Source organism: Phytoactinopolyspora limicola, from assembly GCF_011320225.1.
GTDB classification, from domain to species: Bacteria; Actinomycetota; Actinomycetes; order Jiangellales; family Jiangellaceae; genus Phytoactinopolyspora; species Phytoactinopolyspora limicola.
This window is the reverse complement of sequence record NZ_JAAOEN010000016.1, coordinates 1-108,846: the sequence shown is the minus strand read 5'-3', so window position 1 is coordinate 108,846 and position 108,846 is coordinate 1. Positions and strand designations below refer to the sequence as shown.

The 108,846-nt window shown below is 67.5% G+C and carries 91 protein-coding genes; 37 read left to right on the top strand and 54 right to left on the bottom strand.

Features of this window, described 5'->3' with window-relative positions:
- The 9 genes from G8760_RS24785 to G8760_RS24745 all read left to right on the top strand — a co-directional run.
- The coding region (locus tag G8760_RS24785; protein WP_166355521.1) for an HNH endonuclease signature motif containing protein at nt 1-356 on the top strand (356 nt) is incomplete at its 5' end.
- A gap of 108 nt (nt 357-464) precedes the next feature.
- Complete coding sequence (locus tag G8760_RS24780; protein WP_166355520.1) at nt 465-1,310, top strand: siderophore-interacting protein; 846 nt, start codon at nt 465-467, stop codon at nt 1,308-1,310.
- 51 nt (nt 1,311-1,361) lie between these two features.
- Nucleotides 1,362-3,866, top strand: a complete 2,505-nt coding sequence (locus G8760_RS24775) for a DEAD/DEAH box helicase (protein ID WP_166355519.1) — start codon at nt 1,362-1,364, stop codon at nt 3,864-3,866.
- A 336-nt stretch (nt 3,867-4,202) separates the two neighbouring features.
- Nucleotides 4,203-4,712, top strand: coding sequence for a mycothiol transferase (locus tag G8760_RS24770; protein ID WP_166355518.1), 510 nt, complete (start codon nt 4,203-4,205; stop codon nt 4,710-4,712).
- Between the two features lie 87 nt (nt 4,713-4,799).
- On the top strand, nt 4,800-5,576 hold the full coding sequence (locus G8760_RS24765) for a potassium channel family protein (protein ID WP_207782695.1): 777 nt from the start codon (nt 4,800-4,802) through the stop codon (nt 5,574-5,576).
- A gap of 59 nt (nt 5,577-5,635) precedes the next feature.
- On the top strand, nt 5,636-6,361 hold the full coding sequence (locus G8760_RS24760) for a hypothetical protein (RefSeq protein ID WP_166355517.1): 726 nt from the start codon (nt 5,636-5,638) through the stop codon (nt 6,359-6,361).
- A gap of 176 nt (nt 6,362-6,537) precedes the next feature.
- Complete coding sequence (locus tag G8760_RS24755) at nt 6,538-7,146, top strand: class F sortase (RefSeq protein WP_166355516.1); 609 nt, start codon at nt 6,538-6,540, stop codon at nt 7,144-7,146.
- A 139-nt stretch (nt 7,147-7,285) separates the two neighbouring features.
- Complete coding sequence (locus tag G8760_RS24750) at nt 7,286-9,118, top strand: sigma-70 family RNA polymerase sigma factor (protein WP_166355515.1); 1,833 nt, start codon at nt 7,286-7,288, stop codon at nt 9,116-9,118.
- Nucleotides 9,119-9,325: 207 nt separating this feature from the next.
- Complete coding sequence (locus G8760_RS24745; RefSeq protein WP_166355514.1) at nt 9,326-9,751, top strand: PPOX class F420-dependent oxidoreductase; 426 nt, start codon at nt 9,326-9,328, stop codon at nt 9,749-9,751.
- A gap of 16 nt (nt 9,752-9,767) precedes the next feature.
- Here the strand turns inward: G8760_RS24745 and ptsP are convergent, their stop codons facing one another.
- Entirely contained in the window at nt 9,768-11,456 is a 1,689-nt protein-coding gene (gene ptsP, locus G8760_RS24740) for a phosphoenolpyruvate--protein phosphotransferase (protein ID WP_166355513.1), read from the bottom strand.
- Nucleotides 11,457-11,617: 161 nt separating this feature from the next.
- On the opposite strand from ptsP, the gene G8760_RS24735 reads away from it, so the two are divergent.
- The 5 genes from G8760_RS24735 (at nt 11,618) to G8760_RS24715 (ending at nt 20,681) form a co-directional block, all read left to right on the top strand.
- Entirely contained in the window at nt 11,618-12,454 is an 837-nt protein-coding gene (locus G8760_RS24735; RefSeq protein WP_166355512.1) for a DUF4097 family beta strand repeat-containing protein, read from the top strand.
- 133 nt (nt 12,455-12,587) lie between these two features.
- Nucleotides 12,588-13,016, top strand: coding sequence for an SPW repeat protein (locus tag G8760_RS24730; protein WP_166355511.1), 429 nt, complete (start codon nt 12,588-12,590; stop codon nt 13,014-13,016).
- A 799-nt stretch (nt 13,017-13,815) separates the two neighbouring features.
- Nucleotides 13,816-14,850, top strand: a complete 1,035-nt coding sequence (locus G8760_RS24725; RefSeq protein ID WP_425502377.1) for a LacI family DNA-binding transcriptional regulator — start codon at nt 13,816-13,818, stop codon at nt 14,848-14,850.
- Nucleotides 14,847-15,794, top strand: a complete 948-nt coding sequence (locus tag G8760_RS24720) for an ROK family protein (RefSeq protein WP_166355510.1) — start codon at nt 14,847-14,849, stop codon at nt 15,792-15,794. The genes G8760_RS24725 and G8760_RS24720 overlap by 4 nt, the downstream gene beginning before the upstream one ends.
- A 231-nt stretch (nt 15,795-16,025) precedes the next feature.
- A complete protein-coding gene (locus G8760_RS24715; RefSeq protein WP_207782693.1) occupies nt 16,026-20,681 on the top strand; it encodes a GH92 family glycosyl hydrolase in 4,656 nt (1,551 codons plus the stop codon).
- Between the two features lie 446 nt (nt 20,682-21,127).
- Here the strand turns inward: G8760_RS24715 and G8760_RS24710 are convergent, their stop codons facing one another.
- The 6 genes from G8760_RS24710 to G8760_RS24685 form a co-directional block, all read right to left on the bottom strand.
- Nucleotides 21,128-21,340: a helix-hairpin-helix domain-containing protein gene (locus G8760_RS24710; protein ID WP_166355509.1), complete on the bottom strand. Its 213-nt coding sequence runs from the start codon at nt 21,338-21,340 to the stop codon at nt 21,128-21,130.
- A gap of 81 nt (nt 21,341-21,421) precedes the next feature.
- Nucleotides 21,422-22,309 (bottom strand): carbohydrate ABC transporter permease, encoded by an 888-nt coding sequence (locus tag G8760_RS24705; RefSeq protein ID WP_166355508.1) that lies wholly within the window; start codon nt 22,307-22,309, stop codon nt 21,422-21,424.
- Nucleotides 22,306-23,193, bottom strand: coding sequence for a carbohydrate ABC transporter permease (locus tag G8760_RS24700; protein ID WP_166355507.1), 888 nt, complete (start codon nt 23,191-23,193; stop codon nt 22,306-22,308). Before G8760_RS24700 ends, G8760_RS24705 begins: the two co-directional genes overlap by 4 nt.
- Nucleotides 23,194-23,352: 159 nt before the next feature.
- The gene (locus G8760_RS24695; protein WP_166355506.1) at nt 23,353-24,627 is read right to left on the bottom strand and encodes an ABC transporter substrate-binding protein; all 1,275 of its coding nucleotides are present in this window, start codon (nt 24,625-24,627) and stop codon (nt 23,353-23,355) included.
- A gap of 251 nt (nt 24,628-24,878) precedes the next feature.
- Complete coding sequence (locus tag G8760_RS24690; protein WP_166355505.1) at nt 24,879-25,973, bottom strand: NAD(P)-binding domain-containing protein; 1,095 nt, start codon at nt 25,971-25,973, stop codon at nt 24,879-24,881.
- 153 nt (nt 25,974-26,126) lie between these two features.
- Nucleotides 26,127-27,866, bottom strand: coding sequence for a substrate-binding and VWA domain-containing protein (locus tag G8760_RS24685; protein WP_166355504.1), 1,740 nt, complete (start codon nt 27,864-27,866; stop codon nt 26,127-26,129).
- Nucleotides 27,867-28,351: 485 nt separating this feature from the next.
- On the opposite strand from G8760_RS24685, the gene G8760_RS24680 reads away from it, so the two are divergent.
- Nucleotides 28,352-30,145 carry a SpoIVB peptidase S55 domain-containing protein gene (locus tag G8760_RS24680; protein ID WP_166355503.1) on the top strand — a complete coding sequence of 598 codons (1,794 nt, stop codon included), beginning with the start codon at nt 28,352-28,354 and terminating at the stop codon, nt 30,143-30,145.
- Nucleotides 30,146-30,354: 209 nt separating this feature from the next.
- On the top strand, nt 30,355-32,829 hold the full coding sequence (locus tag G8760_RS24675) for a SpoIVB peptidase S55 domain-containing protein (RefSeq protein WP_166355502.1): 2,475 nt from the start codon (nt 30,355-30,357) through the stop codon (nt 32,827-32,829).
- 78 nt (nt 32,830-32,907) lie between these two features.
- Here G8760_RS24675 and G8760_RS24670 read toward each other — a convergent pair whose 3' ends face one another.
- The 6 genes from G8760_RS24670 to gatC all read right to left on the bottom strand — a co-directional run bounded on the left by G8760_RS24670 (nt 32,908) and on the right by gatC (nt 39,462).
- Nucleotides 32,908-33,720 carry a M50 family metallopeptidase gene (locus tag G8760_RS24670; protein WP_166355501.1) on the bottom strand — a complete coding sequence of 271 codons (813 nt, stop codon included), beginning with the start codon at nt 33,718-33,720 and terminating at the stop codon, nt 32,908-32,910.
- Nucleotides 33,721-33,838: 118 nt separating this feature from the next.
- Nucleotides 33,839-35,398, bottom strand: coding sequence for a hypothetical protein (locus G8760_RS30000; protein ID WP_207782692.1), 1,560 nt, complete (start codon nt 35,396-35,398; stop codon nt 33,839-33,841).
- 405 nt (nt 35,399-35,803) lie between these two features.
- Entirely contained in the window at nt 35,804-37,318 is a 1,515-nt protein-coding gene (gatB, locus tag G8760_RS24660) for an Asp-tRNA(Asn)/Glu-tRNA(Gln) amidotransferase subunit GatB (RefSeq protein ID WP_166355500.1), read from the bottom strand.
- Complete coding sequence (locus G8760_RS24655; RefSeq protein WP_166355499.1) at nt 37,318-37,536, bottom strand: hypothetical protein; 219 nt, start codon at nt 37,534-37,536, stop codon at nt 37,318-37,320. The genes gatB and G8760_RS24655 overlap by 1 nt, the downstream gene beginning before the upstream one ends.
- A 94-nt stretch (nt 37,537-37,630) precedes the next feature.
- Nucleotides 37,631-39,166 carry an Asp-tRNA(Asn)/Glu-tRNA(Gln) amidotransferase subunit GatA gene (gene gatA / locus G8760_RS24650; RefSeq protein ID WP_166355498.1) on the bottom strand — a complete coding sequence of 512 codons (1,536 nt, stop codon included), beginning with the start codon at nt 39,164-39,166 and terminating at the stop codon, nt 37,631-37,633.
- Nucleotides 39,163-39,462, bottom strand: a complete 300-nt coding sequence (gatC, locus tag G8760_RS24645; protein ID WP_166355497.1) for an Asp-tRNA(Asn)/Glu-tRNA(Gln) amidotransferase subunit GatC — start codon at nt 39,460-39,462, stop codon at nt 39,163-39,165. The genes gatA and gatC overlap by 4 nt, the downstream gene beginning before the upstream one ends.
- A 228-nt stretch (nt 39,463-39,690) precedes the next feature.
- Here gatC and G8760_RS24640 point away from each other — a divergent pair, with 228 nt between their 5' ends.
- The 6 genes from G8760_RS24640 (at nt 39,691) to G8760_RS24615 (ending at nt 46,915) form a co-directional block, all read left to right on the top strand.
- Nucleotides 39,691-41,160: an acyltransferase family protein gene (locus tag G8760_RS24640; protein WP_166355496.1), complete on the top strand. Its 1,470-nt coding sequence runs from the start codon at nt 39,691-39,693 to the stop codon at nt 41,158-41,160.
- A gap of 5 nt (nt 41,161-41,165) precedes the next feature.
- Nucleotides 41,166-42,518 (top strand): sensor histidine kinase, encoded by a 1,353-nt coding sequence (locus G8760_RS24635; protein ID WP_246222677.1) that lies wholly within the window; start codon nt 41,166-41,168, stop codon nt 42,516-42,518.
- Nucleotides 42,519-42,780: 262 nt separating this feature from the next.
- Nucleotides 42,781-43,869: a type IV toxin-antitoxin system AbiEi family antitoxin domain-containing protein gene (locus tag G8760_RS24630; protein WP_166355495.1), complete on the top strand. Its 1,089-nt coding sequence runs from the start codon at nt 42,781-42,783 to the stop codon at nt 43,867-43,869.
- 121 nt (nt 43,870-43,990) lie between these two features.
- A complete protein-coding gene (locus tag G8760_RS24625) occupies nt 43,991-44,638 on the top strand; it encodes a response regulator transcription factor (protein WP_166355494.1) in 648 nt (215 codons plus the stop codon).
- A gap of 120 nt (nt 44,639-44,758) precedes the next feature.
- Nucleotides 44,759-45,448 carry an ACT domain-containing protein gene (locus tag G8760_RS24620; protein ID WP_207782690.1) on the top strand — a complete coding sequence of 230 codons (690 nt, stop codon included), beginning with the start codon at nt 44,759-44,761 and terminating at the stop codon, nt 45,446-45,448.
- A 9-nt stretch (nt 45,449-45,457) separates the two neighbouring features.
- Nucleotides 45,458-46,915: an FGGY family carbohydrate kinase gene (locus G8760_RS24615; protein ID WP_207782689.1), complete on the top strand. Its 1,458-nt coding sequence runs from the start codon at nt 45,458-45,460 to the stop codon at nt 46,913-46,915.
- A 43-nt stretch (nt 46,916-46,958) separates the two neighbouring features.
- On the opposite strand, the gene G8760_RS24610 is transcribed toward G8760_RS24615, so the two are convergent.
- From G8760_RS24610 to G8760_RS24595, 4 genes are all read right to left on the bottom strand, one after another.
- Complete coding sequence (locus G8760_RS24610) at nt 46,959-49,121, bottom strand: RecQ family ATP-dependent DNA helicase (protein ID WP_166355493.1); 2,163 nt, start codon at nt 49,119-49,121, stop codon at nt 46,959-46,961.
- Nucleotides 49,122-49,235: 114 nt separating this feature from the next.
- Nucleotides 49,236-50,360 (bottom strand): CapA family protein, encoded by a 1,125-nt coding sequence (locus tag G8760_RS24605; RefSeq protein WP_207782688.1) that lies wholly within the window; start codon nt 50,358-50,360, stop codon nt 49,236-49,238.
- Between the two features lie 62 nt (nt 50,361-50,422).
- Nucleotides 50,423-52,831 carry an NAD-dependent DNA ligase LigA gene (ligA, locus tag G8760_RS24600; protein ID WP_425502376.1) on the bottom strand — a complete coding sequence of 803 codons (2,409 nt, stop codon included), beginning with the start codon at nt 52,829-52,831 and terminating at the stop codon, nt 50,423-50,425.
- Nucleotides 52,756-53,766 carry a uroporphyrinogen decarboxylase/cobalamine-independent methonine synthase family protein gene (locus G8760_RS24595; protein ID WP_207782687.1) on the bottom strand — a complete coding sequence of 337 codons (1,011 nt, stop codon included), beginning with the start codon at nt 53,764-53,766 and terminating at the stop codon, nt 52,756-52,758. Before G8760_RS24595 ends, ligA begins: the two co-directional genes overlap by 76 nt.
- 126 nt (nt 53,767-53,892) lie before the next feature.
- Here G8760_RS24595 and G8760_RS24590 point away from each other — a divergent pair, with 126 nt between their 5' ends.
- Together G8760_RS24590 and G8760_RS24585 are read left to right on the top strand one after the other, a co-directional pair.
- Complete coding sequence (locus G8760_RS24590) at nt 53,893-54,564, top strand: TetR/AcrR family transcriptional regulator (RefSeq protein WP_166355447.1); 672 nt, start codon at nt 53,893-53,895, stop codon at nt 54,562-54,564.
- Nucleotides 54,565-54,814: 250 nt separating this feature from the next.
- On the top strand, nt 54,815-55,573 hold the full coding sequence (locus G8760_RS24585) for an alpha/beta hydrolase (RefSeq protein WP_166355490.1): 759 nt from the start codon (nt 54,815-54,817) through the stop codon (nt 55,571-55,573).
- 44 nt (nt 55,574-55,617) lie between these two features.
- On the opposite strand, the gene G8760_RS24580 is transcribed toward G8760_RS24585, so the two are convergent.
- From G8760_RS24580 to G8760_RS24565, 4 genes are read right to left on the bottom strand one after another with little or no spacing between them, the layout of a single operon-like run.
- On the bottom strand, nt 55,618-56,274 hold the full coding sequence (locus tag G8760_RS24580; RefSeq protein ID WP_166355489.1) for an arsenate reductase ArsC: 657 nt from the start codon (nt 56,272-56,274) through the stop codon (nt 55,618-55,620).
- On the bottom strand, nt 56,267-57,049 hold the full coding sequence (locus G8760_RS24575; protein ID WP_166355488.1) for an arsenate reductase/protein-tyrosine-phosphatase family protein: 783 nt from the start codon (nt 57,047-57,049) through the stop codon (nt 56,267-56,269). Before G8760_RS24575 ends, G8760_RS24580 begins: the two co-directional genes overlap by 8 nt.
- Before the next feature lie 54 nt (nt 57,050-57,103).
- A complete protein-coding gene (locus tag G8760_RS24570; RefSeq protein ID WP_207782686.1) occupies nt 57,104-57,688 on the bottom strand; it encodes a GNAT family N-acetyltransferase in 585 nt (194 codons plus the stop codon).
- Nucleotides 57,689-57,698: 10 nt separating this feature from the next.
- Nucleotides 57,699-58,091: a nuclear transport factor 2 family protein gene (locus G8760_RS24565; RefSeq protein ID WP_166355487.1), complete on the bottom strand. Its 393-nt coding sequence runs from the start codon at nt 58,089-58,091 to the stop codon at nt 57,699-57,701.
- A 128-nt stretch (nt 58,092-58,219) separates the two neighbouring features.
- Here G8760_RS24565 and G8760_RS24560 point away from each other — a divergent pair, with 128 nt between their 5' ends.
- Complete coding sequence (locus G8760_RS24560; RefSeq protein WP_166355486.1) at nt 58,220-58,780, top strand: hypothetical protein; 561 nt, start codon at nt 58,220-58,222, stop codon at nt 58,778-58,780.
- 88 nt (nt 58,781-58,868) lie between these two features.
- Here G8760_RS24560 and G8760_RS24555 read toward each other — a convergent pair whose 3' ends face one another.
- On the bottom strand, nt 58,869-60,530 hold the full coding sequence (locus G8760_RS24555) for an alkaline phosphatase D family protein (RefSeq protein WP_166355485.1): 1,662 nt from the start codon (nt 60,528-60,530) through the stop codon (nt 58,869-58,871).
- A 205-nt stretch (nt 60,531-60,735) separates the two neighbouring features.
- Between G8760_RS24555 and G8760_RS24550 the strand changes: the two genes are divergently transcribed.
- Together G8760_RS24550 and G8760_RS24545 are read left to right on the top strand one after the other, a co-directional pair.
- Nucleotides 60,736-61,503: an endonuclease/exonuclease/phosphatase family protein gene (locus G8760_RS24550; protein WP_166355527.1), complete on the top strand. Its 768-nt coding sequence runs from the start codon at nt 60,736-60,738 to the stop codon at nt 61,501-61,503.
- Nucleotides 61,504-61,578: 75 nt separating this feature from the next.
- Entirely contained in the window at nt 61,579-62,349 is a 771-nt protein-coding gene (locus G8760_RS24545) for an SGNH/GDSL hydrolase family protein (protein ID WP_166355484.1), read from the top strand.
- Between the two features lie 118 nt (nt 62,350-62,467).
- On the opposite strand, the gene ligD is transcribed toward G8760_RS24545, so the two are convergent.
- Complete coding sequence (ligD, locus tag G8760_RS24540; RefSeq protein WP_166355526.1) at nt 62,468-63,670, bottom strand: non-homologous end-joining DNA ligase; 1,203 nt, start codon at nt 63,668-63,670, stop codon at nt 62,468-62,470.
- A 522-nt stretch (nt 63,671-64,192) separates the two neighbouring features.
- On the opposite strand from ligD, the gene G8760_RS24535 reads away from it, so the two are divergent.
- Complete coding sequence (locus G8760_RS24535; protein ID WP_166355483.1) at nt 64,193-64,489, top strand: DUF3039 domain-containing protein; 297 nt, start codon at nt 64,193-64,195, stop codon at nt 64,487-64,489.
- Nucleotides 64,490-64,496: 7 nt separating this feature from the next.
- Here the strand turns inward: G8760_RS24535 and G8760_RS24530 are convergent, their stop codons facing one another.
- The gene (locus G8760_RS24530) at nt 64,497-65,486 is read right to left on the bottom strand and encodes an alpha/beta hydrolase (RefSeq protein ID WP_166355482.1); all 990 of its coding nucleotides are present in this window, start codon (nt 65,484-65,486) and stop codon (nt 64,497-64,499) included.
- 265 nt (nt 65,487-65,751) lie between these two features.
- Here G8760_RS24530 and G8760_RS24525 point away from each other — a divergent pair, with 265 nt between their 5' ends.
- The gene (locus G8760_RS24525) at nt 65,752-67,104 is read left to right on the top strand and encodes a hypothetical protein (RefSeq protein ID WP_166355481.1); all 1,353 of its coding nucleotides are present in this window, start codon (nt 65,752-65,754) and stop codon (nt 67,102-67,104) included.
- Here G8760_RS24525 and G8760_RS24520 read toward each other — a convergent pair.
- The 3 genes from G8760_RS24520 to G8760_RS24510 are packed head-to-tail and all read right to left on the bottom strand — an operon-like array spanning nt 67,061 to nt 68,921.
- Nucleotides 67,061-67,678, bottom strand: coding sequence for a hypothetical protein (locus G8760_RS24520; RefSeq protein WP_166355480.1), 618 nt, complete (start codon nt 67,676-67,678; stop codon nt 67,061-67,063). The genes G8760_RS24525 and G8760_RS24520 overlap by 44 nt on opposite strands.
- Nucleotides 67,675-68,250, bottom strand: a complete 576-nt coding sequence (locus G8760_RS24515; RefSeq protein ID WP_166355479.1) for a hypothetical protein — start codon at nt 68,248-68,250, stop codon at nt 67,675-67,677. The genes G8760_RS24520 and G8760_RS24515 overlap by 4 nt, the downstream gene beginning before the upstream one ends.
- Before the next feature lie 41 nt (nt 68,251-68,291).
- Nucleotides 68,292-68,921 carry a hypothetical protein gene (locus tag G8760_RS24510; RefSeq protein WP_166355478.1) on the bottom strand — a complete coding sequence of 210 codons (630 nt, stop codon included), beginning with the start codon at nt 68,919-68,921 and terminating at the stop codon, nt 68,292-68,294.
- Nucleotides 68,922-69,125: 204 nt separating this feature from the next.
- Here G8760_RS24510 and G8760_RS24505 point away from each other — a divergent pair, with 204 nt between their 5' ends.
- Nucleotides 69,126-69,920 (top strand): sigma 54 modulation/S30EA ribosomal C-terminal domain-containing protein, encoded by a 795-nt coding sequence (locus tag G8760_RS24505; protein ID WP_166355477.1) that lies wholly within the window; start codon nt 69,126-69,128, stop codon nt 69,918-69,920.
- A gap of 55 nt (nt 69,921-69,975) precedes the next feature.
- Here the strand turns inward: G8760_RS24505 and G8760_RS24500 are convergent, their stop codons facing one another.
- The 8 genes from G8760_RS24500 to G8760_RS24465 all read right to left on the bottom strand — a co-directional run bounded on the left by G8760_RS24500 (nt 69,976) and on the right by G8760_RS24465 (nt 79,305).
- Complete coding sequence (locus G8760_RS24500) at nt 69,976-71,061, bottom strand: AIR synthase-related protein (RefSeq protein WP_166355476.1); 1,086 nt, start codon at nt 71,059-71,061, stop codon at nt 69,976-69,978.
- A 199-nt stretch (nt 71,062-71,260) separates the two neighbouring features.
- Complete coding sequence (locus G8760_RS24495) at nt 71,261-72,454, bottom strand: phenylacetate--CoA ligase family protein (protein ID WP_166355475.1); 1,194 nt, start codon at nt 72,452-72,454, stop codon at nt 71,261-71,263.
- A 14-nt stretch (nt 72,455-72,468) separates the two neighbouring features.
- The gene (locus tag G8760_RS24490) at nt 72,469-73,314 is read right to left on the bottom strand and encodes an ABC transporter ATP-binding protein (RefSeq protein WP_166355474.1); all 846 of its coding nucleotides are present in this window, start codon (nt 73,312-73,314) and stop codon (nt 72,469-72,471) included.
- A 2-nt stretch (nt 73,315-73,316) separates the two neighbouring features.
- Complete coding sequence (locus G8760_RS24485; RefSeq protein WP_207782683.1) at nt 73,317-74,507, bottom strand: ABC transporter substrate-binding protein; 1,191 nt, start codon at nt 74,505-74,507, stop codon at nt 73,317-73,319.
- Between the two features lie 49 nt (nt 74,508-74,556).
- Nucleotides 74,557-75,609 carry a branched-chain amino acid ABC transporter permease gene (locus tag G8760_RS24480; RefSeq protein WP_166355473.1) on the bottom strand — a complete coding sequence of 351 codons (1,053 nt, stop codon included), beginning with the start codon at nt 75,607-75,609 and terminating at the stop codon, nt 74,557-74,559.
- On the bottom strand, nt 75,609-76,481 hold the full coding sequence (locus G8760_RS24475; protein WP_166355472.1) for a branched-chain amino acid ABC transporter permease: 873 nt from the start codon (nt 76,479-76,481) through the stop codon (nt 75,609-75,611). Before G8760_RS24475 ends, G8760_RS24480 begins: the two co-directional genes overlap by 1 nt.
- On the bottom strand, nt 76,481-78,472 hold the full coding sequence (locus G8760_RS24470; RefSeq protein WP_166355471.1) for an AMP-binding protein: 1,992 nt from the start codon (nt 78,470-78,472) through the stop codon (nt 76,481-76,483). Before G8760_RS24470 ends, G8760_RS24475 begins: the two co-directional genes overlap by 1 nt.
- Entirely contained in the window at nt 78,469-79,305 is an 837-nt protein-coding gene (locus G8760_RS24465; protein WP_166355470.1) for an ABC transporter ATP-binding protein, read from the bottom strand. The genes G8760_RS24470 and G8760_RS24465 overlap by 4 nt, the downstream gene beginning before the upstream one ends.
- A gap of 163 nt (nt 79,306-79,468) precedes the next feature.
- Between G8760_RS24465 and G8760_RS24460 the strand changes: the two genes are divergently transcribed.
- Together G8760_RS24460 and G8760_RS24455 are read left to right on the top strand one after the other, a co-directional pair.
- Nucleotides 79,469-80,212, top strand: a complete 744-nt coding sequence (locus tag G8760_RS24460) for an IclR family transcriptional regulator (protein WP_166355469.1) — start codon at nt 79,469-79,471, stop codon at nt 80,210-80,212.
- On the top strand, nt 80,205-82,022 hold the full coding sequence (locus G8760_RS24455) for an AMP-binding protein (RefSeq protein ID WP_166355468.1): 1,818 nt from the start codon (nt 80,205-80,207) through the stop codon (nt 82,020-82,022). Before G8760_RS24460 ends, G8760_RS24455 begins: the two co-directional genes overlap by 8 nt.
- A 63-nt stretch (nt 82,023-82,085) precedes the next feature.
- Here the strand turns inward: G8760_RS24455 and G8760_RS24450 are convergent, their stop codons facing one another.
- Nucleotides 82,086-82,877, bottom strand: coding sequence for a thioesterase family protein (locus G8760_RS24450; RefSeq protein ID WP_166355467.1), 792 nt, complete (start codon nt 82,875-82,877; stop codon nt 82,086-82,088).
- Nucleotides 82,878-83,202: 325 nt separating this feature from the next.
- On the opposite strand from G8760_RS24450, the gene G8760_RS24445 reads away from it, so the two are divergent.
- Together G8760_RS24445 and G8760_RS24440 are read left to right on the top strand one after the other, a co-directional pair.
- Nucleotides 83,203-84,402, top strand: coding sequence for a multicopper oxidase family protein (locus G8760_RS24445; protein WP_166355466.1), 1,200 nt, complete (start codon nt 83,203-83,205; stop codon nt 84,400-84,402).
- 121 nt (nt 84,403-84,523) lie between these two features.
- Nucleotides 84,524-85,072, top strand: coding sequence for a pyridoxamine 5'-phosphate oxidase family protein (locus G8760_RS24440; RefSeq protein WP_207782682.1), 549 nt, complete (start codon nt 84,524-84,526; stop codon nt 85,070-85,072).
- 70 nt (nt 85,073-85,142) lie between these two features.
- Here the strand turns inward: G8760_RS24440 and G8760_RS24435 are convergent, their stop codons facing one another.
- Both G8760_RS24435 and G8760_RS24430 read right to left on the bottom strand, forming a co-directional pair.
- Nucleotides 85,143-85,829, bottom strand: a complete 687-nt coding sequence (locus tag G8760_RS24435) for a response regulator transcription factor (RefSeq protein WP_207782681.1) — start codon at nt 85,827-85,829, stop codon at nt 85,143-85,145.
- Nucleotides 85,826-87,034 (bottom strand): sensor histidine kinase, encoded by a 1,209-nt coding sequence (locus G8760_RS24430; RefSeq protein ID WP_166355465.1) that lies wholly within the window; start codon nt 87,032-87,034, stop codon nt 85,826-85,828. Before G8760_RS24430 ends, G8760_RS24435 begins: the two co-directional genes overlap by 4 nt.
- Before the next feature lie 193 nt (nt 87,035-87,227).
- On the opposite strand from G8760_RS24430, the gene G8760_RS24425 reads away from it, so the two are divergent.
- Nucleotides 87,228-89,492 carry an MMPL family transporter gene (locus G8760_RS24425; RefSeq protein WP_166355464.1) on the top strand — a complete coding sequence of 755 codons (2,265 nt, stop codon included), beginning with the start codon at nt 87,228-87,230 and terminating at the stop codon, nt 89,490-89,492.
- Between the two features lie 509 nt (nt 89,493-90,001).
- Here the strand turns inward: G8760_RS24425 and mnmA are convergent.
- From mnmA to G8760_RS24385, 8 genes are all read right to left on the bottom strand, one after another.
- Nucleotides 90,002-91,102, bottom strand: coding sequence for a tRNA 2-thiouridine(34) synthase MnmA (gene mnmA / locus G8760_RS24420; RefSeq protein WP_166355463.1), 1,101 nt, complete (start codon nt 91,100-91,102; stop codon nt 90,002-90,004).
- 11 nt (nt 91,103-91,113) lie between these two features.
- Nucleotides 91,114-92,322 carry a cysteine desulfurase family protein gene (locus tag G8760_RS24415; RefSeq protein WP_166355462.1) on the bottom strand — a complete coding sequence of 403 codons (1,209 nt, stop codon included), beginning with the start codon at nt 92,320-92,322 and terminating at the stop codon, nt 91,114-91,116.
- 92 nt (nt 92,323-92,414) lie between these two features.
- Nucleotides 92,415-93,356: a nucleoside hydrolase gene (locus G8760_RS24410; RefSeq protein WP_166355461.1), complete on the bottom strand. Its 942-nt coding sequence runs from the start codon at nt 93,354-93,356 to the stop codon at nt 92,415-92,417.
- Between the two features lie 2 nt (nt 93,357-93,358).
- Nucleotides 93,359-94,108, bottom strand: coding sequence for a glutamine amidotransferase (locus tag G8760_RS24405; protein WP_166355460.1), 750 nt, complete (start codon nt 94,106-94,108; stop codon nt 93,359-93,361).
- Nucleotides 94,105-95,148 carry a phosphotriesterase family protein gene (locus tag G8760_RS24400; RefSeq protein WP_207782679.1) on the bottom strand — a complete coding sequence of 348 codons (1,044 nt, stop codon included), beginning with the start codon at nt 95,146-95,148 and terminating at the stop codon, nt 94,105-94,107. Before G8760_RS24400 ends, G8760_RS24405 begins: the two co-directional genes overlap by 4 nt.
- A gap of 23 nt (nt 95,149-95,171) precedes the next feature.
- The gene (locus G8760_RS24395; RefSeq protein WP_166355458.1) at nt 95,172-96,191 is read right to left on the bottom strand and encodes an ABC transporter permease; all 1,020 of its coding nucleotides are present in this window, start codon (nt 96,189-96,191) and stop codon (nt 95,172-95,174) included.
- Complete coding sequence (locus G8760_RS24390; protein ID WP_166355457.1) at nt 96,188-96,946, bottom strand: ATP-binding cassette domain-containing protein; 759 nt, start codon at nt 96,944-96,946, stop codon at nt 96,188-96,190. The genes G8760_RS24395 and G8760_RS24390 overlap by 4 nt, the downstream gene beginning before the upstream one ends.
- A 21-nt stretch (nt 96,947-96,967) precedes the next feature.
- The gene (locus G8760_RS24385; protein WP_166355456.1) at nt 96,968-97,936 is read right to left on the bottom strand and encodes a substrate-binding domain-containing protein; all 969 of its coding nucleotides are present in this window, start codon (nt 97,934-97,936) and stop codon (nt 96,968-96,970) included.
- Between the two features lie 175 nt (nt 97,937-98,111).
- Between G8760_RS24385 and G8760_RS24380 the strand changes: the two genes are divergently transcribed.
- Complete coding sequence (locus G8760_RS24380) at nt 98,112-99,134, top strand: LacI family DNA-binding transcriptional regulator (RefSeq protein ID WP_207782678.1); 1,023 nt, start codon at nt 98,112-98,114, stop codon at nt 99,132-99,134.
- On the top strand, nt 99,134-100,216 hold the full coding sequence (locus G8760_RS24375) for a M20 family metallopeptidase (protein ID WP_166355455.1): 1,083 nt from the start codon (nt 99,134-99,136) through the stop codon (nt 100,214-100,216). The genes G8760_RS24380 and G8760_RS24375 overlap by 1 nt, the downstream gene beginning before the upstream one ends.
- A gap of 96 nt (nt 100,217-100,312) precedes the next feature.
- On the opposite strand, the gene G8760_RS24370 is transcribed toward G8760_RS24375, so the two are convergent.
- From G8760_RS24370 to G8760_RS24335, 8 genes are all read right to left on the bottom strand, one after another.
- Complete coding sequence (locus G8760_RS24370; protein WP_166355454.1) at nt 100,313-101,260, bottom strand: electron transfer flavoprotein subunit alpha/FixB family protein; 948 nt, start codon at nt 101,258-101,260, stop codon at nt 100,313-100,315.
- Nucleotides 101,261-101,290: 30 nt separating this feature from the next.
- Nucleotides 101,291-102,070 carry an electron transfer flavoprotein subunit beta/FixA family protein gene (locus G8760_RS24365; protein ID WP_166355453.1) on the bottom strand — a complete coding sequence of 260 codons (780 nt, stop codon included), beginning with the start codon at nt 102,068-102,070 and terminating at the stop codon, nt 101,291-101,293.
- 97 nt (nt 102,071-102,167) lie between these two features.
- Entirely contained in the window at nt 102,168-103,265 is a 1,098-nt protein-coding gene (locus G8760_RS24360; RefSeq protein ID WP_166355452.1) for an HTTM domain-containing protein, read from the bottom strand.
- The gene (locus G8760_RS24355) at nt 103,262-104,059 is read right to left on the bottom strand and encodes a DUF5819 family protein (protein ID WP_166355451.1); all 798 of its coding nucleotides are present in this window, start codon (nt 104,057-104,059) and stop codon (nt 103,262-103,264) included. Before G8760_RS24355 ends, G8760_RS24360 begins: the two co-directional genes overlap by 4 nt.
- A gap of 136 nt (nt 104,060-104,195) precedes the next feature.
- Nucleotides 104,196-106,196, bottom strand: a complete 2,001-nt coding sequence (locus G8760_RS24350) for a choice-of-anchor G family protein (protein WP_166355450.1) — start codon at nt 106,194-106,196, stop codon at nt 104,196-104,198.
- A 294-nt stretch (nt 106,197-106,490) separates the two neighbouring features.
- Nucleotides 106,491-107,582 carry an HTTM domain-containing protein gene (locus G8760_RS24345; RefSeq protein ID WP_166355449.1) on the bottom strand — a complete coding sequence of 364 codons (1,092 nt, stop codon included), beginning with the start codon at nt 107,580-107,582 and terminating at the stop codon, nt 106,491-106,493.
- Nucleotides 107,579-108,313 carry a DUF5819 family protein gene (locus G8760_RS24340; RefSeq protein ID WP_166355448.1) on the bottom strand — a complete coding sequence of 245 codons (735 nt, stop codon included), beginning with the start codon at nt 108,311-108,313 and terminating at the stop codon, nt 107,579-107,581. The genes G8760_RS24345 and G8760_RS24340 overlap by 4 nt, the downstream gene beginning before the upstream one ends.
- Before the next feature lie 171 nt (nt 108,314-108,484).
- Nucleotides 108,485-108,846 (bottom strand): hypothetical protein (locus G8760_RS24335; RefSeq protein WP_207782677.1); only part of this gene is annotated, 362 nt, incomplete at its 5' end.

Below are 108,846 nucleotides of genomic sequence, written 5' to 3'. Positions count from 1 at the left end.
CCCCACCCCAAGAGCTCGTGGACTTCGTCCTCCTCCGTGACCGTGAATGCATCGCACCCGGCTGCCACCACCCCGCCCAACGATGCGAGATCGACCACCGCACCCCCTGGCCCAACGGCCCCACCTCGGCGTGCAACTGCTCAGCCCTCTGCAAACCCTGCCACGTACAGAAACACCGAGCCGGATGGACCATCCAACACCTCGGCAACGGCCGCCAACAATGGACCAGCCCCACCGGCCACACACACATGGTCACCCTCCCCCGCATCGCCCCCGATATGCCGGCCCCGAGAGGTGACGATCAACACCGGCCGGGCGGCACTTCACCCCCGGACGGCGACAACCCGCCATTCTGACCGGGCCGGTACGGCGACCACACGCAGATCTACGATGCATGCAGCCCGGAGCAGGTATCGCGCCGGTGGCAACCAGGTACGGCGTCCGGCCGCGATAGCCTGGTCGATATGGCCCAGAACAGTCCACCCGCAGCTCGCCCGCGCCGCGTCACCCGTCTTCAGGTGGTGCGCACCGAGCAGCTCACCCCGCATATGGTGCGAGTGGTGGCGGGCGGCCCGGGGTTCGCCGACTTCGCGGACAACGAATTCACCGACAGTTACGTGAAGCTGCTGTTCCTCCATCCTGAGGCGCGGTATCCGGAGCCACTCGACATCGCCGAGGTGCGGGCCACCATGCCGCGCGAACACTGGCCGATCACCCGCACGTACACGGTTCGTTACGTCGATACCGCGGCAGGCGAAATCGCGCTGGACTTCGTCATCCACGGCGACGAAGGTGTGGCCGCGCCGTGGGCGGCGGCCGCCGAACCCGGTGACGACATCCGCTTCTTCGGCCCCGGCGGCGCCTACTCCCCCAGTCCGGACGCTGACTGGCATCTCCTCGCCGGCGACGAAGCAGCGCTTCCGGCCATCGCCACGGCGCTGGAGGCGATGCCGGCTGGTGTCCCGGTGCGGGTCGTCGTCGAGGTCGGCGACGAGTCCGAGGAGCAGCCGCTCGTCACCAAGGCCAACGTCGACGTCACGTGGCTGCACCGCGACGGACGCCCGGCCGGCGCACCCGATCACCTGGTCGAGGCGATCAAGGACGTTCCATGGCGTCCCGGGCGGGCCCACGTGTTCGTCCACGGTGAGGCTGGCCTGGTTAAGGGGCTGCGACGGTACTTCCTGCAGGACCGTGGTGTGCCTCGCGAGTTGCTGTCCCTGTCCGGTTACTGGCGGGCCGGCCTGGTCGAAGACGACTTCCAGGCGTGGAAGAAGAGCGAGCGGGAGCGCGGCAGTGACGCCGTCCTCTAGCCACCTCATGATCATTGGCAGTTACCTACCGAATCCGGTGGTCAAAAGCCAATGATCATGAGGAGGATGCCGGACGCGGGACCCGACGAGCTGTACGACGCCTTCACCACATGGGCGTCCGACCGCGGTTTCGACCTTTATCCGGCGCAACAGGAAGCACTCATCGAACTGGTGTCGGGCTCACACGTCATCCTGAGCACACCCACCGGATCCGGGAAGAGCCTGGTGGCCGTCGGCGCTCACTTCGCGGCGCTGAGCAAAGGGCAGCGCACCTTCTACACCGCTCCGCTCAAAGCGCTGGTGTCGGAGAAGTTCTTCGACCTCATCGCCACGTTCGGGGCGGACAACGTCGGCATGATGACGGGCGACTCCAGCGTCAACGCCCACGCGCCCATCATCTGCTGCACGGCGGAGATCCTGGCACAAATCGCGCTGCGTGATGGCGCCGACGCCGCCGTCGGCCAAGTGGTCATGGACGAGTTCCATTTCTACGCCGACCCCCAACGCGGCTGGGCGTGGCAGGTTCCGCTACTGGAACTGCCGAAGGTGCAGTTTCTCCTCATGTCCGCCACTCTCGGCGACGTCAGTTTCTTCGAGAAGGACTTACGACGACGCACCGAGCGTGACGTGGCGGTCGTGACGTCCACCACACGCCCCGTCCCACTGACGTTCTCCTACTCGACCGAGTCGATCCACGAACTACTCGACGAGTTGCTGACGACGCACCGCGCCCCGGTTTACGTCGTCCATTTCACCCAGGCTGCCGCCATCGAGCGCGCCCAGTCGCTGACCAGTGTGAACGTCGCCAGTCGGGCCGAACGGGACCTGATCGCGGAGGAGATCGGCGGTTTTCGTTTCCACGCCGGGTTCGGCAAGGTCCTCAACCGGTTGGTGCGGCACGGTATCGGTGTCCACCACGCCGGCATGCTGCCGAAATACCGGCGGCTGGTCGAGCGGCTCACGCAGGCCGGGTTGCTCAAGGTCATCTGCGGCACGGACACCCTCGGGGTGGGCATCAACGTGCCGATCCGCACCGTCGTCCTCTCCGGATTAACCAAGTACGACGGTGTCAAGACCCGTCACCTCACGGCTCGCGAGTTCCACCAGATCGCCGGACGGGCCGGGCGAGCCGGCTACGACACCATCGGAGAGGTGATCGTGCAGGCACCGGAGCACGTCATCGAGAACGAGAAGGCCATCGCCAAGGCCGGCGACGATGCCAAGAAGAAACGCAAAATCGTCCGCAAGAAGCCACCCGAGGGGTTCATCTCGTGGGGTGAGAAGACGTTCGAGCGCCTCGTGGACTCCCCACCCGAGCCGTTGACCTCGAGTTTCGCGGTCAGCCATGCGATGGTACTCGGGGTGGCCGGGCGACCGGGCGACGCGTTCGAGGCAATGAGACAGCTGCTCACCGACAACCACGAATCGCGCCCGGCGCAGCGCCGGCACATCCGCCGCGCCGTCGCCATCTACCGGGCGCTGCTCCAGAGCGGCATCGTCGAGCGGCTCGATCAACCCGACGCCGACGGCCGCACCGTGCGGCTGACCGTCGACCCACAGTCGGACTTCGCGTTGAACCAGCCGTTGTCGCCGTTCGCGCTGGCGGCGTTCGACCTGTTGGACGTGGAGTCGCCGACGTATGCGTTGGATGTGCTCTCCGTCGTCGAGTCGACGCTGGACAATCCGCGCCAGGTGCTGATGGCGCAGCAGAACAAAGCCCGCGGCGAGGCCGTCGCCGCGATGAAGGCCGACGGCATCGAGTACGACGAGCGTATGGAGCTGTTGGAGGACGTCACCTATCCGAAGCCGCTGGCCGAGCTGCTCCACGCCGCGTTCGAGACCTACCGGCAGACCAACCCGTGGGTGGCCGACTACGAGCTCTCCCCCAAATGCGTCGCCCGTGACCTTTACGAACAGGCGATGAGCTTCGGCGAGTACGTCCGCTTCTACCAGCTCGCCCGCTCCGAGGGACTCGTACTGCGGTATCTCGCCGACGCTTACCGGGCGCTGCGTCAGACGGTTCCGGAGGAGATCCGCACGGAGGAACTCACCGACCTCATCGAGTGGCTTGGCGAACTGGTCCGCCAAGTCGACTCCAGCCTGCTCGACGAGTGGGAGAAGCTACAGAACCCCGACGCCCTGGAGGACAGCACCGGAACGGATGCCGCGCCCGACATGCCGCGCCCGATCACCGCTAATCGCCGGGCGTTCATGGTGGCCGTGCGCAACGCGATGTTCCGCCGGGTGGAGCTGGCCGCCCGAGAACGCTGGGAAACACTCGGCGAACTCGATGCGGATGCCGGATGGGACGCCGACGCCTGGGCCGACGCGCTGGATCCGTTCTTCGATGAACACGACGCCATGGGTATCGACGCCGACGCACGCAGCCCGAAGATGCTGCTGATCACCGAACACGACGACCGTTGGGAGCTGCGCCAGATCATCGCCGACCCAGCGGGCGACCACGACTGGGGCATCAGCGCGACGGTAGACCTCGCCGCCTCGAACGACGCCGGCCACCCCGTCGTCAGCATCACCGCCGCCGGCCAACTCTGAGTGTGCACCTGATCTCCGTTTGTGCGCCTGATCGTTTCTATGGCGACGATCAGGTGCGGATGCGATGACGACGCTGCTGCTCGGTCGGCGGGAGCGTCGTCCCATACCGTCTCAAGATGCGGACGCTAAAGGATCAGGTGCAGAAACCGGCCCCACGCATCGGCCTATGCATCTGATCCAGAAGTGTCCACATGCTGTGACGACGCGATCAGGTGCACCCAATACGTGGCGGCTGGCCGCTCACGCATCTGATCGCCGCCGCGGGGAGACGCGCCATCGGCGTCGGCAGCCGCGGAGCCCTTGGCGCCGTCGCGGCCGGCTGGTAAACCACCATTCATGAGCCACACCACCGAGCCGCCGCGTACCCTCTCCGACCCCAAGGAGCTACTGCTCAGCTATCTCGACTACTACCGGTACACCATCGGCCGCAAACTGGACGGCATGTCAGCCACCGAGCTGCGCAGCAGCCGTCTCCCCTCCGGGTGGTCGCCGCTGGAACTCGTCAACCATCTGCTACATATGGAGCGACGCTGGCTGCGGTGGGGGTTCAAGGCTGAGGACATCGACAAGCCCTGGGGTGACCACGCCGAAGGACGCTGGGTCGTGCCGACATCGGCCACGGCCGACGAACTGATCGCGGCCCTGCACGAAGGCGGTGCACACACGCGGGTGATCGTCAGTTCGTCGGCGCTCACCGAACGGGCAGCGCTGGGTGGTCGTTTCCGCAACGACGACGATCGGCCGACCTTGATCTGGACGCTCTTCCATGTCCTCCAGGAATACGCTCGGCACGCCGGTCACCTCGACATCACCCGTGAGCTAGCCGACGGCTCCCTGGGCGAGTAGTCTGCGTGGCCATACCCGCCGCGGAGGGGGACACCGCGCCGGCGTGATGGGGGTTGGGCCAGCAGTCGCTTGGGTGGGAGGGGCGTTGTGACGCAAGCGCGGGTACACGCGTGGGAGCGTAAGACCGAACCGGCGCTGATGGTCTTGGCGGTGGGCTTTCTCGTGGCCTACGCGGTGCCGATCCTCGAACCGGATCTGTCCGACGGCGCCGTGGCGCTCGCCGAGCTGACCCAGTGGCTGGTCTGGGCGGTGTTCGCGTTCGACTATATGGTCCGGCTCACCTTGGCGTCGGACCGACGGCGATTCGTCAAACACAATCTTCTCGATCTCGTCGCGGTTCTGCTGCCGATGCTGCGCCCGTTGCGGCTGCTGCGGATGATCGGCACCATCCTGCTCGTCTCCGAGCGCGCCCAAAGGAGCACGAGGTACAAGGTCACGACCTATGTCTGCGGGACTGCTGTACTCGTCGCGTTGCTGGCTGCCCTCGCGGTCTTGGACGCGGAACGGGGCCAACCCGGAGCCACGATCACAACCCCGGCAGATGCGTTCTGGTGGTCCGCCGCCACGGTCACGACCGTCGGCTACGGCGATACCTACCCGGTGACGGGTGTCGGCCGCATGATCGCCGTCCTCCTCATGATCACTGGCATCGCCCTGCTCGGAGTGATCACGGCCAACGTCGCCGCGTGGTTCGTCGAACGCTTCAATGAGACCAGCGAACAGGCCAAGGGCGAGCAAGACCGGCTCGACCATATCGTCCACCTCCTCGAGGATCTGCGGATGACCACCACCTCGACGCACGACCAGACGGGGCCATTACGCGCCTGTGGGCACTGCCCGAAAATCACCGCGGAAAAGTTGTAAGGTTCTCCGCCACTGCTGGCTCTTACCGGTGTCCAACGACGAGACACCAAGGAGCTGTCATGCAGACCACCACTTCCACAACCCCCACCACACAGGCCCACCAGCCCCGCGCCCGGTCGCTCCTGCGCGCGACGGCGACGATGGCCGCAGCGACGGCCGCCGTCCTCACCGTGGGGCTGCCGGTCACGTCGGCCTTCGCGGCATCCGACACCCCGATTCCGTGGTCCGAGCAGCTGGCCGAGGTTTCGACCCTGGACAGCCCACCTCCGGACATCGACGTCGAGCAGGCTGTGCCCGACCCCGTCGAACCTCCGAACTGGGGCCCGGATCAGATCAAGCCCTGCGAGGTCAACTGCAACCCCGGCGGTGACGAAGACGGCGGCGGCGAAGACGGCGGCGGCGAAGACGGCGGCGGCGAGAACGGCGGCGGCGAAGACGGCGGCGGCGAGAACGGCGGCGGCGAAGACGGCGGCGGCGAGAACGGCGGCGGCGAAGACGGCGGCGGCGAGAACGGCGGCGGCGAGAACGGCGGCGGCGAGAACGGCGGCGGCGAGAACGGCGGCGGCGAGAACGGCGGCGGCGAGAACGGCGGCGGCGAGAACGGCGGCGGCGACGACGGCACCGACAAGGGCGACGACGGCTCGTCCATCCGGGTGCCCACCAGGATCGACGCCGGCGAAGGCGCCAACGGCAGCTCCGACTACCTGTGGCTGACCCTTGGTGGCGTCCTGTCGGCCGTCGGTCTGAGCACACTCGGCTACCGCACCGTCCGGAGCCGGGAATGAACTCCGGTCACGGATCCGGCGTCCCTGCCGGGCGGCCCCACCGCCGCCCGGCGGGGCGCGTGCTCCGGCACGCGTTGTGCGAGACGCGTCGCCCCCACCGTCGAACCCGTCGTCGAGCCCAGCCGGCCGATATCAACGCTGGGACTTCCCGGTGCACGTCGCGCCGTCGATGGTGGGTGCTCCCGTTGCTGGCCCTGGTCACCGTGCTGATGTGGGGGTGCGGCACGGCGGCCGGGGACGGCCAAGACCCTGGCCTGTCAAGTGGTGACGTCGGGCGGCCCGTATCGAGTGCGACGACGCCGAGTTCCCCGACGTCACCAACCGGCACCAGTTCACCGGAGATGACGGCGGCCGACCCTGTGATGGTCGAGGCACCCGCGGTCGACATCAAGACGACGATCGTTCCGGTGGGACTCCAAGCCGACGGCGCCATGGAACTACCCGATCCAGGAAGCGGTGCCTGGTACGAGCTGGGCCCGCGGCCGGGTGAACCCGGGCCGGCCGTGCTCGTCGGGCACGTGGATTCGGTGGATGGGCCGGACGTCTTCTATGGTCTGAGTTCACTCGTCGCGGGCGACGCCGTTCATGTCGACGATGCGGACGGCGCCCGGCACACGTTCGTCGTCGTCGACGTCGAACTGGCCGGCAAGGACACACTCCCTTATGGCCGGATCTGGGCCGACGTCGACGAACCCGTCCTGCGGTTGATCACCTGCGGCGGTCCGTACGTCCGCGCCGCGGGGGGATACCAGCAGAACGTGATCGTCTACGCGGAGGCGGCATGAATCCGATCATCGTGGCCCGCGAGTGGCCCCGCCCACCAGCGCCTATACGTGGCGTGACGGGCGGGGCCACCGCCGGCAGCGTCGTCGCCGACCTGGCAACCCGTGCCAGGCGGCCCGGATGGGTGTAGGTTGTGCCGCCATGGAGGAGCATCTCGCTCCCGGTCCGTCCGACGCCGATCTGGTCCACCGGGCCCGGTCCGGCGATCGGGACGCGTTCGCTGCCATCTACGACCGCTACGCCGACCGGCTGCACGACTTCTGCTGGTCGATGCTGCGCAATCACGACGACGCCGCCGACGCGACGCAGGACACGTTCCTGCGCGCGGTCGAGCGGCTGGATCAACTGAGGGAGCCGGCGATGGTGCGCGCCTGGCTCTATTCCATTGCCCGGCGAGCAGCCCTGGCGCGGCTCAAGTCGCGCCAGCGGCAGACTCCCGCCGACGCGCTGGTCGATCTGCCGGATCCGGAGCATGGTCCGGAGGCGGCGGCCGGAGAGAGTGAGCTGCGCGAGCTGGTGTGGACGGCCGCTGCTGGCCTCGGCGACCGGGACCGGGTGCTGCTCGACCTGCACCTACGGCAAGGCTTGGACGGTGCCGAGCTGGCTACCGCTGCCGGGGTTCGCGTCGGCGCTGTCTACACGGTGCTGAGCAGGTTGCGGGTCCAAGTGGAGCGTTCGCTGGGTGCGCTGCTGGTGGCCAGGCTCGGCCGGGCCGACTGCACCGACTTGGACGGCATCCTGACCGGCTGGGACGGCAGGTTCTCCGCGCTCATCCGCAAACGGGTGGCCCGGCATGTGGACAGCTGCGACGTCTGCGGTGAGCGGCGCCGAACGGCGGCCAGCCCGATGGCATTGCTGTCCACGGTGCCGGCGGTGGTGTTCGCTCCTGCCGAGCTGCGCGACACGGTGCTGGCCGCGTTCGACGCACGGGCCGGTTCCCGGTCCGGCGACGACGACGGCGGCCCCGACGGTCCCCACGCCACCAGTCCCGACGGGTCCGGTCCTGGATCTTCGTGGTGGCGACGGCATCCGGGTCGGGCGGCGGGCCTGGTCACGGCCGGGGTGGGGGCGGTCGTGGGCGGGATCATCGCGGCGTCGGTACTGTTCGGCCCGGACGACGACGCCATCCCGACGGCGGCCATGACCAGCACACCTGTGGCGACGCCGCACACAGACCAATCGCCGCCGGTGCCACCCGACACATCCTCGGAAGCGACGGTGGCTAGTACGCCGCCCGACCCGGCGGACGGCTCAGCCGACGACACCACCGACCCGCCGGCACCTGACGGCCCCGGCAACGATGCGGGCGGACCGGCCGATCCGCCGGCCTCGCCCAACGCCGAGGCACCCGACTCAGAGCCGCCCGCGTCGTCACCCGGCGAGCTGACGGTGAGCACGGACACTCTTGACCTCGGCGCACGGGCCGACGGAGGTGTCATTGGCCTGCGCAACACCGGTGGTGCACCGGTGTCGTACCAGGTCGGGACGGCGGCAGCGTGGTTGGCCGTTGACCACGACGGGGGTGAACTGTCCATCGAGGCGGCTCGCGACCTCCGGGTGACCGTCAACCGCGCCGAACTGGCCGAGGGAGACCATCGTGGCATGGTCGAGGTGGCCTCCCCGTCCGGTGCGGCCATGGTGGACGTACTGGTGACGGTGGAACGTCCACCGTCGATCACCGGCGTCGGTGCCCGGCCGGCCGAGATCGGCCGGGCAGGGTGTGCCCCGGACACCGCCGAGGCGCAGGCCGATATCTCGGACGAATCGGGCGTCGCCGGCGTCGAGCTGTGGTGGCAGGGGCCGGACGGGTCCGGAACCGCCGGTATGGTGCACCGTGCCGGCCGCTGGCACGCTCAGCTCGGCCCGTTCACCACACCTGGTCCGGTGACGTGGTCGGTGATGGCGATCGACGCCCGCGGCAACGTCGCCGAAAGCGAACCGCGGACCCTGACCGTCACGCCGTGCCCGCAGTAACCCCGTTGTACACGTCGCACATCTGGGTGCGGTGGTGATGTCCGGCGACGTCGGGGCGGCCGGTTCAAGCCGTTGGCGGATGATGTCGATTCAGGCGTCTGGCGTTCGTGTAGGTGAAAAGAAGCGGCGCCGACCGGGCACGTGCGCCACACCAGCGTCGAGCCCGGGCCTGCGCAGCGACAACCCGGCCCCGAAGGAGAAGACGAGATGTCGTTCACCGATGACGAACTCACCTACCTGCGATCTCAACCGCTCTGCCGGCTGGCCACGATATCCGCCGGTGACCAGCCGGACGTCGTGCCAACCGCCTTCGAGTTCGACGGCACATACTTCTGGGTCGGTGGCTCCGGACCGAGCGTCGCGACGACCCGCAAGTTCCGCAACGTCGTGAACGGTCAATACGCCGTCGCACTGGTGGTCGACGACCTGGTGTCCATCGAGCCGTTCGTCGCCCGCGGGATCCGCGTTTATGGCCGTGCCGAACAGCCGGTCGACCGGATCGGCATGGTCGGTCCCGGTCTCTATATGCGCATCACGCCCACTATCTCGTGGAGCTGGAATATGTCCGGTGAACCGGTCGGCGACACGTGGTACGAGACAAGACGCGCCACTCACCGGCCTCCCACTCCGTAGCCGCACTCCCCGGTTGTCAGGCCAGCGGGCGCGCTTCCGGGGCCAGCAGCTCGACGACCGCCGCCCGGGCCGTTTCCGCACTGGTTGCCGCCCGGGCGGCCGCGGCGATCTCGGCGCACCGTGCGTGGTCGTGTAAAGCCAGCGCGGCACGCACCGCCGGGACCTTGGTGGGGGCCATCGACAGGCTCGTCACGCCGAGCCCGACGAGCACCAGGGCCAGCAGTGGGTCGCCTGCTGCCTCACCGCACACCCCGACCGATCGTGTGTCGCCCGCCCCGGCCACCGTGGCCGCGACGAGATCGAGGACGGACGGCTGCCAGGCGTCGAGGAGCGGCGCCAGCTCACCGAGCATCCGGTCGGCTGCCAGTGTGTACTGCGTGAGGTCGTTGGTGCCGATGCTGGCGAAGTCGACGTCGGCGAGTACGTCGCCCGAACGCAACGCCGCGGCGGGGACCTCCACCATCACCCCAACTTTGGGCAGCCCGGCGGCCCGGGCCCGCGCGGCGAACCACTGTGCTTCTTCGGCGGTGGCCACCATGGGCGCCATCACCCATACGTCGGCCTCGCACTGTTGCGCGGCAGCGGCCAGCGCGGCGAGTTGGTCGTCCAGCAGCGCGGTCGACCGCCGAGCCAATCGCAACCCGCGTACGCCGAGTGCCGGGTTTTCCTCCTCGCCGTGTTGGACGAACGGCAGTGGTTTGTCCGCTCCGGCGTCGAGGGTGCGCACCACTACCCGGCGGGTACCGAATGCCTGCAACACCGCGACGTAGGTATCGGTCTGCTCCGCGATCGTGGGAGCCGCGGAGCGATCGAGGTAGAGGAACTCGGTGCGGAACAGGCCAACACCTTCGACGTCCGCCTCGGCCGCCGCCTTCGCGTCGTCGACCGTACCGATGTTGGCCAGCAAGGAGACCGGCACTCCGTCGCTGGTCCGACCGGGCCCACTGAACGCGGACAGCCGCGCGGCACGCTGTTCGGCACGCTGCCGCCAGTCGGCCTGTGCCGCCTCGCTCGGGGCGACGAGCACCTGCCCGGACCCACCGTCCACCGCGACCACTACTCCGTCGGCCAGCTCGGCCCGGCCGGCGCCGATGCCGACGACGGCGGGGAGGCCCATCTGGGCGGCGAGAATCGCGGTGTGGCTGGTAGGTCCGCCCGCCTCGGTGACGATGGCGAGGATCTCGTCGCGGGATAGTCCCGCTGTGTCGGCCGGGGCGAGATCGTGGGCCACCAGTACGGACGGCCGGTCGACGGCGGGGATCCCCGGCTGAGGTGCGCCGAGCAGGTGAGCGACGACGCGGTCCCGGACATCACGCAGGTCGGTGACCCGTTCGGCGAGGTAGCCGCCGACGGCTTCAAGCGAGGCGCATACCTCCTCGACCGCATCATCGACCGCGGTGGCTGGACCGGACCCGTCGCGTAGCCGCCGCTCCGCCGAGGCCTGCAACGACGGGTCACGGGCCATCATGGCGGTGGCGGTCAGGATGTCGGCTGCGTCGGAGCTGGCAAGGGCCGCCCGGCGGTCCAGCTCAGTGGCGACGACGTCGAGGGCGTCCCGTACCCGCGTCACGGCCTCGTCGACGTCGGACGGGCTGGGCTCGTCCGCCGGAGGCCGCACCGGATCGGCCATGCGCACCACCGGTCCGATCGCCACCCCAGAGCTGACCCCGATGCCTTCGAGAGTCTGGCTCGCGTCGGTCGCCACTACTGTTCTCCTTCGCCGTACCGGGTCAAGGGCCTGCGTCTCAGTGGTACACCATGGGTGAACCCCGGTATCCCTCGGGGCTGTCCTGTTGCCCGGATCTCAGGGTTGGTTCCTCACCGAGACCGATTCGCCGCGGTTCTCGGCGCACTAACGTTCTTGTTATGACCCCCGACGCGCCAGCCCACCCCCCGCTCGACGCTTCCCCGGCCGACGACGCCAACAACACTGGCGCCACATCGCGGAACCGTCGCCGGATGTGGCGCTCGCTCGGCGCCGGAGTAGTGATCATCGCGGCCGTCGCGGCGTTCGCCTGGTTCACCCGTTCCAGTGACGCCGTCAACGCCACCATCGACCAGCGTGTGTCCAGCATCGTCGTAGACGTCACGACGGGAACCGTCGAAATCGTCCGAGGCGACGATCCATCGGTACATCTGGCGGCCCGGGCCGACGACGGTTGGATGCGGTCCGCGCAGGTGTCTCATGACGTCGACGGCGACACACTGCATGTCCGTGGCGAGTGTGGTGGCACCGGCCTTCTGCCCGCGTTCGGCTGCCGGACCGACGTGACGTTGACGGTGCCCGCCGGGGTGGATGTCGTCGCGGAGACAAAAGCCGGATCGGTGCACGCCACCGGGCTGTCCGGGACAACGGAACTGCGCAGTGCGGCCGGAGACATCACGGTCACCGGGCAGGCCGCGCCGCTGAAGGCACGCACGTCGACCGGAGACATCACCGTTACCGACCTTCGGGTCGACGAGGCCCACGTATCGTCGACGGCCGGTGCGGTGTTCGTTCAGACGACCCAGCCGCCGAGGTCCCTGGACGCCGAGTCCAGCGCCGGCGCGGTGACGGTCCGGCTCCCGGCCGGTGAACGATACGACGTCGAGGCTCGTAGCCGCACCGGTGGCGTCGACGTCGGCGTCGACGTCACTTACACCTCGCCGTACAAGGTGCGGGCGATGTCCACCACGGGTGCGGTGTCCGTCGGCGAGGACTGACCACGTCTCGTCGCAACCGCTCCGCGACCAACACAGCACGGGTGGCCCCAAGGTTCCGCTTTCTTCCGTGCGTATTCCGGCGCATCATGGAAGGTGCGGGATCATCTCGTGTCCTCTGAAGGAGGTGGGGGTCATGAGCACGCCGACTCCCAACATCGAACAACATCCCGACGTCGCGACGATGCGGCGCAGGTACGACCAGATCGCCGAGACGCCGGTGGCGCAGTCGGCCGACGGTCTCGTCTTCCTGTCCGGCCTGTACGTGGCGATGTCACCATGGGTGATCGGGTTCACCGAACACTCCAGCATGACCGCCAGCAACCTGTTCGCGGGGTTGGCGGTCGCGCTGCTCGGAATTGGTTTCGCCGCCGTCTATGGGCACATGCACGGGATCGCCTGGGTGGCACCGCTGCTCGGAGTCTGGGTCATCGTCTCGCCGTGGGTCGTTGACGGCGGTACCCCGGAGACCGCGGCCATCGTCAGCAACGTGATCGCTGGTGCGGTGATCGTGCTGTGTGCTCTGGCGATGATGTCCAGCGGTATACGCAAGATGCGCTCGTGACACAGCTGGGCGGCGGCGACTCGATCCCGCCCGCCGCCGCCTTCCGGCTACAACCCCGGCCGGCAACGCAGGTCGCCCGGCTCTAGGTCACAGCGTTTTTGTTATCGCTAGATGGCCGATCAGTTGCATTTATTGACACACAATCCATCTCCGGGCAAACTGTCTGAAACGGTGATCTCGGTCCGCACCCGGGATCTCAGCCGATGCGTCCGGTGCACCGCTCCCGCACCGGAAGCATGCGGCCCGGAGGCGCAGCTCATCCCCACCTGCTCGCCGTCCGGGCAGGCCGCCCCCACCTCCCAGTCGGAGGTGGGGGCGGTGACGCACTACAACGAGTAGATGACGAAACAAGTCCCGCACCTTGGAACTACGTGACCGTTCTGAGAGAATGACCGCACCTGATGGACAACGCCGATTCACCAGGAGGCGCTGTGTTAGTGATCCACTGCAACGGATGCCAGGGTCGCCTGACAGATCAGGAATACTCTTCGTACCACGACGCCGAGAGCGCACGCCGCCAAGTCGGCTACATCACCGGGCGGGTCACCCGTTACGGCGAGGACGAGGTGTTGTGCGTCGACTGCCACCACGCCACCCGCGTCAGCGCCTGACCGCACCCTCGGTCCAGGCAGCCAACACCAGCACCTCCCCCACCCATCACCGCCACGATCCATCACCTACCACGATCCCCATCACCATTCCGGGTGGTCGCGACGCCAGCAACAACGTTCGGTTGCCGGGCGGAAGCGTGGTGATAACGTTGTCGGAACCAGTGACCGAGTTGGGGGTGTGGACGCGGGTGACCAAGACCATCAGGCCGGGCCGGCTCGCGAGCGGACGGCCGACCATGAACGACGTCGCCCGAGTCGCCGGGGTTGGCCTGAAGACCGTGTCTCGTGTCGTCAATGGTGAACCCCGGGTCAGCCCGGAGACCACCAAGAAAGTGCGCGACGCCATCGAGCAGCTCGGTTTCCGCCGGCACGAAGGTGCTCGAGTCCTGCGCCAAGGCAGCACAGCCTGCATCGGAATGGTCCTCGAAGACCTCGGCGACCCCTTCTACTCCGCACTGACATGGGCCGTCGAACAGGTCGCACGAGACAACAGCTTCCTCGTGTTCACCGGCTCGTCGCAGGAAGACCCAGCACAAGAGCGTGAACTCGCCCAGGCTTTCTGCGCCCGCCGGGTCGACGGGCTTGTCGTCGTGCCGGCCAGCGACGACCACCGGTACCTCGAAGCCGAGATCGCCGCCGGTGTGGTCACCGTCTTCGTCGACCGGCCGGCGCAGCACATCAACGCCGACGCCGTCTTGGCCGACAACGCCGGGGGTGTCCGCACCGGGGTCACTCACCTGCTCGACCACGGCCACCGCCGGATCGGCTTCTTCGGCGACGCCCCCGAGATCTTCACCGCGGCCGAGCGGCTGCGCGGCTACCGGGAAACTCTCACCGCGGCCGGCATCTCGTACGACGAGTCACTCGTGGCCATGGGCCATCCCACACCGGCGTCGGTGCGGGAAGCACTGGATCGGTTCTTCGCCGGCCCCGATCCGGCCACCGCCTTGTTCACCGGGAACAACCGCGCCACCGTCGCCGCCTTGCGAGATCTCGCCACCCGTCAGATGCCGGCGCGTCCCGCCCTGGTCGGGTTCGACGACTTCGAGCTGGCCGACCTGCTCGAACCGGCGGTCACCGTCGTCGCTCAGGACCCCGCCGCCCTCGGACGCACCGCCGCCGAGCTGCTGTTCCGGCGGCTGGCGGGTGAACACGGCCCAGCCCAGACCATCGAGCTGAGCACCCGGCTCATCCCCCGCGGCTCGGGTGAGGTGCGCCGGTGAACGCGCTCGTGGCCGGGATCGAGGCGGGCGGTACCAAGTTCGTGTGCACGGTCGGCACCGGCCCGGACGACCTCCGTGCCGTGAAGTCGTTTCCCACCACCACTCCACACGAGACACTGGGCCAGGCCATCACGTTCGTCCACGAACAACAGACGCTGGCTGGTGCACCGGTGGCCGCGATCGGGATCGCCTGCTTCGGCCCGGTCGACCTCCGGCCCGACTCACCCACCTTCGGACACATCACCTCGACACCGAAGCCCAGCTGGGGCGGCACAGACGTCGTCGGTATGTTCCGCGACACCTTCGGCGTCCCCGTCGGCTTCGACACCGACGTCAACGGCGCCGCTCTGGCAGAAAGCCAATGGGGCGCCGGCGTCGGGCTGGATCCCCTGGTATACGTCACGGTCGGCACCGGTGTCGGCGGTGGCGTGCTGGTCAACGGCGGGCTCCTGCACGGCCTGCTGCACCCCGAGGTTGGCCACGTCATGGTCCGCCGCCACGTCGACGATCACTTCGCCGGCCTCTGTCCTTATCACGGCGACTGTCTCGAGGGGCTCGCCTCCGGACCTGCCATCCAAGCCCGATGGGAGCGGCCAGCAACCGACCTGGGCGTCGATCGTGATCAAGCGGTCAAGCTGGAGTCGTGGTATCTCGCGCAGCTGGCCGCGTCCTTGACGTATCTGCTGTCACCGGAGCGGATCATCATGGGCGGCGGCGTTCTCAAGCTGCCCGGGTTGCTGGACGCCGTCCGCGCGGACACAGCCGCCGTGATCAATAGGTATGTCGACGTCCCCGCGACATCGTCGCAGGTAGACACCTACGTAGTGCCGCCTGGCCTGGGTGACCGAGCCGGCATCCTCGGTGGTGTCGCCCTCGCCCAGCGCGCCCTGACCCAACACACGTCCGCCCAACGCACATCGGCCCAACGCTCATCGCAACACTGAGCTTGGTCCCGCCCATGTGCTGCTGAAACGCCGCCCATCGTGGTGATCGTGAGCTGATTTCCGCCCTCACCCCCGGTGATCGTGAGCAGGATCGCGTCGCTATAGCGACCAAGAATCGCTCACGATCACCGGGGGTGAGGGCGGAAATCAGCTCACGATCACCGGGGATTGACATCATGGTGACAACGTTGCCAGACTGCGACAACGTTATCACCCACGGAAGGTGGCACCATGAAGCGTTCCCACCGACGCATCTCGGTGTGTTTGACAGTGATCACGGCGATGCTGGGAGGCCTGTTGCTGGGTACCAACGCCACCGCCGCACCAGACCCCGATGATCCCCCACCCGACGACGGCACGACACTTTTCTTCTCATCCTTCGAGGCCGAGGATCCGCGACCCGACTGGGAGAACACCGCCGAGACCGACGCGGACGGCAACAAACGTATGTCCGGCGTCACCGGCACCCCGCAGACCGGTATCCCCGGCAACATCACCGACCGGGTCGAAGAGGTCCGCGCCAGCGGAGAGAATCCGCCGAACGAAACCAAGGAACGCCTCGTCGACGGCGACGCCAACACCAAATGGCTGATCTTCGAGAGCACCGCGTGGGTCGAGGTCCGCCTCGACGAGCCCGCGGCGGTGGTCCACTATGCGCTGACGTCGGCCAACGACGCCCCCGGCCGTGATCCGCAGGACTGGACGCTCGAAGGGTCCGACGACGGAGAGACGTGGACGACCCTGGACACCCGCTCCGCGGAGGCGTTCCCGCAACGCTTCCACACCAACGAGTACCACCTGGACAACACCACCGAGTATCTCTGGTACCGCCTGGACATCACCCGTAACCACGGTGCCGACCTGATCCAGCTGGCCGAGTTGCAGCTCTCCGACGGCGACGACACCCCGCCGCCGCCCACCGACATGCGCACGTTCGTCGGCGATGGCCCCGCCACCGGTTGGACGTCGCGGCACGGTGTCGGCTGGACCGGCGCCCACGCTCTGCAGTACTCCGGTGGTCAGATCGCCGACGGGCGCGGCTACGCCTACAACAAGGTGTTCGACGTGAACATCGACGTCACCCAGGACACCGAACTGTCCTACATGATCTTCCCCGAGTTCACCGCCAACGACATGAACTACCCGAGCACCCACGCCGCGATCGACCTCGCCTTCGATGACGGCAGCTACCTCAGCGAGTTGTCCGCCGACGATCACCACGGGTTCACCGTCAGCCCCCAAGCACAAGGCGCTTCCGACTCGCTCTGGCCGGACCAGTGGAACCACAAACGCACCCGGGTGGGTGACGTCGCGTCGGGCAAGACCATCGAGCGCATCCTGGTCGGCTACGACGCGTCGAACGGGGAGTCGCTGTTCAAGGGGTGGATCGACGACATCTGGATCGGCACCCGCGAGCCGGCATCCGCCGACAATCCGTCCGACTACGTCATCACCACCCGGGGCACCAACTCCAGCAGCGGGTTCTCCCGGGGCAACACGATCCCTGCCACGGCGGTGCCGCACGGGTTCAACTTCTGGATCCCAGTGACGAACGCGGGCAGCACCAGCTTCGTCTACGAGTACCACCGGGCAAACACCGCGGAGAACCTCCCGGCCGTCCAGGCGTTCATGGCCAGTCACCAGCCGAGTCCGTGGATGGGTGAGCGGCAGAACTTCCAGCTTCTGCCGACGGCCGACGAGCCGACGACGAACCGCACCGCGCGCGCCCTGACGTTCCGGCACGACAACGAGGTGGCCAAGCCGCACTACTACGGTGTCACGTTCGAGAACGGCATCCGTGCCGAGATCGCTCCCACCGACCACGCCGCGATGTTCCGGTTCACCTTCACCGACGACACGTCGTACGTCATGTTCGACAACGTCAACAACAACGGTGGGCTGACGCTCGACCCGGACAACGGCGTCGTCACCGGCTATTCCGACGTCCGCAGTGGGCTGTCCAACGGCGCCACCCGGATGTACGTGTATGGGGAGTTCGACCAGGCCGTCGTCGCCGCCGAGAAGCCCGGCGGTACTCGCGGCGACGTCTTCGGACATACCCGGTTCGATACGAGCAACGACAAGACGGTCACCCTGCGCCTGGCCACCTCGCTGATCAGCATCGACCAGGCCAAACACAACCTGGAACTGGAGATCGGCGACGACGACACGTTCGAAGACCTCGTCGACCGGGCGCAGGAGCTGTGGGACGACAAACTCGGCATCATCGAGGTCGAAGGCGCCAGTGACGACCAGCTGACCACGCTGTACTCGAACCTATACCGGATGTTCCTCTACCCGAACTCGGCCTACGAGAACGTCGGCACCGCTGACGCACCCGAATACCGGCATGCGGTGCAGTCGTCGACGTCCACCCCGCCGAGCGGGCCGACCGAAACCGGCGCCGACGTCGTCGACGGCAAGGTGTACGTCAACAACGGGTTCTGGGACACCTACCGCACGGTGTGGTCGGCGTATTCGCTGTTCGCCGCCGACCACGCGGGCGAGCTGGTGGACGGGTTCGTGCAGCAGTACCGCGACGGCGGCTGGGTCTCCAGGTGGTCCTCCCCCGGCTACGCGAACCTGATGACGGGCACCAGCTCGGACGTCGCCTTCGCTGACGCGTTCGTCAAGGGGGTGCCCGGTATCGACCCGGTGGATACCTACGACGCCGCGCTGAAGAACGCCACCGTCGCACCGCCCGGGTCCAACCCGAACAACACCAATGTCGGGCGCAAAGGCCTACAGACGTCGCTGTTCAACGGCTACACGTCGATGGACGTCTCCGAAGGTGTGTCGTGGGCGTTGGAGGGTTACATCAACGACTACGGCATCGCCAACCAGGCCAAGGTGATGGCCGAACATCCCGACGTCGACGACGCCGACCGGGACCGCTACCTGGAGGAATACGAATACTTCACCGAACGGGCCCGCAACTACGTCCACATGTTCGACCCGAATATCGAGTTCTTCCAGGGGCGCCGGAGCGACGGTGCGTGGGGCTCGTCGCCGGACGAGTTCGACCCGCTGGAGTGGGGCCACAACCACAACTACACCGAAACCAACGGGTGGAACTTCGCCTTCCACGTCCCACACGACGGGCGCGGTCTGGCCAACCTGTATGGCGGCCGCGATCAGCTGGCCGACAAGCTGGACGAGTTCTTCGCCACCCCCGAGACCGCGATGTTCCCCGGCTCCTACGGCGGGATCATCCATGAGATGCGCGAGGCCCGTGACATCCGGCTCGGTCAATGGGGCTTCAGCAACCAGGTATCGCACCACATCCCCTGGATGTACCTGTACGCCGGACAGCCATCGAAGACGCAGGAGATCGTCCGCAACGTGATGTCGCGGGCCTTCGTCGGCAGCGAAATCGGGCAGGGTTACGCCGGGGACGAGGACAACGGTGAGGTGTCGGCGTGGTACCTGTTCGCCGCCCTGGGCCTGTACCCGTTGCAGGTGGGCAGCGAGAACTACGTCATCGGCTCGCCGCTGTTCACCAAGGCGACGGTGGACCTGGGTGACGGCCGGGAGCTCGTCGTCAACGCGCCCAACAACAGCGAAGACAATGTCTACGTCCAGGGCCTGCGGGTCAACGGTCAGCCACATGATGCGGCCTACATCTCGCATGACGTACTGGCCGAGGGTGCGGTGCTCGACTTCGATATGGGTCCGGAGCCGTCGTCGTGGGCTACTGGCACGGACGCGGCGCCGCCGTCGATCACCGATGACGACGACGTGCCGCGCCCGTTGCAGGACGCCACCGGCAAGGACCGAGGGCAGGCCACGGCCAGCGGAGACGCGGACGCCGCCGCCTTGTTCGACAACTCGTCGGGCACGTCGGCGACACTGACGGGCGACGAGCGGTGGGTACAGTACACGTTCCGGGACGGCCGCAAACAGCTCATCCGTTTCTACACGCTGACCTCGGCGGCCGGCGACGGTGACGAGGACCCACGCAGCTGGGTGCTGCTCGGTTCCAACGACGGCGAATCGTGGACCGTCGTCGACGAACGGGACAACGAGGAGTTCCCGTGGCGGCAGCAGACCCGGCCGTTCAAGCTGGACCGCCCGCACAACTACTCACACTTCCGGATCGAGTTCACCGACGAAGGTACGGCGACCAGCCTGGCCGAGGTCGAGCTGCTGACGTCCAACAAGGTGCTGGAGAGCCCGATCTCCGCCGACGTCACGTCCGCCACCGGCTGGCCGGGCGACACGGTGGAACTCGAAGTGACTGTCACCAACGACGGCAACCGGCCGATGCGCGGTGAGATCATCGCCGACGTGCCGGACGGATGGGCCGTCGCCCCGGAGACGGCGTTCTTCGGCAGGCTGGCCAGCGGCGAGTCGCAGACGGTGGACCTGGAGGTGACCATCGGCGACGCCGCCGACCCGGGCGCCTACCCGATCGAGGTCACGGCGTCGTCCAACCTCGGCTCGACAACGGCGGTGGGCGACGTACACGTCGTCGGCGACGTCATCGAGTTCTCCCCGTTCACCGCGGCCGAATCGCCGTGGATCCACGAGGACGGCGGCTCGCAGCGCAGCTTCGAGGCCCATGACGGCTTCGGCCGGTTCATGGACAACGACACCTACGTGGTCTACCGGTTCCCCGCCCGTCACGGCGTCGGAGCGGTCGCGCTGACCATGGAGCTGGCCAACCAGTTCCACGTCCGCGCCTCCACCGACGGTGATACCTGGACCGACGTCCTGGTTGAGACGGACGACGTGCGCGACCAGGGCAACCGTCGAAACTACGAAATTCCCCTGGACGAACTGGATCCCGACGGCGACGAGCTCTACGTGTGGGTCGGCGACAGCCAGCCCGAGAACGGATGGGGCGGGTGGATCGCCCGCGTCATCCTCGACCTCGACGCCACCTAACCCCACCCCGGTATGTCACCTGATCTCCGTTAAGTCACCTGATCTTTTTTATGGCGACGATCAGATGCACACGGCGTGGCGACAGCCCTGGTCGGCGCGCGGTGCAGCATCTGATCGTCGCCACCACGCGTTCCTCGCGCACTTCGCTACCGCCAGATGGCATTAAAGCCCGAATCCGGCGCTTAACCCCATCTGGCGGTCGCGAAGTCCGGGACAGCGCGGCACAGTCCGCACCGCGAGGTAAGCGTGTGGCCGCTCAGGCGACAGCCAGGAGGCCTACTGCGGCCTCCGCCCCGGACATAAGGACGCTTACTGTCGCCAGGGCAACAACAAGGAGGCTTACTGCACACGGCAGCGTGCCGTAAGGAAGCTTGCGGCAGCCAGCACCACGGATGGCTATCGCCACCATGCACGCCGACACCAAACAGGGCACGGCGACGCGGTGCTCACGGTGCGGCGAAGCCGAGACCCCGCGCGCTCAGCTCGTCCCCGAGGATGCGCACGGCCTTCGGACCCACCCCGTGGATCTTCAGCAGTTCGGCCGACGTGACCTCGGTGAGCTGCTCGTATCGGGTGTAGCCGTGTATGGCCAGCTCACGACGGGCCACCTTGCCGATGCTGGGTGGAAACTCCGTCGGGTGCGGTGCGTCGTCGGTCATCGCCCATCCTCCACTCGCTGACTCGTACCTCCGAGCGGAGTGTACGGTCCCGCAGCCACCCCCGGTATTTGGGGAGAGAGCTCAACTCTTCAGCGAACCGGCCATCAGCCCCCCGATGAACCACCGGCCCAGCAGGATGTACACCACCAACGTCGGGAACGACGCGATGAGCGCTCCGGCCATACTCGACGAGTAGTCCGTCAGCTGCCCGCCGGCCAGCGCGTTCAACGCGATCGTCACCGGTCCGTTGCGGGTGTTGGACAGGAAGATGGCGAACAGGAAGTCGTTCCACACCGACGTGAACTGCCAGATCAGCGTCACGACGAAGGCTGGTGCGGATAGCGGAAGAATCAGCGACCGATAGGTCCGCAGCATGCCCGAGCCGTCGACCTTGCCGGCTTCGATCAGCTCGTTCGGGATGGTCGTGGAGTAGAACCCCCGGAAGATCAGCGTGCAGATCGGAATGCCGTAGACGATGTGCACCACGATCAGTGTCGGCACACCGCTAGGCAACCCGATGTCACCGGTCAGCTGACGCAGCGGGATCATCACCGCCTGGTACGGGATGAACATGCCGAACAGGAACAACATGAATACCAGGTCCGCACCAGGGAAACGCCACCTGGACAGCACGAACCCGTTCAGCGATCCCAGGACGGCCGCGACGATCGACGCCGGGATAGCGATCGCGAACGAACGCCACAACGACGGGCTGAGTGCCTCCCATGCGTTGCGCCAGGCATCAAAGGTCCAGTCTTGCGGCAGCGCCCAGGCACCTCGGATGCCGACCTCGGAGGCCGGCTTGAAGCTGGTCACGAACAACACGTAGACCGGGATCAGCACCACGATCACGAAGAAGATCAGCAGTGCGTACCGCACGGTGCGGGCGGTGCCGGCCCGGGCATCGACCCGGCGACGAGGCGGTGGCGTGGCCCCGGCCACCGGCCGGGCAGGAGTCTCGACGGTCATCGCTGGCGCTCCGCTCTCGCGTTGCTGATCAGGTAGGGCACGACGAGCACCGCCACGACCACCAACAACACGACGGCGATCGCCGCGGCCTTCGCGTAGTCGTTGGCCAGGAGGGTCTGCCACATGTAAACCGCGGGCACCTCGGTGAGGTATTGGGCCCCGGACACCGCCATGATCAGGTCGAACATCTTCATCGACATATGCCCGATGATGATCAGCGCGGACAGCGCCACGGGCGACAGCTGCGGGAAGATGACGTGCCGATACAGCTTGAACTCGCTGGCGCCGTCCATCCGGGCCGCCTCGCGCAGTTCGTTCGGGACACCGCGGAACCCGGCGAGGAACAACGCCATCACGTACCCGGACAACTGCCAGATGGCGGGCAACGCCATCGCCGCCATTCCCCAGTCCGGGTGTGACCACCACGGGTTCTGAAGGAAGTCGAGGCCGATCATGCCGAACAGGGCGTTCAGCCCACCGGCGTTCTCTCCCTCGGCGCTGTTGAGCAACCACCGCCAGACCACACCGGAAGCAACGAACGATACCGCCATCGGAAACAGGTAGGTGGAGCGGAAGAACCCCTCGGCCGTGACCCCTTTTTCCAGCAGGAACGCCCACAGGACACCCATCACCAGAGTGCCGACGACGAACACCACCGTGAGGATCAGCAGGTTTTGCAACGAGTGGATGAATCTGTCGTCGCTGGCGAGGTCGGTGTAGTTGTCGACACCGACATAGTTCTCGGCCGGTTGTGCGCTGTGCCGGTCGGTCAGCGACACGTTCACGGTGGCGCCGATCATGCCGTAGACGAAGATCCCGATGAGCACGATCGACGGGGAGAGCAGGAGCAGCCCTGGTCCCCAGGTCTTGATCCGGTATTTCATCCGTCAGCCTCATGGTCTGGTGGGTCGCGGCGGAGGACAGCACCGCGGACGCCAGCGTGGGCGGAACCCCTCCCCGTCGTTCCCATGATCATTGGCTTCTGGCTACCGGATCCGGTAGCCAGAAGCCAATGATCATGGGGACGACGGGGAGGGTGGGGACTACTGGGCGGCCGCGGCCAACTGTTGTTGGAGCTGGGCGACGTCACCACCGGCGCTGAACTGCCCGACCGCGCTGTTCACCGCGTCGATCCAGCCCACGGGCGCAGCCGAGCCATGGGCCAGGGACAACGCGAGCGAATCGGTCGACCAGTCCTCCAACGCGGACTGCAGGTACGGGCCGTAGTCGCTGGGATCGGTGTCGGTGCGAGCCGGGATGGATCCCTTCTTGGTGTTGAACTCACGCTGACCGTCGTAGCTGCCGACGACGTCGAGCCAACATTCCGTCCCGGCGCGGTTCGGCGCACCAACCGGCAGCACGAACGCGTCCGCGAGCCACTGGAACACACCATCGGTGCCCGGTGCGGGCCACCATAGGTAGTCGTCCTCCGGGGTGAGTCCGTCGGCGTCGAGTTTGCCGGCGGCCCAGTCGCCCATGAGGTTGTACGCTGCTTCACCGCCGGTCACCTTGTTCACGGCGTCCGGCCAGTCGAGGCTGGCGCGGTCGTCGTTCGTGTAAGACATAACCTGGCCGTACTTCTCCAACGCCGCTGTGACCTCGGCCGCGGACCAATCGGTCGAGCCGTCCCACAGGCCGTTGAAGGCGTCTGGTCCGAGTTCGGCGAGCAGGACCGCCTCCAGCAGCATGGTCTGAGTCCAGTCGACGGCGACCGCTAGGGGAGCCTGGACTCCGGCGTCGCGCAGCGTCTCCATGTCGGCCAGCCACTCGTCGACGGTGGCGGGCGCGTCGGTCGACAGACCGGCACCTTCGAGGACGTCGGGGTTGACCCAGACAACGTTGGCGCGATGGATGTTGGCCGGTACGGAGTAGATCTGCCCGTCCATCGTGATGGCGTCGAGCAGTTCGTCGGAGATGCTGCCGGTCAGGCCCCACTCGTCGTAAAGGTCGGTGAGGTCTTCGAGTTGGCCGGCCTCGACGTAGTCGCGTAGCTCTCCACCGGCGTGAGCTTGGAAGGTGTCGGGTGGATCGTCGGTTTGCAGCCTCGAGGCCAGGACCTGCTTGGCGTTCGCACCAGCGCCGCCGGCGATCGATGCGTTGAGGAACTCGAAGTCGGAGCACTCCTCGTCGAAGACGGCGACGAGCCCGTCCAGACCGGCTTTCTCGCCTCCTTCGGTCCACCAGCTGAAGACTTCGACCTCGCCGTTGCCTTCACCGCCGGAGCCCTCACCGGTGGAGCCGTCGTCGCTGTCGTCACCGCCGCATGCGGCGAGAACGAGCCCAACAGCCAGCAGCGCGGCGGGCAGTGACTTGCGCATGCGCTTCCCTCCTCATCATCGTGCCCCCGGGTCCCCCGCTCGACGGGAAGTCTCTCCGCGGGCCACGGTAGGCCTGGTAAGCATGGGTTTTCGTCGTCTCATGGGTCAGGGAGATAACGTTGTCACCCCATGACAGCTATAACGACGCTGAACTGTCAAGCAGCTATCGAAGTCTGATGGCACCTGTAACCCATCCGTGACTCCGCGCCCGATGCTCGTCGCCGGGATCGTGGTTGGAACGCACCCAGAGTCTAGGCAGCCACTAGCTGCGACGTGGCCAGCAGTTTCTTGATCTCCAGCGCCGCCGCCCGGCCCGCGCGGTTGGCGCCGACCGTGCTCGCCGACGGGCCATAGCCGACCAAATGCAGCCTCGGCTCCCGCACGACACGGGTACCGTCCATCCGGATCCCACCGCCCGGTTCGCGCAGCCCGAGCGGGGACAGGTGCGCCAGCGCCGCTCGGAACCCCGTCGCCCATACGATCACGTCCGCGCCGACGAACCGCCCGTCGTCCCATCGAACTCCGTCAGCGACGATGCGGTCGAACATAGGCTCCCGCTCCAGCACACCCTTGGCCAACGCCTCCTGCACCACCGGGGTGTATCCGAGTCCGGTCACGCTGACCACGCTGCGGGGCGGCAGGCCGGCGCGGACCCGTGCGTCCACCGCTGCGATCACCTGGCGGCCGTAGTCGTCGGTGAACTCTGCCCGCTGGAAGTCCGGTGGACGACGGGTCACCCAGGTCGTCGACGCCGCGACGTCGGCGATCTCGGACAACACGTGAGTGGCCGAGTGACCACCACCGACCACAACGACGCGCTGACCAACAAACTCCGCAGGTCCCCGATAACCCGCATAGTGGAGCTGACGACCGGCGAAGTCGGCCGCACCGGGGTAGTAAGGCCAGTACGGATGCGTCCACGTGCCAGTGGCGTTGACCACGGCACGTGCCGCCCACGTTCCCTGGTCCGTCTCGACGACCAGCCGATCCGCGACGCCGGAGCGGACCGCACGGACCACCACGGGACGCAGGACTGGAATGCCAAACGTCTGCTCGTACTCGCCGTAATAACTGGCGACGACCTCGGCAGCGGGTTGGGGGCTGGCGTCCGGCCGATCCGAGTGGCGAGCCCCGGGCAGATCGAAGATGCCGTGGACCTTGTTCATCGTCAAACTCGGCGAGCGTTCTTGCCACGCCCCACCGGGACCTGCGCTGGAGTCGAAGACCACGATGTCGCGCCCGGCCTCGAGTCCCAGGCGGAGCAGGTGATGGGCAGCTGAGAGACCAGCCTGTCCCGCACCTATCACGGCGACGTCGACGTCGCGGGGAGACGCTGTGCCTGCCATGTCCACGTCAACTACACGCACCGCGACGTTCATCCAGATTCCGACGCGATCTCGATCACAACGATCAGCCCTCTCTCCCGGTGATCATTGGCTTTTGACTACCGAATTCGGTAGTCAAAAGCCAATGATCACCGGGAGAGGGCGGGGCGGGGGTTAGCAGTTCGGCCGGCACTGCCGTTCGAGCATCGCCCGGAAGAAGATCTCCTGGATGTCAGCTGGGTCCTCGGCTTGATACGCCGTCGAGCCGGTCACCTCCGAGATCTGCCGGAGCGCGTCCATATCCGCCTCCGGGCCGATGCCGATGGTGATGAGCAGGATCGGGCGGGCCGGGTCGTGTTGCGCCTGCAACTGGGTCAGCAACGTGTCGAGATCCATCCCGGGCGCCATGTCCGGGGCACGCTCGTCGGTGCCATCGGTGAGAAGCACGACCGAGTTGACCTTGTTCGGGTCATAGCCGTCCCTGACCTCCTGGTACGCAGCCCACATCGTGTCGTAGAGGGCCGTCCAGCCTCGGACCTCGGAGTCTGGAAGCCCCAGCGTCTGCTCGGTCAGTGCGTCTCTGCGGGTGCCGTCGCCCACCTCTTCGGTAAGAGGGCCGATATCTACCAGTTCCCGCCAGTGGTTCGGCGGATCCTCCTCGGTGGAGAACACCCATAGGCCTAGCTCACCGGTGGGCGGGATGAGCTCCAAGGCGGCAAGGTTGGCGTCCCGCACCAACTCGATCCGGGTCTCCTCTCCCCCATCGGTCTCCCACATCGATCCAGACACGTCGATCACGGCTAACATCCGCATCTCCAAGGACAGAGCCGCCCAGTGCCGCAGCGCCGCCCGGACCGCCTCTGGCTCAGGAGTGTCCATAACGGCGGGCATTTGCGCCTGCACCGCGTCGGAAGACTCGGCGGCCGCACCGGCCACACCGTCGGGACCGCGGAAACCGGCGTCATGCAGCACGCCAACGGCGCCCGCTCCGGTCAGGGCGTCGACCACCTGGGCCACCACCGCTGGCTCAGCCTCGTCCTGGCTGTTGTCACCCGCGACACCCACCTCGACCGCCGGATAGTCGAGGATGGCGGTGCCTTCGGCCGGATACAGCGCAACGACGGGGTGGTCGGGGTTGCTGGAGTTGTGCGAAAGCACCGACTGTTCCGTCGCCGTGAACAAAGGTGCGGCGCCGGGATCGTCGAGCACCTGCCCGTAGGCTTCACCGACATCACCGACGGCTGACCTGGACACCGTGGTCAACGTCTCGACCAGCCGGGTCTGTGCGTCCTCGGAGTCGCCGACGGCGGCTTGCACGGCTAACAGCGTCGCCAGGCCCTCCGTTGTGCTCATCGGGTCTGCGATGGCGACGGTTGCTTCTCCGGCAAGAGCGTCGGTCCAGGCGAATTCCGCGTCCGGCCATCCGAGTTGGTCTCGTGCGACGTCCTGCGGGGCGACCATCACTAGCGGCGACGTCGCGATAGGCCGAGCCTCACCCAGCGGCGCGCCCGCCTCCGCCGCCCGGGCGACCCACAGGCTGGACTCCGGCACCCATACGTCCGGGCCGTCGTCGCCGGCCAGCGTCTCGACGGCCACCGACGACGGGACGGAGCTCACGTCGACCGAGATACATGTGACCCCTTCTGACGTGCCATCCGGCTCGGCTGCGGCCAGGATGTCGTCCAGCACTGGAGCGATCGTGGGTGCGGCCACTACCGTCACCTCATGGACGTGCTCGCACTGAGCCTGACTGTCGGCGGCCTCGGTCGGTGGCTCGTCGTCGGTACCGAAGAGCGCGTCCCGGGCCAGGACCGCGCCACCGGCGGCCAGCAGGGCGAAAATGATCACGACGACGCCCAGCCGGGTCGACCGACGGCGTCGGTGCCGGCCACGTTGCGAATGGCGTCCACTCATCTGGCTCCGATCCCCCTCACGGAACAGCGATCGGAAGACTAGTCGAAAATCGGGCAAACCGGAACTATTGCTGCATATAGCGCCGCCGCTCCACCTACCGAGCCGGCAGGGACCCTGCGGCCACAACCCACCGACTCATGCCCAACGAACCCCCGACGTTGGCGACGATGCCCAGCCGTCGACCGCTCCAGGCGGGCGACAACACGCGCCGGCGAACGTGGGCATTTCGGTGTTGATGACACGTATGACATCAGTCAGTGACGTCGAAATTGACATATACCTGACCACGGTCGAGTTCGGCGTGTATGAATAACCCTAGAGTCTGTACCAAGGCAGGCTCTGAGTGCGTCCGAGGGATGCGCCGGCCTGGTCGAGGTGGGGTTGTTTCGATGGTCGGCCGGTCGGCTGAATGGGGGAAGCCGACGTCTGCCGCGCCTATGCGAGCCCGCCACTCTGGCCAGGTGCCCAGAGAGTAAAGGAGCGCCATGAGCACCACTTCCCCCATCGCCCGCCGTCGGCGGACCCTGCCGGCGGCGGCCGTCGTCGTCGCACTGCTCGCCACCGGCACAGCTGTGGCGATCGCCGACCCCACCCCCGACCCCTGTCCCGATCCATATCCGGTCGGCGACGTGACCGACGGGTTGACCGCCACCGGACTCACCGTCGAACGCGGCAGCGACCCCGAGCCGTTCACCGCCACCGTCGTCGGGGTGATCAACGACGGTATCGGCCCAGGAATAGACATGATCATCGCGGACACGGAGTCCGCGGCCATCGAACGCGCCGGCGGCATCTGGTCTGGTATGTCCGGCTCGCCGGTCTACGCCGACGACGGCCGGCTCATCGGTGCGGTGGCCTACGGCTTCTCTCTCGCGCCATCACCCATCGCCGGCCTGGTCCCAGCTGAGGACATGCACCGGCTGCTCGACCACCCCAGTGAGGTGCCGACCCTCACCAGCGGCGACGCCTCCGCACTACCCGCCGAACTCGCCGACCACCTCACGCGGTCCGGCAAGATCGACGCCGCGCAGGCCCGCGACGGGTTGCGACGGCTCACCCTCCCGGTAGCGGTCTCCGGAGTAGGCGCCGACCGGTTCGACGCACTCACCGAGCGGTTGGCCGACCGCGCCCAGGAGATACGCGCCTATCCGGCCGGATCGGTCGACACCGACCAGCCAGGCGACACCGGCGACATCCAGCCAGGCGGGAATTTCGCCGCCGCCGTCTCCCACGGCGACGTCACGTTGGCTGCCGTCGGCACCACCACCTCCGTCTGCGGAAACGATGTCCTGGCGTTCGGACACCCGTTCCTCTGGGCGGGCTCGTCGGCGCTTACCGCACACCCGGCCGAGGCGGTCTTCGTGCAGCGTGACAACACGTTCGGTTCATTCAAGATCGCCAACCTCGGCGGCGCCGTCGGCACTCTCGACCAAGACCGGCTGGCCGGCGTCCGCGCCCGGCTCGGCTCCGTCCCGACCACTATCCCGGTCACCGCCGACGTCACCGCCCCGGAAGGCTCTTACCACGGCATCACCCACGCGGTGCTCGCCGACATGCTGGACGAGATCACCGTCTATCACACATGGTCCGCTTTCGACTCCGCTCTCGACCGGGTAGGGCCCGGCGCAGCTGACATCCGGTGGTCCATCGAGGGGCTACGTGCCGACGGCCAACCCTTCCAACTCGCCGCCGCCAATGTCTACAGCAGCCCCGCCGACGTAGCCGCCGAAGCACCGTTCGGAGTCGCCGACCACCTGATGGCCATCGTCCACAACGAGTTCGAGGACGTGGAGGTCACCGCGGTCGAGCTCGATGCCGAAGTCACCGGCCAGTACAGCTACTACCGGTTCGCCGCCGTCGAGGTGCGCCAGCCCGATGGCTCGTACCAGCCGCCGTCGACGTCGATGCCCCTGCCGGTGGCCGCCGGGTCCGAGATCGGCATCCGGGTGACGCTGACGCCGTACAAGAACCTCGGCGACACCGCCACCATCGAGCTTGCCCTCGACGTGCCTGGTGACGCCGCAGGTTCGTTCGGCTGGGTCGACGTCTCAGGTGGACCGGGCGACGACGACGGCGAGTACGTGGCCGCAATGACCCCGAACTCCACCAGCTTCGACGAGTTGCTCAACGAACTGGAGAACATCACGCCGAATAACGCAGTCGCCGCCATCCTCAGCCTGGACGAAGCCGACGACGTCGTTCCCCCGGCTGCGACACACGAGACGGTCGAGCACGTCGTCCGCGGCCACCACTCCTTCCCGGTCGAGGTCACCGAGTAACACCACCCGGGGCGGCGGAGGACAAGCCGACGGCCAACACCCGCCGCCCCTTCCCTCTCCGCCGTGAGCGGAAAAAAGCTGATCCTTCGAGGCAACCATTCAGACGGTTGGCGACGTCTACTAGATGTGCGGCCGCACGTCTAGGGGTTCAGATTGGCCTGGCCAGACCACAGGGGTGATCCGGCTGGGCCCTCATCGAGGGGAAAGCCATGGGCACCCGTCCAACTAGTGTGCGCTGCCGTGCCGCCATCTCCGTCGCCGCCCTCGCGGCCCTACTCATCACCGCGCTACCCGCGGCCACGACTAGTGCGCAGGAAGCGCCTCCAGACCATCCCGATCCATGTCCTCAACCGTTCCCCGTCTCGGAGCTGGAAGAGGGTATGACCGCCTCCGGCCTCACGGTGGAGAAAGGGACCAGTCCCGACTCATTCAGCGCATCCGTTGTCGGCGTGATCCGCAACGGCATCGCCCCAGACGTCGACATGATCATCGTCGAGGCCGACTCCCCCGCCATCCAACGCGCCGGAGGAATCTGGTCGGGTATGTCCGGCTCACCGGTCTACGCCGACGACGGACGGCTCATCGGCGCCGTGTCCTACGGCCTCACCTGGGCGGCGTCGCCAGTGGCCGGGCTGACCCCGGCCGCCGACATGGCCGAGCTGCTCCGCCGGCCGGGAAGCTTCTCCGCCAAAGCCGCGGAGGAGGTCGAACTGCCGGCCGAGATCCAAGACGACCTCGTCGAGGCCGGTGCGGCCACCCGCAAGGAGACCCGGTCGGGGATGCGCCGGCTGGCCCTGCCACTCGCTGTCTCCGGCCTCACCGAGCAGCGCCTGGCGACGTTCACCGAGCGGATGAAGAAAGAATCGCCCCACGCCCACGTCTACCCCGCTGGGCCTGCCGGAACCGACGATGTGGCCGATCCAGGGGAGATCTTCCCCGGCAGCAACTTCGCGGCCACGTTGTCGACTGGTGACGTCACCGCCGCCGGTGTCGGCACAACAACCATGGTGTGCGACGGCGACCGGGCCATCGCGTTCGGGCATCCGTTCGACTGGTCCGGTACCACGTCGATGGGTGTCCACGCGGCCAGCTCCGTTCTGATCCAGCGCGACGAATTCTTCGGGCCGTTCAAGGTGGCCAACCCTGGTGGCGTTGCGGGCACCCTGGACCAAGACCGGCTGGCCGGGATCCGGGGAATCCTGGGCGCCGGACCAGCCACCATCCCGGTGACCTCGACGGTGACGGCGGGAGATGCCAAACGGACCGGTACCACCCAGGTGGCGGTCCAGGACTTCCTGCCGGTCGCCTCGGCTTATCACATGCTTGGCAACATCGACCGGGTGCTCGACAAGTTCGGCGAGGGCACGGCTCGGACCCGCTGGACCGTGCAGGGCACTCGAGCGTCGGGTGCACCGTTCACCGTCGACGTCAAGAACCGCTATGCCAGCCAGTGGGACGTCGCTGAGGAGGCCAGCTACGACCCCTACCTCCAAGTGGCGGCGCTGGTACTCAACGAATTCGAGGACGTGACGATCAACAAGGTCGACTTCACCGGCGACGTGTCCGAGGACTACACCCGTTACTCGATCTCGGAGATACAGATCCGCCGGCCCGATGGCACGTATCAGCCTGCCCCGAAGACGAAGCCGTTGCGCGTCGTCGCCGGGACCCGGCTCAACCTGCGCGTCGTGTTGGCTCCGTACAAGAACATCGGCTCCCCACGCAACGTCGACCTGTCGGTCGTGGTGCCATCCAGGACCGCCGGCAGCCACGGGTGGGTCGACGTGTTCGGTGGTCCCGGCGATGACGAAGAGGACCGCGAAGATGGCGAGAGCCGGGCCCGCAACTTCGACGAGTTGCTCGACGAACTGGAGAACATCACGCCGAACAACTCCGTCACCGCGCGGCTGAACGTCGAACGGGAATCCGACGACGACTTCGAGCTCGTCCAACGATCACGCCGCGCGACGGTCGACCGCGTCGTCCAGGGCACCGCCGAGTTCCCCATCCGCGTCGTCGCGCCTGCGCGCAGCAAACCGGCGGTTGTCTCCGGCAAGAGGTGGGAGCTCCGCACGGCGCTGAGCGGCGGCCAGCCGGACCGGACCTTCTCCTTCGGCGACGCGTCGGCACAGCCCCTAATGGGCGACTGGAACGGTGACGGCAAGGCCTCTGCCGCACGTTTCAAGGACGGCAAATGGACCATCCGCACCAGCCCCGACAGCACCAAGACTCGCACGGTGACCTTCGGCCGCGCCGGTGACATTGCCGTCGTGGGCGACTGGGACGGCGACGGTACCGACGACATCGGTGTGTACCGGAAGGGTCGTTGGCTGCTGCGCAACTCACTCAGCTCAGGACCGGCCGACCGCGACTTCACCTTCGGCACGTCGTCCTGGCGCCCAGTGGTCGGTGACTGGAACGGCAGCGGGATCGACACCGTCGGGATCTTCCGGCGCGGCGAGTGGCGGCTGCGCAACACCAACAGTGCGGGCGAGCCCCGGTACACGTTCTCCTACGGCCGCACCGGGGACGTGCCGTTGTCTGGCGACTGGAACCGCGACGGCCGCGACCGACCAGGCCTGTACCGCTCGGGCACCTGGTATCACCGCAACACGATCACCTACGGATCGTCGAAGAAGTTCACCTTCGGCACCGCCGACAAGAAGCCCGTGACCTGGGAATAGCCACCCTCGAGGGTCGAGGGGGCCGGGCCGCCCGGCCTCCTCGACCGGCACGGTGATAGCCGTCGTGGCGAACGTCGCTTAGGCCGGCGTGGGCAGCAGCGGCAACACCGTCGCAACCGCATACCAGGCCGCGGCCGCGATCACGACGGCGAAGGTGAACAGCCAGAACGCGGCAGGCACAGCACGCAGCCGGCGAGCCATGAGATAGGCGTCGGAACTCGTCACGCCGCGCCGAGTCGCATGGCTGCGCGCCACCACCCACCACGCCCGCACCGCCCCGACGATCAACAGCCAGGCGAAGGCGAACACCACGACGTTCTGGACCACGGGGTCGCCGAACCAGGCCACCAGGCCCAGCGCCACACCGGTGGCCAGCACCACCCCGACCGTGTGCCAACTGCGCGAGAACAGGAACGTCAACCCCATTCCGGCAACCAACACCCACAGGGCGATCCGGGCCCACCCCTGGGAGGTGGCCCACATCAGGCCGGCTCCGAGTACGGCTGGTGCCGGGTAACCCCACCACAGAGCCCACAACACCCGCACCGTGCCACGACCAGCGAAGTTGGTGGCGCCGGACATGTCACCGTTGACGGTGATGCCATGAAGGCGATAGCCGGCGAGGACCGCGGCGAGCGCGTGTCCGATCTCGTGCACGATGGTCACCGGGTATCCGATGACGTTCCAGGTGGCCCTATGGACGGCGAGCGCGACGGCGATCACCGCCACCGCCAGAACCTGTTCCTCCGGCATCGACAACAACGTCTCGTCCAGCCGGTGCTCGGCGAGCCAGTTCCAGACGTCGACGGTGGCCTCCTCAGGTCGGGCCGTCCCGGGTGGGTCGGCCCGCCCACGGTACTCAACGGTCGACGGCGCTCGGACGCGCCCCACAACAACGGCCCGCACCATCGGTGGTCGTGAGCGATTCCGCTGGTCGTCGAGACGACCGGGTCTCGCTGGTGACCACCGAAGGTGCGGGCCTCGATGTTCCCGGCGGGTGCCCTTGTTGCTAGGCCTTGAGCTGGGCGCCCCGACGGTGGGCCAACGTGGCTAGCGCGCCGGCGACCAGAAGCAGGAGCGCAAGACCCGCCAGCGGAGCCAGTGCGGATCCGGTGTCGGGCAGTTCCTGGCCATTGGCGTCCGCATCGGCGTCCGCATCAGCGTCGGCGTCGGCGTCGACGTCCGCATCAACATCAGCATCGACGTCCGCATCAACATCAGCGTCCACGTCCGCATCAACATCAGCGTCCACGTCCGCATCAACATCAGCGTCCACGTCCGCATCAACATCAGCGTCCACGTCCGCATCAACATCAGCGTCCACGTCCGCATCAACATCAGCATCGACGTCCGCATCAACATCAGCATCGACGTCCGCATCAACATCAGCGTCCACGTCCGCATCAACATCAGCGTCCACGTCCGCATCAACATCAGCATCGACGTCCGCATCAACATCAGCGTCCACGTCCGCATCAACATCAGCATCGACGTCCGCATCAACATCAGCATCGACGTCCGCGTCAACATCAGCGTCCACGTCCTGCTCCTGGACCGTGTTGCAGGCCGAGTAGTAAGCCTCCTGCCCGCTGGTGAGCAGGTTCACCGGCCCCTGCCACAACCACGGCAGCACACACGCGTTGTTGAGGATGTTGATCCCGGAGCCGGACGCCGATCCGCCCGTGGTGTTGCAGGCCTCGTAGTACGCCTCCTGGCCACCGGTCAGGACGTTGAACGGCCCCTGCCACAACCACGGCGCCACACACGCGTCGTTCAGCAGGTTGGCGCCTTCCGCGGTAAGTGTTCCGTCGGTGTTGCAGGCCTCGTAGTACGCCTGCTGCCCTTCGGTCAGGAGGTTCAGCGGCCCCTGCCACAACCACGGCGCGGCGCAGATGTTGTTGCCGATGTTGAGACCCTTCGCCTCGAAGGTCCCGTCATCGAACCGGTCCGCGGTGTCGTCGTCCAGTTCCATCACCGTGCCGTCGCTGTTGCACGCGACATAGTGGGCGTTCTGCCCCTCGGTGAAGACGTTGAACGGACCCTGCCACAACCAAGGCAACACACACGCGTTGTTCAGGATGTTGATACCGCCGTCGGCGGAGTCGACATCGTTGTTGCAGACGACGTAGTAGGCCTCTTGGCCGCTGGTGCCGGTGTTGACCGGACCCTGCCACAACCAAGGCGCGACGCAGGCGTTGTTGAGGATGTTGATGCCCTTGCCGCTGGACGACCCAGAGCCGTTGCAGGCTTCGTAGTGCCCGCTCTGGTCTTCGATCCCGACGTTGAACGGTCCCGGCCAATACCACGGCAGCAGGCAGAGGTCATTGCCGATGTTGATGTCCGGCAGGCCGAGGCCGTCGAGCAGATCGAGTCCGGCCGCGACGTCCGCCGAGTCGAGCCGGTCGACCTCGACCGGTGCATCGAATTCGACGTCATCAAGTTCCAGCGCACCGGGGACGAGGATCTGTGCCTCGCCTTCCGGGTTCACTGCTGTTGCGGTGGCACCCATGGCGATGGATACGACTACTCCGGCCGCACCCGCCACGAGGCCACGCAGAACTCTGTTCACAGGTTCTCCTTAACTAACATTGACAAGGCGGCGCCCCACTCACGCGCGACCGCCACAGAGAAGGCTCGACCACCCAGAACTTCATGTCAAGCACTTCGCGACTAGAAATAACAAGGTTGTTAGGAGAGGTAATACATGCCCATTTAAGGTGGGTTTGTGAATCACTGTCCGCGTCGTTGAGATAATAGGAAAAACCGATATTCCCCGACGATTGGCGACGACCGGAGTATTGAGATCACATCACTCATGCCGCCATCAACCGGTCACGTGTATCGAATTCCGGCGTTCTACCTTGCCGTTGCCGGTTCGGCCCGGCGGGACACCTAACCGGCAACGGTCACCGGGACAGCCCGGCGCCACGCCGCGCCGGCAACACCGACGAGGCGTGGTGACACGTACGCTCACTCAGCCGCTGAGCCGCTCCACGATCAGCTCACGGACACGTTTGGCGTCAGCCTGGCCGCCGGTGGCCTTCATGACCGCACCGATCAGCGCACCGACGGCGCCCATGTTCCCGCCACGGATCTTCTCGGCGACGTCCGGCATGGCCGCGATGGCGCCGTCGACAGCAGTGCCCAGGGCGGCATCGTCCGACACGATAGCCAGCCCACGAGCCGTCACGACCTCATCCGGGGAACCTTCACCCGCGAGCACACCCTCCACGACTTGACGGGCCAGCTTGTCGTTCAACGTGCCTTCGCCGATGAGGGTCTGCACCCGCGCGACGTCTGCCGGCGTGATGCCGACCTCGTCGATCCCGGCGCCACGTTCGTTGGCCGTCCGGGCGACGACACCCAGCCACCACTTCTTCGCCCCGGCCGCATCAGCACCCGCCGCGATCGTCTCCTCCACCAGCCCAACGGCTCCGGCGTTGACGACATCGCGCATTTCCAGGTCGGTGAAACCCCACTCAGCCTGCAGCCGAGACCGGCGGGCCGCCGGCGGCTCAGGCAATGTGCCTCGCAGCTGTTCGACCCAGTCTCGAGCCGGCGCCACCGGCACCAGGTCCGGCTCGGGGAAGTACCGATAGTCCTCGGCTTCCTCCTTGACCCGGCCAGCGGTGGTTTCGCCGGTGTCTTCGTGCCAGTGCCGGGTCTCCTGCACGATCGCGGTGCCCGAATCCAGGGCCGCGGCCTGGCGGCGGATCTCGTAGGTCACGGCGCGTTCCACCGACCGCAGCGAGTTCACGTTCTTCGTCTCGGTGCGGGTACCGAACGACGACGCCCCGGTGGGTTTCAGCGACACGTTGGCATCGCAGCGCATCTGGCCCAGCTCCATCCGCGCCTCCGACACCCCGAGGGCGCGGATCAGCTCACGCAGCTCGGTGACGTAGGCCCGGGCCACCGCTGGGGCCAGTGCCGGCGGGACCTCGATCGGCTTGGTGACGATCTCGATCAGGGGGATGCCGGCGCGGTTGTAGTCCAGCAGCGAGTGGCTCGCGCCGTGGATACGACCGGTAGCCCCGCCGACGTGCAGCGACTTGCCGGTGTCTTCCTCCATGTGAGCACGTTCGATACCGATCCGGAACACCCGGGCGCCGTCGTCGGTGTCGACGGTCACGTCGGTCCAGCCGTCGAACGCGATCGGCTCGTCGTACTGGGAGACCTGGAAGTTCTTCGGCATGTCCGGATAGAAGTAATTCTTCCGCGCGAACCGGCAGTGCTCGGCGATCCGGCAGTTCAAGGCCAACCCGATCCGGATGGCCGACTCGACCGCCACCCGGTTGACCACCGGCAACGACCCAGGTAGGCCGAGGCACGTCGGACACACCTGGGCGTTCGGCTCGGCGCCGAACTCAGTGGAGCACCCGCAGAACATCTTGGTGGTGGTGCCGAGTTCGACGTGCACCTCCATGCCCATGACCGGGTCGAACCGGTTGATGGCGGCGTCGAAACTAGGCAGGGTGGTGATGGTCGGCATCAGGAGGCATCCTCGAGTTCGACGACACGAGACGTGGTGTCGCCGGCTCGTACCTCGCGAACCACGATCGCAACCGTGACCACGATGGACGCCCCGGCGAGGCCCGCATCGAGCATCTTCAGCTTGTCGCCCTCATGCCGGGCCTTCGCGAACGCCCGAACGGCGCCGACGACGGCGAAAGCCTGGGTAGCGAGCTTGATGATGTGTTTGGCGTTCATGACGGGTTCACCTCGTGTGCGCGGCTGACGGGTCGCGAACGGACCACCGTGGCCATCGTGACATACAACGGACCACGCTGACCGGGACGGCACCTCACGACGTTTCCCAGGCCGGGGCTTGGTCGAGCAGGGGTCCGCCCCACTCCGCCACCAACGCCTGCTCCACGGCCGCACCCACCCGGTATAGGCGATCGTCACCCAGCACCGGAGCCATGACGTGCAGCCCTACCGGCAGCCCGTCCTCGTCGGCGAGTCCACACGGGAACGACGCCGAGGCGTTGCCCGCGAGGTTGCTGGGGATGGTGCACAGGTCGTTCTTGTACATGGCCAGGGGGTCGTCCACCTTCTCCCCGAGGGGGAAGGCCGTCGTGGGCGTGGTGGGTGACACCAGCACATCGACCTGCTCGAACGCCGCCGCGAAGTCACGCGCGACCAACGTGCGTACCTTCTGCGCCTGGCCGTAGTACGCGTCGTAATACCCCGACGAAAGGGCATACGTGCCCAGGATGATCCGCCGCTTCGCCTCGGCACCGAACCCGGCGCCGCGGGTCATGGTCATGACCTCTTCGGCGCTGCGGGTGCCGTCGTCGCCCACTCGCAACCCGTAGCGCATGGCGTCGAACCGGGCCAGGTTGGACGAGACCTCGCTGGGGAGAATCAGGTAGTACGCCGGCAACGCGTACTCGAAGTGCGGGCAGGACACCTCGACGACATCGGCGCCCAGCTTGCCGAGCAACTCGACGGCTTCGTGGAACCGGGCCTCGACACCGGGCTGGTATCCCTCACCGCCCAGTTCTTTGACGACCCCGACCCGCAGCCCGCTGAGGTCTCCGTCGGCGCCCCGGCGCGCGGCACCCACGACGTCGGGCACCGGCTGGTCGATGCTGGTGGAATCCAAAGGGTCGTGCCCAGCGATGACACTGTGCAGGAGTGCGGTGTCCAGCACATTCCGCGCACACGGGCCAGCCTGATCCAGGCTCGACGCGCACGCGATCAGCCCATACCGGCTCACTCCGCCGTAGGTGGGTTTGACCCCGACCGTGCCGGTGACAGCCGCCGGTTGGCGGATGGAGCCGCCGGTGTCGGTGCCGATGGCCAGCGGGGCCTGGAACGACGCCAGCGCCGCCGCCGAACCACCACCAGAACCCCCGGGGATCCGGGTGAGATCCCACGGGTTGCGGGTAGGGCCGAACGCCGAGTTCTCCGTGGACGAACCCATGGCGAACTCATCGAGGTTGGTTTTGCCCAAGATGACGAGCCCGGCCGCCCGCAGCGCGCGAGCGACCGTGGCGTCATACGGCGGACGCCAACCTTCAAGGATGCGCGAACCAGCGGTGGTGGGCATGTCCGCGGTCGTGATGACGTCTTTCAACGCCAGCGGGACGCCGGCCAGCGGGCCGAGCCGCTCTCCCGCCGCCCGCTGCGCGTCGACCTCGGCCGCCGCGGCCAACGCCTCCTCGGCGGCGACGTGTAAGAAGGCGTGGACACCAGGCCCGCCGTCGGCGGTGGTGTCGACAGCCGCGACGCGGTCGAGGTGGGCTCGGGTCACCTCCACCGCGCTGGTCTCCCCGGAAGCCACCAGCGCGGCCAGCTCGGCCGCGGTGCGCCGGGTCAGCTCCGGCGCGCTCACTGCTCCTCCCCCAGGATCTGCGGGACCCGGAACCGGCCGTCTTCGGCCTCCGGCGCCCCGGACAGGGCTGCCTCGGCGCTCAGACACGGGCGCAGTTCGTCGGGCCGGAAAACATTGGTGACCGGCAACGCATGCGAGGTGGGCGGGATGTCGTCGGCCGCAACCTGCGCCACCTGCCCCACCGCGTCGATGATCTGATCGAGCTGACCGGCCAAGTGGTCGACCTCGTCGGACTGAAGATCGAGGCGAGCCAGGCGCGCGAGATGCGCAACCTCGTCGCGGCTGATCGAGGGCATTGGGCTAGCGCTCCTCTGTACAGGTTCTCGTGTTCCGGGTGTGTGGCGACCTCGGTAGGTCACGTGGTTGTGCCGGGCCGGATCCGCAACGGCCCCGGATCCGCGGCACCCCTCCGATCCTACGGCAGGGTAGGGCCAGCCCCACCCAGGCGCCGGTGGCAACCCGGACATCGAGGATGCCAGCTGGCACCGATGTGGGCGGAGCCGCATTTCACAAGGCTAGACAGCATGCTGAAACCACCGGACACCCGCACCACCGGGCGACCCGCGACCGTCGCCTCCAGGCGACCCGCACACGACGTCGCGCCAAGGTCGTCGAGCCGGCGCGACCCGTTCATCGACGTCCTCCGGGTCGCCGCGATCGTTCTGATCGTCGCCCAGCACTGGCTGATGCCGGCTGTCTCCTACGACGACGGGGTACTCACCACCGGCAACGCCCTCACCACCCCCGGTGCGTGGATGGTGACGTGGTTCAGCCAGGTGATGCCTCTGGTGTTCTTCGCCGGCGGCGCGGCGGCTGCCTACAGCCTCGGCCGGCCCACCACCACCGATACCTCCCGGTGGCTGCACCAGCGGCTCACCCGGCTGGCGGCGCCGGTGGTGCCGCTGGTGCTGGTCTGGCTGGTCCTGCCACATCTTCTGCTGGCGTCGGGGCTCCCGGCCGGACCGGTAGACTCCGCCTCCCGGTTGGCCGGTCGCCTCCTGTGGTTCCTCGCGCTCTACGTTCTAATCACCGCCCTCGCTCCGATGCTGCTGCGGCTCCACCAACGGATGCGCGGTATCGAGGTGATCGGGTTGGCGGTCGCCGCCGGGGTCGTCGATCTGCTCCGGTTCGGCGTGTTCGACGGCGCCGCCGTGGTGGGCTACCTGAACGTGCTACTCGTCTGGTGTGCGGCGTACCAACTCGGCATGGCCTACGCCACCGGCCGGCTGCACTGGCTGCGCGGCTACCGGGCGCTCGCGGTAGCCGCCGCGGGTATGGCGGCCACCGCGGTCGCCGTCGTCGCTGGCCCCTACCCGGGCAGCATGATCGGGATGCCGGGCGAGCCGGTATCCAACATGAACCCGCCCACCGTGGTCCTCCTGACCATCACCGCCCTGCAACTCGGCCTGGCCGCCGCATTACGTCCGCTGATCGTCCGGTGGACGGCGAACCCGCCGGTGGAGAACGGGCTCCGGTGGCTGTCCGCGCGGCTGATGACCATCTACGTCTGGCACATGCCGGCACTCATCGTCGTCGCCGGGACCGCCGTCATGGGTCTCGACTGGGCTACGCCACCCCTCCTCAGCGCCGAGTGGCGCGAGGCCATGCCGATCTGGCTCGGGTCGCTGCTCGCAGTGCTCGCGGTTATGATCGCCGCCTTCTCCCGCGTCGAGCGCACCGCTCGGACCGGCCCGGCCCGGCGGCCCGCGTTGATCGGTCTGGCGGTCGTGCTGCTCGGCCTCGGGCTGCTGGCCCTGGCCGCGAACGGTTTCACACCTGAGCTCACCACCCATCCCGCTGGCCCCTTCGCCGCCTCCCTGGCCATCCTGGCCGGCGCCGCGATCGTGATGTGGCCGACGCGGACACCACCCACCCAGGGGCCACGGCCCGTGCGGACCGGCACCGTGCCGGCCACGGTGGGGCTATCCCCACCCCCCACAAACCGGGCAGCCGGCTCGCCCCACGTCACCCAACGCGAGAAGGTAGGAGTGTGAACACGATGTACGGTCCCACCGACCCCCACATCAGCGACGGTTCCTGGGCCCCGGGTGTCGACGCCTCGACCGACCGCCGCCCGGGCCAGATGGGCCGGCCTCGCCGACCCCGCGCCGGCTGGGGTCAGGTCGGACGCGACCTGCTGTACCTCCTCCCCGGATTGCCCATCGCGATCGGTTCCTTCGTCACCCTGATGACCGGCTTCTGGCTCGGCATCGGGCTGATCCCGCTGGCCCTGCTCGGCATCGTGATCCTCATGATGACGCTGCTCACGGCCCGTGGATTCGCCGCCGCCGAACGCAGCCGGGTCGGCATCATGGAGGGCCACCGGGTCTGGCCGGCCCACTACCGCACTCCGAACGCGGCGGGATTCTCCCGCATCGCCGGGTATTTGCGCGACCCGCAGCTGTGGCGGGATTTCTTGCACGGCCTGCTCATCCTGCCGATCCGGTGTTTCACGTGGTCGTTCACCATCGCCTGGTCGGCTGCTTCACTCATGGTCACCTATCCCCTCTGGGCGTGGTCACTGCCTCAGAGCGACGACGATGAGAGCCTCGTCGAACTCATCACCGGCTGGGACTCGTTCATCGCCGACGTCGTCTTCCAGACCACCCTCGGGGTGATTTTCCTGGTCACCCTCCCCTACGTCATCCGCGCGCTCGCCACCATCGAGGCGTCGCTGGCCTGGGCGATCCTGACCAACGAACACGCTGCCTGGCGAGCCCGGGCCGAAGAACTTACCCGCAGCCGGCAAGCCGTCGTCCAAGCCGAGGCCGACACCCTGCGGCGGGTGGAGCGCGACATCCACGACGGCCCCCAGCAGCGGCTCGTCCGGCTCACCATGGACCTACAGTCGGCGCAACGCCGCCTCGGCGACGACCCCGAAGCGGCCGCACCCCTCGTCGAAGGCGCACTACAACAGACCCAGGAAGCGCTCACCGAACTGCGGGCACTGTCCCGCGGCATCGCACCCCCCATCCTGACCGATCGAGGACTTCCGGCAGCGCTAGCGGCGGCGGCCGGCCGATGCCCGATCCCCACGACGCTGGACGTCGACCTCGCCGACGAAGAGCGGTTGCCCACCGCGGTGGAGAACGCCGCGTACTTCGTCGTCACCGAGGCGCTCACCAACGTCGCCAAACACAGCGAGGCGAGCAGCTGCGAGGTCAACGTGTTCATCGCCTCCCGAGTGTTGTGTGTCCGCGTCGCCGACAACGGCCGCGGGGGCGCACACCTCGGCAAAGGCCACGGGTTGGCTGGTCTGGCCGATCGGCTGGCCGGAGTGGACGGACAGCTCAGCGTCGACAGCCCACCCGCCGGCGGCACCGTCATCACCGCCGACATCCCGATCCGCTAGCACCGCCGGCACCCTCCCCTCCCCGCACCCCACCGGCGCCCTCCCCTCCCCGCACCCCACCGGCACCCTCCCCTCCCCGCACTTCGCTACCGCCAGATGGCGTTAAGGGCCGAATTCAGGCTTTAACGCCATCTGGCGGTAGCGAAGTGGGGCGTGGCCGACCGCGGTTATCCACAGAACAGCCGACCAATCTCGCCGAGTTGTCCACAATCCGTCTCGGCCCCCTTCAAACACGGCCGCGGAACGCGGATCGTCGACAGTCATGCGTCGCCGACTCACTCACCTTCCCTCCGCCATCGCCACTCTCATTCACCAGTGCGCCGGGCTGATCGACATCGACACGGCGCGGGATGTCGGAGTCCGCCCCGAGCGCCTGCACGAACTGGCTAGGGCCCGCCTGCTCGTCCGAGTCGCCGAGGGGGTCTATACGTCGCCGGAGCTGCTCGACCGGCTGGATGGCTGGGCACGGCACGACCTCCTCGCTCGCGCCTTCGTCGTGTCGCTTGGCCCGGGCGCCTACCTCACGGAGTGGTCAGCGGTAGCAGCCTGGCAGCTGCCGACCCTGGGGCCACCGCCGAGTGAGCCGGTGGCCGTACGTCCTCGGTCCGGCGGTCGCAGCCGTGGACGCGGGTCGAAGATCGCCGCGTACGGACGGGTGCGCACCCACCGGTTACCCGCTGAACATCGGCGGCTGCATGGACGCACCCGCCTGGTCAGCCAGGAGTGGGCCGCAGCGACGGTCGGGGTGACCTCGGCGCTGCCCGCCGCCCTGGTGGTCGCCGACGCGGTAGCCCGGCGAGGTGGCGACATCACCTCGGCCACCAACGACATGACGCGCTGGCCGGGGGTTACTCGCGCCCGGTGGGTGGCCGAACATGCCGATCCACTGGCGGAGAGCCCGGTCGAAACGCTGGGCCGGTTCGCCGCGATCGCCGGCGGATTACCTCGGCCGGTGTCCAATGCGTGGGTTGGCGTCGATGGACCTGAGCATCGCGTCGACGGGCTGTGGCCTTTTCACTTCGCCGCCTACGAGGCGGACGGCGCCCTCAAGTACAACAACCGCCCCGATGCCGCCGTGATCGTCACCCGTGAGAAGGAGCGCGAATGGCGGCTCCGACGCCTAGGCCTCGACCTCGCCAGATACGACTTCGGCATGGCGGCTTTCCAGCGCGACGAACTCAGCGCCCGATTCCGGCGTCTCCTTCAGGACAACCCGGCGCGGGTCACCCCGATCCGGTGGTGGAAACACGTTCCCGGAGTCGGCCCGGTAGAGCCTGGGCCGACGGACTGGCCCAGCCCGCTGCCAACGACGGTGGCTCTGCCGCCGGGCTGGTGGCGCGACCGTCGCTGATGCACACTACGTCCGCACTCCGCTACCGCCAGATGGCGTTAACAGCCGAATCCGGGCCTCAACGCCATCTGGCGGTAGCGGAGTGCGTATAGGGGTCCCCGCACGTGGCAAGCTATGAGCCGTGCGAATCGTGTTGGCCGAAGACTCCCTGTTGCTTCGGGAAGGCCTTGTCCGCCTCCTCGGCGAGGCCGGAGCGGAGGTGGTGGAGGCCGTCGGCGACGGAATTGAGCTGGTGCGATCCGTGGTCGACCACCAGCCGGACGTCGCCATCGTCGACGTCCGGATGCCGCCGAGTTTCACCGACGAAGGCCTGCGCGCCGCCATCGAGGCCCGCACCCGGGTGCCCGGCACCGGAGTGCTGGTCTTGTCCCAGTACGTCGAGGAGTCCTACGCCTCGGACCTGCTCGCCGACGGCGCCGGCGGCGTCGGGTATCTCCTCAAGGACCGAGTATCGAACTTGGAGGAGCTGTCCGATGCCCTGGAGCGCATCGCCGCCGGTGGCACCGTGCTGGACCCCGAGGTTGTTGCGCAGCTGTTCGCGCAGCGCCGGCGCGACCCACTGGAGAAGCTCACCCCCAGAGAACGCGACGTGTTGGGGCTCATGGCCGAGGGGCGCACCAACTCGGCGATCGCCCGCAGCCTGGTGGTCACCGAGGGCGCCGTCGAAAAACACATCTCGTCCATCCTCACCAAGCTTGGGCTGCATCCATCCGACGACGGACACCGACGCGTCCTGGCGGTCCTAGCCTGGCTGAAGTCGGGCCAGTGACTCTCCCGGCCGGGTGATTGTTGCCGGATGGGGCAGGTTTCGTCTCACCTCGGTTGCGCGTGCCCCGAAGCTGCGTCGAGTGCTGGAGTTTACGGGTAGAAATATGACTGACGTCGTCGAGTGACAGGATCTTCTCTAGTGTCGTACCTGCTACGTGTGGTTCTCCCCGACGCACCGGGCTCACTCGGGGCGGTTGCTTCCGCCATCGGTGCCGCCGGTGGCGACATCGTGGGCGTCGACGTCGTTGAACACCGCTCCGGTGGACAGGCGGTCGACGATTTCCTCGTCGACCTGCCACCTGGCCGGTTGCCGGACTCCCTGGTGAGTGCGTGCCGGTCGGTGGCCGATGTCACCGTCGAGTTCGTCGGCCATTACAGTCCAGGCGCCCATCTGCACCGCGACCTCGAGGCCGTAGAGGCGATGACGGCCGACCCCCATCACGCGGCGGACACCCTGGTGGATCTCGTGCCCGGAGTCTTCCGGTCGGGCTGGGCATTACTGGTGTCGCAGGACAACGGACGGCTCGTGGTTGAACGGACGGCGGGCGGCGCGCCGGAGTCGTTGGGGCAGGTCGTGCCATGGCTACCGATGCCGGGTCCCGCCCGGATCCACACGGACGACGGCTGGGCACCCGATTCGTGGCACGACGTCGTCGCCGTCGGCACCCCGCTGGAAGTTCCTACCCGGGCCATCGTCCTGGGCCGCGACGGTGGACCAGGCATCCTAGACTCCGAGCTGGCTCGGCTCACCCACCTTGCTGCGCTGGCCAGCGTGATTCGCAACGGCACCCGGCCGACCGCACCCGCATAGGCGGCACCGGTGATACCCCGCCCGGTCGCCTATCTGGGGCTCGATGTCGGCACCAGCGGTCTCAAGCTGGTGCTGCTCGGGCTCGACGGACACACGTTGGTCGCGGCGGAAGAACCGTACACCGTGCTGACCCCCGCCCCCGGACACGCGGAGACTGACCCGCACACCTGGACAGCCGCGGCAGCATCAGCGGCAACGCGCATCGGGGCGGATTTGGCCCACGTCGACGTCGCCGCCATCGGCATCGCCGGGCAGATGCATGGCGTGGTGTTGTGCGACGACACCGGCACCGCGGTGGCGCCAGCCATCCTGTGGCCGGACCGGCGTGCCGCGGCGGAGGCGCAGCGGTGGCACGAACTGCCATCCACCGACCGGGACCGGCTGGCCAACCCCATCGTGCCGGGGATGACCGGGCCGATCCTGGCCTGGCTCGCCGAACACCACCCGGACGTCGTGAACAGGGCGGCGGTGGCGCTACCGGTCAAGGATGCCGTGCGGGCCAGCCTGCTGGACGAGCCGGTGGCCGCACGTGCGGTCACCGAGCGCAGCGACGCGTCGGCCACCCTGCTCTGGGACCTCTTCGACGACACCTGGGCCAGCGGGGTATGCGCAGCGGTCGGAGTACCGGCCCGGCTGCTGCCCGCCGTGGCGCCCAGCGCCGAGGTGGTGGGCCGAACCGGCTGGCTGGGCCGGCTGGTGGCCGGTGCCTCGACGGACGTCCCCGTCGTTACCGGAGCTGGCGACACAGCGGCCGCATTGCTCGCCCTCGGTGCTCGTCAGCCGGCCGACATCTTGATCAACTTTGGGACGGGCGCACAGGTTCTGTCCGTCCGGGCCTCCCCCGCCGCGGGGCGTCGGGATCGGTCAGTACATCTGTACGCCGACGCCGGTGACTCCTGGTACGCGATGGCGGCGCTGCAGAACGGTGGGTTGGCACTCGAATGGGCCGCCGAGGTGCTCGGGCTGACGTGGGCGGAGCTGGTATCAACCGCCGCTGAGGCCTCCGCCGGTGCCGGTGGGGTGTCGTTCCTGCCGTTCCTCACCGGTGAGCGCGGAGCTGTTGCCTCCCCCACCAGCCACGGGGGCTGGCTCGGAGCAGGCACCACCACGACCCGTGCGGACCTAGCCCGGGCTGCGATCGAGGGCGTGTTGTTCTCGATCCGGCATGCGTTCGACCTGCTCGGCATCGATGGAACCGACGACGCCGCAACGGTCACCCTCAGCGGTGGTGGGTGGCGCGCGCCGCTACTGTCCGCCATGGCCGCCGACATACTCTCCCGCCCGGTCCGGCGGATCGACGTCCGCAGCGCCTCGGCGACCGGCGCGGCAATACTCGCAGCCAGCGGCGTCGGTGAACACCCACAACCACGGCGGTCGACAGACGCGGAACTCGAACCCGCCCCGACACCCGCTCTCCTGGCCGCGGCCGAACTGTGGGACCGACGCCGGGCGGCGGCGGAGATGTAACCCGGTCGCACGACCGTTGTTGACATGACGAACCGACCCTTGTTCAGCCCGCGACCGCCAAGGCGAACGGCAGCACCTGTCCGGCTCCGGTCTGCCGCAGAGCACGGCCCGCGACAGTGATGGTCCAGCGGGAGTCGATGAGGTCGTCCACGAGCAGAACCACCGGCTCCGGATCGAGTTCGGCCAGGGTGGCGCGCATGGTGTCGTCCGCGGTCCAGCGGCCCCAAACGTCAGCCAGTCGGAACGCGCTGTTGCCGCCCGGTTCACCGTCGGGTCCGCCAGGCGCCACCTGCAAGGGGCCCAGATCGGCTAGCCGGCCGACGGACGCCAAGTGCCCGGCCACGGACTGAATGAGTTGCGAACGGGTACGTGACGGCAGCCAGGCCACCGCGTGCGGACGCCGCTCCCAGTCCCACACCCGCAGAACATCGACGCAGGCAGCCAACAGCGCCTCGTCCGCCGGCGCGTCCGGGGACCCCAGAAGCTCGCGCAGGCGTTGCCCCCATCCGAGGTCGGTGAGCCGGGCGACCGCGCGGCCGGGCTCGACCCGATCCGCCTCGCCGATCTTGCCCCGGGCGTCGATGCCGAGCCGGTCCATACCGGTTGGCCATTGCGCCCGCGGTTCGATCGGCACCCCGGCGCGCTGCAACGTGACGCGGGCGCTGGCCCGGGCGTCGTCGGGAACCGACGACTCGTACCACGCACCGGCGCACACATCGCACCGGCCGCAGTCGGCCGCCTCGGGGTCGTCCAAGACCTCCTGCAGGAACGCCATCCGGCATCGGTCGCCGCGCTGGTAGGCCAGCATCAGATCGGCCTCGTGTTCGCGGGCGGCCGCGACACGGGCGTAACGCTCGGCGTCATACACCCATGGTTGGCCGGTGGCCTCCCAACCGCCACGTACCCGCCGCACCGCGCCATCGACATCGAGCACCTTGAGCAGCAGCTCCAGCCGGGTCCGCCGCACGTCGGCAACCGTCTCCAGAGCCGCCGTCGACATAGGCTGCCCAGCCTCACCCAGCGCCGCGATGACCGCCTCAGCCTGCTCCGGCCGCGGCATCGACACGGTGGCGAAGTAATGCCAGATGTCTTTGTCTTGCTCGCCGGGCAGCAACAACACGTCGGCCCGCTCGGTAGCCCGCCCGGCGCGGCCCACCTGCTGGTAATACGCCACTGGCGACGGCGGCGCGCCGAGGTGCACCACGAATCCGAGGTCCGGTTTGTCGAACCCCATACCCAGCGCACTGGTAGCCACGAGGGCCTTGACCTCGTTGTGCAGCAACGCACGCTCGGCCTCGATCCGCTCGGCCGGGTCGGTGCGGCCCGTGTAGGCGCGGACGTCGTGGCCGGCCTCACGCAACAGGGCCGCGGTGTCTTCCGCGGCCGAGACCGTCAGCGCGTAGACGATGCCGCTCCCAGGCAGCTCGGTCAAGTGGGCGATCAGCCAGCCGAGCCGCTGGTCGGACGCCGGCAGGCGCAACACGCCGAGCCGCAGGCTGTCGCGGGCGAGTGAACCGCGCAGCGTCCGCACCTCGGCGCCGCCACTGCCCAACTGCTCGGCGACGTCGGCGACCACCCGGGCGTTAGCCGTCGCGGTGGTGGCGAGGACCGGTGTACCGGTGGCCAGGGTGTCGAGCAGGTCGCGGATACGCCGGTAGTCGGGCCGGAAATCGTGCCCCCAGTCGGAGACACAATGCGCCTCGTCGACGACGATCAACCCTGCGCCACTGGCCAGCGCCGGTAGCTGCTCCTCCCGGAAGCGTGGGTTGTTCAGCCGCTCCGGGCTCACCAGCAACACGTCGACGGCGTCTTCGGCCAATGCCTTGGCGACCTCACCCCACTCGTCGGCATTCGAGGAATTGATGGTGACCGCCCGGATGCCGGCCCGCTCGGCGGCCGCGACCTGGTCCCGCATCAAGGCAAGCAACGGCGAGACGATGACGGTGGGGCCGAGCCCGCGCGCCCGCAGCAGTCCAGTGGCGACGAAGTACACCGCCGACTTGCCCCACCCGGTGCGCTGGACCACCAGCACCCGGCGGCGGTGGGCGACGAGGTCTCGGACCGCGTCCCATTGACCGTCCCGGAACGACGCACCCGAGGCGCCGACCAGCCGACCCAGCAGCGCCTCGGCTTCGGCCCGGAGAGCTTGATCCGGATCGGACGGCTGAGCCGGCGCACCCGTGGCGCCGACGATGCCCTGTTCCATGCGGCGACCTCCCGTCCATTGCCTGTCGGCGACGTTACCCCAACGGCCCGACAACACGACGCGACAACGCGAACCAGCCGCCGATCGTGACGCCGGCTTCCCATGCGCCGGGAATCACACGAGCACCAGCGCCGGCATCGGACCACCGGGGGCCCGCACGGTGGAGATCGCGACACCCGCACCGTGGTCGGCGCTGACCTCGTCGAGTTTCGACGCCAGCCAGGCTATGTCGGCGCCGGCGGCCCGTTCCAGCCGCATCCGGCGCGACCGCATGGGCAACATCCACAGCCGCACCAATGCACCGGTGCTCGCCTCGATCCGGGCCAGGTACAGCAAACGCAACTCGTCGCGATACTCTTCGTGGCCGCTGATCCCCTCGTAGTCGTTGATCAGGTCGCCACAGCCGTACAAGATCATCCGGCCTCGATAGACCCCGACGGGGCGAGGATGGTGCGACGAGTGCCCGTGCACCACGTCGGCGCCCGCGTCGATCATCCGGCGGGCGAAGTCCGTCTGCTCCGCGGGAACGTCGTACCCCCAGTTGCCACCCCAGTGCACCGATACCACGACCACCATCCCGGCGCGCTTGACCGAAGCGATGCGGTCGATGAGCGCCGCAGCCGCACTACCGCGAAGATCCCCGGTGACCACACCAGGCCGCCCCGGCCCGGCCCGCCAGTCGGGTGGGATTCCGCTGGATCGTGCGCCGAACGACAACACGGCGACCCGGCCGCCGGCCCGGGTGGTCAGCACCGACGGCCTGGTTGCCGAGTCGAGGTCAAGGCCGGCACCCACCGTCGCCAGACCCGCGCGGTCCAAGACGTCCAACGTCTCGACCAGACCAGCCTGGCCGAAGTCGAGGACGTGGTTGTTGGCCAGTACACAGACGTCGGGCCGGGCGGCGGCCAGGGCGGCGACGTTGCCCGGGCTCATCCGATAGTGCACCGACTTGTTGGGGTCGAACGTCGCACTGCGGGTGATGGTCGTCTCGAGGTTCATCACCCGCAGGTGTGGCGCCAGCCCGTCGAGCAGCGGCAGGACGTCACCCCAGGGCCATTCGAAAGCCACTGGGGCCTGGATGGGACCACTGACCTTTTCGGCGAGATCGACGTAGGCCCGCGCGTCTCGCATGAACGGCTCCATCAGCTGCGGATCGCCGGCATTGGGCAGAATCTGGTCTACTCCACGGCCCATCATGACGTCACCGCAGAAGAACATCAGCAGGTGCCGGTCACCCACGTCTCCACCGTAAGCGCAACACCCACGTCGACGCGAGGATCCAGGTTGAGAACCCGCGCGTTCTAAGGCTGCTCCGCCGCTGGCTGGACATGGGTGGCCGCCGCATCTGGTCCACCATCGAGGAGCACTCGAAACCCCGCCTCGTCGAGCACCGGGACGCCAAGCTGTACCGCCTTCTCGTGCTTGGATCCGGCGTTCTCCCCGGCGACGACGTACGACGTCTTCTTCGACACCGAACCCGACGCCTTGCCGCCTCGGATGAGGATCGCCTCCTTCGCCTCGTCCCGGGAGAAACCTTCGAGCGAGCCGGTGACCACCACCGTCAGACCCTCCAGCGTGCGCGGCACCGACTCGTCTCGTTCGTCCTCCATCCGCACACCGGCCTCGCGCCACTTGCGAACGACCTCCCGGTGCCAGTCCACCTGGAACCACTCGATGATCGAGGCAGCGATAGTGGGGCCCACTCCGTCGACGGCAGCCAACTCCGCTTCCGTCGCGTTCTCGATCCGCTCCATCGAGCCCAGCGCCGTGGCCAGCGCTCGCGCCGCGGTAGGGCCGACATGCCGGATGGACAGCGATACCAGTACCCGCCATAGCGGCTGCTGTTTGGCCTTCTCCAGCTGTTCGAAGAGCCGCTCGGTGTTCTTGGTGGGCACCGACGGCTTACCCGGTGCCTCCTTGGTGTAGAAGTACGGCACCAGCTCGGTTTCGCCGGTGGCTTCGCCCTTGCGGCGGACATCACGGCGGATCATGACGTCGCGGAGATCGTCGATGGTCAGCAGGAACAGATCACCTTCGTCGCCGACCGGCGGGTGTTCCGGGGCATCGGGTGCGGTGAGCGCCTGCGCACCCTCGTACCCCAGTGCCTCGATGTCGAATCCACCCCGGCCGGCCAGGTAGAAGATCCGCTCGACCAGCTGAGCCGGGCAGGAGCGGGTGTTGGGGCAACGGATGTCGACGTCACCCTCCTTGGCCGGCGCGAGCGTGGTACCACACGACGGGCACTGGGTGGGCATCACGAAAGCCCGTTCGCTGCCGTCGCGCAGCTCGCGCACCGGGCCGAGGATCTCCGGGATGACATCACCAGCCTTGCGCAGCACCACGGTGTCGCCGATCAGCACCCCTTTGCGCTCCACCTCGGAGGCGTTGTGCAGCGTCGCGTTCTCGACCGTGGAGCCCGCTACCTTGACCGGCTCCATCACGCCGTACGGGGTGACCCGGCCGGTGCGGCCGAGACTGACCTTGATGTCCAGGAGCTTGGTGGTGACCTCTTCCGGCGGGTATTTGTAGGCGATAGCCCATCGCGGCGCCCGCGACGTAGAGCCGAGCCGGCGCTGCAACACCACTTGATCGACCTTGACCACCACCCCGTCGAGCTCATACTCGACGTCGTGGCGGTGCTCGCCGTAGTACGCGATGTACTCACGCACCGCGTCGAGGTGGTCGACGACGCGGACCCGCTGGTTGACCGGCAGCCCCCACGCCTTCAGCGCGTCGTACGCCTGCGATTGATGTTCGACCTCGAACCCACTTCGCTGCCCAAGCCCATGGCAGATGAGGATGAGCGACGACAACATGCGCCGGGCCCGGTCGAATTCCTCTTCCAGCCGCTCCAACGCGAGCTGGGCACGGCCTTCGCCACCCGCCGCGGCGGCCCGCTCCCGCGCGGCCTCGAGCCTCTCCTGCCGCCGGTCCAGACGTTGTCGGAGCACCCCCGCACCAGAGTTACGCGCGTTGGCGAACAGCGGCAGCCCGAGGCGGCCACGCTCGGCGTTGATCGCCTCGAACGCCGCGGCGGGAAACACCATCTCCCCCCGGATCTCCACCACCTCGGGCAACGGATAACGCCGCGAGGCAGTGAGCTCCTTCGGGATGGCGTCGGCGAACTGGGCGTTGAACGTCACGTTCTCACCGGTGCGACCGTCACCACGGGTAGCCAGCGTACTCAGCTGTCCGTTGCGATACACGAGGTCAACGGCCAAACCGTCGATCTTTGGCTCACACAGATAGCGGGTGCCATCGCCGACATCTCGCTCTACCCGGCTGGCCCACTCGGTGAGCTCGTCGAAGGTAAAGGCGTTGTCCAGGCTGAGCATCCGCTCCAGGTGGTCGATAGGCGGCCACGAACCCTCGGCGACGGCACCCGGTTCGGCGACCGGGGCGCCGACCTTCTGAGTCGGAGAATCCGGCGTGCGCAGCACCGGGAACTGATCCTCGATCCGCTCCAGCTCCTGGACCAGCGCGTCGAACTCACCATCGGTGATGGTGGGGCTGTCCTGGATGTAGTACCGGTGCCGGTGGTTCTCGATCTCCTCCGCCAGCGTGACATGCCGGTCACGGACGTCCGCCGGAACGTCGGCCAGATCAACGGGTTCGGTGCTCACAGGTACAGACGTTACTGCTCCACACCGACAATGTCCGCGAAGGTGCGGGCCGTCTCGCGGGCCAGCCGGTACGCATGTCGCGCCCAAGGCACCCCCGAGCCCGCCAAGCCACAGGTCGGCGTGACCACCATCCGCGGCGCCATCTGGGCCGGGTCTTGGTCCAGTCTGCGACACAGGCCCACCATCCGCTGCGCCAACTCGCGATCGGCCGGTGGCGTTTCGGGTTCCAACGACGGCACGATTCCAGGCCACAACCCGAGGCCGGCGTCCACCGCCTGGGCCAGATCGGTGACGTATTCACCGTCGACGAGGGTGATGTCCAGCGCAACCGCGACGGCGCCGGCCCGGTGGACCAGCGACGCGGGCAGCCGCGCGGCGCAACAGTGGACCACAACCGGTGCGTCGACGGCGTCGATCACCGCGCGCAGCAGGGTCTCCGCCTCGTCGTTCCGCACCGCACGCAGGCGACCGAAGCCGCTGATGGTGGGGATCTCACCGGCGAGCACGGCAGGCAGGCTGGGCTCGTCGAGCTGGACGACCAGACTGGCACCTGGGATCCGTTTGGCCAGGTCGGCCACGTGACCGGCGACCCCCTCGGCCAACGATTCCGCGAGGTCGCGCCGGGCGCCGTGGTCGGCTACGGCCCGGTCACCCCGAGTGCGTTGCAGCGTCGCGGCCAGCGTCAACGGACCACCCACCTGTAGCTTCAGCGGTCCGGCATAACCGTGGGCGGCGATCTCCATGGCGTCGAGATCGGCCCGTAGCGCGGAACGCGCCTGACGTTCGTCGAAGCCCCCGCGGTCGACGAGACGCCATCCCGACGGTTGGAGGTCGACGTGTAAGTCGACGAGGAGCGCGGCGGTGCGGCCCACGATCTCCGACCCCGCGCCGCGCCACGGGAGTTCAGGGACGTGAGGAAACTCGGGGAGCTCACCGAGGACGACCCTGGCCGCCTCGTCCCGGTCCTCGTAGGGCAGCGAGCCGACACCAGAGGCGACGGCCGGTCTCCAGGGGAAATCCACGCGTCCCAGCTTCCCATGCCGGTGCCGGCGAGACCCCACGTATCCTCGCAGCGGCGCCGGGCCGAACACCCGGGGCCGGTCGATGCGGCCATTGCTGAAACGAACGAGCGTGCTATCGTGAGCCACGTGAGTAAGATCCAGTCGTCTGGTGGCCGGAAGATTCGAGCCGGCGAACCTGGCGACGCCTCGGGCTCCAAAGGCGCCGAGACTCGACGGATCATCCTCCACCATGGTGTCCAGACCGCCTACGAGGTCGGACTCAACGGGTTGAGCATCGGCCATCTCGCCCTGGTCAGCGGCATGTCCAAGAGCGGCTTGTTCGCTCATTTCCGGTCGAAGGAAGGGCTCCAGTTGGCCGTCCTCGATGCGGCGCGCTCCGATTTCATCGATACCGTCATCCGGCCGACCCTGGCCGAACGGCGCGGCGAACCCAGAGTCCGCGCTCTCTTCGAGAATTGGCTTGAGTGTGGGATTGTCCGCCAGCCCGGCGGATGCCTGTTCGTCAAGGCGGCCACCGAGCTCGACGAGCAGCCAGGGCCGGTCCGCGACCAACTCGTTCAAGATCATCGTGATCTGGACGACACTATCGCACAGGTCTTCCGAACCGGCATTACCGAGCGCCATTTCCGGGCCGACGCCGACCCCTACCAGTTCACTCATGATCTCAACGGCGTCATGCTCGCCTTTTATCACTCTCACCGACTCCTGAACGACCAATCCGCCGAAGCCCGAGCAAGGCGCGCGTTCGAGGTACTACTCGATGCCGTCCGGATCCCATCACGTCACCACCAGACCTGACCCACCCGACTCGGCGCCCCTGCGCTATTCCGGAAGGACCGTCATGACCGTCTCCGCCGTATCCCAAAAAAGCACGATCGTTCGTACTAAGAACAGCCGTCGATTGATCGCCATCCGCGCCGCGTTCTCGGTACTCGAACGCGTCGCGCCGCGCGTGGCCGGGCGGTGGAGTCTACGCCTCTGGTGCACTCTGCCTTCCAACCGTGGACGCCGGCAGGACAATCGTCCATTCCCCGGAACGCGGACCTCGGTGAAGCTCCCCGACGGCACCACCATCGCCGTGGAGACCTGGGTGCCGACACCCACCTCGGTCATCGACTCGACGTCGAACGACGCATCCACCCCAACAGCATCCGCGACCGCGGGTCCGACGGTGTACCTCGTCCATGGCTGGGGAGGCTGGCGGGGCCAACTGGGCGCATTCGTGAACCCACTCATCGAGGCCGGCTGCCGGGTGGTGTCGTTCGACGTCCCCAGTCATGGCGACTCGTCACCAGGGATGGTTGGGGCGGGCCGGGCTACCGGGATCGACTTCAGCACCGCCCTGACCGCTGTGGTCGGCGAATACGGTCACCCGGACGGGCTCGTCGCACACTCGATGGGCTGTGCCACCACCACGATGGCGATCCGGGACGGCCTGACCGCCACTCGTCTGGTGTTCGTCGCCCCCAGCCCGGACCCGATCGCGACCCTCGACACCCTGGAGGCCACCCTCGGATACGGACCGCGTACCCGGCGGTTCCTCTACGAGCGGCTGTCCAGGCTCGCCGCACGGCCACTGGGCGACTTCAACGCGTTCACCGTCACCAGCGACGACGACCTCCCCCCGGCCATGATCATCCACGACCGCGACGACAAGGAAGCCCCCTATGACGACGGCGCTCGGCTGGCGGCGATCTGGCCCGAGACCGACCTGGTGACCACCGAGGGACTCGGACACCAGCGCATCTTGCTCGACACCGGTGTCATCAAACTCGCCACCGACTACCTAACAACCCCCCTCCCATGATCATTGGCTTTTGACTACCGGATCCGGTAGTCAAAAGCCAATGATCATGGGAGGGGGAGGGGGACGGCGAGGGAGGTGAGCAGGTCGCGGACACGCCGCTCGACCTCGTCCCGGATCGGCCGGATGGCCGCGAGGTCCTGGCCGGCCGGGTCGGCCAGCTCCCAGTCTTCGTACCGCTTGCCGGGGAACACCGGGCACGCATCCCCGCAGCCCATGGTGACGACCACGTCCGCGGCCCGAACCACCTCGTCAGTCCACGGCTTCGGGAACTCTCGACTGATGTCGATGCCCCGTTCGGCCATCGCCTCGATCGCGACAGGATTGACCGCGGACCCCGGCTCGGATCCACCGGACCAGGCCACGGCCTGCCCGCCCGCGAGATGCTCGAAGAAACCGAGTGCCATCTGCGAACGCCCCGCGTTGTGCACACACAGGAACAGCACAACCGGCTGGCCGCCCGCGGCGCCTTCCACCTTCGTCAGCGCGTACAGGCGCTGTCGGGCGAAGCGCTCCGTCATCAGGGGCACATAGTCCGGAATACTCGCCGTCGACGCGAACTGCTCGAAGCTGGAGTCGAGGAACCGGCGGACAGTCTCCTCGGACAGCACCCCCCGAAACTCCCGGCTTAGCCGCTGGGCAGCGACGTCAAGGGTGTGTTCGATGTCGACGACCAGCCGGCCGCTCGACGTGTCCTCAGCCATCTGTTCCTCCAGCTCGGATCGGAGTGCTGGACACCCGGCCGATGCGGCCGGAGTCGATCTCGTCCGGGCGGGCCTCCGCGCCGGCTTGAATCAGCCCGGAGTCGATCAGGCCCGCCAGCCGGGTGATCCGTTCGTCCAGCTGCCGCAGTACACCGTCGAATGCGGCATCGGTGCCGACGCGGATGGGGTCGGGCACCGACCAATGCAGCCGCGACACCTCCCGCAGTTCCTCATGCGCGGAATCGCACACGGCCACCACCAGGTCTCCTTCCCGCGCCACCTGGTCGACATGGCGGGGGCGGGTAGCCTTCAGCTCGACCCCATGCCGACGGGCGACGGCCACCGCACCGGGATGCACCTGAGCGGCCGGACGAGTGCCAGCGGAGACGGCCGGTATGCCACCACACCGTGACCACAGCGCCGTCGCCAGTTGTGATCGAGCGGAGTTACGGGTACAGACGAAGACCACCCGCGACACCACCCGCGGCTCGGCGGCCAGCCACCGGCCCCCGCCGACCAGCATCATCGCGTCCGGTTCCAACGTCACATAAGTACGACGTCGGTCGCCCTCGGACCGCGTCCGGCGCACCACACCGGCCGCCTCCAAAACCTTGAGGTGATGGGCCAGCAGGTTGGACCCAAGGCCGAGCCGGCCAGCAAGCTCACCGGGCGCCGCATCGCCAGGCACCAGGGCATCGACGATGGCCAGCCGAGCCGGCTCACCTAGGGCCGCATACAGCGCCGCCCGCCGCGCGAGCGACTTCTCAATGTCCATTGACTCAATGGTCGATGAGATATTCGCTTCGTGTCAACCACCCGGGCTGACCGGTTAGGCGACGTTGCCCTGCTGTGCCTCCCATTCGTCCCGGAGCAAACCCATGTAGATATCGTCATGCCAGGCACCGTTGCGGTAAACCGACGAGCGCCGCCGGCCTTCTTCGATGAACCCGGCCTTGCGGTACGCGGCGAGGGCGCGGGGATTGTAGGCGAAGACCTGCAACTCGATCCGGTGCAAGCCGAGCTCCGCGAACCCATACGACACCATCAGCCGAGTAGCGTCGGAACCGTACCCACGGTCTTGGTGTTCAGGGCCGATGACGATGGCGAAGGTGGCGCACCTGTCCTTGACATTCGGCCCGAAGAGCGTGACGTGCCCGACGAAGGCTCCGTCCTCCTTCGCCTCGACCGAGAATCCCCACCGAGTGCCGTCGTTCTTGCTCCAGTCCCGGAACATCGGAATCAACTCCGACGACGGCCGGGGTGTGGGGGCATCGGTGGTCTGAAACACCGACTGACTGGGGTTCGACCACCATGTACACAGGTACGGAAGGTCCTCGTCGCGTAGTTCACGTAGGCGCACCTTGCGCCCGGTCAGCGCGGATGGATTGGGCTCAGCAACAGTCTGATCGTTCACGTCCGCCACGCTATCCGACGCCCCCGTCAGGGCTGGTACCCACCGGTCGCGCCTGCCCAGGAGGTTGTTGCTGGCCCTCCGTCCACACTTCGACCAACTCGACGAGCCGCCCGCTGCGCACCGTGCCGAACGATGCGACGTGGAATTCACGACCCGCGTCAGTGACCCGGACGTGGCTCACCACACGATCGGCCGTGGCTACTAGGTCGAGAATCTCCGCGCGCCATGACCCGGGGTACTCGCGGTTGAGCCGGACATAGCCGGCTCGGTCGAGTCTCTCCCCGGTATGGACGTACAACACGTGCACGTCGGGATCGAGAACAGCACTGAGGCCGTCCCAGTCCTGGACGTCGATCAGCTCCCACAGCTGACGCAACACCGCGGCTGCGTTGAGATCGCTCATGCGCACTACCCTGCCGCACGGCACCGACAGAGTCGCCGGCCGGTTGTGTCACGCGCAACACTCGGCAAGAATACTCGCGCCGCGGACCAGGAGGGTCCGCATTCCGATTCGAGGGGGATCAACCATCCATGTCCATTCGACGTCTGGCCGCCGTACTCGCAGCCGCCGCCCTGGCCGTGACCGCCTGTGGCGGTGACGACGACGAACCCACGGCCACGTCCGACGACACCTCCGCGGAGGACAGCGACAACGACGACGACCAGCCAGCCGACGACGACCCAGCGGACGACATCGATGACGACACCGAGCCGAGTGACACCGACGAACCCAGCGACGACACACCGGACTTCGACGACGTCGACTGGGATGCGTTGTCGCAGCTCGGTTTCGACGCACAGCGCTGCCTGGAACTCAGCGTCACCGCCGGTGCCGTGGCGTCACTTCCGCTAGCGATCTTCGCCGACGAGGAGGGCTTCGACATCGACGAGGCCAACGCGCAGATCGATGAGATGATCAGCGATCTACCGGACGAGTTCCATCCGGAGCTGCGCTACGTTCACGCCCTGATCAACGAGGCCCGCGGCTACACTCTCACCGACCCGAACAACCCCATCGTGCGGCCCGGCTATTCAGCGGCTTGGGACAGCTACTTCGACAAGCTCGACGCTGCCTGCGACTACGACCAGTAGCGCCGGCGCTCCCCTGGCACGGGCGACATTCGTCGTTGCGCAGCCGGCATCCGGCCTCAACGACGATGTCGCCCATGGAGCGGGTGGCTCAGGGCGGTGTCTGGTCCGGAGCTGGGACGGTGAACGTGTATGACATGAGCTCGGTTCCGGTCCAGTCCAGGCCGGTGAGCTCGATCGTGATCGGGCCGGCACCGTCGTCGTCGATGGTCATCGTGCCGAACTGCCCTCCGCCAGGTGCTACCCCATGGCTGTACGGTCCACCCTTCACCGAACCACCCCGGTCGAGTGCGGCGGCGTGCAGGACGGGAAACCCGACACCGGTGGGCCCGTATCCGCTGTTGGTGCCGTCGTCGATGGCCACCATGTGTGCATCGCCGGCCAGCATGACAACCGTGTCGACGCCCACCTGTTCGATAACCTCGGCCACCTGCCGCCGCTCGTCGGGATATCCACTCCAATTGTCCGCCGACGCACCGTCCGCACCGATCCACGGCACCGCGTTCACCCACACCACCAAGGCGTGCTCGTCGGCGGCAGTCAGCATCTCGTGCTCGAACCACTCCATTTGCCGCTCCCCCAGCAGGGTTTCCGCGGTCCGTTCGGAGCGCACGTCAGTCAGGACGAAACGCACCCGGCCGATGGTGAATGCGTGGTAGATCGCGCCGTCGTCCGGAAGTTCGTAGTGGGGAACGTTCTCGCGGTAGGCGGCTCGTGCGGCTGGGCGGCTCGGCGCGGCGGCGTCGGCGTTGTTGGCACCGTAGTCGTGGTCGTCCCAGACGTAGGCGACCGGGGCCGAACGGTAGAGCGCGCTCTGCGCCGGTGTGGTTAATGTGTCGGTGTACCGGGCGCGGAACATGTCGACGTCGTCGGAGTCGATGTTGCCGTAGTGGAAGTCTCCGGTGTGGATGAACACGAGAGGGTCGACGTCTCGGATGGCGTCGAAGACGGCACCGTTGGATCCGGTGCGTGCACACGCGCCGACGGCGACGGTGAACGACGCCGGGCCGTCGGGAAAGGTCCGGACCGTGCCCTGGCCACGCGCAGTGTCGGCGTGGTCGTCGACGATCACCGTGTAGCGGTATCCGGCGTCCGCGTCTAGTCCGTCGACGGTCCAGCTCAACACCCCCGTCTCTGGCACGGCGTCGGGCCCGGCCACAGCCACCGGTGCCGGGGGCGCCGCCCCCGCTGGTGTGTCGCCATCGAGATCAGGCAGCACGACGAGCGTCGCCCGTTCGGCTGCGGGGTCATCGACACGGGTGGTGACGCGGAACGACGTCGGGGTGACCGCACCACTCCAGATCCACTCGACCTGGTCGACCGGAAGCTCGGCGGCCTCCGACGCTGGATGTGTGGGGCCGTGCATCAGGTGATAGGTGATCCCGATCCCACCCGCACCGACCATCAACGCGAGAGCACCGCCGCCCACCGTCGCCACGATGTGTCGATTCGATCGTCGACATGGCGCCGCGAGCCAGAGACCAGCCGCAGGCATAACGAACACCACGAGCATCAACACGCTGACCGGGAGCGAATGCAAGGTGAGCGACAACGCGGCCAAGCCGGCACCGGCGACGATCAGCAGCCCACCACCCCAGAGCACCCAGCGCCAGGACACCAGCAAACCCACCACCGCGATCGCCAGCAGGCCGATCTGCACCGGCCGCTCGATGGTGCCCATCATGCCGTCGCTACTCAGTGAGCGTGGAATCGCACCGGCCCAGGCCGCTACACCGGCCAGGAGGACCGCCACCGCGGTCCACCCTCGCGCGGACCGACGCAGCCATTCCCGAGCGCGTCGCCCGCCTGCCCGACTGGTCGGCTGAAGTGTCATGGTGGTACGTCGATCATCTCGATGATGCTGATCCAGCTCACCCTACCGACCCGGAACAGGTCCGTATGGGGCTTCCCCGGGGAAGCCCTGGCCGTTCCGGCTACCCTGCGAAAGTGTGGATCGGCTGCGCTTCGGCACATACAACCTCTTGAACGGTCTCGTGATCACCACCGGCGCGGTCGGCGAGCGTGCGGTCGCATCCGCCGTCGCCCTTCTCGATGCCGACGTTCTCGCCCTTCAAGAGGTCGACTACCTGCAGGAACGCAGCGGCGTCAGCAACCAGGCCGCCATCGCCGCCGCGGCCTCCGCCGCCAGATGGTGGCGATTCGCACCAGCGGTCACCGGAGACCCGACCGGACGTTGGGCGCCGGCCGATCCTCTGTCCCAACCGAACGGGCCGGCCTACGGTGTAGCCCTCGTCTCCAGGCGGCCGGTGCTCGCCTGGGCGGCGCGATGGTTCCCGGCCGCTCCGGTGCCGATGCCGCTGCACGTCCCTGGCCGGCGGGGACTGGTACCCGTCCGCGATCACCCACGGGTCGCCCTCGCCGCTGTCATTGACACGGCGGACCGGCCTTTCACCGTCGTCGCGACCCATCTGTCGTTCGTTCCCGGCTGGAACATCCGGCAGCTACGTTCCATCACCCGGTGGCTGGCCACCATGCCGGGGCCCCGGATCATTCTCGGCGATCTCAACCTTCCCGGGACGGTGCCGCGCCTGGTGACCGGCTGGTCCCAGCTGGCGCGGGTGCCGACCTACCCGGCATGGCACCCGCGCGTGCAATGGGATCACGTCCTCACCAGCGGGATCGAGCACGCGGCGGTGCGGTCGGTGGCCACTCACCGGTTCCCGGTCAGTGATCACGCCGCGCTCACCGTCGACATCCACATGTGAGCGCGACGTGGGTCGAGCCCGTGGAGACCCCCACCGCCGTGCGGCGTCAGAGTCCCAGCGTCGATAATGGGCGGCATGCGGTTGGTAACCATCGGCGACAGCTTCAGCGAAGGTGTTGGCGACGAGCAGGCCGACGGTACGCTGCGCGGCTGGGCCGACCTCGTGGCCAGTGGTTTGGCCGCGGCCCGCGACGCACCCATCGAATACGCCAACCTGGCCATCCGCGGCAACCTGATGACGGCGATCGTGGCCGAGCAGCTCGAACCGGCGCTGGCGCTCAAACCCACCGTGCTCACACTCAACGGTGGCGGCAACGACATCCTGCGGCCCCGGGCCGACCTGGACCGCATCGGCGTGCTCACCGCACACGTCATCACCCGCTGCCTCGCCTCCGGGGTACATCCAGTTGTCCTGAGCGCCGCCAACCCCACCCCGAACCTGCCGATGGGCCGGCGGATGCAGCGGCTCGGCGACCAACTCACCTCGCTCGCCGGACAACTCACCACCAGCCGCGGCGCGACGTTCGTCAACGTCTGGGCCGATACCGAGCTGACTCGGCCTGAATACTGGCACCACGACCGCTTGCACTTGAATGCCACCGGACACCGGCGGGTGGCTGGACACGTGCTCAACGCACTCGGCGCATCCTGCCCGGAGCTGTGGATGTCACCACTGGAGGCAAGCGCCCCACCGCCAGGCCTGCGCGACAACGTCGCCTACTACGGCCAGTACGTGCTGCCATGGATCCGTCGCCGGCTCACCCGTCGGTCCTCCGGCGACGGCCGGGTGGCCAAGTACGCACAGTGGCGGCCCGTCGAGCCGCTGGCCGACGACGTGTGCCGGTAACAACGTATGACGGGCGCCGGTGCCCGTGATAGATGGGGAACTCGGCCCCGGACTGACCGACGCTCGGCCCCGGACTGACGGGCACTCGCACGGGCTGTCGGCCCGACCGGCCATCGGGTCAGCCGCTATCGCGGCCAAGGGGCGTGTTGGCCCATGGGTCGTAGTCGACCTCCAACTCTTCCTGCCGGGGCCGTTGAGCGTCGGGAACGTGCTGGAGGTTGACCCGAATCCGATACCAGAGCGAGCTGCGCCCGCGCATGCCATCAACGAGCACGTCGGCCGGTTCGAGCAGCGCGGCGACGTCCGGGTGCCGGGCCTTCCACCGGTCCAAGCCGTCGAGCGCTTCCCGTTTCGTTTTGGCCCTGGCGATCTCCACCAGGGGCATGGTGGGTTGCCGCCGGCCAACCCCCTTGGGCGGCTTCTCCGCTGGTCCGAGCCGCGCGGCTAGGTCGAGCAGGCCGTCCAAGGTGCCGCTGGCGTCGTCGATTCCTTGCCATGGGTCACCAACGTCGGCATACCGTTCCAGCACTGCCGCCAGGGTGTAGTCCTCGGGCCGGCAGCCAATGACATCCTCCCAGGCCAGCGGCGTCGAGACCCGCGCGTCAGGTGTTGGCCGCACCGAGTAGGCCGCGGCAACGGTGCGGTCCTTGGCGTTCTGATTGAAGTCGACGAAAACGCCGTGCCGCTCCTCTTTCCACCATTTGCTGGTAGCGATCTCCGGGGCGCGGTTCTCTACCTCTCGCGCCACCGTCTCGGCGGCGAGCCGTACCTGCCGGAACGGCCAGCGCGGTTCGATACGCGCGTAGACGTGGAACCCGCGGGAGCCCGACGTCTTAGGCCATGCGGTCAGTCCGTAGTCTTCCAGTACCTCTTTCGCGACGACGGCGACGTCGACGATCTGTGGCCAGTCGACGCCGGGCACGGGGTCCAGGTCGATCCGCAGCTCGTCCGGATGATCGAGGTCGTCTGCCTGCACGGGATGCGGATTGAGATCGATACAGCCGAGGTTCACCACCCACGCCAGTGCGGCCGCATCCCGAACCACCACCTCGTCGGCCGTCGTGCCCGACCGGTACCGCAGGGTCGCCGTCTCGACCCATTCAGGCCGTTTGGTCGGCGCACGCTTCTGGAAGAACGCTTCCTCGTCGATCCCTTTCACGAAGCGCTTGAGGATCATCGGCCGGCCGACAACACCCCGCAGCGCACCGTCGGCCACCGAAAGGTAGTACTCGACGAGGTCCATCTTGGTGAAACCCAGTAGCGGGAACACGAGCTTGTCCGGGTTGGTGATGGTCACCTCACGCCCAGCAACCTCGATCACCTGCGACGCCACCATGGCCCCACCATAGTTCCTCGCCCATCGAGGCAATGTTCTCCGGCGTCGCAACAGGAGCAACTCGGCCGCGTGAGGCGGCTGTGCCCGCGTCGGAGATCGTTCGGCTCTCTAGGGCCTGTATGCATGGCACCCAAGCAGCTCTCATAAACATGCTTGGTCCCCGGACTAATAGCCTCCGACAACATGTGAACATCGCTGCACGACCGATCGCCTGATACTTCTACTCAAACAGGAAACATCGGCTCGGCTGGTCACCGCATGGGAACTCGACATCCAGGAGCAGATCCTTGCGTCGCTACGCGCCATCCACGCGGGCGGCTCCACCCGCTTCGAGGCCGAGCACCCTGTGCCAGGTCAAGGACCATGCGCCACGCTCACCGTCGAAGTCACGCCGGTACGAGAGTCCGGGTACAACGCCGACGAGATCGAACTTGAGGTTGTCCCGGTCGGCAAGTTTGCCGGCAGCCAGCTCGTCTGGCAGCTCACGACCCGTGCACTGATCTCCTTGTGTCCCCTGAACAGGGCTGGGATCGCTACAAGAACACCTTCACCAACATCGCTGACCCCGGCGCGTGGACCAAGCGGATCACAGAGTTGGAGGCCCTGACAGCCGACCAAGAACTGGCCGAGTCAGAGCCCGGCCAACAGAGCCACTACACTCACCGCCTACACCTGGCCGGCCGCACAATCGAAGGACGTGCTGTCCGTGCACTCTGCGGAGTCTTCTTCGTCCCCACCCAAGACCACGCGGCCCGCCAACCCTGCCCTGACTGCCAGGCTCGATTCAGCGAGCTGCCAGCGTAGTCCGCAGTCAGCCGGCGCGGCGGAGGCGCCCGAGCATCCCGTTGAGGTCGTGGATGAACATCTCGTGCCGGAAGAAATGTCCGCCGGAAAGCTCGTGCCCCTCGTGCGGGATGCCGGCCTGGGCGAGTGCAGCGCGGAACTCACGTTGACCGGCCAGCACTTGGGTCTCGTTGACGTAGTCGAACCAGTTCACCGGATCGGGCGACGTGCCGGCGGCAAGGAACACCCGCTTGTGGTGGTAGCTGGGAATACGCTCGACGGGGTTGTCGGCACTGACCCGCGCTTCGTCCCAGGGGGCGCCGTAGACGGTGCCTCCACCCAGGTCCAGTGCCGCCGACGTCGCGTTGGCCCAGTGGACGACGAGCCCGCCATCGCGACGCAGGCTGGCCGGCCCCGAGTGCGAACTCACCGAACAGAAGTGGCCGTAGTACTTGGCCGCGTACTTCAGTGCGCCGAAGCCGCCCATCGAGAACCCGGCGACGGCGCGGCCGTCATACTCCGGGAAGGTGCGGAAGTTGGACTCGATCCACGGCAACAGTTGAGCGATGTGGAACGTCTCCCAATCGCGTGGGCCGACGTTGCTGCTCACCGGGTTGGAATACCAACCGGTCGAGGCGTCTGGCATCACCACGATGATCTCGCGGCCGGCGGTCAAGTTGACGATGTTGTCGTGGAGGTGAAAGGCCCGGAAGTCGGCGTTGCCTCCGTGCAGCAGATACAGGACCGGATACCGTTTGCCGCTGGTGTGGTACCCGTCGGGTAGTAGGACGTTCACCGCGGGATCCCACCCGATGGCGTCCGTGGCGAAGCGGTAGTACTGCAACCGGCCAGGGTTCTCGTTGCGGTCGACGATGCGCAGCCCGTGGCCGTCGCCGGCGGCCAGAGCGACCCCTGGCGTGGCTGCCAGGGTTGCCATCGTGCCAGCTGCCACACCGGCGGCTCCGATCATGAACCGCCGGCGGGTCAGGGCAGGGCGAGGCTGAGAATTGGGTTCCATGACAATCTCCGTTCCATCTGTTCCCGCGTGTGCGCGGAACGACCGTTGCAAGGACCCCTGACCAGCGTTTTGTCCGGGCGCGGCAACCGCGCCTGGCCTCTCGCCGATCGTGTAGAAATCGATTTCGTGACCTGAAATATAAGGGAGCTCCACGCACCCGTCAACCGTCTAAAGGGCGGCGCTGCGATAGCCGCCGAGCCCGGGTGGCACCGGAGACCTCTCGTGACATCTCGGCGGCTCGACGGATTCAAGCTAAGCTGCCGCCGTGAGGGGAGGCCAGGCACAGAACGGCGGCGCAGCCCGCCCACGCAGCCGCCCCGACTGGGTTACCCGTGCGGGCGCGGCCACGGCCGACCTGTTCGCGGTGTTCAGCCACGCCGCCCGCCTCCTCGCCCGGCACTGGCCAGTAGTGCTGACGATCTTGCTCGCCGGCGAGGCCGCACGATACACCGCCCTGTGGGCCGCAGTGGTGGTGAGCGATGTCAATGGCACCCTCGGGGTGCTGACCCTGACGTTGGCGCCGATGGCGGCGGTATCCGCCCTGATCGGCGCGCTGTATGCGCTGCGTCATTCGCTGCCTTCGGTGGTACGCAGCCGAGCCCTCACCGAATCCGGCCACCATCCGACCGGGGTAGCTCCGGTGATCGGAACCGTACTGGTGCCGTTTCTGGCCATCTACGCGTCGTACGGATATCTCCGCGAAGACATCTTCCGATTCGTCAACACGGCGGTAGCGGATGAGTTCTTCGATGTCGACGTGTTACTCGGCATGGACACGATCGACGTCAACCGCACCACGCTCGCCACCGGTTGGGTGGCACTCGTCGTCGTCGCAGGCGCTCTGGTGGCACGGTTCGGACTCGACCTGCTCAGCCACCGGCGGCGGATCCCTGGGCTCGTATGGCTGGCGGGCTATCTCGAAGCCCTGTGGCTGATCACTTTGGCGCGCACCCTCAGCGTCCACCAGGACGCGGCCATCATGTGGATCCGGGACCACCCGATGAGCACCACACTCGTCGACGCGTGGCAGTCTCTGGTGGCGCTGGCCGGGCCGCTCGGCGATGTGGTCAGCGGCGTCACGGGTCGGCTGTTCGGCCTCCTGAGCTCGGCCGACACCGTCATCGTCATACCGGTGGCGTGGCTCACCGTCGGCGCGGTGGTCTACGGCCGCCATCTCCATGAACCGCCCCGGCATGTAGCTGGGCATCGAGCGGCCGGCGCTCGCCGCGCCACCCGGATGCCGGCACTGGTGCGAGCCACCGGACGTCGAGCAACATCGGGGCTCACCGACCGATTCAGCGAGATCGGTACGGGGTTGCGGCGGCTCGCCCAGGCGGGGCTGGCTCCGATGCTGCTCTTCACGGTCGCGTTTCTGGCGGCTCAGCGGTTGGAGGACGTCCTGAACCTCGCTTGGCGCGAACTGCTCGGCCCGATGCCGCTGGGCACACTCCTGGCCTTCTCACCACACATGTCGATGGTGTCGCACGCCATCGGTACGACGGTGGTGGTCTGCCTGCTGGGGGCCGCCATCAATCGCGTCCTGCTGCACAGCACTCCGCCCGCCGGCCCCGGCTCTACCGCACCTGAAACACCAGGTGACGTGGGGGTCCCCAGGTAAGGCGGACCTCGACGATCTCCACGTCGTCGGGAATCACCACCACGGGTCGCACGGCCCACTCTTCCGGACGCGGGTCGCCGTCGGCGAATTCGAGCCCCTCGAACAGGTCGAGCTCGGGGCCGCGCCGGTCCGGCGGCACGCAGGGCGACGGCGCCTGCCTGATCGACGGTGGTGCGTATTGGTAGGCGTACTCCGTGCCGTCCGCCCCGACGACGCTGAGTCGGCATGCGGTGAGCGGCATGTCCGCAGCGACCTGGAACTCGAGCACAACGGCCACACCTTTCGTCCCGGTCGGGAGATTCAGTTCGTCGTCGACGCCACCGAACGGTTCCACCGCCTCCTCCAGGCCGGCCAACCGTGCACTCAGCTCGATCGGCACGTCGCCGCTCCGGTCGTACCGGATATCGGTGAAGTGAACCCACTCACCCTCGGTGGCCGGGACCGCTACCCGCGGACGAGCTAGCCACCACCAATCCTCCACGTGGTAGGAGCTGGCAGCGAGGGCCGCGAGGAGGACCACCGGTAGCCCGATCAACCCCCACCGATTGCGCCGCCACCAGCCCACCTCGTTCACGACGGCGGCCGCTCCCCGTCGTAGGCGGGCTCCAGGGTGACGCCGTCGTCGTCCGTTGCCCACTCCTGTGCGTCGGTGGCCGTCAGCCCCAGGTCGACGACGGCGACATCGTCGCGGCGGTGGTCCATATCGTTGGGCCGCGGGGCCAAGACCACCTGAGCTCCGGCGACCGCGTCGACGGGTAACTCCACCGCGATCTGAGCCTGCCGCGGGATCCCGGGCTGTGCCGCCCCCAGCATCGACCACGGGTTACGCCTGGAGCCGGCCCGGTAGACACGCCCCTCGGCGTCCCGGATCGCCACATAGGCCAGGGGTTGGGGTTCACCCTTGGCGGTGAAGGTGATCGGTACGACGACGTAGACACCGGTGGTCGAATACACACCTCCGGGAGCGTGGAGCACGGTGGACCCGTCCGGTTGCCCGACTTCGATAGTGCCGTATCGAAGACTCAACGGCTCGCCTACCACTCCCGCTCGCTCGAAGGGGCGTAGCGTATCGTCTCGGCTGGGCAGGAACCGTTCGACGGCCTGCCCGAGGGCCAACGCCACCACCAGGAGCGCCCCCACACTCACCGTTCCCATGATCGGACGCCAGCCCGCTCGGCGGCGGTGCCTCATCTGTTGTCCGCTCCGGCTTGGGAGTCCATCGGTGTCACCGGCACCGTCCCCGCCGCCACCGGCGTGCGGTCGAGCCATTGCGCGGCACCGTCGATGGCGCTGTCGCGCAGAGTTCGGCCGGTCACCTCGACGTCCAGCTCGACCGGCTCCGGATGCTCCGCCGACTGCTCCCACACCATGGCCACCTCGTACTCGAGGCCCGGTTGCAGCGCATCCAAGTGAGAGCCGTCAGCCAGCACGACGACGTTCGGGGCCGGCACCGGGCCGTCGTCGTCGATGCCGCGTAGCGCCACGCTGTCGGCTAGCATCGCCCCACTCAGGGTCCGGTCGCTGGTGAGGGACACCGTCACCACCAGCGCCAACGCCCGGGCGGTGTCGTCGCCCTCCGCCACACCTGGCAGTTCGTCGAGCACCCGGGCACGCTCGACGGTGAGGAGGAACGGACCAGTGTCGACCTCGACGCCGGCCTCCAACTCGGCGATTCGGCCGGGGCCGACCCGCGGGACGAGTTCACCCGCCGCCACACCTGCGGCAAGGACAACCGCGAGCAGCAGGGGTCCCCACACCAGGAAGGGAATCTCTCTCAACGTCCGGACGACCCGCCGGGCGCCGCTACTAGCCGTCACGAATCTGGAGTTTATCCGCGTTTGTCCAGTGTTAGCGTGTCGCGCCCTCGACCAACCAGGCCACGACGCCGGACGAGCGTGATCGGGTTTCCCGGCGAATACCACTCAACCAAGGACGTTCGCCCCTGACGTACGGCCGCGGCCCCGGCCGACGCTGAAGACACCACACCCAAGCGGTGCCACAGAGAGATCCGGAAGGCGACCATGAACACCCGCCTAGCCACCATCAACGTCGAGGTGACCACTGGCCGGCTCACACCCGCCACGTTCGACACCGGCCTGGCGGCCAAGATCTCCGATGCCCTCCACGCCGCGGCAGCGCCGGTATCCCAGTGCCGGGTGCGGCTGAGTCTCGTCAGCGAATGTGTGGTGTCGCGCCCGATCATTGGCCAGATCACCCTCGACGTGGCCGGCCAGCCGGTGCGAGTCCAGGTCGCCGGCAGCACCCTCCACGAGACCGTGGAACTGCTGACGGCCCGGCTGCGCCGACGCATCGAGAGGGTCGCCGCGCTGGCCACCGATCCAGGCCCGGCGGCGGAGGCCCCGCTCCCCACCCGGCACAGCGTTCACGAACCCACCTTCCAACCGAGCTACCGTGCCGTGCCGGCCACCGGTCGCCGAATCGTGCGTCGTAAGGTCATCCAGCCCAGCTGCCGCATGCCGGCCGACGCGGCATTCACCATGGACATCCTCGACCACAACGTCTTCCTCTTTATCGATGCCGAGACCGAACGCGACAGCATCGTCTACCGGCATGCCCGGACCGGTTATCGGTTGGCCCAGATCTACCCCGAGGTTCATCGGGTTCCGTCCACGACCGTCCCCCTCACGGTCAGCCGCCATCCGGCGCGAATGCTCACGGTGGCTGAGGCCCAGGCCCAGTTGGACACCACCGGGCTGCCGTTCGTGTTCTTCGTGGAGCCGCCGAATGATCGCGGCCAGGTGCTGTACCGCCGTTTCGACGGTCACTACGGACTCATCACACCGCCGGGAGAGTGATCAACGGCTTCGTTCGACAATGCAGCGCTCACCGGGCCCGTGTACCTCCCATCAGTCAGCCGTCGCCCGCACCCGGGACACCAGGGTCTTGCAACCGGACGGTCTCATCCCGCTCTGGCCACGGGAGGGCGTCGGCGTCGGTGCCATAAACGCCGTCGCCCGCCTCGACGACACCGATAGCCGCCGCCGGCACACCTGCCCGCGATAGCCGCCGCAACGCGACGTCCGTCCGCTCCGGCGGGAAGGTGGCGAGCAACGCACCCGAGGCGAGCGTCGCCCAGGGATCAGCGCCGAGCAGCCGGCAGACCTCAAGCCCGGGCGGGAACCACAACACCTGATCCCGGTCGACGCGGATCCGCGCCCCCGCCGCGGCTGCCAGTTCATGCAGGCCCGAGGCAAGTCCACCCTCGGTTGGATCGTGTAATGCGGTGGCGCCGAGATCCCGGCTGAGGAGGGCGGCGTCGACGACGCTGATACCCGGCGCCCGGACGGCGGCCCGCGCCGCCTCACGTATGTCGACCGGCAACGTCGCCAACCGGTCGACCGCTTCGGCTGCCAGAACGGCGGCTCCTTCCACCGGAGCCAGGCCGGCTTGCACGACGACGTCACCCACCGCCGCGCCAGACGTCGCCACCGCTGCACCAGGCGGGGCCAGGCCGAGCATCTGGCCGACCACGACGGGCTGATTCACCGCCGCGGTCACCTCGGTGTGCCCGCCGACGAGTGCGGCGCCGACCTCGGCCAGAGCCTCTCGTATCGTCCCGAACACCTCTTCCACCTGCCCCTGCGTGCTGCCGACCGGCATAAGGACGGTGGCGAGGAACCAGCGGGGCCGGGCCCCGCCGACCGCGACGTCGTTGGCGTTCACCATCACCGCATAGCGGCCGACGTCAGCACTGGTCAAGGTGATGGGATCGGTGGAGCCGACAATGACGCCGGCCGGCACCTCCACGGCGCAAGCATCCTCACCGACGGCTGGTCCGATCAGCACGTCGGCCGGCGCTGGGCCGAGGTCCGCGAGCAACCGGGACAACACATCGGCCGGCAGCTTGCCGGCTGACAGTACACGTCCCGCGCCATCCTCGGTGTGGTCGAGCACAACATCTGGCACGGATTGGTCGGGTGTCGACGTGCGGCTCATACCTCCACTATGGCCCCAACCCCAGTGATCGTTGTCGCATTCGAGTCGCAACCCACCGGTGATCGTTGTCGTATTCGAGTCGCAACCCACCGGTGATCGTTGTCGTATTCGAGTCGCTATGGCGACCTGATTTGGGGTTCGATCACCCAGGAGTGGCGGCACGAATGCGGCAACGATCACCGGGGGTGGGGACGCCTGATCAGCCGGATCCGGTCCCGTGCCATTGCCGCCGGTCCACCAGGACGTCGTCGCCGTCGATGTGCCCGACGACGTCTACCTCGGCGGTGAGCCGCAGCCCGGCCTTGACCCGGTCGCGTACCGCCGCGCTGACCTGCTCGACCGCCGTCTCGGCGTGGGCCACCACCTCGCAGCGCAACTCGTCCCGGTGATCGATGCGGTCGATGACGAACCGGTAGCGGGACACACCTGGCAAGTCGCGCATCGCCGCGGTCACCTGACGTGGGTGGAGGAACATACCCCGCACCTTGACCGCCGCGCCGACCCGGCCGAGCACACCCACCAGCCGTCGTTGCCCGTCAGGCCCGGTGGTCCACGCCGAGAGGTCGCCGGTGCCGAAGCGCACCAACGGATAATCGGCCCGGAGCAGCGTCACCACCACCTGCCCCTCTCCCCGTTCGATCGGCTCCCCCGTGTCGAGATCGCATACTTGGACCAGCACACCGGAGGGAACCATCAGACCGGCCCCGGCCTCCACCTCGTAGCCCAGCAGGCCGGTCTCGGCCGTCCCATACGCCATCCGCACCACGGGAACCTGCCGCTCCAGTTGCGCCCGGAGGTCGTCCGGGAGCGGTTCGGCCGTGGTGAGTGCCTTGGTCAATCTCCAGCGGGCCGGGTCGAGGCCGGCCGCGTGGTACCGGTCGATCAACGAGTTCAGATAACTCGGCAGCCCCGTGAACGCGGTGATCCCGAGGTCGCCGATGGCTTGCGCCTGGAGGTCGAGATTGCCGACACCACCAGGCACGACGGCACAGCCGAGCGAGCGTGCCGCGGACTCGAACATCGCACCCGCGGGCGAGAGGTGGTAACTGAAGCAGTTGAGCAGGACATCAGAGCTGTCCATGCCACACGCGGTAAGCGCGTCCCGCCACCGCCATGGATCGGGTCCGGGCAACTGGGGTTCGTAGATCGGTCCGGGCGACTGGAACAGGCGTACTGGAGCGGCGTCGGTGGCCAACAACCCACCGAACGGTGGGTCTTGGCGTTGCAGCTCCAGGACGTCGTCCTTGGTGAGCACCGGCAAGGCCGTGAGATCGTCGACGCCGCGGACGTCCGCGGCGGCCAGTCCAGCGGCTCGGAGTCGGCCGGCGAACGCCGGCACCCGTTCCGCGGCGTCGCGGACCACCGCGGCGACCTGTTCGTCCGTGACCGGCATGGATTTCCCTTCGTTCACAGCCACCGTTTCCGGCGCTTGTAGTGCTTGACGTCGCGGTAGCTCTTGCGTACGCCGCCTTCACCGAGACCCAGGTAGAACTCTTTGACGTCCGGGTTATCGCGTAGCTCCGCGGCCGGACCGTCGAGCACCAACCGGCCCTGCTCCATGACATAGCCGTGGTGGGCTATCTCCAGAGCACGTGTGGCGTTCTGTTCGACCACGAGCACCGTGGTACCCAACTCGGCGTTGAGCCGGGCGATGTATCCGAAGATCTCCTGGACCAGCTTGGGGGCCAACCCGAGCGACGGCTCGTCGAGCATGAGCAGCGCGGGTTTGGCCATCAATGCCCGGCCGATCGCAAGCATCTGCTGCTCTCCCCCGGACAGGAACCCGGCGATGCGGTTGCGCATGTCGGCCAGACGCGGCAAGAACTCGTACACGGTGTCGAGGTCGGTGCGTTCGGTGCGGCCACGAATGTACCCGCCGGCAACGAGGTTCTCGTGCACCGTGAGGTGCTCGAAGACGTGCCGGCCCTCCATACACAGCGAGATACCTCGGCGAACCCGTTCGGCGGCGTCGAGGTGGGTGATGTCGTGGTCGTCGAAGGTGATCGAGCCGTCGGTGATCTCGCCGTGTTCGGTCGGCAGCAGCCCACACACGGCTTTGAGCGTGGTCGACTTACCCGCACCGTTGGACCCGAGCAACGCCACGATCGAGCGTTCGGGTACAACGAGCGACAGGCCACGCAGCACCAGGATGACCTCGTTGTAGATCACCTCGATGTTGTTGATGGACAACAGCGAGCGGCCGGGCAGGGGGGTGGAGTCACCGGCCGCCCGCTGCTGGTCTGGGGTGGTCATGGTCACGGCCGGACGTCCAGCTCGACGACGGCTAACTGGCCGTCGGCGACCTCATAGATGCCGGTTGTGTCGGAACCCTTGTGGCTATCGGGGCTGAACTCGACCGGAGGGGTGACGCCGCCGGTGTCGACCGGGCCCATCGACTCCAGCGCGTCCTTCAGGTTGGCGCCGGTGACCTCGTCGCCGTTCTCGACGAGATGCCGGATGCCCTCGGCCATGACGTGCATGGTGTACCAGCCCTGCGTGTAATGCAGGCCCTTCGCGTCGAGGCTGGAACCGCTCTCCTCGAGGAATGCCGCCGGCGCTTCCTGTCCGCTCGACTCGACGGTTGGTGGAGCGAACGGCTGCACCATGATGTGTCCTTCGGCGGCCGCACCCGCCAGGGTGATGAACAACTCGTCGGCACACCAGTTCAGACACACGATCTTCATGTCGAGGTTCTGTTCGGCGATGTTGTTGGCGACCACCGCCGCCGGGCTGGACACGTTCTGGATGACGACGTACTCGGCCCCCTGTGACCTGGCCCGACCCAGCTGGGCGACATAGTCGGTGGCGCCAGTAGGCATGGCATAGGACTGGTAACCGAGGTCTAACCCTTCGTCGTCGACGTACTGCCGGCCGTCATCGACCGGAGATTGACCGAACGGGCTGTCATGGTGGAACACCGCCACCTCGGCGGCGCCACCGGCGTCTTCGGTGATCCATTTCAGCGCCACTCGCATCTGGTCGGAGTAGGTGGCGGCGACGACGAAGTTGTACGGGGTCTCCTCCGGTTCGACGAGTGTCTCGGCATACGAGGCGGACATGAAGGGCAGCTCGTCTTGTGCGATCTTCTGGCGGAGTGCTTCGGTGTCGGCGGTGCCCCATCCCTGGATGGCGACGACGCCCTCGTTCAAGTACTGGGAGTACAACTGCTCGGCCCGGGAGACGTCGTAGGCGTAGTCGTTCACCTTGAGGTCGATCTCCCGGCCGTCGATTCCGCCTTCGGCGTTGAGCCAGTCCACGTAGCCGCGGATGCCCTCGCTATAGGGGGTTCCGACGTCAGAGGTGGCGCCGGACAGGTCGGAGATGGCGCCGATGGCGATCGGGCCGTCGTCGGCTCCGCCCCCACTATCTCGGCCACCACAGGCGGCGACCACCATGGCCAGCCCGACGACGGTGGTCGCCATCAGGGTTCGGCTGTGTGTCTTCACAGCACACCTACCTTTCGCGGTTTCCAGTCGAAGCTTTGAACAGGTCGCCCTAATACCGGTAGGGCCAGAATCTGATGTAGTCCTTCATGCGTTGCCATATGCGGTTGAGTCCCCTGGGTTCGAAGATCAGGAACAGGACGATGACCAACCCGAACACGATCACCTGCACCGCCGGCACCTTCTCGGCGGCCTGGGGCCAGATGGACTGGAAGTCTTGGCCGAACCGGGTGATGAGCGCCGGCAAGGTGATCATGAAGATGGCACCGTAGACGCTCCCGGCGATGGATCCGAGGCCACCAACGATGATGATCGCCAGGTAGAGCACCGAAACGTCCAGCGTGAACCGCTCCCACGTGACGATCCCGGTGTAATGCGCCATCAAGGCGCCGGCGAGTCCGGCGTACGCCGAGGAGATCGCGAACGCGAGCACCTTGGTCCGAGTAACGTCGACACCCATGGCGGAGGCGGCGATGTCTTGGTCGCGCACGGCCATGAAGGACCGGCCGAGGCCGGTGCGGAACAGATTTCGACCGGTGATGACCGCCAACACGGCGAACGCCATGATCACCCAGTACCAGTCGAAATCCTGCCGGAAAATGAATCCACCGACCTCCAGCCTGGGCAGCGAAATGGCATCGACACCACCGGTGAGCCAGTCCCAGGTGCGCACCGCGAACAGGATGATCTCCTGGGAGGCGAGGGTGGCGATGGCGAGGTACAACCCTTTGAGACGTAGCGCCGGCACGCCGAACAACGCCCCGATGGCCGCCGTCGTGATCACCGCCAGCGCGATACATACCGGGACGGGAAGGTCGGCCCGGATGTGCAGGAGTGCCGACGTGTAGGCGCCGACAGCGAGGAATCCCCCTTGGCCGAGGCTGATCTGACCGGTGTAGCCGACGAGAATGTTCAGGCCGACCGCACCGATGACGGCGATGCCGATCTGGTTGGCGATGGTCAACCAGTACGGCGTGACAATAAACGGCACCATCACGACGGCGGCCAGGATGAGCAGCAGCCGGAACCGCTCGGCCCGGGTGTGCCGCAGGGTCAGCTCGCTGGCGTAGCTGCGATGGTGGACTCCGGTGGCGCTGGCAGGCATTACACCCTCTCAATCCGGACCTGGCCGAACAGCCCGTACGGACGGACCATCAAGATGCCGATGAGCACGACGAACGGAATGACCTGCTCGAAGCCACCACCGATGTAGCCAGCGGTGTACTGGACGAGCAGGCCGATGATGATGCCTCCGGCGATGGTGCCGGGTACGGAGTCGAGCCCGCCGAGAATCACGACGGGGAAGACGACCAGGCCGAATCCGGCCAACGCGGGCGACACCCCGGTGAGATTGGCCAACAGAATCCCGCCGACCACGGCGGTAGCCGCGGCCAGCGCCCACGCCAGCGCGAACACCCTCCGCACGCTGATGCCGATGGCGAGCGCTGCCTGTTGGTCGTCGGCGACGGCACGCATCGCGATCCCGTGCCGGGAGCGGGTGAAGAACAACGTGAACGCGGTGAGGACAACAGCGGCGATGCCGATGGCCCAGATCCGGCTCCATGGGACCGTGGCACCGGCGAGTTCCATGGCGCCGGACGGTAGGAATCGTGGCGTCTCGCGGGGAGCGGTGCCGAACAGGAACTGGACGCTACCGGCGAACATCGACGACAGCCCGATGGTGACCATGATGACGGCGATGGCCTCCTCGCCGATCATCGGCCGCAGCACGAACCGTTCGACCAACACACCGAGGACGATGGCCACGGCGACACCTATGAGCACACTCAGCGACCAGTGGAAACCGAACACGATCATGGCGGCGTAGAAGACGTAGGCGCCGATCAGGAGGAAGTGTCCCTGGGCGAAGTTGATGACGCCGGTGGCCTTGTAGATCAGGACGAAGCCCAACGCGGCCAGGGCCAGAATGGCGCCATTGGACAACCCGAACAGGGTCAGCTGCAGGAAGTCGCTCATCAGCGGTCACCCCATCGCGGCCGGCGGCGATCGGCGGCCGGAGGGTCGATGCCGGCCACGTCGAGGATCCGCAGCTCGATCTTGCGCTCCACTCGGGTGCCATCCTGATACGTGACGATGCTGCTGATACTGACCTCGTGGTCGCCACGGGCCAACGCTTCGATCAGATCGGCGTACCGCTCGGCGATGACGCTGCGGCGAACCTTGCGGGTCCGGGTGATCTCGTCGTCGTCCGGGTCCAACTGTTTATGCAGGATGAGGAAGCGCCGCACTTGGATGGCCGCCGGCAGGTCGGCGTTGGCTCGTAGGACATCGGCACCGACGACGTCATAGACCTCTGGTTTGCCCGCGAGGTCGGTGTACGTGGTGTAGGAGAGGTGTTGGTGTTCAGCCCACGCTCCGGTGGTGGCGGGATCGATGATGATCATGGCGGTGACGTCGGTGTCGCCACCGAACACCACGGCCTCGTCGACGTACGGGCTGAACTTGAGTTTGTTCTCGACGAATGCCGACGAGAACAGTTGGCCGTCCGGTGTCCGACGGACATCCTTGGCCCGGTCGATGACCACCAGATGGCCGTCGTCGAGGTAGCCGGCGTCGCCGGTGTGCAGCCACCCGTCGGCGTCGATCGTCGCGGCCGTCGACTCCGGGTTGCGGTGGTACCCACCGAACACCGCCGGTGACCGCAGCAGGATCTCGCCGTCGTCGGCGATGCGTAGTTCGGTTCCCGGAATGGGCACCCCCACGGTGTGGAAGCGGACGTCTTCGTCGTGGTGGACGACGGCGATCCCGCAGATCTCGGTCTGGCCGTAGATCTGCTTGAGGTTGACGCCGATAGCGTGGAAGAACCGGAAGACGTCCGGCCCCAGCGGTGCGCCGCCGGTGTAGGCCCGTTTGATGCGGGTCAGCCCCAGCTGGTCACGGACCGGCCGGAGCGCGACCAGCTCGGCCACCGCACGTTTGAGACGAAGCATCCAGCCAGGCCGCCGGCCGCTCACCCGGAGTTCCGCGACGTCGTCACCGACTCCATACCCCCATCCGAACACCGACCGCTTGAGTCGGCCGGCCTCACCGATGCGGACCTGCACATCGGACACCATGGACTCCCAGATCCGCGGTGGGCTGAACATGACGTCGGGCCCGATCTCGCGGAGGTCGGAACGTTGGGTGGCGGAGTCTTCCGGGAAGCTCAGGGTCAGTCCGTGCATCAGGCCACACGCAACCGCGAGCATCTGCTCGCCGATCCAAGCCAGCGGCAGGAAGCTGACGTAGCGGTCGCGACGGTCCAATGGGTCGACCTCGGACAGGCTCGCGGCCATACTCAGCAGATTGGCGTGGCTGAGCTCAGCGAGTTTGGGGAGCGCGGTAGTGCCGGACGTAGTGCAGATGACGGCGACATCGTCGGTTGAGGTAGCGGCCAGGGTGTCCTCCAGCCACCCCGGACGCTCCGCTGCCCGGGCCCGGCCGGCCGATTCGACCGCCACGAATTCTCGCAGGTAAGGCTCGCTGTAGTGCTCCAGACCGTGGGGGTCGTAGTAGATGACGGTCTCCACGTCCGGCAGGCGGTCCTTCATCCGGATGATCTTGTCGACCTGTTCTTGGTCTTCGGCGACGACAACCCGCACCTGTGCGACGTGGAGAATGTGGACGACCTCATCGCCGATGCTGGTGGGGTAGACGCCCACGACGGCGGCCCCTAGCGACTGGGCGGCGAGTTCGGCGATGAGCCACTCCGGTCGGTTGTCACCGATAACAGCGACGACGTCGCCCTGCTGGACGCCCAGCTCCGCCAGGCCGTGCGCGAAATCCGCCACCCGATCGGCGTATTCACGCCAGGTGATCGGCTGCCAGATGCCGTACAACTTCTCCTGCAAGGCGACGTCGTCTGGCCGGTGGGCCGCGAGCCGGAGCAGCAACCTGGGGAAGGTTTCGTCGGCCCGAGCCACACCGGCGGGGTGGTCGGCCTCAGGCTCGGAGACCGCGCGCATCATGCGCTCAGCTCCTCTCCGAGGTAAGCCCTGACCACGTCTGGATTGGCGCTGACCTCCGCCGGCGTACCGTCGGCGATCAACTCCCCGAAGTCGAGCACACTGACTCGGTCGGAGATGTCCATGACCACGTTCATGTCGTGCTCGATCAGCACGACGGTGACCCCGGCCAGCTCGTGGACATCGAGCACGAACCGGGCCATATCTTCTTTCTCTTCGGTGTTCATGCCCGCCATGGGTTCGTCGAGCAGGAGCAGCGCCGGCTGCATACACAGGGCCCGGCCCAGCTCCACCCGTTTCTGGAACCCATAGGCGAGCGAGCCGACTGGTTGATGCCGCACCGACTGGATCTGGAGCAGGTCGATGACCTCCTCGACCAGCACCCGGTGTGCGATCTCCTCCCGGCGGGCGGGCCCGAACCACGCCAGCGACGCGAGCAACCGGTGCCGCATATGGACATGCCGGCCGAGCATCAGGTTCTCCAACACGGTGAGGTGCCGGAACAGCTCGATGTTCTGGAACGACCGGGCCACCCCGAGCCGGGCGATGCGGTGCGGGCGCATGCCGACCAGCTCCGCCGGCCCATTCTTGGTGTACAGGGTGACCTGACCCTCCTGTGGGCGGTACAGGCCGCTGATGCAATTGAGCAGGCTGGATTTCCCCGCGCCGTTGGGTCCGATCACGGCGTGGATATGCCCCTGCGTGACGGTGAACCCCACGCCGGCCAGCGCGGTGATGCCCCCAAAACGCAGGCTCACGTCGCTGACCTCCATCAACGGCTGCCCGGGCGCGAGGTGGCTGCCGTTGAGCGAATGTCGGTACGCGCGGGTGATCATGGCAGCCTCACCTTCCGTTCGCGGGATGTGACCGACCATACGTTTTCATTATGTGGAAGGCAATACCTTTTTCCAGAGTTTCGCTCCGTGTAGAGTGTCCGTGGATGCGTGAATCGGAACAAGATGTCAACATGACGTCATCGACGGGGACGGAGGGGCGCGCGTGAGCGAGCCAGCGGCGCGGGGAACGCTCGGAACCGTTCGCAACGCCGTACTGCTGCTGAACCTTCTCTCCGAAGGCCCGGCTTACCAGCAGCTCACCGATCTCGCCGAACGCTCCGGGCTGACCGTACCGACGGTGCACCGGCTACTGCGCTCACTAGTGCTGGCCGACCTCGTGGAGCAAGATCCCACGTCGTCGCGGTACGGCCTCGGCCCCGAGGTGGCCCGGCTCGCCCAGCGCTACCTCGGCCGGCTCCCCAGTCTGGGTGCGCTCTCTCCGTATCTCCTCCCACTTCGCGACACCATCGGACATACGGTGCACGTCGCCGTGCTCGTGCGCGGACATGTCGTCTATGTCGACCGGGTCGACGGCTCCGATGGTGGTCTCTACCGCGACACTCACCGGGTGCATCCCGCTGTCGAGACCGCGGCCGGCCGAGTGCTGGCCGCCCGGGCCGACCCGGAGGCCTGGCGGCAGGCGCTCGACACGCTCCCCCTCGACCAACGTCAACGTGCGGAAAAGCGCCTCCAGGAGTGGCGCGAGGCACCACATCTCGCCACCACCGGCGGCGAGCCGGACGAGCCGAGCGAGGTCGCCGTCCCGGTACTCGACGGCTCCGGCCGGGCCATCGCCGCCCTCGCCGCCACCCTGCCCCCGGCCGCCTCGGACGAACTCATCGCCACGATCGCCGGGCACCTCGCCCGCGCGGCGCGGGCTGCCGGAAGGACGCTCAGCCATGGCTGAGCGTCAGGTGCCGGCCGACCTCGAGCCGTGGGCCGCCATCGCCGACCAACTCGCCTGGAGCCAGCCGTGGACCACGCTGTACACCCCACAAGGGCGCTATGGCCGGTGGTTCGACGGCGGCCGATTCAACCTGTCGGTTAATTGCGTCGACCGGCATCTCGGCGGTCGAGCCGACCAGCCCGCCATCCTCTGGGAGGGCGAACCTGGTGACCAGCGAGTCCTCACCTATCAGCAGCTACATGACGACGTGACGGCGCTGGCAGGTGCGTTGCGCGCGTTGGGCGTCGAGTCCGGCGGCCGGGTCGCGCTCCACCTGGCTTGGCTCCCCGAGGCGGTCGTGGCTCTGCTCGCCTGCGCCCGCATCGGCGCCATGGTGGCCATCCTCCCCACCCCGCTGCCGGCCGAAGCGCTGGCCGTGCGGCTAGCCGACTTCCAGCCGCGGGTGCTATTCACCCAGGATGGAGCCTGGCGGCACGGCACCATCCTGCCGTTGAAGGCACGTGCCGACGAGGCGCTCAGCGCCGTTGGCGGAGTGGAGCACACGGTCGTCGTCCGCCGCACCGGTCTTACCACCGAGTGGTACGAGGGAGACCGCTGGCTCGACGATCTCGTAGCCGGGCCGCGGCCCAGCGGTCCCGAACGTGACACCACCCCGGCCGCGCTCGATCCCGAACATCCGTTGCTCGCCACCCATCTCGCCAACCGCCGCGGGCGGCCGGTGTCCATCCTGCACGGTGCGGCCAATCTGGCGGCATCGTCGCTGGCGGTGCATCGGCACTCGGTCTGCGACGGCGAGGTCTTCTGGTGCGCGGGTGACGTCTCCTGGCTGGGCACCCAGGCCCATGGCATCCTTGGCCCACTGCTCGCCGGCACCACCGCGGTGATGTTCGAGGGAATGCTCGACGTTCCCACCCGACACCGAACGTGGGAGATCGTTCGCCGCTATCACGTGTCCACGCTGCTCACCACGCCAACCGTCGTCAGGCTGCTACGTGGCTGGTCACAACGGCCCCCAGCGCCGGAGGTCGTCGCCACCCTGCGCCGGGTGGTCATGATGGCCGAACCGATCGACCCGGAGCTGGTCCGGTGGCTAGCCGACGACGTCGGCGGTGGCCGGATCACCGTCGGCGACGGGTGGGGACAGGTTCAGCTCGGTGGGATCGTCAGTGTCGACCCCCCGGTTGACGCACGCGGCGCTCCGGACCCCGGCTATGCCATCGTCGACAACACCGGCGCCGAGCTGCCCGACGGGCATAGCGGTGAGCTGGTCATGAACCGGCCATGGGCCGGAATGCTGCGCGGCATGGAGGGCAGCGGAGTCGACGAGGCCATGCGCACGGATCACTGGCACCGCGCGGGGGCTTACTCCACCTACGACATCGCTCGCCGCACCGACAGAGGCACACTGGAGTTTCTCGGCCGGATCGATGAGGTCGTCAGCGTGTCCGGCCAGCTGGTGTCGCTGAGCGAGGTCCGGCAGGTGCTGCTCGAGCACCCGTTCGTCGTCGCAGCCGAGGTCTTCGAGCGGGCCGACCCTCGGCTTGGCCGCTCGCTGGCCGCGGCGGTCCAACTCACCGAGGGCGTCCAGGCAGACGCGGCCGCCGCGGGCGAACTCCTCGACACCGTCCGGGAACTGCTCGGCGGCCTGGCCAGGCCGCGTGGTCTGGCCTTCGTCGATCACATCGGCGACCATCTGAACCAGGCCGACCTCCGGCGGGCGCTGGCGTTCCTGTTGGCCCGCGCCGGCGAGGAGCCGGTGCACCTCACGTGGAAGCAGATCTTGGCGGCTTCGGTAGCCACCCGCGGGTGATCCGTCGCTACGAGCCCCATTCCGGAGTCCCGCGCCAGGATCCCGCGCGAGCAGGATCAGACGTCACGGCACGCGGCGGTCGACGAACAGCGCCTGCGTCACCAACCCGATCGGGCCGGCCGTGTCCGCGAGCTCCGCGTGGGTCAGGCCCGCGCCCGCCTGGTCGATCCGGCTTTCCGCGTCGAGCAGCATCCACTCCCCTTCCATCACCCGGTGGATCGTCAGCGACAGCGACGTGGGCACGAAGAGCCATTGGCCGTAGTCCAGCTCGGCCGACAACCCGTTGGCCGAGTCGGCCACCACACACACCCGTTGCAAACCCGTCGACTCTTCCCCGTCGACCAGCGGCAACAGCACCCGGGTCCAGACCTTCGCCGGTCCGGTGGCCTCGAAGCTGCCCTGGACGAAGCGCCACTCGATCGAACGGCCGTATCCCCAGGTGTCATCGAGCCCAGGAAAGTAGCGGGTGGGTTGAGCGGCCGGGATCTCCGGCAGGTCCCGATCGATGCCGGCCGCCGTAGCGCCGGGACGCATCCTCATCCGCCATCCGCGAGCCAATGCGATGGTCCGCTCGCCGTCGATACGTAGCTCGGCCTCGAGCATCTCGACCCGACGGCCGGGACGGACCACCCGTGCGGACACCCTCAGCTCACGTTGTGGCGCCGCACCGAGGAAGTCCACCGCCAGCCGGGTGACGGCCATGTCAGGGTCGGGTTCACACTGCTCGATGGCGCGGGCCAGGAGGGCGGCTACCGGACCCCCGTGCTGACTTCCGGCGTCCCACGGACTGGTAGTGGCCACGGTAGGTAGGAAGCGATCCTGTCCGAGCGGCCGGTAATAGCTTGTTTCGGTCATCGGTGGCCATTCTCCTTCCCGCACGGCCCACTCCACAAGCCGGCGCCAATAGCACATGAACCACACAACCGTTGACAACCGGATAAACCGTTCGACACACAAGAAGCCGACATCCTTGAATTTCCCTTCACGAATTCCGCTCGGCTGTTAGTGTCCGACGGGACGCGAACGCGAGGGGAAGATCATCATGGCGATGGCCATCACCACCAGGCGGACCGGCTCATCGACGCGCCGCAGCCGAGCCGGGGGCGCCGGCACGGCTGTGCCTGCCCAGCGCGGAATGGCACCTGAAACGTCGGACACTCCACTGGTTCGGTCAACTACCGTGGGCGAGCCGCTGCGAGACCTTCCGGTCGTCCGCAGCATGGGCGGAGTCCTGGAGTACACATCCACCGACATTCCGCTGGACTCCGATTCTGGGAACGCGGGCGCGCCCACGTCCGCACTTCCGTCCGTACCCGCCGAGATCTTTCGGGTACGCGGGGGTGACCGGATCCGGTTGCGCACACCCGCGCAACACCGCTCGACGGGTGAGACCAGCTGGACCACTGTCGACATACCAACCGACTATCCCGCCGGGCTCCACTGGCATCACCCGCAGGTGGCATCGTCGCCGGCGCGGCTACCGGGGCTGGTCATCGTCGAGGGCGACATCGATGACCTAGACGGCATTACTCATGCCCGCGAGCGCACCATGGTGCTGGCGCCGGCCGGTTCTCTACCCGGCCAGGTGACACCCCCGCCGCCACCACCGCCGGCCACCGGCGAACCTCCCATGACACCCCGCCCCACCTTGCCGGCCACCCTCACCACTGCGGTGAACGGCCAGATCCTGCCCGACATCGACATCCAACCGGGCGAGATCCAGCGCTGGCGGATCGTCAACACCGAACCCGAGCGGGCCATCTGGCTACATGTAGAAGGCCACTCGATGTACCAGATCGGCCAGGACGGGGTTCCGTTCACGCAGCCCCGAGCCACGCACGCGGTGATGCTCCACCCTGGCAACCGCGCCGAGGTCTTGGTGCGCGCCACCAAACCCGGCCGCTATCGGGTGTACGCCGAGCGATACCACCAGGGAGACCCGGGTGGAGTTCGGCCCACAGCCCTACTGGCCACCATGGCCGTCGCCGGCCGCCCGATCTTCAACCGCCTGCCCCGCACCCTCGGTGCGGATCCGGTCGAGCCGACCGGCTCGGTAGCCGTACGGCGCACGGCGCACGTCGGCGCGGACCCACGCGGCGCCGGTCCCCGAGCCGTCGTCGATGGCAACGTCACCGACCTCGATCGGCTGGCCCGCCGCGGCACAACCGGCACCGTGGAAGAGTGGACACTGGTCAATGACGACACCGTGCAGCATCCGGTGCACGCCGGCGGGTACTGGTTCCACGTGATGGACGTGCAGGGTGTCCCGGCCGGCGATCCGTCCTGGCAGGCCTCTCCGCACGTGTGGTGGGACACCTATCGGCTGCCTCCGAAAGGGCAGGTCACCCTCCGGGTTTATCTTCGCGCCGGCATCTCCTGACCGGCTCATCGCGGCGGCCCGGCACGGTGGTGACGGGCTGACCAGCACTGCTTGCAAAACAGGAGCAGTTGCCCCTACAGTCTGCCCAGTTGCACATTGCAAGCAGACGGAGCCGTCCACCATGCCTCATATCCCCGCACCCGAACACTCGGAGATCATGCCGCCCTCGGCGGCGTGGCCGCCCAACGGTGCAGCCTCGCCTCCTGAACCTGCCTCGTGGGAACAGGCCCTCTCGTCGTTCACCAGCGGAGGGGGGTATTGGCTGGCCACCACAACCCCGACTGGCCGGGCCCAGGTGCGTCCCGTGCTAAGTGTCATCGTCGATGGTGTCCCACATTTCAGCGCGAGCGAACAATCCCGCAAAGCCAGAAACCTCGCAGCCGATCCCCGCTGTTCGATCACCACCAGCGGCACATCATTCGACGTGGTCATCGAAGGCGCCGCCGAGATCGTGTCCGCCGAAGCGCATCTTCACCGGGTCGTCGAGGCGTACGACGCTCGATATGGTTGGCGACCTGACGTGCGTGCCGGACAACTGTGGGCCGACGGCGCTCCCACCGCGGGCCCGCCACCGTACCTCGTCTATCGGATCCAACCGGCGACAACCTACGGATTCCCGACCGACGAGTCATCGATCCCGACGCGCTGGCGCTTCTCCCCGCCCGCCTGACCTACTCGCTCGCGGCGGCATCGACAGACGCGCCGCTCATGTCCGCGATCTGCCGCCGCCACGCCGCGGCTCAGGGGCTCGGATCGGTGTACGGGCTGACCAGGCCGGTCTGGTAGGCGATCACCACGAGCTGGGCCCGGTCCCGCGCCCCGAGTTTGACCATGGCATGACTGACGTGGGTGCGTGCCGTGGCCGGACTGAGGAACAGCTCGGCGGCGATCTCGGCATTACTCAGTCCCCGCCCGACGAGGGCGAGGACCTGTCGTTCCCGCTGCGTGAGCGCGGACAGCCGCTCCTCAGCCACCTGACCAGCGACCCGCACGACGGTGAACTGTTCGATGAGCCGACGGGTGATGCTCGGCGCCAGCAATGCGTCTCCGCCGGCCACGACGCGGATACCGTGCAGCAGCTCCGACGGGCCGGCATCTTTCAACAAGAAACCACTGGCCCCCGCCTGGAGCGCCTCGAAGACGTACGCATCCGTGTCGTAGGTGGTGAGGATCAGCACCCGCACCTGCTCGAGGCCGCGGGTGGCGGAGATCCGCGCCGTCGCCTTGATCCCGTCGAGTTGGGGCATCCGGATGTCCATGAGCACGACGTCGGGACGGGTCGCACCAGCCAACTCCACCGCCTCGAGGCCGTTGGTCGCCTCCCCCACCACCTCGATGTCGTCCTCGACGTCCAACAAGACCTTGAACCCAGTGCGCACCAGCATTTGGTCATCCGCCAGCAAGACGCGGATCGGTTGTCCGCTCACGGCCGCACCACTCCAGCCGGCGCCAGCGGCAACCGCGCCTCCACCTCGAAACCGCCCTCCGGCAGCGGCCCGGCGGTGAACCCACCACCAAGCAGCTCACACCGTTCACGCATGCCAACGATTCCTTTGCCGGGCTCGGTGTCGCCCACGGCAGGTCCCGCGTCCGGGCTGCGCCCGTCGTCGACCACGCGGATGGTGAGCATGCCGTCGGCGCACGTGATGGTGATGGTGACCCGCGTTGGCCCAGCATGGCGAATCACGTTGGTCACCGATTCCTGCAGGATACGGTAACCGGCGCGGTCGACCGCCGTTGGCAGCTCAGCGGGAAGTGCGCTGGTCTCCGCCTTGACGTCAAGCCCGGCCTCGCGGGCCACGGTGATGAGATCGTCGATCTGGCCCAGGCCCGGGCTGGGCACGCGACCGTGATCACGGGTTCTCAACACCCCCAGCACCACGCGCATCTCGTCCAATGCCTGAGCGCTAGTCTGCTCGATGGTCTCCAAGGCTTCCCGGGCCCGCTCGGGCCGCTTGTCCAGCACGTGAGCCGTCACTCCGGCCTGGACGTTGATGATGGCGATGGAATGCGCCACGGTGTCGTGGACCTCTCGGGCGATCCGCAACCGTTCCGCGTCCACGCGCCGTCGTGCCTCCTCGTCCCTGGTCCGTTCCGCCAGCTCAGCCCGCTGCTCAGCCTCGACGGCGATCACTCGTCGAGACCGTACCGACTCACCCAGGGCGGCAGCCATCACGGAGGCACCAATCCGGAAGACGACCCAGCCCATCGCCGCAGCCGGTTCGATGTCCACCGCGGCCAGCAGCCAGCCGACGGCCAGGACGGTAATCCCGATGGCGACGATCCGCACCGACCGCCGCCCGTCGCCGTACGCCGTCACCGAATAGAGGGCGACGAACAGGGCCAGCCAACCAGGTCCGTCCGGGAAGTCGAGCGTGTAGTACAGCAAGCTGACCAGAGCGGTGAAGACGAAGACGGGCACCGGCCACCGTCGCCGAGCCACCAGCGAGAGGCCGCTGACGACGAGCAGAACCGAACCCAGATGGCCGAAGTCGGACAATGCCCGCGCCGCCACCTCGCTGTCGTGCGCGGCCCGGTGGGTTCCTTGAATCTGCATGACGGCGATGAACGCAGCCAGCAGCCCGTCCTGCACCCATGCAGGCAGGCGAGACAAGGCCGCGGGTCGCCACATGCGGCGATCCTAACCCGCGCGGTCAGTCCAGGAGATCCGCTCGACGACGTAGTCAGCTACGACGACGAGCGCGGTTGCCCTGCCTGAACCTACCCCGACCTGCGCAACCGACACCGCCTGTCACCCGACGACACCACGGGGTCGGTGTCGAGACGATCGCTGTGATCCCACTCGACCATGACCGGAGGCTTCGATGACAGACGTGGTGTCCACCGTGGACCGTGACCCGAGACCGGTCACGGTGCCCACCCGACCCGGGCCACTCGGCCGGCTGGCCGGCGTGGCGTTCCGCAACCGGGGGCGGATGATTCTGGCCTGGGTGGCCGCCGCAGCCGTCGCGGTCGGCCTATCCGCGGCCTTCGGTGCCGACTTCTCCGTCAACCAGGGAGTGCCCGGCTCCGACTCCGCTCAGGCACAGGACCTCCTCGACGACCGCTTCCCCGCCCAGGCCGGCGACCGGGTCGACGTCGTCGTGAGCGCACCCGACGTCACCGACGCGCAAGTCCAGGGCGACGTCGCCACGCTGCTGAGTGAACTCGAAGGCCTGCCGCGTGTGGTATCGGTCAGCGACCCATACACCAGCCCGGGGGGTGTCTCGCCAGACGGTGACATTGCCGTCGCCCGCCTCTACCTCGACGTCACCAACCCGAACGACATGCCCGTCGAGGACACCGAACGGCTGCTCGCGGCGGCCGAAGCCGCCGAGCGGGACGGCCTCGACGTCGCCCTAGGCGGCCAGACGATTCAGAACGCGCAGGAACAAGAGGTTGGCTCGGAGATGATTGGGCTCACCGCCGCGGCCATCATCCTGCTGATCATGTTCGGATCCGTGGTGGCCGCCGGGCTGCCGCTGATCATGGCGCTCAGTGGGCTCGCGGTGAGCGTCAGCCTGGTGGGCCTCCTAGCGGCGCTGACCGACGTGCCGGACTTCGCGCCCGTCCTCGGCATGATGCTCGGAATCGCCCTCGGCATCGACTACGCCCTGCTCATGGTGACCCGGTTCCGGGAATGGCGGGCGATGGGCCTCGACCCGGAGCGGGCCACCGTCGCCACCCTGGATACGGCCGGACGCGCGGTATTGGTGGCCGGCGGCACCGTCATGGTCAGCATGGCCGGGCTGTTCGCCATGGGCCTGTCGGTGATCAGCGGAGCCGCACTCGTGGCCATGGTGGCCGTGTTGGTCGTCGTCATCGCCGCCGTCACGCTCTTTCCCGCCTTGCTCGGCTACTTCGGCGGCCGCATCGACCGGTTCCGGCTTCCGGTGGGCCGACGGCGCCCGATCCGGCTCACCTCCGACGGCCACGTCGCACCGGCACCCGGCTGGACCCGGTGGACCCGACTAGTGCAGCGCTACCGAGTGGTCGCGACCGTGGCCACGACCGCGCTGCTCCTCCTGCTCACGATTCCATTCTTCGGCGCCCACCTGGGGCTTCCGGACGCCGGCAACGATCCTGAAGGCAGCTCCAACCGACAGGCGTACGACATGCTCGCCGACGGCTTCGGCCCGGGCTCGAACGGTCCGTTGCTGGTGGTAGCCGACCTGTCCGCGGGCGACAATGGCACCACCGTCCCGCAGCTGCACAGCAGCATCATGTCGACGGACGGGGTGGCCGGCGTGGCACCGCCCCAGCTCGCACCGGCCGGCGACGCTGCGCTGATCACCGTGTTCCCGACGACGGGCCCGCAAGAGGCGGCCACCGAGGACCTCACTCGGGTCATACGCGACGACGTCATTCCAGCCACCGTCGCCGGCACGGACACCACGGCACACGTCGGCGGCCGGGTGGCAACCGTGATCGACATCAACTCCTCCATCACCGACCGGCTCCCCTTCCTGATCGGCGGCGTGGTGGCGGTATCGATGCTGCTCCTTCTGGTCGCGTTCCGGAGCGTGGTCATCGCGGTCACCGCTGCCGTGATGAACCTGATCTCGGTGGCGGCAACCTACGGCGTCGTGGCGTTCTTCCTCGAAGGTGGCTGGGCTGGGCAGCTCATCGGGATCGACACCGCCACCCCGATGGCGGCGTTCCTACCGGTGATCATGTTCGCCATCCTCTTCGGGTTGTCGATGGACTACGAGGTGTTCTTGATCAGCCGGATGCGAGAAGCATGGGTCCGGCATCGAGACAACGGCCGCGCCATCACCGAAGGGCTGGCCAAGACGGGGCGGGTGATCACCGCGGCCGCCGCCATCATGATCGTGGTCTTTGCCGCGTTCGTCCCGAACGATCAGGTGTTCATCAAGGTATTCGGGATAGGTATGGCCACGGCGATCCTGATCGACGCCACCGTGGTGCGGATGCTGCTCGTGCCGGCGGTGATGCACATCCTGGGCCGGTCCAACTGGTGGCTACCGCGGGGCCTGGACCAGCGGATGCCTGAGCTCAACGTCGAGGGCCGCCCGGAGATGTTCGTTCCACGACCCGATCTCACGCCAGACCCCGCACCATCCCGCTAACCCACCCCGTTGTGCACCTGATCTCCGTTTTGTCACCTGATCGTTTCGGTGGCGACGATCAGGTGCACGACGGACGGCGTTTACCCTGCTCAACGGCCCAATCGCGGACCCGACCTCATCTCACGATATGGGCGAGCTGTGGATCAGATGCATAAACGGTGCGCCACGGCGCGTTTGTGCATCTGATCGTCGTGGTGACGCAAACCCTGACACACCGGAAGCTCTAAGGCGATCGTGCTGTGCGCCGCCTCGGCTGGCAGCGCCCCTTCCACATCGCTCGGCGGCGGCACCGTTCAGGTTGCGGTGGAGACTCTCTGGCGTCCGGCATGTAGCTGCTGGGCGATCAGATGCACAACGCAGCACAAACGGCGCACAAATGCATCTGATCGGCCGACGTTCACATGCCGAGACGCGATCAGATGCACCCCGGTCGGCCGTCGCCCGCGCTCAGCGCACCTGATCGTCCCCACCGAAACGATCAGGTGCACAAACGGAGATCAGGTGCAGTATTACGGGGAGGGGGCGGCGGCGTGGGCGGGAGTGCCGGTGCGGTCGATGGTGGCGGATCCGATCACCCGGTCACCGTCGTACAGCACCACGGCTTGCCCCGGAGCAACACCCTCCTGCGGCGCCTCGAACCGGACCCGCACCACGTCGCCGTCGACCTCGGCGATGGCCGGCGCCGCCTCGCCGTGCGCCCGGAACTGCGCCGCACACTCCACCACACCCGCAAGAGCAGCACCCGGCCAGCGTGGCGAGACACCGACCACCTCGTCGACGGCCAGGTCTTCGCGGGCGCCGACGGTGACTCGGCGGTCGACGGGTGAGATGTCGAGCACGTATCGAGGTTTCCCGTCCGGCGCCGGACGTCCGAGGCGCAGGCCTTTACGTTGGCCGATGGTGAACGCGTACGTGCCATCATGTGCGCCGAGCACCTCACCGGAGGTGTCGACCACCTCACCGGGGGCCTCGCCCAGCTGGCCGCGGAGGAACCCTGCGGTGTCGCCGTCGGCGATGAAACAGATGTCGTGGCTGTCTGGTTTGCGCGCTACCGCCAGCCCGCGCCGATCAGCCTCGTCGCGGACCGCCGATTTCGGGCTGTTCCCCAAGGGGAACTCGGCATGCGCCAGCTGCTCGGCGGTGAGAACACCCAGGACATAGGACTGGTCTTTCTCCGGATCCACCGCACGGTGCAGTTCTCGTCCGCCCGGGCCGTCGACGATTCGTGCGTAGTGCCCGGTGCACACCGCGTCGAAGCCGAGGGCCAGCGCTCGGTCCAGCACCGCCGCGAACTTGATCTTCTCGTTGCAGCGTAGGCACGGGTTGGGGGTCCGGCCAGCGGCGTACTCGGCGACGAAGTCGTCGACGACGTCGGCCCGGAACCGCTCGGCCAGGTCCCAGATGTAGAACGGGATCCCCAACACGTCCGCCGCCCGCCGGGCATCACGGGAGTCTTCCAGCGTGCAGCAGCCACGCGCCCCGGAGCGAAAGGATTGGGGGTTCGACGACAGGGCAAGGTGGACACCGGTGACGTCGTGCCCGGCCTCGACCATCCGCGCGGCCGCCACGGCGGAGTCGACTCCGCCGGACATCGCCGCCAACACTCGCATTCGTGACTCCATCATTCTCGGTAACGGGTGCCCGGCTCACCACCACTGGCCAGCCCGGCGGTACGGGCCCGCTCCACGGCCGGGCCGATCGTGTCGAGTAACGCGTCGACATCGGCCGGTGTGGATGTACGCCCCAATGAGAAACGTAGCGAACCCCTGGCCACGGCCGGGCTCACACCCATGGCCAGCAGCACGTGTGACGGTTGTGCTACCCCCGCCGAACACGCGCTGCCGGTGGAGCAATGAATACCGGCCGCGTCCAGCAACAACAGTAGCGAGTCGCCTTCACATCCCGGAAACGAGAAATGCGCCAGACTCGGCAGGGATAGCTCCGGGTGACCGTTACGCACGGCGTCGGGAACGGCGCGGTGAACGCCGTCGGCGAGGGCGTTGCGCAGCTGACGCAGGTGCCCGGCGTGCTCGTCGAGACGGTTGACGACGGTGGACACCGCGGTGGCGAGCCCGGCGAACGACGGTGTGTCGAGGGTCCCGGAACGGACGTCGCGTTCCTGGCCCCCGCCATGCTGTACCGGCGTCAACTCGGCCTCGCGACGTACCAGCAGTGCTCCCACACCGATGGGGCCGCCCACTTTGTGCCCACTGATGGTCATGGTGTCGAGGCCGCTGGCGGCGAAGTCGACAGGGACCTGTCCCACCGCCTGGACGGCGTCGGAGTGCACCGGAATGCCGTACTCGGCGGCCAGTGCGACGACGTCCCGCACCGGCTGAACCGTGCCGACCTCGTTGTTCGCCCACATCACCGTGATCAACGCCACCGACGCGGGGTCCCGCCTGACCGCGGCGGACGCGGCATCGACGTCCAGCCGGCCGTGTGCGTCGACGGGTAGCCATTCGATCTCTGCCCCTTGCGACTGCCCCAGCCATTGCACCGCGTCGAGGACGGCGTGGTGTTCGATCGCCGAGGCCAGGACGCGCACCCGCCGCGGATCGGCCGCGCGCCGCGCCCAATACAGGCCTTTTACGGCGAGGTTGTCCGCCTCGGTGCCGCCCGACGTGAACACGACCTCGCCCGGCCGCGCCCCTAATGCGGCGGCCACGGACTCCCGAGACTCCTCGACCAGTTTGCGCGCCTGCCGGCCCGCGGCATGCAGCGACGACGGGTTGCCGAGGGTGGTCATCGTCGCCGTGACGACCTCGATCACCTCGGGGAGGATAGGGCTGGTCGCGGCGTGGTCCAGGTAGACGCTGCGCTCGCTCATATCGACTCCAGTCTACGCGGCGCCCACCCTCTTCCCCCGTTCCCATGATCATGAACACTTTCCCGGGCTATCACCCGGGAAAGTGTTCATGATCATGGGAGCGGGGGGAAGCTTGCGACGGCTCCCACGACGACGTCCCAGAACCGCTCCCGATCCAGTTCGACGGCCACTCGTGTTGTGTCCGGACGCCCGGACAGGTGATGCAGGTCGACGACGGTCGCTCCAGCGGTGTGCTCGCCGCGAGTTTCCACGACCACGGGGGCGTCCACACACCGCACCAGCGACGGGTCGATCACCCGCGCCACGGCAACCGGATCGTGCAGCGGCGGCGCCGGCATCCCCCACAGCTCCCCGTACGTCGAGCCGAAGAAGGTCATCATCTGCACACACGTGTCGGCCAGCGGGGTGCCGATCGCCCGCAGCCGCTGCACCACGTCGTCGGTGACCAGCGCCTGATGGGTGATGTTGAGCCCCACCATGGTGACGTCCAGCCCGGAGCTGAAGACCTCGTCCGCCGCCTCCGGGTCGACGTAGATGTTCGCCTCCGCGTACGGCGTGACGTTGCCCCGGCCGGTGGATCCGCCCATGAGGACGATCTCCCGGATCCGCGACCGCACGTCCGGGTGTTCACGCAGCAGCAACGCGATGTTGGTGAGCGGGCCGGTCGGGATCAGCGTCACCGGCTCCGGATGGGCCCGCAGCGTCTCGGCGATGAGTTGCACGGCGGGCCGGCCGTCCAGAGCCACCGTCGGCTCGCCGAACGCCGGGCCGTCGAGTCCGGACTCGCCATGAACGTCGTCGGCGATCCGCAGCGGCCGGGCAAGCGGTGTGTCGGCTCCGGCCGCGATAGGTACGTCGTCGATCCCGGCGACGGTGCAGACCCGCCGGGTGTTGAGCACACACTTCTCCAACGTCTGGTTGCCTGCCACGACGGTGATGGCCAGGAGGTCGACGCGTGGATCGGCACGGGCCAGCAGGATGGCCAACGCGTCGTCGTGCCCCGGGTCCACGTCGAGGACAATCGGCACCGGCATGATCAGTCTCCCTTCGCCAGCCAGGTGATCGCCCGGCCGAAGAGGGTGCGGTAGCCGTCCCAGTCGAGGAACTCCTCCGGGCACCAGTGCGGAGCGATGTCCGACGCCCAGGCCAGGCTGCGGCCTTCGCCCACCGGACGTACCGCCAGCAGCGGATCGTCGCCGACTCGGGCCAGCACGGTCGCATCGTCGGTGGCGACGAACCGGTTGTACCCCAGCAACGCCGGCCAGGTAGCGCTCAGCCCCGCGGTGATGGGGTGCGCCGGATCGGCCACCACCGGTTCGATGCCCTCGGGGGTCTCCACTCGGTCGTCGTACGGCGAGATCACGCTGGGCAGCACCGCCTCTACCGGTGTACCCCGCCACATCGCCTTACCCTCGAAACCCTGGAAGCTCAGGTACCCGCCGGCCATCATCAGGCCGCCACCATCGCGCACCCAGTCGGCCAACATCACCAGCCGGTTGGTGGTGCGTTTGCCGTGTATCCACGTGTCCGGGTGCAGCAGGATGCTATTGGCGCCGATGTCGGAGAGGATCACCACGTCGACGCCGGCCAGGTCGGCCCGGCTAGCGGGAAACCGCTCCGGGACCTCGTGCGCGGGGAGGTAATCAACCTCCACTCCTTCGGCGAGCAACACGTCCCGCAACGGGTCCACACCCGTGTGGAAGGTCACCGAGGTGAAGGCGTCGTATCCCTTGTAGTGGGTGGCTTCGCTCACCCAGGACTCGCCGGCGATGAGTACGCGCGTCATCCGTTGTCTCCTGTTACGTGTTCAGCGGCCGCCTCGAAGACGGCTCGTGGGTTGTCTACCAGCAACGATGTCGCTTCGGCTTCGGTCAGGCCGTGCCGGACGAGTGCCGGCAGGAACGACGTCTGGACGTGGGTGTAGCCGGGCCCGCCATAGGTCGACAGCAGCGTTTTGATGAAGATGTCCTGCGACAGCAGCACCTGACCGCCATATCCGGCCCGGGCTAGCCGCACGATTGCCGCGGCCACCTGTTCGTCGTCCGGGGCTGCCCCCTCGCCGGGGAACCGGTGATCCATGCCGAGCATGTCGAAGGACAACCAGGTGCCACGCGCCGCTAACGCGTCGAGGTAGCCGGGGTCGTCGTGTGCCGGGTTCAGGTGGGAGAGGACGACGTGCCGCTCCGGGCAGCCCTCGCCGGCGACGATGTCGAGCACCCGGTGCCCCAGCCGCTGCCAGCCGGGGAGATGGACCGACAGCGGCACTCCGGTGATCACCTGGGCCCGTCCAGCGGCTCGCAGTACCTTCTCCTCGACGGCGGTAAGCTCCGGGCCGATCCCGATCTCACCGATCAGTCCGGGCCGCACGCCGTCTATTCCTTCGGCCAGTTCAACGGCGAACCGTTCCGCCAGCTCGGCCACCGAGGCACCCGCGACCGACGGTGGATGGCTGCGCCGCAGGTAGTAGCCGCTGCCCATGACGATCCGCACGCCGCTACGCCGGCTGATCTCCCGCAGCGCTCCCGGAGCCCGGCCGATCCCGTCGGTGGTCTGCTCGACCACGGTGCCGCCACCGGCCGCCGCGAACGCGGCCAGTTCTGCGACGGCGACATCCACGTCGTCGAGCGAGCAGTTGTCTTTGCACACGTAGGGGTCGGTGCGCAGCCGTTCCCTGAGCTCGACGGTGACCGGCGCGTCGACGAGTTCCCACGCGGCGGTTTCCTCCGGCCCGGGGCGGCGCCACGCACTCGCATTGTTGTTGATCACGTGTTCATGCATGAGGGTGACACCAAGCCCGGCCGCCTCGACCGGGCCCGTCACCGTCATCACCTGCACCATCGCGGCCCGCCCTACGTTCTCGTCGCGAACCGGCTGAAGATCTTCTGGTTCAGGAAGATCGCCAGAAGAAGGATCGCGCCCTGCAGGATCTGGATGTAGAACGGCGAGACGTGCAGCAGAACGAGTCCGTTGGCGATGACACCGAGCACCAGAGCACCCAGCACGGTGCCGACGATGCTGCCCCGGCCCCCGAACAGGCTGGTGCCGCCGAGCACGACGGCGGTGATGACCTCCAGCTCGAACATCACCCCGGCATTCGCCGAGCCCGACGCCAGCCGGGTGGCGACCAAAACCCCTGCCACCGCGGCGGCCGTACTGGTCAGGACGAACACGCTGAGCCCGACCTTACGAACGGCCACCCCGCTGCGGCGCAGCGACTCGGCGTTCGACCCCATCCCGACGACGTACCGCCCGAACGGCGTCTTCGCGAAGACGAACCATCCGGCGACCGCGATCACCAGCGCCAGGATCGCCGGGACCGGGATGCCGAACAACCGGCCCTGACCCAGGGTGACCACCCAGGTGTCCCGCGGGATCGGGGTGGAGTAACCCTCGGTAGCACGTAGGGCTGTACCGCGGATGATCGACAACATGGCCAACGTGACGATGAACGCCGGGATGCCGTGATACGCGCTGAACCAGCCGTTGACGAAACCGATCGCCGCCCCCAGTAGAACCACAGCCACCAGGGCCAATGTTGGATCCCAGCCCGCGGCGATGGCGATGGCCAGCAGCGATCCGGACAACGCGACCGTCGACCCCACCGACAGGTCGATCCCGCCTGAGGTGATGACGAAGGTCATCGCCACCGCCACGATCATGGTGGGAGCGATCTGGCGAAGCAGGTTGAGCACGTTGTTGACGGTGAGGAATTGGTCGGCGGAGAAGGCGAAGACGAGCAGCAGCACCAGCAGCACGCCCCCCACAGCCACCGTCTGCACGTGGGTGGTGAGCTTCGCCGTGAGCCGTGCCTGGCGGGTCACGACCAGCCGCTCGTTGCCGGCCGGTTCGGTGGTTACCGGTGTGTTCATGCCGCATGTCCCCTTCCGACGATCTCTTCGACCAGGGCCTCCAGCGACGTGGTGTGCGCGTCGAGGTCGGCGCGCAGCGTCCCCTCGTACATCACGCAGAGCCGGTCGCACACCTCGAACAAGTCCTGCAGTCGGTGCGTGATGAGGATGACGCTGACTCCCCGCCGGGCGACGGTTCGGATCAGCTCCAGCACTGTTCGCACCTCGCTGACGGCCAACGCGGCCGTCGGCTCGTCCATGATCAGGACTCGTGGCCCGAAGGTGACCGCGCGGGCGATCGCCACGGCCTGCCGCTGACCACCGGACAGCGCCCGCACCGGCAGGTCCGTGAGCGGGATCCGGATCCGCAGGGCGTCCAGGTGCTCGCGAGCCTGCGCGTGCATGGCCCGCTCGTCGAGCATCAGGCCGCCGGCGGTTCGGGGTTCGCGTCCCAGAAAGAGGTTCCCGGCGACGTCGATGTCGTCGCAGAGCGCCAGGTCCTGATAGACCATCTCGATACCCAACTCGTGCGCCTCGCGCGGCGAGGTGTACGTCGCCGGCGCACCGTCGACGAGGATCTCGCCGGAATCCGGCACAACGGCGCCGGCGAGGATCTTCATCAGCGTCGACTTACCGGCCGCGTTGTCGCCGACCAGGCCGACCACCTCGCCGGGCCCGAGCCGGAGAGTGACCCCGCGCAGCGCGTCGACCATGCCGTAGCGCTTACGGATGTCCCGCATGACGATGCGGTCTGTGGTGCTCTCTCGTTGCGACATCGTCGCCAGACCCCTTCCGGCCTACTCGAACATCGAGCGGAACTCGTCCACGTTCTCGCTGGTGACGATGGTCACCGGCACGTCGATCGGAGACTCGACGGTGCCGCCTTCGACCAGTGTCTTGGCCGCTCGGACGGCTTCGACGCCTTCCCCGCGGGGGTCCTGCTGTACGACGGCCTCGACGAAGCCGTCGTCGATGCCGGAGATGGCCTCGGCGGTGAGGTCCCATCCGAAGACGCTGATGCGTTCGGCAGCGTCCTGGGAACGCACGGCCGCTACCGTCCCGAGCAGGGCCGGCTCGCCGGTGGCGTAGACGATGGATGTGTCGTTCTGACCGGTGACCATGTTCTCGGCCGCGGCCAGCGCTGCCTCCTGGCGATTCTCGCCATCAACGGTCTGCGTGATGGTCGCGCCGTTGCCCTCGACCGCCTCGACGAAGCTATCCATCCGGATGTTCTGGATGAACGAGTTCAGCGCACCCACCACACCGATGTTGGCTTCGGTGCCGGTTTCCTCGATCCAGGCGTTGACGTGGTCGCCGATCAGTGTGCCTGCCTCGTGGTTGTCGACGCCGACCTGGACGTCCACGTTGGGGTCGTCGACGATGGCATCCACCGCCACCACAGCCATACCAGCCTCCTTGGCCTCGGCCAGCGCTGGTTTGATGCCCTCGACGTCGATGGCGACCACGATGAGCGCGTCGAAGCCCTGGGTCACCATGTTGGCGATGGCCTCGTTCTGGGTGGCCGCGTCGTCGTTGGCGTTGAAGATGGTGAGGTCGACGCCCTCCTCGTCGGCGGCTTCTTGGGCGCCGGCGTTCATCTCATTGAAGAAGAGAGCTTGCTGGTTGATCTGGACAAGTCCGACCGTGATGTCGCTGTCGCCGCCGGCGTCGTCACCGGTGCCGTCGCCGCCACAGGCGGCCAGCGCCAGCAAGGATCCCATCAGCACAACGGCCGTGCCCGTGCGGTGTGCCCGATTGCGGGTCATCGGATCTCCTTCGTCTGGACCAAAACTTGGCAAACGTTTGCCCGTGGCGAGACAACTTACGAGCTGGATCACCTAGTGGTCAAGAGCGAATCCGGAGATTAACCGAAGTGAAACACTGGATCTTTGCCGCCATGTATGGGTTAAGATCGGGAAAACGTTTGGCAGTATGAGAGGTATGAGGGTGGCCGTCACCATTCACGACGTCGCACGCGAGGCAGGTGTCTCCGTCTCCACCGTGTCCCGTGCACTCTCCGGCGCTCGCCGGGTCGGTCCCGAACTGGTCGAGCGTGTACACGAGGCCGCACGCCGGGTCGGCTACCGGCACAACGCCGTCGCGCGGGCGCTGCGAGCACAACGCACCGGTGTCATCGGCATGGTGGTTCCGGAAATCAGCAACCCGTTCTTCCCCGCCATCGTCGAAGCGGTCGAGCGAACCTTGCAGGAGTCCGACCGCGAGCTGATGCTCTGCGACTCCCGCCGCTCCCCCGACGTCGAGCGCCGACGCATCCAGGCACTCCTCGGCCGCCAAGTGGACGGCCTGCTCATCAGTCCGGTCGATTCGCAGGCCAGCACCAAGGTGCTGCACGAAGCGATGCGACACACCGCCGTGGTGCAGATGGACCGCTATGCCGATCAGACCCGGCTGGACTGGGTAGGCGTCGACGACGAGTCCGGCATGGCCCTCGTGGTGCAGCATGTACGCGACCACGGCGCCGAGCGGGTGGCGCTGGTCAGCGCCGAACGAAACAGTTCCAGCGGCCGGGACCGGCTCGACGCGCTGCGCCGGGCCACCACCACGGCTGGCCTGGCCGAGTCGGTCGAATTGCTCGGCGAGTTCAGCATCGACTGGGGCGCGGCGGCCGCTCGCGAGCTGGTCAGCCGGGGCGACCTGCCCGACGCGGTGGTATGCGGGAACGACGAGATCGCGGTCGGTGTCATCCGTGAACTACGCCGGCACGGCCTGGCCGTTCCCGACGACGTCCTGGTCACCGGCTTCGACGACACCCCTATCGCCACCTACATCGAGCCCGCCCTGACTACTATCCGGCAACCCCGGGAAGCCATCGCCACCGAGGCGGTGCGGCTGCTCGATGCTCGCCTGGCTGACACCGAACTCCCCGTCCGCAAACTAGCCCTGCAACCCGAACTGGTGGTGCGCGGGAGCACCCAGCCAGGTAGCGAGGGGTCGGCGAGCTGATGGACGCGCTACATCTGAGCCAGGAACTTATCCGGGTGAACACGTGCCTGAGCGGCGAAGCGGTGGCTGCCGCACTGGTCGCCCATCACCTGGAAGCGGCCGGGGTGCCCAGCTCGGTGATCGAGTGGCGGCCCGGCCGCAGTCAGCTGATCGCCCGGCACGGTGGCGACCAACCGGTAGTGCTTACCGGGCACCTCGACACCGTCGCGGTTGATCCCGTGTCGTGGACGGCCGACCCGTGGGGTGCGCAGATCAGCGACGGATGGCTCTACGGCCGGGGCAGCAGCGACATGAAGTCCGGCGTGGCGGCCCTCACCGCGGCCTACCTCTCCCACGTCACCCGCCCACATCCCTGTCGCGGGGTCCAGCTGGTACTCACCGCGGCGGAAGAGACCGGCTGCGAAGGCGCCCGGAAGCTGGCCGCCACGATGCCGGCCGAACCACGCGCAGTGATTGTCGCCGAACCAACCGCCAACCGGCTCGTGCTCGGACACAAGGGAGCGTTATGGCTGCGGCTGACCGCCCGCGGCCGCGCCGCCCACGGCTCCCGGCCCGATCTCGGGGACAACGCCATCCTCCGGCTGACCCGGGCCGTGGAGGAGCTGCTCGCCGCCGGCCAGTGGCCCACCCACCCACAGCTCGGGGCCGGGACGATCAACGTCGGCACGGTCCACGGCGGGCAGCAGGTGAACATGGTGCCCGACCATGCCGAGGCCACCCTGGACATCCGCACTGTCCCGCATCCGGCAACCGCATCGCTCGCGGCCGACGTCGCGGCCGTGGTCGGCGACCAGGTGGACGTCACCACGCTCATGAACCTGCCCCCGGTGGCAACCGCCGCCGACCATCCGGCAACCGAGCTGGTGCGTACGGTGCTGCGCGACGCCGGCCTGCCCGACCATCCCGACCCCGGCGCCACGTTCTTCACCGATGCCGCTGTCCTGGGCGGCCCCGCGTTGATCATCGGTCCCGGTGAACCCGACCAGGCGCACGTCGTCGACGAACGATGCCGCGTGGATCACATCTACGCCGCCACCGAGATCTACACCACCCTGCTCGACCGCGCGTGTGTGCGGGCATAGCGGCTCAGCCCACTGGCACCTCTGGGATCCTCCGACATCTCGGTGGCTGTAGCGACCACAACGTCGGAAGCCACCGGACCTCGGGACGAGTCGTCGTCACCCCTTGCGTTTGGTGATCTCCTCGGTGGCCTGCGGCAGCACGGTGTGGAGGTCGCCCACGACACCGAAGTCGGCCATGGCGAAGATCGGCGCCTCGGGGTCTTTGTCGATGGCCACGATGGTTTTCGACGTCTGCATACCCGCTCGGTGCTGGATGGCGCCGGAGATACCTGCCGCAATGTACAGCTGCGGCGAGACCGTCTGACCGGTCTGCCCCACCTGGTGCGAGTGCGGATACCAGCCGGAGTCCACCGCGGCCCGCGACGCACCAACGGCCGCGCCGAGCGCGTCGGCCAGGGACTCGACCGCACTGAAGTCTCCACCCGTACCGCGCCCGCCGGACACGACGATGGCCGCCTCGGTCAGCTCGGGCCGTCCCGTCGCCTGGCGAGCGGCTCGATCGACAACCTTCGCCTTCGTCGCCGCATCGGACACGGACACGGACACGTTCTCTTCCGCGGGGCTCGTCTCGGCCGGCTCCGGGGTAGCCGAGTTGGGTTTGACGGTGATGATCGGCGTGCCGTGGGTGACCCGTGCGTTGACGGTGTAGCCACCGGCGAAGGCCGACTGGGTGGTGGTGAGGTCGGCAGCGACGTCGACGGCATCGGTGATGAGCCCCGACTCCAGCTTCACCGCCAGCCGGGCAGCGATCTCCTTGCCGTCTGGTGTAGACGGCACCAGCACGGCAGCCGGGTTAGCCTGCGCGGCGATCTGCGCTAGGACCTCGGCAGCCGGCGCCACGAGGTAGTCATTGAGTTCGGGCGCGTCCGCGACATAAACCTTGGTGGCGCCGAACCGGCCCAGTGTCTCGCGAGCAGCGTCTATCCCGGACCCGAGGAACACCGCGGCCGGCTCACCAGCGCGGCGAGCGAGGGTCAGCAGCTCCGTGGTGGTTTTGCGCACCGCTCCGTCGACATGATCGACGAGGACGAGGATCTCAGCCATTCTTTCTCTCCCTTGGAGCAAGCACTCGGATCAGACGAACTTCTGGCCGGCGAGGAACTCGACGAGTTTGGCGCCGCCGTCGCCTTCGTCGGTGACGATCTCGCCCTGGGTGCGCTCCGGCCGTTTGGTAACCGTCTCGACCGTGGTCCAGGCGGCGGCGAGCCCGACGGTTCCGGCATCAACCCCTAGGTCGGCCAGCGACCACGTTTCGACCGGCTTCTTCTTCGCCGCCATGATGCCCTTGAACGACGGGTACCGCGGCTCGTTGATCTGGTCGGTGACCGACACGATGGCCGGCAGGGCGGCCTCTACGGTCTCGGTGACGTCGGCGTCACGACGGGCCCGGACACTGCCGGCTTCCACGTTCAGTTCGCCAACGAAACCGACATGGGCCAGGCCGAGCCGCTCGGCAAGCATCGCCGGGACAACACTCATTCCACCGTCGGTGGACGCCATACCGGTGAGGATGAGATCGACGTCGCCGATCTTCTGGATGGCCGCCGCCAGCACTGCGGACGTAGCGACGGCGTCCGAGCCGTGCAGGGCGTCATCGGCGACGTGGGCGCCGGAGTCGGCGCCCATTTGCAGCGCTCGCTTGACCGCGTCCAGGGCCGCGTCGGGGCCCATAGTCAGAGCGACGACTTCGGCGTCGCCCGACTCGGCGATCTTGAGCGCCGCCTCGACGGCGTACTCGTCCAGCTCCGACAAGATGCCGTCGACGTTGGTCCGGTCGGTGGTGTGATCGGCTTCATTGAACGTGCGGTCTGCCGCGGCGTCCGGCACGTGCTTCACCAAGGCGACGATCTTCATGGTCGTGCAACGACCTCCTGTGCGTAGAATGGAGCGTCCTTTTGGGCGTACACAAGGCAGGCACTACCCACTCGAACGCACTCGATGGTACCCCTTGTTACTGGCCAGTAGCTGGCTGAGTGCGGTTCTTCACACTTTCCGGTCTGAGCTGCTCCGGCTCGGTTACCGCGGGATCCGGCAGCGGAGCGTAGTGCTCGTCGGGCTCAGGTCTGCGCGCTCGCCGCAACCACCGCCCTACCGCGCGATAGGTGTCGTTGCGGATGAAGATCGCGTCGGCGGCCAGAATCGCCAGGGAGAACCAGGGCAATGCCATCGTCACCGCAATACCGACGTGCATGAAGAACACCAGAATCAGTGCGACGATCCGGGTTCCGCGGCGCAACAGGAGCAGCGGGAAGAACACCTGAACGAATACCGTCACATAACTGCCGATGGTGACGAACAGGCCGCTGGTGTACACCAGCTCGTTTAATGCCGGCCAAGCCTCGTACTGGCCGATCCGCAACGGGTAGTAAAGTCCGACGCCTTCCTGCCACATCGAACCGCGCACCTTCGACAACCCGGAGACCAGATACACCACGAACACCTGGCCAGCGATGGCCACCAACGCGATGTTGTGGAACAGCACACCCGGCCATGCTGGCCATTGCCAGCGCAACCCCGCCCGAGCCGGCTCACCCCGTTCCGCACGGCGACGCGCGTCCAGCGACAGGTGCGCGCCGGTGTCCGCGAAACACATGAACAGCAACAGGATCCGAATGAGATTGTCGCCGGCGTCTGTCGCGATGGGGTTGAGCCGCATCAGGCCGGCCAGCATCAGCAGCAGCAGCGGCGTGATCACTCGTACCCGCCAGCCGAACATGAACAGTGCGGCCACCACGCCTAGACACAAGTATTTGACGGTGAACTCGACCGTCGACTCCGACCCGGTGAAGAACACGGTGAACGGAAAGCCCCACCCATCGATCACACGCCAGGGCTGTAGCCACTGTGATCCTGGCCCCCACACGTAGTAGCGGTCGAGGAAGTTCACGGTCAGCGATCCGAGGATCGCAACTCCCATACAGATCCTCATGACCGCCAGGCCGTACGTGGCCTTCTTGCCGAGAAAGAGCCACCTCTCGCCGTCGGTGACGGTCCGGTTCAACACCGACAACACCACGCGGAACGCATCTCCGACCAGGCCCACGATCATGGCGTCACCCCGCCCACCTGATCACTCAACCGGAGCAATGTCCGGGCGAAGGCGCCGTCGTCCTGGCCATCGTTCACCAGCACGGGCCGCCAGCCGAACTCTCGATATATACGATGCGGCTCCTCGGGCTCGGGCTCGAAACGGTCCTCCCAGCTGGGCACCGGCGTGCGTTGGAGCCGGAACTGGACGGCAACCACGTCGTCGCCCCACAGCGCTCGGGCCACCTGGGTCGAGTACCCGCTTGCGACCCGGTCGGCCCGGACGATGGTGGCCACCCTCGACGACGTCTGGCCGCCTTGAGCCTCGATGAGATCGTCGGCGAGCGGCGTCCACACGTCCATGTCTTCGTAGTCGTCGGCGACGATCTCCTTCTGCTCGTCGTTGAGCCGGTTCCACGCCGAGTTGAGCCGCCGGTGCATATTCGCCGACAGCCGGCTGACCCTGGACGGCGCCGGGTTGCCGCGAACGACACTCCATTCAAGTTGGGTCGGCGACACCCACTCGGTGGTCCGGATGTCGCCGGTTACGGGATCTTCCGTGCGCGCACGGAGCAACAGCTCACTTTCGCTGCTGACCGGGTTCGGCGCGAAAAGGCTCCAGTTCTGCTGGAAGAACGGCTGGATATACCCGTTGACCTCCTCCCGCAGCGCTTCCTTGACGGGATTGTCAGGGGCATTCCACAGAAACGTCATGAGGAAATGGATCCCCAGGAGACCCACCAGGAAGAACGCGATCCCGCGGGCGAGGGGTGGCACATGGACGGCGGCGCGCTGCCCGTCCTTGGTGTCGGACACCCCGCAAAGACTAGACGACACCACCAGCCGCCGTCTGCCTCACTCCGACATGACGGTGGGCCGGCCCCCCGTTCTGGGTGCCGGCCCACCGGTGAGGTCACGTCCTCACACGTGCCGTGATGGTCGATTCAGGCGACTAGCCCTGAGCCGTCATCCGGCGGTTGCGGCTGGAGACATACATCGTGTAACCACCGGCGGCCAGCAGGCCAACCACGAGCAGCAGCCACAGGATGTTCGAGCCGGTGTCGGGCAGCTTGTCGCCGTCCGCGTCGGCCTCCGCGTCGGCGTCCGCGTCGGCGTCGGCGTCGGCGTCAACATCAGCATCGACGTCGGCATCCACGTCCGCGTCAACATCAGCATCGACGTCGGCATCCACGTCCGCGTCAACATCAGCATCGACGTCGGCATCGACATCCGCGTCAACATCAGCATCGACGTCGGCATCCACGTCCGCGTCAACATCAGCATCGACGTCGGCATCCACGTCCACGTCAACATCGACCTCGACATCCACGTCGGTGTCGTCCTGCACCCGGTTGGGGCCAACCTCGGAGCGAGCCAGGTCGACCACGGCCAGGCTGTTCGCCGGCAGGACGTCGATGTACAGCGCGGACACGCTGAACGGTCCACCGGACTCGGCGTTGGCCTGCGCCGCGCCGCCGAGGAGCGGAACACTACGCAGCATCTGAGTCCGCGCGGAGTTCATCGGCTGGTCGGGCTGATAGTTGAGCTTGATGGAGATGAGCTGCGACAGCACACCCTCCAGCTCATCGAGCAGACCGTCCAGGCCCAGGTCGGCCAGCAGGCCGTCCAGCGTGGCACCGAGGCCATCCACCAGTGCGACGACCTCGTCGAGCAGGTCACCGATCAGCGGCAGAAGGTCGCTGGTCAGCGAACCCAGAACGGTGCCGAGGAGGCCACCAACGGGACCAGTGGTCTCGATCTCGAGCTCGGCGTCGCCCTCGATCAGGTCGGTGACGGTGGCCAGCAGCGAGAGGTCCAGCGTGCCCAGGTTCAAGCCCAGCGGGTTGGCGTTGATGAACAGGTTGAGGTCGACCTCAGCCGCACCGAGGGCAGACTTCACGGTGTCGACGATGTCGCCGAGCAGGTCCGAGAGGAGGTCACCCAGGTTGTCCAGCAGGCCGCCGATGACGGCCGCGCTGAGCAGTTCGGTGTTCGGAGGCTGGCCGTTGAGCCCGCCCTCGAGGATCTCGTTGAGGTCGATGATCAGCGTGCCCGTGTTGAGGTCGAGTTCGATACCCGAGCCACCGATCGGCGCCTCCAGGATCTCCTCGACCGCGCCCCGGATGTCGCTGGTCACGCTCACGTTGAGGTCAAGCTCGACCCCGACGAGGGCCAGCAGGCCGGTCAACCCGTCGATCGCATCCAATAGCTCGGCGAGCAGGCTCTCCTCGCCCAGGACGCTGTTCAGCAGGTCGTCGACCTCGCCGACGGTGTCCAGGATGTCCGGCAGCAGGTCGGCCAGCAGCGGCAACTCGATCTTGAGGAACCCGCCGGCGATCTCGTAGTCGCGGTTGAGGGTGAAGCCCTCACCGACGCCGTCCGAGCTGATCTCCACCTCCGACGGCCCGATCAGGTGCGCCTCGGACGAGATGGCGCCGAGCTCGAGTTCGACGTTGGCGATGGTGTCGGCGAACTGATCACCGAGGAGGTTGCCCAGGCTGAAGTTGGCGTTGCCCGGGAATCCAGCCTCGACACCGGTACCGATGCCGCCGCTATCGGCTACGGCACCCGTAGCCGCACTCGACGTGCCCTTGTCTTTGGCTGTGGCCCACTGGTTGACCGCACCGAGCTCGATGATCTCGCTCAACGGCAGCTGGAGGCCCCCCGGGATCTCGATGTTGATCGAGTCGAGGAGGGTGATGTCAAGAGGGTTGGCCTCGGTGACCGGGTCCGGGGTGCCGAAGTTCTCGACCTCCACGCCGGCTAGCTCTACCAGCCGGTCCAGATCGGTTCCGAGGATCTCTCCGGAGAGGAATCGCGCCTCTGCGCGCGAGTAGTCTCCTTCGTCCGCCAACGCCGGCATCGCCAGTGTCGTCGACGTCAGGGCCGCTATGGCCCCGGCGGCGACGCTGCTGACGAGCAGCCGTCGACGCTTCCTACTTTCAAACGTCATGCCTTCTCCCCTAGGGCAGTAACAAAAGTGACCGTCGCAGGCATAAAGAATTCGCGCACTGCGACGTGATCACGACACTATCGGCAGAAAGTTCCTTCGTCGTAGTGGGAGGTGATCGTACGTTTGGACATAATTTGTGGCCGACCAGATACTAGCCAGGCACAATTATCCCTAAAGAGAGAAAAGCTATTGTTGTCGCCCCAAAACGGACATTCATGGCGCCACTTATCAAGCCCCAATAGAACGCCAGCACAAAAAAGAGATTTCGGGCAGGCTACGCCACTCCCGCCTCGATCAGCGGGTGGGCACTCCGGTGGCCACGGGCGCTTGTGCGGGTTGCTCCTCCGCCTGAGCCGCCAGTCGAGCCGCGCCCCGCCGCGCCCGCCGCTCCTGCCACCGTCGACGTCCCCAGCGCTGGATGCTTACATACGTCGAGTCACGGATGAAGATCATGTCGCCGGCCAGGATGAACAGCGAGAAGAACGGCAGGCCCATGATCACGGCGATGCCGAGGTGCATCGCCGCCACACCCATCAGTGCGATCACCCGGGTGGTACGCCGCAGCAACATCAGCGGGAAGAAGATCTGAATGAAGACCGAGAAGTAGGTGATGACCATCACGCCCAGCGCGCTGGACCCGAGGAACTCGTTCAGCGCCGGCCAAGGCGCGTACTGTCCCACCTGCATCGGGTAGTAGACGGCGGTGCCGTCCTGCCACAACTCCCCCTGAACCTTGTACAGACCTGATGCCAGGTAGATCAAGCAGACCTGGACCCCTATAGCCAACACGGCGAGATTGTGGAAGACGATCGCCACCATCGAACTGTTGGCACGCAGTTCGGGAGACACCCGGACGTTGATCGGGCTGTGCCACTGACCTGCGGCCTGTTTGGCCCGTCGACGGGCGTCAAGCGACCAGCGCCCGGAGGTGTCGGCGAAGCACATGTAGAAGAAGAGGATCCGGAAGATGTTGTCGCTCTGGTCGCCGTAGATCGGCTGCGCCTCGATCAGACTGACCCACAAGATCAGGATGATCGGCGCGAGAATCCGGGTGCGCCAGCCAAGCACCAGCAACACCAGCAGGACCGCCACCAGGCCGAGCTTGAGGTCCAGCTCAAGCTGGCTGCTGCCGCCCCGGAAGAAGGTGAACGGCCAGCTGAAGCCCCCGTTGTCGTCGATCGGTTCTAACCAGCGGGCGGCGTCGCCCCAGAGGTAGTGCCGGTTGAGCCAGTTGGCGGCGAGGAAGCCCAACGCGGTCAGGCCGAACAGGATCCGGACCACCGCGAGACCGTAAGTGGCACGTTTGGCCCCAAGCAGCCAGTCCTCACCGAACCGCAGCTTGGGTGCGACGTGGTCGTTCCACAACACGGGAGTTCGTGCGCTCATCGGGCGAACCTCTCGATCGCGGCGGCGAACGCCTCCCGGTCCTGACCGTCGTGCTCGATCAACGGCCGGCGGCCGAACTCCCGGGTGACCACCCGCGGTTCGAGATCACGGTGCCGGTCCTCGAATGACGTAGCGCGGTATTCCTCGGTCTTGAACTGCACATACTTGATGCCGGCGTCTTCACCCCACCACGCATACGCGAACTGCGTGGCGTAAGCGGTGATCGCTTGGTCATACTTCAGCACATACGAGATCCGGCTCGCCGGAGATCGATCGTCTTCACGCATCATCCGGGCCCGCAGCCGGTCCCACGCGTCATGGTGGTAGTGGCTGGCCAGCGCAAACCGTTCCTCGCTGGTCATCCTGGCGTGTTGCTGGCCGATGCGGGTCGCGGCACGGCGGGTGACGATACCGACCCTGGACGGTGTGAGGTTGTGCAGCACCGCGGCGTCGATCTCCAGATCGGTGACGTTGACCCACTCGGTGTGCCGTTGGTCGTTGTACCACCCACGGACGAACAAGGTCCGCTCGGTACCGATGGGCCGCGGTGCGAACAGGCTCCAGTTCTGTTGGAACATGGGAAGCATGTAGGCGTTCATCGGTTCCTTCAGCGAGTCTTTCGCTGCGTTGTCCGGACCGACGAACAGCGCCGTCACCGCGAGGTGCGCGCCAACCGCCAGGCCCAGCACACCCGCCAGGAACTTAAGCCAGGCCGGCCTTGTCTGCTGCATCCGATGCCCCTATCCCCGCAGACCCACCAGCCTGCGCGCGACACCTAAAGTGCCGGTTTTCTTGCCTCGTCACGGCGTTGCCTCAGTAGACGTATCACGAACGGTGGTGGGCCCGCACCGGCCATTCGGTGCGGACCCACCTAGTCCATTTGACGGATAGACGCGGCGCGTCTACTCGACGATGGCCCGGCGTCGGTTGCTGGCCGTGTAGGCGAGCACACCCGCACCGAGCATCAGCACCACCGTCATGGTGATCAGCAGAAGGTTGCCAACACCGGTGTCGGGCAGGTCGTCACCATCGGCGTCCTTGTCCGCGTCAGCGTCGGCATCCGCGTCAGCGTCGGCGTCCACGTCCGTCTCAACGTCGGCATCGCCGTCAGCGTCGGCCTCGGCGTCCACGTCGACCTCCGCGTCCACGTCAGCATCAACATCCGCATCCACGTCAGCATCAACATCCGCATCCACGTCAGCATCAACATCCGCATCCACGTCAGCATCAACATCCGCATCCACGTCAGCATCAACATCCGCAT

Excerpts from the sequence above, each read along its gene's own strand:
- G8760_RS24780 (WP_166355520.1), top strand. The coding sequence starts at position 465 with ATGGCCCAGAACAGTCCACCCGCAGCTCGCCCGCGCCGCGTCACCCGT.
- G8760_RS24775 (WP_166355519.1), top strand. The coding sequence starts at position 1,362 with ATGATCATGAGGAGGATGCCGGACGCGGGACCCGACGAGCTGTACGAC.
- G8760_RS24770 (WP_166355518.1), top strand. The coding sequence starts at position 4,203 with ATGAGCCACACCACCGAGCCGCCGCGTACCCTCTCCGACCCCAAGGAG.
- G8760_RS24760 (WP_166355517.1), top strand. The coding sequence starts at position 5,636 with ATGCAGACCACCACTTCCACAACCCCCACCACACAGGCCCACCAGCCC.
- G8760_RS24750 (WP_166355515.1), top strand. The coding sequence starts at position 7,286 with ATGGAGGAGCATCTCGCTCCCGGTCCGTCCGACGCCGATCTGGTCCAC.
- G8760_RS24745 (WP_166355514.1), top strand. The coding sequence starts at position 9,326 with ATGTCGTTCACCGATGACGAACTCACCTACCTGCGATCTCAACCGCTC.
- G8760_RS24735 (WP_166355512.1), top strand. The coding sequence starts at position 11,618 with ATGACCCCCGACGCGCCAGCCCACCCCCCGCTCGACGCTTCCCCGGCC.
- G8760_RS24730 (WP_166355511.1), top strand. The coding sequence starts at position 12,588 with ATGAGCACGCCGACTCCCAACATCGAACAACATCCCGACGTCGCGACG.
- G8760_RS24715 (WP_207782693.1), top strand. The coding sequence starts at position 16,026 with ATGAAGCGTTCCCACCGACGCATCTCGGTGTGTTTGACAGTGATCACG.
- G8760_RS24710 (WP_166355509.1), bottom strand. The coding sequence starts at position 21,340 with ATGACCGACGACGCACCGCACCCGACGGAGTTTCCACCCAGCATCGGC.
- G8760_RS24705 (WP_166355508.1), bottom strand. The coding sequence starts at position 22,309 with ATGACCGTCGAGACTCCTGCCCGGCCGGTGGCCGGGGCCACGCCACCG.
- G8760_RS24700 (WP_166355507.1), bottom strand. The coding sequence starts at position 23,193 with ATGAAATACCGGATCAAGACCTGGGGACCAGGGCTGCTCCTGCTCTCC.
- G8760_RS24695 (WP_166355506.1), bottom strand. The coding sequence starts at position 24,627 with ATGCGCAAGTCACTGCCCGCCGCGCTGCTGGCTGTTGGGCTCGTTCTC.
- G8760_RS24690 (WP_166355505.1), bottom strand. The coding sequence starts at position 25,973 with ATGGCAGGCACAGCGTCTCCCCGCGACGTCGACGTCGCCGTGATAGGT.
- G8760_RS24685 (WP_166355504.1), bottom strand. The coding sequence starts at position 27,866 with ATGAGTGGACGCCATTCGCAACGTGGCCGGCACCGACGCCGTCGGTCG.
- G8760_RS24680 (WP_166355503.1), top strand. The coding sequence starts at position 28,352 with ATGAGCACCACTTCCCCCATCGCCCGCCGTCGGCGGACCCTGCCGGCG.
- G8760_RS24675 (WP_166355502.1), top strand. The coding sequence starts at position 30,355 with ATGGGCACCCGTCCAACTAGTGTGCGCTGCCGTGCCGCCATCTCCGTC.
- gatB (WP_166355500.1), bottom strand. The coding sequence starts at position 37,318 with ATGCCGACCATCACCACCCTGCCTAGTTTCGACGCCGCCATCAACCGG.
- G8760_RS24655 (WP_166355499.1), bottom strand. The coding sequence starts at position 37,536 with ATGAACGCCAAACACATCATCAAGCTCGCTACCCAGGCTTTCGCCGTC.
- gatC (WP_166355497.1), bottom strand. The coding sequence starts at position 39,462 with ATGCCCTCGATCAGCCGCGACGAGGTTGCGCATCTCGCGCGCCTGGCT.
- G8760_RS24640 (WP_166355496.1), top strand. The coding sequence starts at position 39,691 with ATGCTGAAACCACCGGACACCCGCACCACCGGGCGACCCGCGACCGTC.
- G8760_RS24635 (WP_246222677.1), top strand. The coding sequence starts at position 41,166 with ATGTACGGTCCCACCGACCCCCACATCAGCGACGGTTCCTGGGCCCCG.
- G8760_RS24630 (WP_166355495.1), top strand. The coding sequence starts at position 42,781 with ATGCGTCGCCGACTCACTCACCTTCCCTCCGCCATCGCCACTCTCATT.
- G8760_RS24610 (WP_166355493.1), bottom strand. The coding sequence starts at position 49,121 with ATGGAACAGGGCATCGTCGGCGCCACGGGTGCGCCGGCTCAGCCGTCC.
- G8760_RS24580 (WP_166355489.1), bottom strand. The coding sequence starts at position 56,274 with ATGGCTGAGGACACGTCGAGCGGCCGGCTGGTCGTCGACATCGAACAC.
- G8760_RS24575 (WP_166355488.1), bottom strand. The coding sequence starts at position 57,049 with ATGGACATTGAGAAGTCGCTCGCGCGGCGGGCGGCGCTGTATGCGGCC.
- G8760_RS24565 (WP_166355487.1), bottom strand. The coding sequence starts at position 58,091 with ATGAGCGATCTCAACGCAGCCGCGGTGTTGCGTCAGCTGTGGGAGCTG.
- G8760_RS24560 (WP_166355486.1), top strand. The coding sequence starts at position 58,220 with ATGTCCATTCGACGTCTGGCCGCCGTACTCGCAGCCGCCGCCCTGGCC.
- G8760_RS24545 (WP_166355484.1), top strand. The coding sequence starts at position 61,579 with ATGCGGTTGGTAACCATCGGCGACAGCTTCAGCGAAGGTGTTGGCGAC.
- G8760_RS24530 (WP_166355482.1), bottom strand. The coding sequence starts at position 65,486 with ATGGAACCCAATTCTCAGCCTCGCCCTGCCCTGACCCGCCGGCGGTTC.
- G8760_RS24505 (WP_166355477.1), top strand. The coding sequence starts at position 69,126 with ATGAACACCCGCCTAGCCACCATCAACGTCGAGGTGACCACTGGCCGG.
- G8760_RS24500 (WP_166355476.1), bottom strand. The coding sequence starts at position 71,061 with ATGAGCCGCACGTCGACACCCGACCAATCCGTGCCAGATGTTGTGCTC.
- G8760_RS24495 (WP_166355475.1), bottom strand. The coding sequence starts at position 72,454 with ATGCCGGTCACGGACGAACAGGTCGCCGCGGTGGTCCGCGACGCCGCG.
- G8760_RS24490 (WP_166355474.1), bottom strand. The coding sequence starts at position 73,314 with ATGACCACCCCAGACCAGCAGCGGGCGGCCGGTGACTCCACCCCCCTG.
- G8760_RS24480 (WP_166355473.1), bottom strand. The coding sequence starts at position 75,609 with ATGCCTGCCAGCGCCACCGGAGTCCACCATCGCAGCTACGCCAGCGAG.
- G8760_RS24475 (WP_166355472.1), bottom strand. The coding sequence starts at position 76,481 with ATGAGCGACTTCCTGCAGCTGACCCTGTTCGGGTTGTCCAATGGCGCC.
- G8760_RS24470 (WP_166355471.1), bottom strand. The coding sequence starts at position 78,472 with ATGATGCGCGCGGTCTCCGAGCCTGAGGCCGACCACCCCGCCGGTGTG.
- G8760_RS24465 (WP_166355470.1), bottom strand. The coding sequence starts at position 79,305 with ATGATCACCCGCGCGTACCGACATTCGCTCAACGGCAGCCACCTCGCG.
- G8760_RS24455 (WP_166355468.1), top strand. The coding sequence starts at position 80,205 with ATGGCTGAGCGTCAGGTGCCGGCCGACCTCGAGCCGTGGGCCGCCATC.
- G8760_RS24450 (WP_166355467.1), bottom strand. The coding sequence starts at position 82,877 with ATGACCGAAACAAGCTATTACCGGCCGCTCGGACAGGATCGCTTCCTA.
- G8760_RS24440 (WP_207782682.1), top strand. The coding sequence starts at position 84,524 with ATGCCTCATATCCCCGCACCCGAACACTCGGAGATCATGCCGCCCTCG.
- G8760_RS24430 (WP_166355465.1), bottom strand. The coding sequence starts at position 87,034 with ATGTGGCGACCCGCGGCCTTGTCTCGCCTGCCTGCATGGGTGCAGGAC.
- G8760_RS24425 (WP_166355464.1), top strand. The coding sequence starts at position 87,228 with ATGACAGACGTGGTGTCCACCGTGGACCGTGACCCGAGACCGGTCACG.
- mnmA (WP_166355463.1), bottom strand. The coding sequence starts at position 91,102 with ATGCGAGTGTTGGCGGCGATGTCCGGCGGAGTCGACTCCGCCGTGGCG.
- G8760_RS24415 (WP_166355462.1), bottom strand. The coding sequence starts at position 92,322 with ATGAGCGAGCGCAGCGTCTACCTGGACCACGCCGCGACCAGCCCTATC.
- G8760_RS24410 (WP_166355461.1), bottom strand. The coding sequence starts at position 93,356 with ATGCCGGTGCCGATTGTCCTCGACGTGGACCCGGGGCACGACGACGCG.
- G8760_RS24405 (WP_166355460.1), bottom strand. The coding sequence starts at position 94,108 with ATGACGCGCGTACTCATCGCCGGCGAGTCCTGGGTGAGCGAAGCCACC.
- G8760_RS24400 (WP_207782679.1), bottom strand. The coding sequence starts at position 95,148 with ATGACGGTGACGGGCCCGGTCGAGGCGGCCGGGCTTGGTGTCACCCTC.
- G8760_RS24395 (WP_166355458.1), bottom strand. The coding sequence starts at position 96,191 with ATGAACACACCGGTAACCACCGAACCGGCCGGCAACGAGCGGCTGGTC.
- G8760_RS24390 (WP_166355457.1), bottom strand. The coding sequence starts at position 96,946 with ATGTCGCAACGAGAGAGCACCACAGACCGCATCGTCATGCGGGACATC.
- G8760_RS24385 (WP_166355456.1), bottom strand. The coding sequence starts at position 97,936 with ATGACCCGCAATCGGGCACACCGCACGGGCACGGCCGTTGTGCTGATG.
- G8760_RS24380 (WP_207782678.1), top strand. The coding sequence starts at position 98,112 with ATGAGGGTGGCCGTCACCATTCACGACGTCGCACGCGAGGCAGGTGTC.
- G8760_RS24375 (WP_166355455.1), top strand. The coding sequence starts at position 99,134 with ATGGACGCGCTACATCTGAGCCAGGAACTTATCCGGGTGAACACGTGC.
- G8760_RS24370 (WP_166355454.1), bottom strand. The coding sequence starts at position 101,260 with ATGGCTGAGATCCTCGTCCTCGTCGATCATGTCGACGGAGCGGTGCGC.
- G8760_RS24365 (WP_166355453.1), bottom strand. The coding sequence starts at position 102,070 with ATGAAGATCGTCGCCTTGGTGAAGCACGTGCCGGACGCCGCGGCAGAC.
- G8760_RS24360 (WP_166355452.1), bottom strand. The coding sequence starts at position 103,265 with ATGATCGTGGGCCTGGTCGGAGATGCGTTCCGCGTGGTGTTGTCGGTG.
- G8760_RS24350 (WP_166355450.1), bottom strand. The coding sequence starts at position 106,196 with ATGACGTTTGAAAGTAGGAAGCGTCGACGGCTGCTCGTCAGCAGCGTC.
- G8760_RS24345 (WP_166355449.1), bottom strand. The coding sequence starts at position 107,582 with ATGAGCGCACGAACTCCCGTGTTGTGGAACGACCACGTCGCACCCAAG.
- G8760_RS24340 (WP_166355448.1), bottom strand. The coding sequence starts at position 108,313 with ATGCAGCAGACAAGGCCGGCCTGGCTTAAGTTCCTGGCGGGTGTGCTG.